The organism is Mycobacterium sp., assembly GCF_965229265.1.
Classification (GTDB): Bacteria; Actinomycetota; Actinomycetes; order Mycobacteriales; family Mycobacteriaceae; genus Mycobacterium.
This window is the reverse complement of record NZ_CBDDIY010000013.1, coordinates 1-111,767: the sequence shown is the minus strand read 5'-3', so window position 1 is coordinate 111,767 and position 111,767 is coordinate 1. Positions and strand designations below refer to the sequence as shown.

Sequence of the window (111,767 nt, the reverse complement as noted above, 5' to 3'; positions counted from 1 at the left end):
GCCCCCAATCCTTGTAGAAGATGTCGGTGCCGTCGGAGGTGGTGATGAATGCCATGGCAGTGCCTTTCGGTTGGCGATCAGTCGACAGGGTTGGAGCGGGTGACGATGAGCGGGTCGGCGGGGGTGAACGGGAAGGTGGGCAGATCGTCGATGTGGGTATTGAACGTCGCCGCAAGGACCTCGCGGGAGTACGCGCTCGCCGAGGCTCGGTAGCCGATGTCGGCGGGGAAGGGCTGGTCGAAGAAGATCAGGAAGTGCCACTCGTCGGTGCCGGTGTTCTCGATGTGATGGGGGTAAGCGCGTGGGATGAAGTACATGTCGCCGCGGTTGAGCTGCCAAGTATCGAGGCTGCCATCGGGATTCATGATCGTCATGCGCGCGTCACCGTGCTGGACGTAGCCCATCTCTGCGGTGGCCGGGTGCCAATGCGGTTCTCGCATACCGTCCTCGGTGACGCGCAGTGAGTACATCGAGATGTCTTTGAGGATGGGCCAGAACTGATCCCGCGCGAACCGCGCGTTCCCACTGACGTAGTTGAGTCCGGGAGCCTGGGCCTCGATGTCGAACTTGTGCGGGTCCTTGAAGTGAGCGGCGGCGGGGATGTCCGGACCACCGATCCGGGCGGCCAGTTTGTGATCGGTCGTGCTGCGGCGGATCGTGGCGAAGTCGGAGGCGGGCAGGTCGTAGGTGTTACCCAGCACGGCGTCACTGAACGCCCCCAGGGTGGCGCCGAACCCGAAGTCCTCCGGCCGTTCGCTGCGGAAGGCGATGATGAACTCGGCGACGTCGTCACCGATGTTCTCGATGTGGTGCAGTGAACCGGAGTTGGCGTGGAACATCTGGCCGGCGGTCACGATGAAGGTGGAGAACGCGCTGCCGTCATCGAGGATCGAGACCAGCGCGGTGCCGGACACGCAGTAGGTGAGCTCGTTGCAGTTGGCGTGCCAGTGCGGGGTCCGCATGGCACCGGGATTGAGCAGCACCCGCTTGATCGACAACCCGTTGAGGATCGGCAGGTTGTCAGCAGTGACGCGTCGCATTGAACCAAGCTCGGACTCCTCGACGATCTCGCCGTCCAGAAGCGAGATCGTATGGATGCTGCGGGCGGGGGGCGTCGGCACGAGATCCTCCTGGTGGTCGGTAGGCGGCGGGGGAGCTGTCCCTGACTCTGGTCCATTCACCGGCGGTTGTCATGGACGGTGGCCGCCAGGGGCAGTGCGGAATGGCGGAGTCCGTACTACCTGCTAGCCGGAATCGGCCAATCCGCCGGAGCAACCCTCGATAGGCCGGGCGATCACCTGAGCAGGGCCGCACGAGCTCCTCGGCTGACCTGGGTCAGGGCCCGCCGGGTATGTCATTGCCCGGCAATCCAATCGGCGAACCGGGTGTCGGCGATGACCGCGCCGTGGCCGGTGACCAGGCTGTCCTGGCCGACCGGTATACCGAAGTAGGTGGCGGCGGGATCGACGACGACCGGTGTTGCCTGTCCCCGGGCCTCGGTCAGGGTGCGGGCCAGCTGCGCGAAGCTCATCTTCTCGGGTCCGCCGATGTCGATCACGCCATTGGTGGGGGCCGCCTGCGCGGCATCGGCGACCTCGGCGGCGACCTCCGCGGCGGCGATCGGCTGGATCCGGGCATCGGGCGCGTGGATGGTCCCGTCGGCCAGCAGCGAGCCCACGATCATGTCGGCGAACTCGTGGAACTGCGTCGCCCGCACGATGGTGTAGGGCAGCCCGGATTCCCGGATCGTCGCCTCCTGCGCGACCTTGGCGCGCATGTAGCCGCTCTCGAGCAACCCGTCGACGCCGACGATCGACAGGGCGACATAGTGCCGCACCCCGGCGGCCTTGGCCGCGCCGACCAGGTTCGTCGAGGATGTGCTGAAGAATGCCAGTACCGGTTCGTCCTCCAACGACGGCGAGTTCGTGACGTCGACCAGCACCTCGGCGCCGGCCAGCGCGTCGGACAGGCCCGCCCCGGTCAGAACATCGACTCCGGTGCTCCTGGCGGCGGACACGACGTCGTGACCAGCGGCGGTGAGAAGCCCCACCACCTGGGATCCGATGAGGCCGGTTGCGCCGATCACGGTGATCTTCATGGTGCGAATCCCTTTCCAAGCGTGAGCTTCCGGCGCCATCGCGGGCCGGGGTGACTGAGTTCCAGCGTTGCACCACTGCCGCTGTATGCGAACCCTGGAAAGTCCGTAGTCCGCCGATCCCGGGTGTGAGCGACGTCGGTGAGACGATTCCGGTCAGGTTTGGCGACCGGCCGTGGACCCTACTGGGATGAGGGAGCCGCCGTTGGATAGTCCGGCAGGCGAAGACCGTCGGCGGCGACGTTGACAAGTCTCTTGCCGAACGCCCTCGCGGCGGCCTGACCGACCGGGCTGGCGACCAGCCGCGCGCCTGCCCGCAGCGTGCGAACTCCGCTGCGGTGCGGGGATTGGCGCGCCTGAGCACGCTGCGCCGAATCATCGGGGTGGCATCGACGATGTGGGTGCGCATGAACTGTTCGTAGGCCGCAAGTGCGGCGCGGTGATCCTCGGTGCGCGAAAGCTCACCGGCCAGGACGTAGGCGCCGATCATGGCGAGGCTGGTGCCGCCGCCGCCGAAGGTCCCCGGACAGAATGCGGCGTCACCGATCAGAACGACGCGCCCCGTGCTCCAGGTCGGCGCCAGCACCGTGCCGACAGCCGAGAAGTACAACGGCCCACCCCGGTCCAGGTCGGCAAGGATACGCGGGGCCAACCCACCGACATCGTCGAATGTCCTTCGCAGGATGGCGATTTGATCGTCTTGGCGCAGGTCCTCGAGCCCGCGGACATCGGACATGAAGGTCAAGATGGCGCGGGTCGTGCCCAGATTGTCCGGACGCAGGTGAACGGAGCGCGACCCGGCGACGTGCTGCCAGCGCCACCACGAGTCGTCGGAGTCTCGACGGGGAAGTGTGGCGTAGGCGAGGTACATGCCGAGGTCTTCGGCGTCGACCGGCGTTACGTATCGCCGGGAACGCGAATGCAGTCCCTCGGCGATGACGACGAGGTCGGCATTGATGGCCGCGCCGTCGCGCAGCTCGACGGTGACCTGATCGCCATGGTCGGTGAGATCGGCGATCTGGGAGTCGAATCGATAGTCGGTACGCTCGGCGGTGCGCTCAATCAAGATGCGCGATAGCTCCCCGCGCAGGATCTCGAATTCGGCTGTCGGACCGTCGATTTCTCCGGCGGCACTCATCGGGAACGAGGCGACCGGGGCTGCGTCGTCGTCTAGGAGGCGCATTCCGATTTCGCCGGTGTTGGCCGCTCGGATCGCCTCTTCGATGCCCATACGGCGCGCGATCTCACGCGCTGCGCCTCGGACGTCGATGTTCTGCCCCTCGTCGCGGCGCTGGGGGAAGCGCTCCAGGACGGTGGTGCGCCAACCGCGCTCGGCCAGGTGGTGGGCCAGGGTCGGTCCGGCGATCCCGGCTCCGGAGATGACAGCGTGGCGGCTCATGTGTGCCCAACCTACCATCGGCGCAGACGGCTCCCTCAGGTAGACGAGTGTGCTTGTGCTACAAGGGATATGACCGGTGTAGGTGACCGCGCGGCGGCTTCTGCTGCAGATCGCCGCGAGATTGGGGATCATGCAGCTATGACATTCGCCAGCGACGCCGTCCGCCCCCCGGATCTTGACATCGACGCCGTCCGGGTGTGCTTTCCGGCCTTGCGGTCGGGTACGGCGTTCTTCGACGGGCCCGGCGGGTCGCAGACCCCCGACGTCGTCGCCGACGCCATGCGCGACGCGATGCTCAGCCCGCTGTCGAACCGGGGCACCACCACCGCCTCGGAACGTAACGCGGAAGCGATCGTGCACACATTCCGGCAGTCGATGGGCCAGTTACTCAATGCCGACCCGCGCGGGGTGATCTTCGGGCGAAGCATGACCGCCTTGACGTTCGACCTGGCCCGGGCGATCTCGGCGACCTGGCAACCCGGTGACGAGATCGTGGTGTCGCGGCTGGACCATGACGCCAACATCCGGCCCTGGGTGATCGCCGCCGGGCGAGCGGGAGTGACGGTGCGGTGGGCCGACTTCGATGCCGACACGGCGGAACTGCCGGTCGAGAACGTCGCGGCGCAGCTCAGCGACCGCACCCGGCTGGTCGCGGTGACGGCAGCGTCCAATCTCGTCGGCACGATGCCCGACGTGCGCACTATCGCCGCCGACGCGCACGCGGCGGGGGCGCTGGTCTACGTCGACGGCGTGCACTACACCGCGCACAGCGTCGTCGACGTCGCCGATCTTGGTGCCGACTTCTTCGCCTGCTCGCCGTACAAATTCCTGGGGCCGCACTGCGGGGTGCTCGCCGCGCGACCCGATCTGCTGGAGGGTCTGCACCCGGACAAGCTCAAGCCGTCCACCGACCAGATTCCGGAACGCTTCGAGCTGGGCACCTTGCCGTACGAGATCATGGCCGGGGTCAGCGCCGCCGTCGGCTTTCTGGCCGGGCTCACCGGCTTCGAGGGTGACCGGCGTGCCCGCCTGGTGTCGAGTATGACCGCCCTCGCGCGCCACGAAGACCAGCTGCGCGTCATCATCGAGCAGGGCCTGCGCCAACTTCCGGGGGTCACCGTGCACTCGCGGGCCGCGCGCCGGACCCCGACGTTGCTGGTCACCTTCGCCGGACACCGGTCCGCCGACATCAGCGCCAGCCTGGCCGATGAGCGCATCAACGCGCCGGCGGGTTCCTTCTATGCCTATGAGGCGGCGCGCCACCTCGGCCTCCCCGACGGGGGACTGCGGATCGGTCTGAGCCCCTACACCAACATCGAGGACGTGGATCGGCTGCTGGCGGCGTTGGCCGCCTGCCTCGACGCGTAGCCGGCGGGCTCAGTTGTCGCCGGCGGCCACCAGCGAACGCAACACCACGCTCGGGTTGTCCTGCTGGAAGCCCTGCAGCCGCCATCGGGTGGTGAACAGCGCGAGCATGACGCCGTCGGAGCGGGTCAGTACCTCCGCCGACACCTGCTTGCCAACGAATTCCGCGTCGTCGGGGTCGACAGCGCGGGCCACCGTGTAGGGCAGCGGTTCCAGGGCGATCGGCGCGTTGAGCTCGGTCGCCATCCGGTGGCTGGCGACCTCGAACTGCATCGGGCCGACGGCGGCGAGCACGGGCGCCTGATCGCCGCGTCGGTCCGAGCGTAGAACCTGCACCACGCCTTCCTGCTCCAGCTGCTCGATGCCTTTGCGGAACTGTTTGTGCTTGCTCGGGTCGGTGCCGCGGGCGACGGAGAAGTACTCGGGGGAGAAGCTGGGTATCGGCGGGAACTGCACGGGCACGTCGCGGAACAGGGTGTCGCCGGGACGCAGCGCCGCCGCGTTGGCCAGCCCGATCACGTCGCCCGGCCACGCGTTGTCCAGCGTCGAGCGTTGTTGCCCGAACACCGACTGGGCGTACTTGGTGACGAACGGCTTGCCCGTGGCGGCGTGGGTGAGGACGTCCCCGCGTTCGAAGGTGCCTGAGCAGACCCGCGCGTAGGCGATGCGATCACGGTGGGCCGAGTCCATGCCGGCCTGGACCTTGAACACGAACGCACTGAACGCCGAGTCGACCGGCCGCAGATTGCCGTCGACGTCGAGCTGCCCGCTGGGCGCGGGCGCCAGCCGCACCAGGTTGTCCAGCAGCTGATTCACCCCGAAGTTCAGCGCCGCTGAGGTGAACAACACCGGCGTCGTCTCACCGTTGAGGAACGCCTCCTGGTCGTGGTCGCCGCCGTCGGCGGTGAGCAGTTCGCACTCTTCGACCGCGTTGTCCCAGTCGATACCGGCGGCATCGTGGGCCCGTTCAGGCGTGATGTGTTCCTCGGGTGCCGCCGTGGCACCGCCGGCGGTGCGGGTGAACCGAATGAAATTGCCGGTCCGGCGGTCCAGGACGCCCTTGAAGTCACCGGCGATTCCGACCGGCCAGGTCAGCGGCGTGGGTTTGAGCCCGATGCGCTCCTGGATCTCGTCGAGCAGCTCCAAGGCGTGGCGGCCGGGGCGGTCCCACTTGTTGATCACGGTGAGGATCGGCAGGCCGCGATGCTTGCAGACCTGGAACAGCTTGAGAGTCTGCGGCTCCAGGCCCTTGGCCGCGTCGATCAGCATCACCGCGCAGTCGACAGCGGAGAGCACCCGGTAGGTGTCCTCGGAGAAGTCGGCGTGCCCGGGGGTGTCGAGCAGGTTGATGACGCAGTCCTGCCCGTCGGGTGCGCGGTAGGGGAACTGCAGCGCCGTCGAGGTAATGGAGATGCCTCGGGCCTGCTCCATTTCCATCCAGTCCGACACCGTGGCGCGCCGGCCGGCCTTGCCGTGGATGGCACCCGCCTCGGTGATCACCCGGGCATGCAGCACCAGGGCCTCGGTCAGCGTCGACTTTCCCGCGTCCGGGTGGCTGATGACGGCGAAGGTGCGCCGGCGGCCGGCTTCAGTGGTCAGACGGGTTGCGGCTGCCCCGGAGGGCGGACGTAGTTGCAGGTCGTGATCTGTCATTGCGCTGTCGATGGTATTTGCCGACGGCGCAAAACCTCTAATCGTGCAGGCGGCCGATCAGGTGGGGTCGCAGCCGTGCTGACGGCTCTGGAACGACGGGTGCCTGCGCATGGCCGCGCTCACCTCTTGGGAGTAGCGCTGGGCGGACTGCCATACCGGGTGTGTTTCAAGATTGATGACGATCGCGTCGGCGGTCTTAGGTCCCATTACCAGCGGCCTTTCACAGAGCTTCACGGTCTTTCCGTTAGCACCAAGCTTCCTCCTCAAAGCTGAGCGAGACAGTCGGCTTGGCCATGAATCTGCTAAGGAACTTCTGTGGCGGGTTCGCCGGCTAATCGAGGCGGCCGGCGTCGGTCACCCGCAGCACGGCGGCCCCGGCATCGTCGGAGGCTTCCAGGTCCACTTCCACGTCGATACCCCAGTCGTGGTCGCCGGCCGGGTCGTCGAGGATCTGGCGCACCCGCCACGCGCCGGGCTGGCGGTCGATGATCAGCAGCGCGGGGCCGCGGGCGTCCGCGCCGGTGCCGAGGTCGTCGTGCTCGGCGAAGTACCCCAGCCCGACCTCCGCCCAGCGCTCGGCGGTCCACCCGGCGCCGCCGTCGAGTTCGCCCAGGTCATGCCAGCGGCGCCGGGCGAACAGCTGCACGCGCCGGAACAGCGCATTGCGGACCATGGCGGTGAAGGCGCGTTCGTTTCCGGTGAGCGGGCGCGGGCGAGCCGGCACCGCCACCGGGGCATCGTGCGGCTGGTCGGGACTGGTGAGCTGCTCCCACTCGTCGAGCAGGCTGGAATCGACCTGGCGCACCAGTTCGCCGAGCCATTCGACGATGTCGGTGAACTCTTCGGTCCGGGCGGCGGCGGGCACCGAGGACCGCAGCGCTTTGAAGGCGTCGGACAGGTAGCGCAGCACCGCTCCCTCCGAGCGCGTCAAGCCGTACACGCTGACGAACTCCCGGAACGTGAAGGCCCGCTCCCACATTTCGCGGACAACGGATTTCGGGGACAGCCGGGCGTCGGCTGCCCACGGGTTGCTGTGCAGGTAGACCTCGAAGGTGTGTGTCAGGAGCTCGTCGAGCGGCTTGGGGTAGGTGACGTCGTCGAGCAGTTCGATCCGCTCGTCGTACTCGATACCCTCGGCCTTCATCGCGGCCACAGCTTCGCCCCGAGCCTTGTTCAGCTGTGCCGCCAGTATCTGGCGGGGATCCTCGAGAGTCGCCTCGATTACCGAAACAACGTCGAGCGCAAAGGTTTCCGAAGCCGGATCGAGAACCCCGACCGCGGCGAGCGCGAACGTCGACAGTGGCTGGTTGAGGGCGAAGTCCGGCGGCAGGTCCACGGTCAACCGGTAACGGCGCCCGTCGGCCTGCGGTTCGTCGAGCCGCTCGAGCACCCCCGCCTGCAGCAGCGAGCGGGCGATGCCGACGGCCTCTCGGATGTGCTGCAGCTGGCGCTTTCGCGGCTCGTGGTTCTCGGTGAGCAGCCGGCGCATTGCGATGAACGGGTCACCGGGGCGGTCGACGACGTCGAGGATCATCGCCGTGGACACCCGCATGTTGCTCGTCAGCGGTTCTGGAGTGGCTTCGACCAGTCGGGTCATGGTCGACTCGCTCCACGGCACCATGCCCTCGGGAACCTTGCGGCGCACCAGCTTTCGTCGCTTCTTCGGATCATCAGCGACCTTGGCGAACTGCTTGAGGTTCTCCACCTCGTGGTCGGGGGCCTGCACCACGACGGTGCCGGCGGTGTCGTAGCCGGCTCGCCCGGCTCGCCCGGCGATCTGGTGGAACTCGCGGGCATTGAGCAGCCGGGTCCGCGTTCCGTCGTACTTCGACAACGCGGAGAACACGACCGTCCGGATCGGCACGTTGATGCCGACACCCAAGGTGTCGGTGCCGCAGATGACCTTCAACAGGCCGGCCTGGGCGAGTTGTTCGGTCAGCCGCCGATATTTCGGCAACATCCCGGCGTGGTGGACTCCGATGCCGTGCCGCACCAGTCGCGACAACGTGGAGCCAAATGCCGTCGAAAACCGAAACGCGCCAATCAGTTCGGCGATCGCGGCTTTCTCCTCCTTGGTGCTCACGTTGACGCTCATCAGCGCCTGCGCCCGCTCCAGTGCCGAGGCCTGGGTGAAGTGGACGACGTAGATCGGCGCCCGCTTGGTCTCCAGCAGGTCGGCGATCGTCTCGTGCATGGGCGTGGTCGCATAGGAGTAGAACAACGGGACGGGTCGCTCGGCGCCCGCGACCAGAGCCGTCGGGCGGCCGGTGCGCCGGGTGAGGTCCTCGCGGAGGAACGTGACATCGCCGAGCGTGGCCGACATCAATAGGAATTGGGCGTGGGGCAACTCCAGCAACGGCACCTGCCACGCCCAGCCGCGGTCGGGGTCGCCGTAGAAGTGGAACTCGTCCATGACCACCAGGCCGATGTCGGCTTCGGCCCCCTCCCGCAACGCGACGTTGGCCAGGATCTCCGCGGTGCAGGCGATGATCGGCGCGTCCGCGTTGACCGCGGCGTCACCGGTGAGCATGCCGACATTGACCGCCCCGAATATCTCGCACAGTGCGAAGAACTTCTCGCTCACCAGCGCTTTGATCGGGGCCGTGTAGTAGCTGCGCCGGTCCGCGGCCAGGGCCGCATACAGCGCGCCGGTGGCCACCAGCGACTTTCCCGATCCGGTCGGAGTCGCGAGGACGACGTTCGCGCCGCTGACCAACTCGATCAGCGCTTCCTCTTGCGCCGGATACAGCGGGGTATCGGCGGCCTCGGCCCAACCTGCGAAGGCGGCGAACAGCCGATCGGGGTCGGAGCCCATGGCCCGCATGGTGGAGAGGTCGCCCGGATCGTCGAGTAAGGGGGCGGCGGCAGTCATGTGGATACCGGTACAGCGTATTCCACTTCAGGCGAGCCGACCGCACCCGGACTGCGGCGTCGCTGCGCGTTCGGACCAGTTTGTGACGAGCGGCACCGCGTCTCGACAGGCCGGTCCGTGGGCCGTCCAATGTAGGGAGCAGTTCTGAGGAAGGTCGAACAGTGGCGGACGAGCAGAAGACCGTGGGCCAGGCGGCCGCGGCCGGCGATGGCCGCCTGCTGGTACCCGGCCGGACCTGCTGGCAGACCGCGGTCGCCGATCAGTTCGCACCCGTCGTCGACGGCGCCGACTACCTCGCACACGTGAAAGCCGCGATGCTGCGGGCCCAGCACCGGATCATAATCATCGGCTGGGACCTCGACTCGAGGATGACGTTCGAGGCCGGCACACCCGCCCTGGACGGCCCCAACTCGCTGGGTTGGTTCCTGCACTGGCTGCTGTGGCGTCGCCCCGAGTTACGGGTGCACTTGCTGAAGTCCAACCTGCGCCTGTTACCGGCGTTCGACGGCTTCTGGTTCGGGGTCACCCCCGTCGAACTGCTCAACCAGATCACTTCGCGGCGAATGCATTTAGCGGTCGACGGCGCGCATCCGACGGGCGCGGTGCATCACCAGAAGATCGTGGTGATCGACGATGCGGTCGCCTTCTGCGGTGGTATCGATCTCACGTTGGGACGATGGGACACCCGAGCACACCTTCCCGACGACCCGGGCCGGCGGTCTCCCGGAGAGCCGTACGGTCCGCGCCACGAGGTGGCCGCGGTGGTCGACGGTGCCGCGGCGAGGGTCCTGGGTGAGCAGGCACGTGCCCGGTGGGAGGGCGCGACCGGTGAGGCGTTGCCCGCGGTCGAACCTGGGGAGTCGGCGTGGCCGGATCCCCTGCAGCCGGCGCTGCGCGAAGTGGAGGTGGGTGTTGCCCGCACCATGCCGTCGTTGCCGAACCACCCCGAGGCGCGTGAGGTCGAGGCGCTGAACTTGGCGGCGATCGCGGCGGCGCGCGACGTCATCTATCTGGAGAACCAGTACCTGGCCGCGCGCAGCCTGGCGGAGGCGCTCGCGGCGCGGCTGCGGGAACCCGACGGGCCGGAGGTGGTGATCGTGCTGCCCCGCAGGTCCGAGAGCCGGCTCGAGCGGCAGTCGATGGACAGCGCACGCGAACGGTTGGTGCATCTGCTCTGGGAGGCCGATCAGCATGGCCGACTCGGTATCTACTGGCCGGCAGTCAAGGGCGGGATATCGGTCTACGTGCATTCGAAGGTCATGGCGGTTGACGACCGCTTGCTGCGCATTGGCTCGTCGAACCTCAACAACCGGTCGTTGGGCTTCGACAGTGAGTGTGACCTGGTGCTGGAGGCGCCCGCGCGGGGCGGTCAGGACGTGCGCCGCCAGATCGCGCTCATCCGCGACGGGCTGGCGGCCGAACACCTGGGTGTACCGGTCGAGACCTTTCAACGGGAAGTGGTGCAGCACAACTCATTTCTGCAGGCAATCAATTCGCTGCGAGGGACCGGCCGGTCCCTGCGAAAGTTCACCGAGTTCATGGTGTCCGCCGATGCGGGCCCGCTGGCCGAGAACGATCTGATGGACCCCGACCAGGTGCCGCCGTCGATCGGTGAGAGCGTGTGGAGTCTGGTCTCCGGGGTGTTGACGTGGCCGTTGGCTCGGGCCTCCCCGCTGTGGGGATTCCTGCGGCCGGGGCAGCCCCCGCCGACGCTGGTCTCGGCCGATCCGCCTGGTGGAGCCATTGCGGGCGGGTCCGTCGTGCCTACCGGCACCCGGCTGCGGCCAGATCCGCCTCGGCCACAACGTCGTCGGAGCGCTCGGGGACGATGAGGAGCGCGGTATCGGTATGTGCGACGACGGCGGCGGCGACGCTGCCGAACGAATGGCCCAGCAGGCCGCTGCGTCGGTGCGGGCCGAGCACGACCAGGCTGGCGTTGTGGTCATGGGCGGCGGCGACAATACCTTTCCAGGTGGGCGCGGCCTCCACCGCGATGGCGTGGGCCGTGAATCCGGCCTCGGCCGCCAATGCCGCCCCGTGTGCCGCAGTCCGTTCGGCGGCGCGCCTGACTTCGGTGGCCTTGTCCGGGTCGAAGGGTTGGCCGTCGACCGGGGTGAAGCCGACGTCGACCGGTCGCCATACGCATACCACCAGCGCGTCCTTGGCCGCCCCCAGTTGTTCGGCGGCCCGGCGAATGGCCCGCTGGGCCAGCGCCGAACCGTCGTAGGCGAACAGCACCGGGCCGGTGTCGCCGGCGACGGGGCGCGCCGGTGCGGGAGCCGGCCCGGCGTCGCCGATCTCCAGGGCAGGTTCTGACCTGCCGGAGCGGAGCTTTGCCAGCAGCGGTGGGGAATACCAGGCGGGAAAGTCCCCGTCGAGGAACCGGTCCAGGTCAGGGGTCTGGGGTCGGGCTCCGCTGAGCAGGTAGACGAGCACGCCGAAGACGGCGCCGCCGACTGCCAGCCCGAAGCCGATCCAGAGCGCTATCCCGGTGCCGGTGACGGTGTCGCCGCCGGCCGCGGTCGCGGCGAATCGGGCGAGGATCGGGGCGACCATGAACGCGGCCACCGCGCGCATCAACTCGATGATCGCGAAGACCCGCTGCAGGCTGTTCGACTGCAGCGAGAAACCGGCCACGAACAGCGCAGGCGCGACCGCGGCGCCGAGCGCTAGCCCGGTTAGTGCTGCGCCAACCATCGCCAGGGGCTGGCTGGCGGGCAGACCGATCCGGAAGACGAGGATTCCCAGCGCCAGCAGCGCCATCCCGACCAGCGGCAGAAAGTGCATCGCGCGGCGGCTGATCACCCGGCCGAATACGAACGCCATCACGATGGCCCCACCGAGTTCGGGCAGGTACAGCAGGCCGACGTGCACCGGGCTGTAGGTCTGCAACAGCACGTTGGCCGTCAGGACGGTGGCCGCCACCGATGCGGCGGCTGCGAACAGCGCGACACCGACTCCGGCGACGGGGATCGCGCTTGTCAGCATGGGGCGAACCGTCAGCAGCGGACGACGGGCCCGGAACTGGTAGACGATGAGCACCACGATCAACGCCAGCCCCCCGAACATGGGCAGGGTCACAGCCCGGTCGCTGAATCCGTGGCTGGTCAGCTGTGCTGCACCGACGAAGGCGGCGGTGCAGCCGACCGCTGCCAGCGCGATGGCGGGCAGGTCAAGCGGTGCGTCGCGGTCGGCAGGTGGGGCGTCTTCGAAGGTCAGCGCGGCCATCACCAAGGCCAGCAGGGCGATGCCGGCGATGATCCAGAACAGCGGGCGCCAGGCGTGCGCCTCGGCCTGTGCGCCTCCGATGAACGGCCCCAGGGCGACCGCTCCGAACACGCACATGTTCATGATCACCGCGGTGTGCCGCAATTTGTCCCGCGGAAAGCCGATGGTCAGCGGCGGCGCGGCGGCGATCAGCAGCATGCTGGTGGCCAGCCCCTGCAGTACGTGTCCGGCGATGTACATGCCGGCATCCTGTGCTGCCGCGGCGAGCACCGAGCCGACGACTAACACCACCGCATAGACCAGCAGCATGCGGCGCTGCGGTAAGTGCTGGGCGAACTGAACCGCCAAGACGGTGCCCACCGCGTAGGCGGCGTTTCCCAGGCCGGATGCCAGCGTCATGGTCTGGGTGGTGATGTGAAGCTCATCGGCGATGATCGGGATCAGCGGATCGATCGCCGCAGACAGCGCGAGGTAGGGAATCAGCGCGAGGGTAACCATGGCGGCCACGGCTGGGTACCGTCCGGCGAGCGGGCCCTGGCGCATCACCGGGTCATCATCTTCAGGCCGGACACATGAGCCTCCAACTTGGTCGGCACCGGTTCTGTTCCCGGGGCTCGTCGGCGGTGCGCTAGCAGCGGTGCCCGCCGGGCGCTGCGGGTAACCATAACCTTAGTTTCTCTATGCAATTGTGTCGCGTCGGGCAGCGCAGGTGTTGCGAGCGCCACAACCGGTCGTGTGCCGCCCACACGTCACGTGTCGCCGAGACCGCGGACCACCCAAGCGAGATGCTGTACCCGGCGTTGGACGCCAAGAGAAAGCACATCATCAACTACAGCAATAACTTTGACGATTTCGTAGACCATCCCGGCGACATCGGCGGCTCGAGGTAACCCGGTGCTTCGTTCTGGTCACGATGTGGACTTGACCGACATTCGGGGAATAGCGTTGTGCGGACTGGCGTCGCCAGCCTTCACCCGACGGCACAGGAGGGCGCGCCCATGAAATTCGGCATCTCCACATTCGTTAACGACGACACCATCGACACCGTCTCGTTGGCGCGGGCGATCGAGGAGCGCGGATTCGACTCGCTGAGTATCGCCGAGCACACGCACATCCCGGCCAGCCGGGAGTCGCCTTACCCGGCGGGCGGCGACCTGCCGTCGATCTACTACCGCACCCTGGACCCATTCGTCACCTTGGCGGCGGCAGCCGCAGTGACCTCGCGCATCGAATTGGTCACCGGGATCGCCTTGCTGATTCAGCGCGACCCGATCATCACCGCCAAAGAGGCCGCCAGCATCGACTTGATCTCCGGCGGTCGCTTCGTATTCGGCGTCGGAGCGGGATGGAATATCGAAGAACTGCGCGATCACGGCACCGACCCCAAGACGCGCGGCGCCCTCCTCGACGAGCGCATCGAGGCCATCAAAGCCCTGTGGACCGAGGAACCTGCGGAGTACCACGGCACCTACGTCGACTTCGGCGCCTCGTTCTGCCGCCCGAAGCCGGTTCGAAAGCCGCACCCGCCCATCCTGATCGGCGGCGACTCTGACGCCACCGTCAAGCGGGTGATCCGCCACGACGCCGGCTGGATCTCCAACCCGCTGCCCGTCGAGCGGCTGTCGCACCGAATCGAGCAACTCCGCGACGGCGCCGGCCATGCGGTGCCGCTGGTCATGTTCGGCACGCCGGTGGACCCCGACTATTGGCATGCCGCCGACGACCTGGGATTCGGCCAGCTTGGTCTGCTCTTGCCGACGCGACCGCTCGACGAATCACTGCGCCTGCTGGACGGCTACGCGGAAAAGGTCGCGCAGTACCGGGGATAGCCGTGCAGCACGTGGTTTCAGTGCGAAACCGGCGTGCGTGGTGTGGCGCTGCGCGGAGCGACGCTGGCGGGCGGTGCCTGGCGGGCTCGGCGACGGTCATGGCGCTCCGCCCGGCGCTGGAGGACCCGCAACTCGCGGTTGGTGAGCGCGCGGTTGCGGCGGATCAGGAGGTCGAGCTGTTGCCAGCTCAGTCCGTCGAGTTCGCCACCTTCGTCATGGGTGGCGACGACCACACCGCCGGGCAACAAGGGAACGGTCTTCGCGCTGAATTTAGTTGTCGCTAAGAGCAATTCGGTAGCGCGGCGGTTGGTGGTCGCCTGGCAACCGCGTGCCGACGGGCTGAACCAGAAGTCGAACTGCCGGTCGGTGCTGGTCAGGCACTGCAGGTGGTTGTCGTGGATGAGTCGGTCGATGTCGGCCTGAGTGTAGGCGCGGGTTTCATAGACGGGGCCGTGGGTGCTGAAGTAAAGGACGGTGTTCATAGCGATATCCCATTCGACTCTTTCTTCGTGGTGAGGAAGGCGCCGACGAGTCGGCGCTGTGACTGAAGTTACCCACGTTGCAAATGGGACAAACCTGCATATCGAAATGACAACGGACGCAATCCGTGTGGTAGGAGTTCGGGGTGAACTGGCAGCTCATTCAGCCGTTCCTGGTGGCACTGGCCATCGGACTGCTGCTCGGTTTCGAGCGGGAACGCAGTCACGCGCGCAAAATCCCGGCCGGTTCCCGTTCATTCGCGCTGCTGTCGCTGGCCGGTGCCATCGCCGCAAGCTTCAGTCAGTGGGCGGTGGTCGCCGGGCTGCTCGGTATCGGGGCGCTGCTGGCACTGGCCTACTTCCGCACCAGCGCCGACGACCCGGGCACCACCACCGAGATCGCCGCCGTCGTCACCTACCTCCTCGGAGCGCTGGCCTACACCCGACCGGCCCTCGCTGTGGCCCTCGCCGTGGTCGTCGTCGTCTTACTGGTCTCGAAAACTCGCATCCACCGCTTCGCCCGCGACATCGTCAGTGAGGTCGAACTCGAAGACGCCATCAAGTTCTTCGTGGTCGCGTTCGTAATCCTGCCGTTGTTACCCGACCAGCAGATCGGGCCCTACGGGGTGCTCAATCCCGCCAAGGTCTGGCTTCTTGTCGTCCTACTCACCGGCATCGGCTGGCTGGGTTACATCGGCGTTCGCGCGCTGGGTCCCCAACGCGGCCTGCTGGTCACCGGCCTGGCCGGCGGCTTCGTCTCCGCAAGCGCGACGACCGCCTCGATGGGCCGGGCCAGCCGGACCGCCGCCGGCGTCCGCGCACCGCTGGCCAGCGCCCTGCTGGCCAGCCTCGCCACATTCGTGCAGCTGCTCGTTGTGATCGGCCTGGTCGACGTCGAGGTACTGCGGCGGCTCTGGCTGCCCGTGGCCGCGGCAACGCTCGTGCTGGTGGGGATCGCCGCGTTCGTCTACCGGGGCGCCGTCAAGACCGATCCGGATCGTCCCACCGAGGGCGACGGTGGCCAACCACCGAAGGCCGACCGCCCGTTCGCGCTGCGGCCCGCACTGATCTTGGCCGCGGTGCTGACCCTCGCGCTGCTGGTGGGGCGGTGGGGAGCGGACGTGCTGGGCCCCCAGGGGGCGGTACTGGCGGCGTTCGCGGCCGGCCTTGCCGATGCGCACGCCGGATCGGTAGCCGCCGCCACCCTGGCAGCCAAGGGGGACATCAGCGTCGGCACCGCGCTGGTCGCCGTCGCGGCGGCACTCGGCTCGAACCTGCTGGTCAAAATCGTGCTGGCGTTCACCGCAGGCGGGCGTCGCTTCGGTCTCGGGTTCACCGCTGGCATGGCCGCACCCGCCGTCGTGTTCGGTGTCGCCCTGACCCTGGCAATCACCACGGCGTGACCCGCCGCGTTCTTGAGCAAATCTTCATACAAAGACCATCAAATCCCCTGCCGGCGCGGCCCACGATCGCTGTGATGAACCGGCCACACCGCACCACCCGTCCCCTGACGCGCCGCACCTTCCTGGCGGCCGGCGTCCTCGGTGGCGCCGCCCTGGTCGCCTGTAGCAAGCCCGCCGCGCCGAGCGCAGCGGGCCCGCCCCGTCGGGACGTGATCGCCGCGACCGAGGCTGCCCGCCCGCATACCGGCCGGACCGTGACCAGGACTCTGACACCGGGGCCGGCTGACATCGATCTGGGCGGCCCGGTGGCCCGAACCCTGGCCTACGACAACCAGATTCCCGCACCGCTGCTGCGTGCCAACGTCGGTGATGAGCTCGCCGTTAGCGTCACCAACGCCCTCGATCACCCAACCTCGGTACATTGGCACGGCATCGCGCTGCGCAACGACATGGACGGCGCCGCACCGGCAACACCGAACATCGCCTCGGGCGCAACCTTCACCTACCGATTCAGCGCTCCCCATGCCGGCACCTACTGGGCCCACCCGCACACGGGCCTGGACACCGACTTCGGCCTGTACCTTCCGGTGATCATCGACGACCCGGCTGAGCCGGGACGCTACGACGCCGAGTGGATCGTCACGCTCGACGACTGGACGTCGGGAGTGGGCAGCAGCCCCGCGCAGATTTTCGACGGCCTGCGGTCCCAGGGTATGGGCGGGATGGGCCACATGGGCGCCATGAGCGGGACCCCCGGCTCAAGTCCCCTGCTCGGCGGTGACGGTGGCGACGTCAGCTACCCCTACTACCTGATCAACGGCAGGATCCCAGTCGCACCAACCACTTTCGTGGCCAAGCCCGGTCAACGCATCCGCATCCGCATCATCAACGCCGGAGCCGACACGGCGTTCCGGGTCGCGCTCGGCGGGCACCGCATGACGGTGACCCACACCGACGGATTCCCCGTCGCGCCGACCGATGTCGACGGTCTGCTGCTCGGGATGGGGGAGCGCTACGACGTGATCGTCACCGCAGGGGACGGAGTCTTCCCGTTGGTGGCGCTGGCCGAGGGCAAGAACGGGACGGCCAGGGCACTGCTGTCGACCGCGGCCGGAGCCGCCCCGGATGCCGGGTTCCGGCCGCCAGAGCTCAACGGCCGCATCGGGACCGTCGACATGTTCACTGCGGCGCCGCAGGCGGTGCTGGCACCCGGCGGTGGCGATGTGGCGCTCGAGGCGCGGTTGACGGGGTCGATGATGGGATACGACTGGACTATCAACGGTCGCGCCTTCGACCAGACGGTTCCGCTGACCATCCGCCACGGCGAGCATGCCACGTTGACATTGCGCAACCAAACGATGATGTGGCACCCGATGCATCTGCACGGCCACACCTTCCAGGTCGTCACACCCGACGGGAAACCGGGGCCGCGCAAGGACACCGTCATCGTCACACCGATGCAGACCGTCGCGGTCAGGCTGGTCGCCGACAATCCCGGAACATGGATGTTGCACTGCCACAACGGATATCACATGGAGGCCGGAATGATGACCATGCTCGACTACGTGAACTGACGCTCGAGGTGACGCGATGATGTTCTGGTACGGAAACGGTCTGGGGTGGTGGGGCTACGCCGGTATGGGAATTGGCATGCTGTTGTTCTCGACGCTTGTCATCGTCGGGATCGTGGTGTTGATTCGGTCCACCTCCGGTGCCGCGCCCTACCGACGCCGTCCTGTGCCGCCGACGTACGCCGAGTCGCCCGAGCAGATCCTGGCCGCCCGGTTCGCCCGCGGTGAGATCGACCAGACCGAGTACCGCCAGCGTCTGGGTGTGCTGACCAACCCGGATCACCTCCCACCCCTATCGTGACGCGGTAGGACGCGAGGCGGCGCTTCGGCGTTTTGGCTGGGGCCGGCGGCTACCATGAACGCGCCGTCGTCAGTACATCCCCGGAGCGCCCGTGACACTAGCCAGGACATTTGCGAGCGTTGCGGCGCTGGTCATATTGAGTCTGCCGCTTGCCGCGCCCGCCGGTGCTGACCCCGCGGCCGGTCAGTCCACCCAGTGGATCGTCGTCGGGGTTCCCGCCGCCAGTGCGACCACCGGAAGCCTGACCGCGTTCCAGCGGGTCGGCCAGGAGTGGAAAGTCGTTCTGGGGCCAACACCGGCCAAGGTGGGGGAGTTGGGTGTTGGTGCGCCCGCCGATGGCGTCTATCGCACCCCCGTGGGAACCTTCACGTTCGACCAGGCGTTCGGCCGCCAGCCCGATCCCGGCACTAAAATGCCGTATTTCCAAGCCACCAATCAGGATTGGTGGGACGAGGACGCCAAGTCGCCGACCTACAACACCCATGTGCACGGGCCGAACAAGCCGTCAGCCATCGCGGAGAACCTGTATGACTCCGGCCCGGTCTACGACTACGCCGTCAACATCACGGTCAACCCGCAGCGGATTCCGGGGCGGGTCGCCGGGATCTTTCTCCACGTGACCGACGGCAATCCCACCTGGGGATGCGTGGCCATCGGCCGCGACGAGATGCGGTCGGTGCTCAACTGGCTCGATCCCGCGGCCAACCCGCAGATCACCATCGGGGTCGGCGACCCGTCGCTGATCCCGTCCGCGGGATGACCGCGCGGCGCGGTGGCCGTCCCTGGTGCGGCCGCCGCACCGGGTGTGCCGTCGGCATCGGCAGCCGGGTTGCAACTGGTCGGCTCAGCTGTTCCGGAAGACGACGTTATGGTCGAGCGGGTTGCGCGGCACGGTGATCCTGTTGGCTGCGAACTCGGGATCGGGGTAGCCGATAGCGACGCCGCAGAGGATGCGCATGTCCTCGCCGATGCTGAGGTGGTGGCGTAAGACCTCGGGGTATCCGGCCACTGACACCTGGACGCAGCTGCCGAGTCCGCGGGCGGTCAGCGCGAGCAGGAAGGTCTGCAGGAACATCCCCACCCCGACGGCATCGACGTAGCCCAGATCGCGATGCATGCAGACCACGCCGGCCAGCGGCGCGCGGAAGAACTCCCAATTGCGCAGCACGGCAATGCGTCTGGCCTCGGCGTCGTGACGGGAGATCCCCATCGAGCCGTAGACCAGCGCGCCCAGGTCGCTGCGCAGGTGGGCAAAGCGATCCGGGAGTGCCGGGACGCTCGGGGCGGCGACATCGGCCTGTCCAAGCAGCGCCTCGGCCAACCGGTCACGGGCCGGGCCGGATGCAAAGACGACCTGCCATGGCTGGATGTTGGAGTTCGACGGTGCCCGGATCGCCAGCTCCAGTGACTCCAGCACCAACTCCTCCGGTACCGGCTTGTCGCGCAGGAACAGCCGGGTCGACCGGCGTTCGGTGATGGCCTGCTCGAGGTCGTGCATCGCTTCCCGCCTTCGTCAGTCGCGGACGGTGACCTATCCGTCGCATGGGGAAAGTGTCGCCGATGGCGATTCGCATCCCGAACCGCCGGCCGGAGACTGGGCGACCGGTTACACGGTCTCCTGGTGCGCCGCCGCGGCCGGTGCGCCCGCGAGCGCGTTGACGACGAAAGCGGCGGCCTGATCGGCCATCCCGTTGTCCTTGTAGGCGCTGTGGGCGGCGCGGTCGAGACCGCCGGGGGCGCACACCGGATCACCGGCAGCGCACAACTCGAGTGTCTTGGGCGCATAGAGCCCACCGACGTCGATCGGCGGTGCGCTGTGGTCGACCAGGTTGACGAACCACGTCGACGGCGTACCGAACAACACCACCGCCGCGACATGGGGCGCGATCGCCGGGGGCATCGGTCCGTTGATACCGCTGGGCAAGACGAAGCCGGCCGGCACGGTCTCGGTGGTGGTGTATCCGGCCACCGCGGCGCCCTGCGAGTAGCCGCCGAGCACGATCTTGGTGCTCGGGCAGCTCGCCGAGATCGACTCGATCTTGGTGCTGGCGTCGGCGACGCCGTCGGCTGCCTGCTGGAAGTCCAGCGAGGCCGGATAGTTCACCGGGTACACGCCGACGGTGTCCTTGCCATTGAGCCGAGCGGTGAGCGCGTCGATGAAGGCCTGGCCGGTGGCGCCCACGCCCGGCGCCTCGAAGGTGCCGCGGGCGAAGACGACCTCGACGTCCGGGCAATCATCGGCGGCGGCCACCGGCGTCGCCTGCGGGGCCATCAGCGCCGCGGCGGACACGCCGGCCGCGGCGAGCCCGCGGAACACGCGAGATTGTGGAGTGACCTTCGATCCGGTGCTGCGGTTCATGATGAGCCCTTCGCCGAGACGTCGTTGTGGTGTCCCAACGGTCCCTCAGCCGCTATCGCGGCACATCGACGCTGGCACCCAGCCACGGCGACCGCTACCGGTCAGATGCTCTACCGGCTAGCAGGAAGGCGTTCGTGTTCAGATGGCGGCGGCGCTCATCGAGAGAGTAACCGGCACGGTAGCTACAGGCTCGCGGGATCGCGCATCACCCGCGCGGCGTTGACGTCGTCCGACGTCCTATTTCCGCGGCAGGCCAAGAATCATCGAGGCGATGATCGTCAGCTGAATCTCGGCCGTACCGCCACCGATGAGCTCGGAGGGCATATCAAAGTACGGCTTGATCACGGCGGGATCTGAATCTTCCAGCATCCCAAGGCGTCCGGTGAGGCCGAGGGTGGCCGTCGAGGCACGCCGCAGCAGCATGACCATCGCGTACTTGGCGATACTCGAGGTGGGCCCGGGGCCCTGGCCCTGGACCAGCCGCAGGGTTTCGCGCAGCACCATGGCCTTGATGGCGGTGGTGTGGGCTTCGATCCCGCCCAGGGCCTGCAGCACGGCGTCGTGATCGGGACTCTCGGTATCGGCCACCCGGCGAAGCGCTTGCGAGCGATCGATATTGACGTAGTTGCCGATCGCGGTGCGCTCGACGGCCATCGTGGCCACCGCTAGATCCCACCCGTCGCCGGGGTTGCCGACCAGCATGTCGTCGGGGACGAAGACGTCGGTGAAGAACACCTCGTTGAAGTGGAAGCGCCCGCTGGCCTGCTTGATCGGGCTGACGTCGATACCCGGCGACGCCATGTCGATCAGGAAGTAGCTGATGCCGCGGTGTTTGGAGGCATCAGGATCGGTGCGCGCCAGCAGCGCCCCGAACTGTGCGACGTGGGCCGACGACGTCCAGATCTTGTGCCCGTTGATCAGCCACCCGCCGTCCACCTTGTTGGCGCGGGTACTCAACGCGGCCAGATCCGAACCGGCCCCCGGCTCGCTGAACAACTGGCACCAGCGCTGAGTGCCCCGCAGGATCGGCTCGGTGAACCGCTCGCGCTGGCCGTCGGTGCCGCTGTCGAGGATCGCGGGCAGGATCCACTCGGCGATGTTGAGCGAGGGCCGCACCAACTCGGGCCGCCTGTCGAATTCCTCGGCGATGACCACCTGCTGTACCGGTGATGCGCCGAGACCCCAGGGCGGTGCCAGGTGTGGGGCAACCAGACCCTCCTCGGTCAGGAGGTCACGCTGAGACCCATAGGCCAGACCGGGTGCTCGAGGGTCGTCGCTCGGATTCTCGTTCTCCAATTTCACTGCGCGATCCAGGACCTCGGCGACCCCCGCCCGAAAGTCCGCCTCGACGTCGCCGAGATTGACTGTGGTGGAGCGGTTCAGGGTCCGGGCGAGTTCACCGGCTTCGCGGCCCCACCGGGTGACGGGCCCCAGGGACGCCGAAAGGCTGGTGGCGCGGCGCCAGTACAGATGGATATCGTGCTCCCAGGTGTAGCCGATGGCGCCGAACATCAGCAGGGCATCGAGCATCAGATCGGGTCCGGCGCAGACCGCCATCAGTGCGGCCGACGCGGCGGCCAGTCGGTGTTGCTCGATGCTCTCGTCGACGGCGCGCACCGAATCCCAGGCGGCTGCCGCGGCCATCTCGGCGTTCACCAGCAGGATCGCAGCCTTGTGCTGTAGCGCCTGAAAGGAGCCGACCGGCTTGCCGAACTGCTCACGGATGCGGATGTAGTCCACGGCCGTCTCGACGCCTTTGCGTACCGTGCCCGCCGACGCGCAGGCCGCCAGGGCCGCCACGACGCACCGGGCCCGTTCGGCGGGAATACCGGACAGCACGGCCTCGGCGGCGACGGCGTGGTCATTGAGCGTGAGAACACCGACATCGGTACTCAGGTCGGTGCCGCGCTGCTGCTGCACAGACAGGCCCGGGCCGGGCGACCGGGTATCGAGTGCGAACCATGCCGTCGCATCGTCCTCAGTGTGCGCGGCAACCAGAATATGTTGTGCTGCACACAGTCCCAGAGTCGTGCTGGTCGAGCCCCGCAATCGCCATCCGGCACCGTCGGCGATGGCGCGCACGCCGGAATCCTCCGGCAATACGACGACGGCCGTCGCCCCGGCAGCCAGATCGGCCAGCAGCCCCGTCGCCGAGGTATCGGCCAGCGTGGCCACGGCACTGGCCGTCGCGGTACTCAGCAACGGGCCCGGCAGCAGTGCTGCCGCGGCCGCTTCGATGACACAGGCCATGTCGTTGAGCGTGCCGCCCTGACCGCCGGCCTCCTCGGGAATGTGCACCGCGTGGAAACCGTGGGCGGTGAACTCCTCCCACCAGGTAGGCAACTCGCCGGCCGCGATCGAGTCGAAGGCAGCCCGGGTCTTGTCCAGCGGTGCATGCCGGGCCGCGAACTGCGTCACCGCCGCGGCCAGTTGCTCCTGCTCAGTCGTGATTGCCAAAGCCATGGGGTGTCAGTTCTCCAGACCTAGAATTCGAGCGGCGTTGCCGTAGAGGAACTTCGGCCACACCTCGTCGGTGAAGGGCACGTTGGGAAGGTCGCTGAAGATGCGCTCCAGGGACAGGCCCATCGGGAAGTAGCCGGCATAGATCACCTTGTCCGCGCCACGGGAGTTGGCGTAGTCGAGGATGGCCTTGGGGTAGTACTTGGGCGCGAAGGCCGACGTCGAGTAGTAGAGGTTGGGCCACTTCAGCATCAGCTTGACCGCGAGGTCCTCCCACGGTTCGCAGCCGTGGCGGGTGACGAACACCAAATCGGGGAAGTCGAACATCACGATATCGATGCGCGAAACTTCCTGCGGTGCAAACGGAACCCGCGGTCCCGGTATCCCGGCGCAGACGAAGATCGGGATGCCGATTTCGACGCAGGCGGCATAGATCGGGTACATCTTCGGATCGTCGATGGGCACCTGCGGGAAGGCGCCGGCGGGGAAGACCGTCGTCGCCCGTATGCCGTACTGCTCGTAGTCGCGGCGGATCGCGGTCACCGACCCCATGACGTCGTTGGGGTCCGAGACCGAGCCGGACGGGATGAACCGGTCCGGGAACATCCTCAACGCCAGCTGGGCGGACTCGTCGCTGACGCTGACCATGGCCTTCTCGATACCGAACCGATCCATCTGCTGCAGCAGCAGGGACACCGGATCGTCGGTCGGCAGCCCCTTGGGCACGTCGGTGAACATGTACTCGACGGGGAACTCGAAGCCTTCCTTGGACTCGCGGTCCTTGGTCTGCTTGCGGATGAAGTCGTACTGGGCGAACCCCTCACGGGGGAATCCGATCATCGTGTCGATGACCGGCAGGCCGACCGGTCCGGCCATCGCGTCCTCCCGTCACAAGCGCGCGACGGTACCGCCGCTGCCGCACATCGTGAAACACGGTTCTACCGAGTGTCAAGCCGCTAGCTGGGACAAGTGTGTGACGACGGCGCAGATTCACGTAACATCACAGAAGGGCGTTCTTGCGTCCGTCCTGCGTCGGATCCGAAGCGGAGGTCGCACCGTCAACACCCCAGCCGCCGATCTGGTGCCGCACGCCGGACGCGTCATCCCGCTGTCGGATATGAGCAGCGGTCAGCTGGCGCGGCGGGCCAGGATCATCGAAGAAGTGGTCGGCCTGATCGGCGAGGTCGGCGCCGACGCGGTGCAGATGCGCGATGTGGCCCACCGTTCGGAAGTCGCACTGGCCACCCTCTACCGCTACTTCAGTTCGAAGGAGAACCTGCTCGCCGCCGCCCTCGAGGACTGGCAGAAGCGGCTGACCAGGCGGGTCCTGTCCGGTGGCCCGAGCGGCAGCGATCCGCTACCGGGGGTCCTGGACTATTTGCGCCGTGCCCAGCGCGCGTTCAATCGCAACCCCGAGATGACGGCGTTGATGCTGCAGATGATGACCTCGACCGACCCCGAGGTGAAGTCGACCATCGACCAGATGCAACGCACCAACGTCGAACTGCTCGACCGCCTGCTGGCTGGCGTCGCTCCAGCGGTGATTCCCAATGTCAGCTTCGGACTCAATGCCGCGCTGAGCGCCGCGCTGGCGGGGTTGCTCGCCGGCCGGCTCACGCTGGAGGAGTCGCTGAGCCACGTCGAGTGGGTCGCGCGGGTTCTGCTCGCGGCGGCACAGCCCGGCTAGGCTCGGCGGGCATGTCCCTGTCTGCTCAGTTGTGGTCCGAGAATGCCGATCTGGCCGCCGAGGTGCTGGCGCATCCCTTCGTACGCGGACTCGCCGACGGCAGCTTGCCCAAGGCATGCTTCGCCGGATACGTGGCACAGGACGCCTTCTTCCTGCAGGCCTTCGCGCGCGCCTACGCCGTGGCCCTGGCACGCAGCCCCGACACCCCGACCCTGCTCGCGCTGGCCGATCTGATCGCCGGGGTTCGGGAGGAGCTGGGACTGCACGCGTCCTACGCCGAGTCGTGGGGTATCGACATGGCAGTAGTGGAGCCGCTCGGGGCGACGTCGGCGTACACCGAATTCCTTCTTGCGACCGCGGCTACGCAGGAGCTCGGTGTCATTTTCGCGGCGATGATGCCCTGTATGCGGTCGTATGCGTGGCTCGGTCAGTCGCTCGACGCCGAAGCCGCGGGGCCGTACCGCCCGTGGGTGCAGACCTACGCCGCGCCGGAGTTCGAGGCTGTCGCACGGCTATTGGAGGGGCTGCTCGACAAACAGGCGGACTCCACCGAGGCGGTACGCACTGCCTATCGCCGAGCCATGGGGCTGGAATTGGCGTTCTTCGAATCAGCGTGGCACGCCCAGCATTGACCGGCGCTCTAGAAGTCGGCCGGGTCCGGCCGGATGATCGAGCGGGGGGCCAGGTCCAGACCGCGCACGTGCGTGGCGATCTCGCGCAACGGTGCCACCCAGACATCCGGGCAGGACACTACGTGTTCGACAAGTTCCTCGAGCGCGGCGGCACGAGAGGGCCGGCCAGACAGGAACGGGTGGTTCGTCAGGACGAAGCAACCACCGACCGCGCGTAAACCCTCGAACTCGAGCCGCCAGATCTCGGCGGCTTTGCGGGGGCTCTCGATCAGCCCGGTGCCCGACACCTCGGGGATGAAGCAGTACTGCTCCCAGTCGTCGAGGGCCCACTGCACCGGGATCTCGACCAGCCGGCCCCGGTCACCGGCGCGCAGCTCGTAGGGGTGGTCGGCGTCCATCAGGCTGGTGTCGTAGAGAAACCCGCGCTCGGCCAGCAGCGCCGGGGACTGCCAGTTGAGCTCCCACATCGGCGCCCGGAAGCCCACCGGTGCTTCGCCAGTGAGCGCAGCCAACGCCGCACTGCCCCGGTCCAGGATGGCAGCCTCCTGCTCGGGGGTCTTGCCGGTGAGCACCTCGTGCAGATAGCCGTGGTGGGCGACTTCGTGTCCGCCATCCACGATCGCGCGCACCACGTCGGGATAGCGGACCGCGGTGTAGCCGGGGACGAAGAACGTCGACCGAACGTCGTGGCGGGCCAGCATCGCCAGCAGTCGCGGTACCCCGACCAGCGGGCCGTAGGCCTGATGGGACATCACCGACATCCGGTCGGCGTGTGCCGCGTCGATGTTCAATATCGCAGATTCGGCGTCAACGTCGAAGGTGAAGCAGGCGGCGGCACGTTTGCCATCCGGCCAGGCCACCGGTGCGGCTGGTGTCACGGTCATGCCTTCCTCGCCAGCAGCGAAACGAGTTCATAGGCCAGGTTGGCCGCCGCGATCCCGGTGATCTCGGCATGGTCGTAGGCCGGTGACACTTCGACGATATCGGCACCGATGAGGGCGAGCCCGTCGAATCCCCTGACGATCTCCAACAATTCGCGACTCGTCATGCCGCCGGCTTCGGGCGTTCCGGTGCCGGGTGCATGCGCCGGATCCAGGACGTCGATGTCGATCGACACGTAGAGCGGACGGTCGCCGATGGTCTGGCGCAGCCCGTCGATGACGTCGTCGATGGAACGGCGCAGAAAGTCCCGGCAGTGCACAACATGAAAGCCCATGCCGGCGTCCTCGCTGAGATCATTCGGTGAGTACAGCGAGCCACGGATCCCGACGTGGGCGCTGTGCCCGGATACGAACAAGCCTTCTTCGGCCGCCCGGCGGAACGGCGTCCCGTGGGTGAGCGGTGCGTTGAAGTAGGTGTCCCAGGTGTCGAGGTGGGCGTCGAAGTGCACGAGAGCGACCGGACCGTGAATCCTGTTGACGGCCCGCAGGAGTGGGTAGGCGATGGTGTGATCACCGCCCAGGGTGACCAGCCGGGCGCCGTCGCGGATCAGTTCGTAGGCGCCCTGTTCGATCTGCTGCATCGCGGTGCTGATCTCGAACGGGTTGAACATCAGGTCGCCGGCGTCGACAACCTGCTGGTGGGCGAACGGCTCGACGTCCAGTGCCGGGTTGTAGGGCTTGAGCAGCCGGGATGACTGTCGGATGTGGCTGGGGCCGAATCGGGCACCCGGTCGGTAGGTCACCCCGGTGTCGAACGGTGCGCCGACGACGGCCACGTCATAGCGGGAGACATCCTCGATGCGCGGCAGGCGGGCGAACGTCGAATGGCCGGCGTAACGCGGTACCTGCAGGCCGTCGACGGGCCCGACCGGGACCTGGGGGTGGCTCATACTCGGCATCGGGTGGATCCTCCGTTGATCTGGATGGTTTGCCCGACAAAGGCGCCGGCCTGGGGCGAGGTCAAAAGTGCCACTGTGTCGGCGATTTCGCCGGGCCGGCCGATGCGGCCGACGGGGATGTCCTGGGCGTACCGCCGGTGCATCTCGGCGAGGCCGACACCGGCGTCGGCGGCATCCACCTCCAGTTGGGGTGTATCGATGACGCCCGGGGCCACCGCATTGACCACGATATTCTCGCGCGCCAGCTCACGTCCCAGGGACTTGGTCAAAGCGATCAGACCCGCCTTCGACGCTGCGTAGGCCGTCGCGCGCGGCCAGCCGGTGACGCCCCATTCCGAGGTGACGATGACGATACGGCCGCCGCCCAGGCGCCGCATCCCGGGCAGGACCGCCTGGATGGTGTGGAAGGTGCCACTGAGGTTGGTGTCGACCACCTTCCACCAGTCGGCCTCGTCGTGGTCGGTGAAGGCAGCCATCGACATGTACGCGGCGTTGCACACCAGGACCGCGATCGGTCCGTAGCGTTCCTCGACGGCGGTCACGGCCATCGACACCGCCGCGGGATCAGACATGTCGGCGGGCACCGCGAATCCGCCAACCGCGGCGACGACGTCGGTCATCTGCGGGCTCTCGCTGCGGCCGTTGACGCCCACGAGGTGGCCATCGGCGGCCAGCCGTTCGGCGACGGCACGGCCGATTCCCTGGGTGGCGCCGGTGACGAGGGCTACCCGACGTGCGCCCATCAGATCACCGCTCCGCAGTTGGGGGACAACACTTCTCCCACGCAGAAGCCAGGGCCGTCGAGCAGGAAATGAACCGCGTGGGCGACTTCCCCGGGTGTGCCCAACCGGCCGGCCGGAAGGGTGGCCAGGTAGGCGGGCTCGCGCCAGGGTGAATCGGGTGCCAGCATCGGCGTGTCGGTGGGGCCTGGCGCCACCGAGTTGACGCGTATGTCGTAGGGGGCGACCTCGGCGGCCAGGCTGCGCACGAAGCCGACGACGCAGCCCTTGGCGGCCGCATAGTGTGCGTCGCCGTCGCCACCGCCGATCGCCAGCTCCGAGGAGATCGCGACGATGGCTCCGCGGCGGCGCTCGATCATCTCCGGCAGCACCGCATGAACCGCGTTGCGCAACCCGCCCAGATGGACGCGCAGCATCGTCGTCCACGCCGCGGGGCTGATGTCCGCCACCGGGGTCATCTCGTAGAGTCCGGCCGCGTTGACCAAGGCCTCGATCGGACCGAGCTGCTCGCGGATGGCGCCGACCGCCCGGTGAACCTGCCCGGAATCGGACACGTCGACCGCGACGGCGGCAGCCAGATCCTGGGCGGGTTTGAGGTCTAGGCCCGCGACGATCCACCCGCGCTCGGCCAGCAGCGCGGCGACGGCGGCACCGATGCCCGATGCCGCCCCCGTCACCAACGCGACCCGTGTCATCAGAGCCCCGGCCCCGACTGGTACTGCAACCGGTCGGCCAGCGGTTCGGAGATCGTGCGGCGCAGGCTCAGATAGATTGCCCCACCGATGATCCCGAGTACGACGGTGGTGATCACCATGCTCCAGTTGATGTACCAGGGCTGACCCGGCTGCACGCGCGGCCAGGCGACGTTGACCGTCTCTGCCACGATCCAGACGGCGGCGAAATAGGTGACGGGCGCACCCCAGCGGCCCAGCGAGAACTCGCCTGGCGTCCACCGTCCGGTGATCCGCGACCAGGCGGCGCCCAGCACCGGAATGCCGAACGCGATGTAGAAGCCGATGACGGTGAAGTTGATCAGGATGTTGTAGAGGTCGGATCCGGCCAGCAACACCAGCAGGGCGGCCACCACCGCGGTCAGTCCGATCGCGTTGATCGGCATACGTTCTGGTCCGGCGAGCTTGCTGAACAGGCCTGAGGCCGGCAGCCCGTGGTCACGCGCGGTGCCCCAGATGCACCGCGACACCGCGGCCTGGACAGCCAGGAAGCTGGAGATGAAGCCGATAACGAACATGATCAGCAGCGGTTTGGCGATGCCGGCGCCCAGGTGCGTGGTCAACGTGTCGGACACCGGGTCCCCGGATTGGCCGGCCAGTACCTCGTCGAGGTTGGGGATCGCCAGAATCAGTGCGGCACTGGAGAACATCACGATCAACGCGACGCCAACCAGGCTACCGATGATGGCCTTGGGAACATTGCGGGCGGGGTTCTCGACCTCCTCGGCGATCGAGCCGGCCGCCTCGAATCCGACGAAGGCCCAGCCGGTGTAGGCCACGGCCAGCAGCATCGGGCCGGCGGCCCACCCGCTGGTGCCGGGCAGTCCGTCCAGCAGGGTGGAGAACGGGTTCTCCCGGTAGAACAGCAGCAGGACGGCACCCAGGCCCACCGAGCCGACGATCTCGCAGGTGATGCTGGCGATCACCATGACCTTGAGGATCTGGCGTCCGATCATGTTGGTGGCGGTGCCGATCACGATGATCGCGATGGCGAGCAGAGCCGTCGTCCACCGGCCCGCTTCGGCGACCCCGAACACCTCGAGCAGGAATCCGGCCGCGGCGTAGGCCAGCGTGGCCAGCGCGATGGTCAACCCCCACATGTAGGCCCAGGCCGCGGCCCACCCGGAGGTGGTCCCGCGCACGTGTCGCGCCCACTGGTAGACGCTGCCGGCGAAGGGCCATCGCGAGGACAGTTCGCCGAACACCGCCGCCACGGCCAGCTGGCCCACGAGCACGATGGGGAAGGCCCAGAAGAACTGCGGTCCGGCGGTGAACAGTCCCAGGGCGAAGATGGCGTACATCGCGACGATCGGGGAGACGTCGGCGAAGGCCAGGGAGAACGCCGAGCGCAGGCTGAAGCCGCGGTGCAGCCGTTGGACCTCGTCCTGCAGATGGTCGAGTCGGGGGTCGTCACCACCAGGCGATGGCAGAACTGGCTGCATGCGGACTCCTCAGCTTGTCGTTGAGGGATGACTATCCTGCGGTACCCCCGGCCCGTGAATACTCATCTAGTATGAAATCTGATCGGCTTACTAGCCTGTAGTACATCTCGGAGCGTCGCCTGTGGGCCCCACCGTTTTGGATCTCGTCGAGATGCCGCACCTGCGGCTGAAGCTCCGTGCCGGCGGCAAGGGGGTGGACCGGCAGGTCACCTGGGCGCAGGCCTCCGATCTGGACACCCCGTGGGAGTGGATGACCGGCGGCGAGTTGCTGATGAAGAACGGCCGCACCCTGCCGCCGGACGCCGACGGACAACTCGCGTTATTGCGTGGACTGGCCGAGCATGGCACCGCGGGACTGATCCTGGGGATGGACCCCGACACCCCGGAGTTGCTTGCGGTGGCCACCGACGCTGCCGACGAGCTGGGCTTGCCGATCGTGATCGCCCCGTTCTCGGTGGGCTTCGCCGCGATCGGACGCGCGGTCGCCGAAGCCAACCTCTCCGACGAAGGTCGCCGCCTGGCGATGACCGAGCGGGTCTACACGCTGATCCAGCGGTCGGTGCTGCGGTCCGGGCGAGGCGGGATCCTGGACCAGTTGTCCCGGGAATTGCGCTGCCGGCTGGTTCTTCTCGATGCCGATACCGGGCTGCCGGTGCTCGATGGGAGCGGCGCACCACCGGAAGGCCTGCGGCGCGCGGTCGTGGGCCTGATTGCCGAACGTGGTGGGGTGCTGCCGGGTGTGCTTCATCTGGATGCCGAAGGTATGCGGGCGCAGATCGTGGAAGTTCCCGACGAGGATCCCACCGTGTTGGTGACCTATGATTTCCGCGCTGCTCCACCGGATCTGGTCCTGCTCCAGCATGTCGCCACTGCCGCCGCAGTGTTGTTGGTACAGCAGGACATCCGTCGTGAGCATCGCCGCCGACTCGGTGCCGAGACACTGGCCAACCTGCTCGATCTGCGGCTCGGTGAGCATGAGCTGTCCCGGCAGCTCCACGAGGCGGGCCTGCCGCCGGAGCGGGCGGTGCTGGTCGCCGTGCACGGCGGAAGTTCGACCGGTGAACGGCATCTGCACCTGAGCCTGGACCGCCACCGCATCCCGAACCTGCTGCTGCGCCGCGCCGGTCTGCTGTATGCGCTGGTGCCGTCTGCTCCACCGTCGATCGCTGTTCTGCAGCGCCGGCTGGGTCCGGAGGCGTTGATCGGGATCAGCGATCCACTGGTGTCGGCGAGCCGGGCACCAGCCGCGGTACGTGAGGCGAATTGGGCTGTGCGAGATGCCCAGAACGCCGCCGATCATGTCAGCCGCTACGCCGACGCGACGTTGCTGTCGGTGCTGCGCGATGCCGACGAAGCCCAGCTGGTGGTGGATCGCGTGCTCGGTGAGTTGCTTGCCTACGATGCGGCGCACGGCACCGATCTGACCGACACGCTGGATACGTTTCTGCGCCTGGACAAGTCGTGGAAGTCGACCGCCGACGCGGTCGGTGTCCATCGCCAGACGGTCGCCTACCGGTTGCGCCGGATCGAGGAGATCACCGGCCGCAACCTGGCGACCACCGCGCACACCGCCGAACTGTGGCTGGCGCTGCGCGCGCGCGATCTGGTGACGGCGCCGCGCGGGTAGCCCCCGTGTCAGCGGTCTGCGGTGATGAGACGTCCGCGTGAGACCAGAGACCCAGCCTGTTTGAGCCGGGTGGTCCGGACCCTGACGTCGTAACTCTCGATGTGATCGACGGCGCCCAGCCGTTCGGTGACGTAGCGGTAGAGCTGATCGACGTCAGGAACGATCACGACGGCCATGAGATTGTTGCGCCCGCTGACGGCCACCACCGACGCGATTTCGGCGTGGCCGACCAGCTGTTGGCCGACTCGCTGGACATGGCGCGGCGCCGTCGTGAGCAACACCACGGCGTGGACGGGAAAGCCGAGCTTCTCCGGCAGCACGTCGACGTCGTAGGTCAAGGTGGCCGACGATTCCAATGTCGTGATGCGCCGCGTCACCCGAGCCGGGGACCACCCGGTGAGCTTGGCCAGTTGTGCGTGGGCAACACGGCCGTCTTCGGCGAGGGCGTCCAAGAGCAGCCGGTCATCGTCGCGAGGAGGGACGGGGTCACCCACTGCCGCGGGCGTCGCGGCCTGCAGCGCGGCCACCTGGTGGGCGTCGAGCGCATGGCCGTAACCCGTCCACACCGTGTCGGCGGGATCACCGAAGACGTGCAGGACCAGTTCGACGTCCACTGCCAGAACCGAGGACGTCCGTGGCAGGCGGTGCAGAAGTCCGTCGCCGCTGGCGTTGAGCGGGGCTCGCGCGACGCACATCAGCTCCGTCCACCCCGACAGCACGTTCGCATGTGTGACCTCAGGCCGGCGAGCCAAGGCGTCGGCCACCCGCGGCAGGTCGTCGGGTTTGGTGTGAACGCGCAGGATCCATTGGCTTTCGCCGTACACCCGCGGATTGACCAACCCCACCACGCGCAGCGCGCCGTCACGGCGCATCTTGCGGTACCGGCGGGCGACAGTCTGCTCGGGCACGCCGATGACCTCGCCGACCCGGCGAAACGGCACCCGCGGGGACAGCTGGAGCGCGTGCAAAATCTGGCCGTCTAGCGGCGACATCATGATGAAAACAGTACGTGCAGGCGCACATATATGCCTGGTTATGCACATCTGCCGGGAGAGAGTGGGCATTTCGGTATGCCTGGGTCGACGCTGGAGTCGGGACCACGGAGGAGGAACGTCAATGTTGCTGTCGGGTAATACCGTTCTGGTGACCGGCGGAGGCAGCGGAATCGGCCGGGGCTTGGCCGTGGCGCTGCACGGCGCCGGTAACCGGGTGATCGTCGCGGGACGGCGACCGGCGCCGTTACGCGCGGTCGCCGATTCCCACCCTGGGATCGAGTGCCTACTACTCGATGTCTGCGACCCGGCCTCTATGCGCCACCTCGTCGACCGTGTCGACCACGACTTCCCGGATCTCAACATTGTGATCAACAACGCCGCAGCCATGGCGATAGAAGACGCGATGACACCCGACCCGGTGACAGCCGCCACGATCGTTTCGACCAACCTTCTGGGCCCGATCACACTGACATCGCTACTGATGCCAAGGCTGTTGGGTCGGCAACGTGGTGCGATCATCAATGTCACCTCTGCGCTGGCCTTCGTGCCGCTGGCCGCCGCCCCGACCTACTGTGCGACCAAGGCCGGTTTGCACTCCTACACCGAGTCTCTGCGACACCAGTTGCGGAAGAGCCAGATTCAGGTGATCGAGATCGCTCCACCACGGGTGCGGACGGACATGACGGGCCCTGCCGACGAAAGGGCCATCGACGTCGACGAGTTCGTCGAGCAGGTGATGTCGGCACTCAGGTCCCGACCAGAGGACACCGAAATCATCGTGGATGCCTCCCGCAAGCTGCGCTACGCCGAGCGCATTGGGACGTACGCCGAGCAGTTCGCAGTGATCAATCAACGCTATGAGACAACGGAACTGGAGGAATTGTCATGAAGATCGGCATCGGTTTGCCCAACCACATCGCGGGAGTGCCTGGAGCCGTGATCGCGCCATGGGCGCGGCGCGCCGAGGAACGGGGATTCGATTCCGTCACCACGATCGATAGGGCGATCTATCCGAGCCTGGACTCCATCGTCGCTCTGACGGTGGCCGCGGGCGCCACCAGCGACTTGGGCCTGGTTACCAATGTGCTTCTGGCACCGCTATATCCGGCTGTCTTGCTGGCCAAGCAGCTGAGCGGGCTGGCGGCCTGCGCGGGCGACCGGATCACCATCGGCATCGGAGTAGGGTCACGCCCCGACGACTACGCGGCAGTCGGGCTGGACTTCGGCAAGCGTGGCCGTGTCCTCGACGAACAACTCACCGTCATGCGCCGCGCCTGGAGCGGCGATCCGATGCTGTGCCCGGCGCCCGTGCAGATTCCACTTCTCTTCGGCGGGCGCTCACAAGCCACGATTCGGCGCGCGACCACCATCGGCGACGGGTGGGTGGCCGGCGCGCTGCGAGACTTCCCGACACAGTCGGTATTCGCCGACCGCGTTCGGGCAGGTTGGCAGGCAGCCGGGCGATCCGGAAGTCCCCAGATTCATGCGTCGGTCAACTTCGCGCTCGGCTCTGATGCCGTCGTGCAATCCGGTCGCGACCACCTCGCCCGCTATTACGGATTCAAACCGGACTACGCGAAACTCAACGTTGACGACATGGTGTGCTTCGCCGAGGATGCCCGCGCCGCGGTCCGGGCCTATCGTGATCTCGGCTTTGACCGACTGCTCTTCCACCCCGCTGTCTTCTCGATCGACCAGGTCGACCTACTGGCCGATGCTGTTCTGTAAACCGTGCCCGCAGTTCGGGAGAGTCGTGGCGGCCTGAGCGCAATTCATCACCGCGCGCCGTCACGCGAGTCGATTGTGCTGCTGTCGGCGGAAGGAAACTGTTCCTCGCCTCTTTCAACGTATAGCGCACTGGGGGGCTTGCGGCAAGACCCCCGTCGTATCGCAAAATCGCTGGCCGAGGCGGAAACTCGCCAAACCTGGGGGTATGCGGATGCGTCAATTACACGACACGGGCGACCATGCGGTGCTGATCGCGGGGGGAGGGCCGACGGGACTGATGCTCGCCGGTGAGCTGGCGCTGGCCGGGGTCGACGCCGCCATCGTCGAGCGCCGGGCCAGTCAGGACGTGCTCGGCCAACGGGCCGGTGGTCTGCATTCCCGGACCATCGAGGTACTCGATCAGCGCGGGATTGCTGACCGCTTCCTGGCCGCCGGGCAGGCGATGCAAGTCGCCGGCTTTGCCCAGATCCGGCTAGACATCAGCGATTTCCCCACCCCGCATCCCTACGGTTTGGCGCTGTGGCAGAACGAGATCGAACGCATCCTGGCCGAATGGGTCACCGAGTTGGCGGTGCCGATCCATCGCGGGACGGAGGTCACCGGCTTCGTCCAGGACCACGCGGGCGTCGACGTCGAACTAGCCGGCCGCCGGTCGATACGCGCGCAATACCTCGTCGGATGCGACGGTGGACGCAGCCGGGTCCGCAAGACGGCGGGCATCGACTTCCCCGGATGGGACCCGACAACGAGCTACCTGCTCGCTCAGGTCGAGGTCGACGACGAGCCGCAGTGGGGCATTCGGCGCGACGCTATCGGCATCCACGGCTTCAGTCGGGATAGGGACGACGAGCCGGTGCGGGTCATGGTGACCGAGCGGCGGCTCACCGCCGGAGCCGGCGAACCGCAGTTGCGGGACCTGAGCGAGGCGCTGCGCGTGGTGTACGGCACCGACTTCGGAATCCACAGTCCCAGGTCGATCGCCCGATTCACCGACGTGGCCCGGCAGGCGCGGAGCTATCGCAATGGGCGCGTCCTGCTGGCCGGCGACGCCGCGCACATCCACCACCCGGCAGGCGGGCAGGGACTCAACACCGGCGTGCAGGACGCGGTGAACCTGGGCTGGAAGCTGGCCCAGGTGATCGAGGGGGTATCGCCCGACAGCCTGCTGGACACCTACCACGACGAACGCCACCCGGTCGCTGCGCGCGTCCTGCGGACCACGATGGCGCAGGTCGCACTGCTGCGCACCGACGACCGGACGACGGAGCTGCACGGCGTCGTAGCAGAGCTGCTCGGCATGGACGAGCCACGTAAACGATTGGCGGCCAGAATGTCCGGCCTCGACATCCGCTACGACCTGGGTGACGGGCACCCCCTGCTGGGCCGGCGCATCCCCGATCTCGTCCTGGACACCACCGACGGTCCGATCCGCGTCTTCGACCTGCTGCACCAGGCCCGACCGGTGCTCCTCACCCTCGGCGAGCCGGGTGACCTCGACATCGCCGGTTGGGATGGTCGAATTCGCCTGGTACAAGCGGGCTTTGACGGAAGTTGGGAATTGCCCGTGCTCGGGACTGTGGACGCCCCGAGTGCAGTGCTGATCCGGCCGGACGGCCACGTCGCCTGGGTGGGCGTCGACGGATCCGACCTGGGGCTCGGCGACGCGCTCACCACCTGGTTCGGGTCGCCTGCCGGGCCGGCGTAACAGCCGGCGGCGGTCGAAACGATCTACCTGGTGACAACCTGGGAGGAACGCCATCGTGATTCACCGTGTGGGAACGGCCGTGCTCGCCGCAGGTATCGGCTTGGCCGGGCTGGCCACCGGGACTGCCGCCGCCGAAGCCGGGTGCGCAGACTTCCACTGGATCGGCGCGGCCGGATCCGGCCAGCGTGACGGCGCGGGCCTGACCGCCGACGGCGGCATGGGGTCGGTGGTCTACCAGTCCTACCAGCAGTTGAAGGCCCAACTCAGCGCCGACGGTAAGACCGTGGACGCCGAGGCCGTGCAATATCCCGCGGCACCGGTGCCCTTGGAGGGCGGGCTGGGCGGCTGGCTGGACTTCCTCGGCAGCGTCGGTGACGGCACCGATGCGACCGCCGAGCAGTACACGGCGTTCACCCAGCGCTGCCCCGACAGCAAGGTGATCCTGGCCGGCTACTCCCAAGGTGCGATGGTGGTCCATCGCAACCTGTACACCCTCGCCGACGATCCCCACCTGGCCGCCGCGCTGCTGATCGCCGACGGCGACCGGCTGCCCGTGGACACCACGATCAAGCTGGGATCGACCGCGGTCCGGCAGGGCCTCGGCGAAGGCGTCGCCCAGGAGCATTCCTTCCTGGCCTCGACCAACACCTCGCCGCTGCCACCGGAGGTCGGGGCGCGCACGATCAGTGTCTGCGATGTGGGTGATCCGGTCTGTGACTACGACCCCGACACCGGCAAGATCTCGGCGGCGTCCATTGCCATCCACACCGCCTATGCACCCGCCTCGGCCGGCCTGCACGGCTGGGGCGCGCCGCTGTACAACCTGGTGACGAGCGCCAGTCCGGCACCGTCGGTCGAACTGGCGGCGCCCGGCACCGCCTGACTCGCGCCGGGGCCGCACGGCACGGGATGAGTCTGCGCCGCTCCATCCGTTCTCGCCGTCAGGGAGCTGTTCAGCACCTGAGAGCCGTGAGAGCAAGGAGACTCGTCATGAAGATCGTCGTCATCGGTGGCACCGGCCTGGTGGGGTCGAAACTGGTACACGCCCTGCGCACGCGCGGCCATGAAGCCGTCGCCGCCGCACCCTCGACCGGGGTGAACACCATTACCGGCGAGGGCCTGCCGGAGGTCCTCGCCGGTGCCTCGGCCGTCGTCGACGTCTCGAACTCGCCGGCGCTGGACGACACGGCGATGGATTTCTTCCGCACGGCGACGACCAACCTGCTGAGCGCCGAGAAGGACGCCGGCGTCGGCCACCACATCGCACTGTCGGTGGTCGGCACCGATCGGCTGGCACCGCAGAGCGGATACTTCCAGGCCAAGCTGGTGCAGGAGACGATGATCAGCGAAGGCCCGATCCCATTCTCGATCGTGCACGCGACCCAGTTCTTCGAATTCCTCGCCACCCTGGCTGACTCCGCAACCGTCGGCGACACGGTGGTGCTGCCGCCGGCGCACTTCCAGCCGATGGCGGCCGCCGACGTCGCCGAAGGTGTCGCCATCGCCGCGCTGGCGGACCCGGTGAATGGGATCGCCGAAATCGGCGGGCCCGAGATGGTTGCCCTGCCGAGCCTGATCAGGACCGCGCTGACCGCCCGGGGGGACCGCCGCGCGGTCGTCGCAGATCCCACCGCCCAGTACTGGGGCATCGACATCGATGACCGGACCCTAGTACCCGGGCCCGGCGCAACCCTGTTCGACACCCGCTTCGAGGACTGGGTGCTCGAAGCGGCCGCGACCTCGTAGAGACCCGACCGGGGAGGTCTCCGACGCCCGGCGTCCTGATCGCCCTGCTGGGCCGGGCACTCGCTACGATCGACACGGAAAACCGATGAAGTCCGCTGGGGGCAGACACGGTGGTGCCGATTCCGAGCGAGCGCTGGGGTGTGCAGTTGCGTGGCCGTGCAACGGAACGCCGGGCGTTCGACGAGCTGATCGCCACCGTTCGATCGGGTGGCTCCCAGGTGTTGGTGGTGCGCGGTGAGGCCGGGGTCGGCAAGACCGCACTGCTGGGCCAGCTGGTCAAGCAGGCGTCCGGCTTCCGCACTCTGCATGTGGCCGGAGTGCAATCGGACATGGAGCTTGCCTTCGCCGGATTGCAGCAGCTGTGTGCCCCGCTCATGGACCACCTCGACGACCTGCCCGAACCGCAGCGCGACGCGCTCACGGTCGCCTTCGGCCGGGGCACGGGCGACGTGCCGGATCGGTTCCTGGTCGGATTGGCCGTCCTGAGCGTGATGGCCGCCGCCGCGCAGCGTGACCCGCTGCTGTGCATCGTCGACGACGCCCAATGGCTCGATCAGGTCTCGGTGCAGACCCTCGGCTTCGTAGGTCGCCGGTTGCTCGCAGAACCGATTGGGCTGGTGTTCGCCGTCCGCGACGCCGGTACCGAGGTGCTGGCCGGGTTGCCCGAACTCGTGATCGGCGGACTGTCCGACACCGACGCGCGCGAGCTGCTCGAGTCGGTGCTGCCCGGCGGTATCGACCCACCGGTGCGCGACCGTATCGTGGCCGAGACGCGCGGCAATCCCCTTGCGCTGCTGGAAGTTCCGCGCAACGTCTCGGCGACCGAACTGGCCGGCGGGTTCTGGCTGTCGGGCGCGTCGTCCGCACCCGGCGAGATCGAGCAGAGCTATGTGCGGCGCATCCAATCGCTTCCCGAACCGACCCGGCGACTGCTGCTGGTCGCGGCCGCGGAGCCGGTCGGCGACGCGGCGCTGTTCCTGCGCGCCGCCGCACAGCTGGGCATCCCGGTCGATGCCCTGGCGCCGGCCGAAGCTGCCGGAGTGATCGAGTTCGGGCCGCGGATGCGCTTTCGGCATCCGCTGCTGCGGTCGGCGGCCTACCGTGCCGCCGATCTCTCCGACCGGCGAATGATCCACCGCGCGTTGGCTGATGCCACCGATCCGCAGGCCGACCCCGACCGGCGGGCCTGGCACGCCGCCAACGCCGCCGCCGGGCCGGACGACGCGGTAGCCGCCGAACTGGCGGGCTCGGCTGCCCGCGCCCAGCGCCGCGGCGGTGTGGCGGCGGCGGCGGTGTTCCTGGAGCGCGCCACCGCACTGACCGCCGACCCCGAGCTCCGTGGCGCCAGGGCGGTGGCGGCCGCGCAGGCCAAACGGGACGCGGCCGCCCCTGCTGCGGCGCGGGAGTTGTTGGCGCTGGCCGAACTCGGACCGCTCTCCGAACTGCAGCAGGCACACGTGGCACGGCTGCGGGCCCAGATGGACTTCGTCCGCAGCCGCGCCGGTGACACCGGGGCGCCTCCGGTGCGCGACACGGCGCAATCGCTGCTCGACGCCGCCAGGCGGCTGGAGGGCCTGGACGACGACGCGGCGCGGGAGAGCTACCTCGAGGCGCTGGCGGCGCTGATGTATGCCGGGCGACTGGGCGAACCGGAAGCGTTCACCCGGACGGCCCAGGCGGCCCTGTCGGCTCTCGGCGGGCCGGCCGACCTGACCCGCTCGGTCGACTTCCTGCTCAAGGGCATTGCCGAGCGGATCACCCACGGCGTCAGCGCCGGCTCGGGCGCGCTGAGGACCGGGCTGGACCACATGTGTCGCCAAGCCGTCGGTGACGACCGGCAGGTGCTGCGCTGGATGGTGCCGGCCTTCCCGATCCTGCAGGAATCAGCCGCCCACGAGCTGTGGGACGAGCAGGTGGTGGGCCAGCTCGCCAGCGCTGCGGTCCAACAGGCCCGGGCGGCCGGTGCGCTGGCCAGCCTTCCGCGGGCCCTGGTCTACCAGGCCGGCGTTCGTCTGTTGGAGGGCGAATTCCGCACCGCCGCAACACTTATCGAGGAAGCAGAATCGATCACAGCGGCGACCACCTACCACGGGGCCGTTAAGTACCATGCGCTGATGCTGACGGCATGGCGGGGCGACGAGGCGGCGGCCCTGCCGATGATCCAGGCTGCCGCCAACGACGGAACAGCCAGGGGTGAAGGTCGGCTTCTTGGGCTGACGGGCTATGCCACCGCGGTGCTCTATAACGGGCTGGGCCGTTACGGCGAGGCGCTGGTGGCGGCCGAGTCCGTCTGTGAATACGAGGATTTCGGATTCCACGGCTGGTCGCTCTACGAACTGGTCGAGGCCGCGGCCCGTAGCGGCAAGCAGGACCGGGCGAGCGGGGCCCTGCAGCGACTGGCCGAACGTGCCGGAGCCAGCGGAACGGACTGGGGGCTGGGGGCGCTGGCCAGTGCCCAGGCCCTGCTGGCCGATGACGCGGCCGCCGACGCGCAGTTCACCGAAGCCATCGAACGGCTTGCGCGCACCACCGTCGTCGTGCACCGCGCCCGCGCCCATCTGGTCTACGGTGAGTGGCTGCGACGGGTCCTGCGGCGTCTCGACGCCCGCAAGCACCTGGCCGAGGCACACGCGATGTTCACCAGGATGGGGGCCCAGGCGTTCGCCGAGCGCGCCCGCCGCGAGCTGGTGGCCAACGGCGAGAAAGTGCTGGTCCAGCGGTCGAATTCGGGTGTCGAGCTGACGGCCCAGGAGGCCCAGATCGCGCGGTTCGCCGGGGAAGGCTTGACGAATCAGGAGATTGGGGCCCAGCTGTTCATCAGCTCGCACACCGTCGAATGGCATCTGCGCAAGGTGTTCGCCAAGCTCGGTATCACCTCGCGCAGGCAGTTGCGGTCGATGTCCTGGGACGGTTAGGTGCCGGGCGCGGCGGTGCGGAATCTGTCCCGATAGGCCCGCGGCGACAGCCCGAGGTGGCTGACGAAGACCCGTCGCAACGTCTCCGGGCTGCCGAATCCCGCCAGTCGGGCGCTTTCGGCGATGCTGTGCCCGACTTCGAGTGCCGCCCGCGCTACATCGACGCGCACCATCTCGACGTAGCGCGCCGGCGTGGTGCCCAACTCCGACTGGAACAGCCGAGTGAGCTGGCGGGTGCTCAAGGAGGCTTGGGCGGCAAGGTGTTTCACACTGTGATTCGCGGCCGGGTCAGCGGCGATCGCGTCGGTGACCGGGCGCAGCGCGGATGTCGGCGGTGGGTCGGCCTCGACCAGCACCGAGAACTGGGACTGCCCACCGGACCGCTTCAGGTAGACCACCAAGGACCGCGCGACGTCACGGACCAGCGCACCGCCGTAGTCCATTTCGACAAGGGCCAGGGCCAGGTCGATGCCCGATGACACTCCCGCCGAGGTGAACACGTTGCCGTCACGGACGAAGATCGCGTCGGGCTCGACGCGCACGTCGGGGAAGGCGCGGGCCAGCAGTCGGCCGTGGCGCCAGTGGGTGGTGGCCCGGCGTCCCTCGAGCAGGCCGGCCTGGGCGAGGATGAACGATCCGGTGCAGACCGAGGCCAGCCGGCGGGTCCGGTCTGGCACCGATTTCAGCGCCTCTACGAGGGCGGGGTCGATCGGGCGGCCCACCAGCACGTCGCCGCCGGCCACCACGACGGTGTCAGCGGCATCGATAGCCGAAATGGTTTGGGTGACGGCGAATCGGGTGCCGATCGTGGTGATCACGTCGCGTCCGTCCACCGAGGCGATCTCCAGCCGGTAGTCGGCCCCGAACCGGTTCGCCTCGGCGAACACCTCGGCCGGGCCCACCGCGTCCAGCAGCTTGACCCCGTCGAAGACGACGATCACCACCAGCCGGGGACTGCCACTGTCCGCCATGTACCCATTGTGTCGCTTTCTGTGGGAAAGGTGGCGCACCGGCCAGCTGCCCGCCGCAGCTCGACGGCGCAGGGTGGCACTAGCAGTCACCAACCCGAGGAGCCGACATGACCACCAAGCTGGGCGAAGCCATCGCCGGGATCGAGATCCCCGACACCCCACTGACCCGCGACGTCACCGCGTTCATCCGCGACGCCGAGGACGACCTGCTCTTCCACCACTCCCGTCGGGTGTTCCTGTTCGGGGCGCTGCAAGGCCGGCGTCTCGGGCTTCGGCCCGATCTGGAATTGCTCTACGTGGGCGCCATGTTCCACGACCTCGGGCTCACCGAGGCCTACCGGAATTCTTCGGCGCTGCGCTTCGAAGTCGACGGGGCGAACGCGGCGCGCGACTTCCTGGTGCAGCGCGGCGTCGATGCGGCTGCCGCGCGCAAGGTGTGGCTCGGTATCGCCCTGCACACCACCCCCGGCGTGCCCGAGTTCCTCGACCCCGAAACCGCGCTGGTGACCGCCGGCGTGGAGACCGACGTGCTGGGCATCGGCCGCGACGACCTCGATTCCGACGCGATTGCGGCGGTCGTTGCGGCCCATCCGCGTCCCGATTTCAAGAACCGGATCCTGCACGCGTTCGTCGAGGGCGTCAGGGGCCGGCCGGCCACCACCCAGGGCACCATGAACGCCGACCTGCTCGACCATTTTGACAGCAGCTTTGTCCGTGCGGATTTCGTCGAGTGCATCCTGGGTAACAGCTGGTCGGAATAGCCGGCCCGGGGCCACGGACCCCGGACTACGGGTTCTCAAGGGTTCGCTTCACCTCGGCGGTCGTCAGGCTGATGTCGACAGCCAGGCACCGCCCAGAGGAGATCCGACCATGACCGTCACGCCCGCAACCCGCGTATCCGGTGAGGATGCCGCCACGCGGTTCGCCCGAGACGCCGAACCCCTGCTCGATGCCCTGTTGCGCCGGGCCCGTGGGCTCACCCGGACCTCCGCCGACGCCGAAGACCTGCTGCAGGACACCCTGTTGCACGCGTTCATCGGCTTCCACACCTTCCAGGACGGCACCGACTTTCGGGCCTGGCTGCACCGGATCCTGCACAACCGGTGGGTGAGCACCTATCGGTCCAAGCAGCGCAGGCCCGTCGAGGTACTCGTCGACGACGCGACCGGGGGTGACCTGGCCGGCGGAGTGGCCCGGACCTCCGGCGCAGCTCGCTCGGCCGAGGCCGAGGCGCTCAACGGTTGGCCCGATCACGACATCAGGTCGGCCATGGCGACTCTCCCGGAAGGGTTCCGGACCGCCCTGTTCTACACCGAGGTGCAGGGCCATACCTTCACCGAAGCCGCCGCGATCCTGAACGTTCCCCGTGGAACCGTGATGTCGCGGGTGTCGCGGGGCCGGCAGCGGCTGCGCGCCGCACTTGCCGACACCGTGCACGCGCCGATCGCCCAGATCGCATGAGCGGCGTGGACGCCATGGAACTGGCCGGCCGCAGCGCACTCGTCACCGGCGGTACCGCCGGCATCGGCCTGGCGTGCGCCCGGCTGCTCGCCGGGGCCGGCGCATCGGTGATCGTCACCGGACGGGATCGGCACCGAGGCGAGCGGGCCCTCGAGCGGATCGGTGGTGGCGCGCGGTTCATCCGGGCGGACCTGTCCGACGCGGATTCGGTGAGATTGCTCGTGGACCAGGCCGGCGACGTGGACATCCTGGTCAACAACGCCGCCAGCTTCCCCGGAGCGCTGACCGTCGAGCAGGATCTGCCGGGTTTCGAGAAGACCTTCGACACCAACGTCCGCGGCACCTACTTCCTGACCGCGGGCCTGGTCCGCGGAATGCTGGATCGTGGGCGCGGGAGCATCGTCAACATCACCTCGATGGTCGCCGTCAAGGGCGTCGCCGGTGCGTCCACCTACGGTGCGTCCAAGGCCGCGGTCGAATCGCTCACCCGCGCATGGGCTGCCGAGTTCGGATCTCGCGGAGTGCGGGTCAACAGCGTGGCCCCCGGGCCCACCAGAACCGAAGGCGTCCAGGCGGAATGGGGGCGCCACCAACGACGAACTCGGGCGCGCGCTGCCGCTCGGGCGCACCGCCGAACCCGAGGAGATCGCCGAAGCGGTGCTCTTCCTGGCCTCACCGCGATCGAGTTTCATCACCGGCTCGACACTGCACGCCGACGGCGGCGGCAGTGCCGTCTGACAGGAGAGGATCATGACGAAAACCTATGACGCCCAATGGGAGAACGCACTGACCGTTGTCCAGGAAGTGCACCCGCCGTTCATCCCCGACGGGGCTGAGGTGATGACGGTCGTCATCGAGTACCCGCCCGGCAGCGCCGGGGCCCCGCCGCATCGCCATCCGAGCGGTCCTGCTTTCGGCTACATGCTGGACGGGGAGATGCTGTTCGAGCTGGAAGGCGAGCCGCCCCGCGTCATCCGCGCGGGCGAGGCCTTCTGGGAGCCCGGCGGTGACGTCATCCACTACTCAGACGCCAACAACCGCGACGACATCCCCAGCCGGTTCGTCGTCACCATGGTCTGTGTCCCCGACCGGCCGATGCTCGAACTCGTCGACGACGACGAACTGGCCGCCCGCGCTCACCGGCGCGTGCCGGCCGACCCCACTCCCGGAAGGAACTGAACTGGCGATGTCACGAATACTGCTTCAGACCACCATCCCCGCCCACCCCGACGACTGGGACATCACCCGGTTCCGTCTGGTGGCCGCCGAACTACGCGCCGCAGGCCACGACGTCGTCGCCCGTAATCGCACCGCACGCGGCCAGGACGACCCAGTCCTGCGCCACCTCGACGAGCTGCCTTTCGACCAAATGTGGTTGATGGCCGTCGACACCGGAGACGGCCTGACCGAGGCCGAGGCCGACGCGATCCTGCGGTTCCGCCGCCGCGGCGGCGGTGTGCTCACCGCCCGCGATCACCAGGATCTCGGGTGCTGCCTGGCCCGGCTCGGATCGCTGGGCGTGGTCAACGTCTTCCAGGACACCAGCGTCGACCAGAGCCACCTGTGCGACGACCGGGACACCCCGACGATCGCGTGGCCGAACTACCATTCCGGCGCCAACGGCGATTATCAGCCGGTACTCGTCGACGCGCCCGGACACGAACTGCTGCGCACCGCGACGACGGCCAGCGGGCGCATCGAGTGGTTCCCGGCCCACCCGCACGAAGGAGCGGTCTCGGCGAGCATCGCCTGCGCCACCGTGCTGGCGAAAGGACGCAGCACGGCCACCGGCCGGCGCTTCAACCTCGCCGTGGTGCTCGACGGCGAACGCGACGCCGACGGCGCCCCGATGGGCCGGGCACTGGCCGAGTCGACGTTCCATCATTTCGCCGACTACAACTGGGATTTGGATTGCGGAGCCCCGTCATTCGTCAGCGAGCAGCCGGGCACCCAGATCAAAGCCGACCCGGCTCGGCTAGCGGCCTTCAAGGACTACGTCCGCAACATCGCGCAGTGGTTGGATCCGGGCGCCCGCACCGCCCACGACGAGGCCGGCAGCGGGAGGCCCGCCGTGCTGGCCTAATCTGGAGGCGCTTCAAACACAGGAGGCACAGTGAGCGAGCACGAAGTCAAGATGATCATCCTGTCGACGGACGACCTGGATGAATCGATCCGGTTCTACAGCGACACGCTGGGCATGGCGGTGAAGTTCCGCGACGGCACCCATTTCGCGGCCCTCGATGGGGGTGCGGTCACGCTGGCGTTGGCCACTGAGATCGACCATCCCATTCCCGGCCAGGTCGTCGTCGGTATCAAGACCGCCGATGTGGACGCCGCGGCGAAGGCCGTCGAGGCCAGTGGCGGCGGCATCGTCAAGGGCCCCTACGACGACGCCCACGAGCGCCGCGCCGTGGTCTACGACAACAAGGGCAACGGCCTGGTCTTCTACAGCCCGCTGGCGCGCAAGTAGCCACCGCAGTTCGGGCCGCGCTGCTCCGATGCACTGACATACTGGGCGAGGATGTGCAGGGCAGTGCGTATCGTCACCCGAACGGAGTTTTCGCATGGGCGAATACCAAGACCGCCAGGACATCTCGGATCTGCTGGTGCGCTACGCCACCGGCATCGACCGGCGCGACTGGGACCTCTTTCGCAGCGTGTTCACCCCCGACTGCCGCCTCGACTACGGCGAGATCGGAGTGTGGGAAGGGGTGGAAGCGGTCACCGAATTCATGGACGCTGCGCATGCGGGGGCCGGTCACACCCTGCACCGCATCACCAACCAGGCGATCGATGTGGATGGGGATCGGGCAGCGGCTCGCAGCTACGTTGATGTCTGGATCATGGCGGCCGACAACGCTTCCGGGATCAATGCGACCGGGTTCTACGACGACGAGATGGTGCGCGCGGCCGACGGGTGGCGGATCGCGCGCCGGACGTTCACGACCGTGCGGGTGGTGACGGGCTAGCCGTGGATGATGGCCAGCCGGTGACGATCAGTTATGACCAAGGGTTGCGCGAGCGGATCCGGGGACACCTGGCTGGTCACCAGCGCCGCACCGTGACCGACCCGACCAAGCGGCACGCCGCCGTAGCGGTGGTGGTCGTCGACTCGGAGGCCGGCGAGGACCGGGTCGATCCCGCCCCCGTTGACGATTGGATCGCGGGCCGCCCGATGGAGCCCGGCTTGGACGGGCGGATGACCGACGTGTCCGGAGGTGCGGCATTCCTGTTGTGCCGCAGGGCCTCTCGGCTGAGCTCGCATGCCGCTCAGTGGGCGCTGCCCGGGGGGCGGCTCGACCCGGGGGAGAGCGTGGTCGACGCCGCGCTGCGCGAGCTCGACGAGGAGGTTGGTGTCGCATTGCCCGACTCGTCGGTGCTGGGCCTGCTCGACGACTACCCCACCCGCTCGGGTTACGTGATCACCCCGGTGGTGATCTGGGGCGGGGGGCGGCTCGATCCGCGACCCGCGCCCGACGAGGTGGTGGCGGTCTACCGGGTGGGTTTGCATCACCTGCAGCGCCCGGACTCGCCGCGGTTCATCACCATTGCCGAAAGCCCGCGTCCGGTCGTGCAGATCCCGCTGGGCAATGACTTGATCCACGCGCCGACGGGCGCGGTCCTGCTGCAGCTGCGCTGGCTGGGCCTGGAGGGCCGCCACGACCCGGTCGACGAACTGGAGCAACCGCTGTTCGCCTGGAAGTGACTCCCGAAACGCAAGTACCGCGCGGCCGGACCGGCCGCGCGGCACTAGAAGTGGACGGGGTCAGGCAGGCGGGTAGACGCCCATGCCCTTGGCCTTCTCGGTCTGCCAGAAGATGTCGGAGATCTTGTCGATGGTCTCCAGCAGCTTCTCGGCCACCGCGGCGTCGGTGGACTTCTTCACGTCACCGGCTCCGTGCACGCCGTCCCAGAACAGCTGATGCAGGTTCGGGAACTGCTCGAAGTGCTCCTTGGTGAAGAAGTCGGCCCACAGCACCATCAGGTGATGCTTGACCTCTTCGGCGCGCTGCTCCTTGATGATGATGGCGCGCGTGCGGAAGTGCTCGTCGTCGGAATCGTTGTACTTCTGGATCGTCTTGAGGCAGGACAGCGCCTCGATCTTGGCCTGCGCGGGGTCATAGACACCGCAGTACAGATCGCAGTGGGCATGGGCGGGGGTGGCGTTGGCGAAAAGTCGATGCAGCATGGGCTTAACTTACCCTTTCAAGGTGGGTGACAACCATGGGCTCCGGCACTGGCCGCTGCGCCGATTCCTGGTGGTCGAGGACTCGATGCGTCCGACGTTGCGCCCGGGTGACGGGCTGTTGTCGTTGCGGGGCGGTGTCGTGCGGCGCGGGCAGCTGCGGGTGTTCCCCGATCCGACGCTGCCGTCGCGCTGGCTGGTCAAGCGCGTCGGCGAGGTGCGCGGGCGCGGGCCGGACGCGACGTTCGAAGCCCGCTCCGACAATCCCCAAGCCCCCGGCGTCGTCGACTCGCGCCAGTTCGGCTGGATTCCGGCGGCCGGCACCTACCGGGTGCTCTGGACCGTGCGCGGGCGCTGAGGTTTCGCCGCGGCCGTCCCGAGGCACCCGGGGTCGGACCACAGCCAACGGCACGTCAAGGGAAAAGGGGCTCGTCATGGGCATCTCCGACAAGATCAGCAACAAGGTCGAGGACATCACCGGCAAGGCCAAGGAAGGCGCAGGCCGCGCCACGGGTGACAAGAGCACCGAGAACGAAGGCAAGGTCGACCAGGTCAAGGCGAACCTGAAGGACGCCGGCGAGAAGGTCAAGGACGCCTTCAAGAGCTGACTGCCGGACCGGACGGTATGACGCAGGGCAACGAGTCGCCGGTTACGCCGGCGGATGCCACCGAGACCACCGAGGACCAGCGCCTCGAGCAGTATCAGCTCGAACACCAGAATGACGACCCGGCGGCGCCGGCTCGACATCAGGACAGGCACCAGGTCGCCGACGAGACCTGACCGCCGGGCCCGCGGGTTATTGCCGGTGGGTGGCCAGGTACTCGCCGACCGGCACGGGGGCGTCCGCGGCGTAGCCGATGGGCAGCAGGACGTCACCGTCGACGGTGGTGCAATAGACCTCCCACCGGTAGTAACCCGTGAACGCTGCCGGATCGGCGGCCAGTATCGCCGCGTACTGCTTGACCGCGGCCACGTACTGGTCGGCATGGTTGTAGCGGTAGATGGCGTGATCGGGGTCGGCACTGAATCCGTTGGCGGCCAGATAGCGGCCCGCGGCCAGGATGCTGTCGCGCGGCGCTCGGATATCGCCGCCATCGCCGTAAGCGGCGAACGTCGACGGCAGGAACTGCATGGGGCCGTCGGCGCCGGCGGTGCTGACCCCGACGATGCTGCCCAGTCTCGTCTCGATGAGGTTGATGGCGGCCAGGTAATTCCATCCAACGCCGGTGGCTGCTTCGGCCTCCCGGTAGTAGTCGAGCAGTTCCGCGGCAGGAGCCGGCGGCTCGATGTGCCAGGCCGGCAGCGTATCCCGGACATGGGCCATGGCGGCCAGCTGCCGACGGGCATCGACGTTGCGGTCGTAGACCTCGGCCAACGTGTCCGGGATCCGCGGCCGAATGATGGCGTCCCACTCCGGGTGGCGTCCGATGCTGCGGTAGGCGGCCTGCTGGCGGCGGGCGGCCTCCACCAGACCCGCCTCGGGTGTCGCCGGGTCGCGCAGGGCTAGCTCGTCGGCCACCAGGTCATCACCGAGTTGCACAGGGTCGGCGGCCAGCCGCGGCTGTGCACCGGGTGGGTCGGCGGCGTCGGCGGCCACCGCCGTCGTCGAGGCGAGCGCGGCGGCAGGCACCGAGGACCCGGGCGGCCCGGAAAGGCCGGTCGCCGCGGGCGGGCCGGCCGGTGTGGAGCACCCGACCGTAAGCAGAGCCGCGGCGGCGGCCAGAGTCCACGCGTGAATACGCACCGCCCGAGTCTGGCGCATCGACGGCGACGGGCACACCCGATTGCCACCAGAACAGCCCCTTCAGCGATGATGAGGCAGTCATGCGGATGAATGTCAGGATCGCCGCGGCCAGGTTGGCCGGTGCCGTCACGACCGCGGCGGTGGCACTGAGCGCCGCCGGAACGGCGCAGCTATTGCCGCCAATTGCGTTGGCCGACAACACCGTCAGCGTCGAGCCGCCGACGACAGCGCCCGGTGACGGTTCGCTGGCCGACGGTCAGATCCTCACCCCGTTCGACGTGGCGAATCCGGCGGTCGGGCGCCTGGATCCGCACCTGCTCGACGCGGTCCAGCAGGCCGCGACGGCGGCCGCGGCCGACGGCATCACCCTGACGATCACCTCCGGGTGGCGCTCGCCGGAATTCCAGCAGCGTCTCCTCGACGACGCCGTGGCGACCTACGGCAGCTTCGCGGCCGCGCGCCAGTACGTGCAGACGCCCGAGGCCTCCAAGCACGTCATCGGCGAGGCCGTCGACGTCGGCGGCCTCGGCGCCGACCAATGGCTGATCGCCAACGGCGCGCGATTCGGGCTGTGTCAGATCTATGCCAACGAACTGTGGCATTTCGAGCTGGCCACCGACCCGGGCGGCGCCTGCCCGCCGCTGCTCCCCAACGCTGCCGGCTGACCGGCGGCGTCGGGACCTGGATTGAGTCCCGATCGGACCCGCAACGGGCTGCGGCGTAGTTTGATCGGCATTATGAGGAGTCTGGACGAGATCCGCGCCGCGCTCGAGGCCTGTTACACGTCGATCGAAGGCCTGTGCGCCGACCTGAGCGACGCCGACTGGAAAGCGCAGTCACTGTGCCCGGACTGGGACGTTCGCAGCGTTGTCCAGCACGTCACCAGCATCGAGGCCGTCATGGTCGGCTGGTTGCCGCACGACACCACCACCCCGCCGCCGCTGGAGCAGGCGGCGGACTTCCTGGCCGGGACCGACGATCCCGCCGTCCTGGTCGAGAAAGTCCGGGCCGTCTTCGCCGCCAGGCGCAAGGACCTGGCCGCACTGACCGCGGACGACCTGGAGCGCCCGTCGTGGATGCCGGTCGGCCCCGGCACCTACGGGCGCTTCCTGCAGATCCGGGTCTTCGACTTCTGGGTGCATGTCCGCGACATCACGATTCCGCTGCGCCGCGCCACCGACGACGCCGGGGTGGCCGCCGAGATCGCGCTGGGTGAGGTCGAGAGTTCGATCGGCTACATCGCCGGCAAGAAGGTGGGTGTCCCCGATGGGGGCAGCATCGCCTTCCGGCTGACCGGGCCGGTCGAGCGCGAAATCGCCGTCGCCGTCGACGGTCGTGCCAAACAGGTTGCCCACCTTGATAATCCGGGCGCCACACTGACGACCGACTCGACGACATTCATCATGCTTGCATGCGGTCGGATCGATCCGCAGGCTCAGATCGACGCCGGCGTCGTCAGCTGGGCCGGGGACGCCGACCTCGGCGAACGGGCCGCCCGCAACCTGAGGTTCACGATGTGACCGGCCGGCCGGAGTCCGTCGACTTCCACTTCGACGTGATGTGCCCGTACGCCTACCAGACGTCGCGGTGGATCCGTGAGGTCCGCGACCGGACGGACCTGGTGGTGAACTGGCGCTTCTTCAGCCTCGAAGAGATCAACCGCCAGGACGGCAAGAAGCACCCGTGGGAGCGCGACTGGTCCTATGGGTGGTCGATGATGCGCATCGGGGCGCTGCTGCGCCGCCGGTCGATGGCCGATCTGGAGGCCTGGTACCAACGCGCCGGTCAGGCCCTGCACGTGGACGGGCACAAGCCCCACGACCCGGCGGTGGCGCGGCATCTGCTCGAGGAGCTGGGTTTCGATCCGGCCCTGGTCGACCAAGCCATCGCCGATCCGACGACCAACGACGACGTGCTGGCCGACCACCGCCGGGTGGTGGCGGCCGACGGGTACGGGGTGCCGACCCTGTTCTTCCCCGACGGGCAATGCCTATTCGGGCCGGTGCTGATCGACCCGCCGACCGGCGCGGCGGCCGTGCGGCTGTGGGACGCGGTGGTGGCCTGGACGGAGTTCCCGCACCTCTACGAGCTGCAACGGCCCAAGACGCCGGCCGACGAGCAGTTGATCGCCGAGACGTTCCGCCCGTACCTCGAGGCCCGCGACTGGGTGTCGATCAATCGCGGAGAGGTCATCACCTTCGGCGACTAGCTACTTGTCCTTGTTCTGTTTGTGCCTGGACGGGTCCGACAGGGACAAAGCGAAGATCAGCGACATCAAGCCGAAGATGATCGCCGCCGAGATGATGTCGAACCACTGGAATGGAAAGAACGCCCCGTCGATCGAGAGCACCAGGACGGTCTCGACCACCCCGAACAGGGCCAGGAACACGCCAATGCGCAACCGGGACAGTCCCCGATGCCGTTGCGTCCGGCGCAGTTCCACCGCCAGCGTGAGCAACAGCAGGGGAAGTACCTGGGCGAGGGTGGCCGCGGTCTGGCTGTCCACCAGCACGATTCGTTGCGCCACCTGCGTAGTGTGCCATCACCGCGGGTCACGCCGCTCGCGCGCGTACCCCCAGCACCGGCTGCCGGCTTTCGCGATCGCAGAAATCGCCGGCCCAGGGCCACCGACCGCGCCCGTCGGCCCAGACCAGCTGCTGGGCGCGCACCTCGGCGCCGTACAGGGCGATCGCCATGCCCATGTGTGCGTCGGGGTGCTCGACCTCGACCACCTCCAACAGCGGCCCGCCGCAGAGGGTGAACTGCTGGCCCGGGGTCAGTTCCGCGCCGCGCAGGATGTGCTCGGCCGATCCGTTCAAGACCCGCGCTGCCCGTTGCGGTGACACATTGGTCATCAGCAGCTCGGGCACGTCGTAGTCGCTCAGGCCGACGGTGTACGCGTAGGGCATCTGCGGGTCTTCGACGTACTGCACCGCCCACCCCCGCCGCAGGATCTTGGCCCGCACCTCATCGAGGTAGTCGGTCACGGTGCTGCCCGGGTGGTCGCACATCCAGCACATTGCGGTGCCCCTTTCGTCGGCTGGCTCACCCACACCATGCACCGGGGGTACGACAAGAAATCGAACATACATTCGCGACGGATCGGTGCGGGTGTCCCGAGGGCCGCTAGCCGGTGGGGGTGGTGCCCAGGACCCGCTGTAAGTCGCCCTTCATCGCCTGCAGCTGCGAACCCCAGTAACCCCAGCTGTGGGTACCGCTCGGCGGAAAGTTGAATACCGCGTTGCGGCCGCCGGCGGCCAGGTAGTTGCGCTGGAACTCCTTGTTGGTGTTCAAGGTGATGTTCTCCAGGTAGCCGGCCGTGAAAAGCCCGCCGAAGCTGGGGTCGTCACTGTTGTCGAGTTCGGAGGGCGCGCCGGTGCCGCAATAGATCCAGACGGCGGTGCCATTGGCCACCAGCCGCGGGATGTTGACCATTGGATCGTTGCGCTGCCACGCCGGATCGCCGGACGGGCCCCACATGTCGCGGGCCCGATAGCCGCCGCCGTCCTTCATAGCAAAGCTGATCAGCGTGGGCCACAGGCCCAGCGACGGGTTGAGGAACCCGGAAAGTGAACTGGCGAAGATGAATTGGGTGGGATGCCAGATCGCCAGCGTCAGGGCGGCACTTCCCGACATCGACAAGCCGACGACTGCGTTCCCCGTCGGTGCGATACCCCGGTTGGCGGCGAGCCAGGCGGGCAGTTCCTGGGTCAGGAAGGTCTCCCACTTGTAGGTGAGGGTCCCGTTCGTCCCGGCCGCGGGTTGATACCAGTCGCTGTAGAAGCTGGACTGGCCGCCGACCGGCAACACCAGCGACAGGCCGGACTGGAAGTACCACTCGAACGCGGCGGTGTTGATGTCCCAGCCGTTGGCGTCGTCGCGGGCACGCAAGCCGTCCAGCAGGTAGACCGCGTGCGGGCCGCCGCCCTGGAACTGCACGCCGATGGTGCGACCCATCGCCGGTGAGGGAACATCGAGCTGCTCGACCGGCAGGCCCTCGCGGGAGTAGGCGGCCGCGGTGCCCGGCTGGCCGACGGCCATCAGGGCCAGGCCCACCACGGTCACGACAGTGACGACAGCCCACCGGGCCAACAGATCCTTGGCAGATGTCGACACCACGGCAAGTTAGCAGCGCCAGCCGTTTTCGCCCCGTCTGCCATGCGGGCCGTAATGCCTTTGTTATCAAGGCATTAGGACAACAGGGCCGATCAGGCCGTCCAGGCACCGGCGCACAGCACGCCGGTCACCGCCAAGCCGGCGTCGAGCGCCACCAGATCGGCGGGACCGCCGGCGGTCAGCACCGGTGAGCCCAACCCCAGCGCGCGGGCGGGATTGACCGAGGACTGCCGGACCGCCAGCAGCAGCGCTTCGTCGCGGGGCAGGTCGCTGTGGGTCACCGCGAACCGGAAGACCCGGTCCATCGTCGTGGTGCTTCCGGCGATGGTCGTCGTTCCGGCCAGCCGGGCCACCCCGTCCGCGACCTCGACGGCCATCGGCCCGATCTCGTAGCGCCCGTCGGCCACCCCGGCGGCGGCCATGGCATCGGTGACCAGCGAGAGCCGGTCCGGCCCGACCGCCCGCGTCACGTGCCGATACAGGGCGGGGTCGACATGCACACCGTCGGCGATCAGTTCCACCGTCACCCGGGGGTCTTCCAGCAGCGCGATCACCGGGCCGGGCTCGCGGTGGTGGATCGGGCGCATCGCGTTGAACAGATGCGTCCCCACCGTCGCCCCGGCGGCGATCGCCGCGCGGGTCTGCTCATACGTCGCATCGGTGTGGCCCACCGCCGCCACCACGCCGGCAGCCACGACCCGTTCGATGGCCGCCAGCGCACCGGTCCGCTCCGGCGCCAGCGTGACCATCCGGATGGTGCCGGCGCCCACCTCGAGCACCCGGTCGAGTTCGGCGGCGTCCGGATCACGCAGCAACACCGGATCGTGGGCACCGCAGCGCGCCGCTGCCAGCCACGGACCCTCCAGGTGGATACCGGCGATCAGCCCGTCGCGAACCTGGCCGGCCAGCGTTTCGACCTGGCGCGGCAGGTCGGCCCGCCCGGCCGAGACCAGCGACGCCACCAGCGTGGTGGTTCCGTGCCGGCGATGCAGCTGCACCGCTGCCTCGGTGGCGGCCCGCGTCGCCGCCGAAAAGTCCGCCCGGCCGCCGCCGTGCACGTGGGTGTCGACAAAACCCGGCACCACCGTCTCCAGCTCGCGGTCGGCCGGACCGGGCGCAGCGCCCGAGCCCACCCGGCGCACCGTCGCACCGGAGACCTCGATCCAGCCCGGACGCAACAGTTCCCGGCCGGTGAGAAGGGTCCGCGCGGTCAGCAGCACTCAGATGCCCTGCCACGCGGGTTTGGACCGGTAGGTCTCCCGGTAGTAGTCGGCCAGCCGCAGGCGCCGGGCCGCGGCGTCGTCGAGCAGCACCGTGACATGGCGGTGGTGCTGCAGGATGGTGGCCGGCCACATGGCGCTCACCGGTCCCTCGACGAGCTGGTGCACCGCTTCGGCCTTGTTGCGCCCGGTAGCCACCAGGATGACGTGCCGGGCGTCCATGATCGTCCCCAAGCCCTGGGTCAGGCAGTGGGTGGGTACCCGGTCGACGTCGTCGTCGAAGAAGCGGGCATTGTCCGTGCGGGTCTGGCGGGTCAGGGTTTTGATCCGGGTTCGGGACGCCAGCGAGGACCCCGGCTCGTTGAAGCCGATGTGGCCGTCGGTGCCGATGCCCAGGATCTGCAGGTCGACGCCGCCCGCCGCCCGGATCGCCTCCTCGTAGCCCGTGCAGGATGCGGGAATGTCGGCGGCCAGGCCGTCGGGGCCGGCGACCGCACCGGGTGCGAAGTCCACCCGCGAGACGAACACCGTGTCGATGACGTTGCGGTAGCGCTCGGGGTGATCGGCGGGCAGTCCCACGTACTCGTCGAGGGTGAACCCACGGGCCTGGCGAAACGAGATTCGCCCGGCTGCGCAGCGCGCGATGAGTTCGTCGTAGATCGCCAGCGGTGACGATCCGGTGGCCAGCCCGAGCACCGCGGTGGGAGTGCGGGTCAGCAGCGCCTCGATGGCATCGGCGGCGATACCGCCGATCTGCTGGGCGTCCTCGAGGATGACGACTTCCATGACCTACCTGTTCGCGGTGAAAAGCGCTGAGCCGGAGGCTATTCCGGAGCCGGTAGCGACTGCATCGGCTACCGCGACATTTCCGGGCTCACGCTCGTCCATGACGACGACCGGGACGATCGGATTCAAGCCGGCGGCCACCACCGAGGGTACGTCGTAGGTGATGACTGCCTGGCCGGCGCTGACGCTGTCGCCCTCGGTGACCAGGGCGGTGAACCCCGCACCCTGCAGCGTGACCGTGTCCAGGCCCAGATGAACCAGGATCCCGACATTGTCGGCGGTCATGATGATGTAGGCATGCGGCATCAACTTGAGCACGCGGCCGCTGACCGGTGCGACCGCGTCGATCACCTCATGCGGCGGATCGACGGCAGCGCCGTACCCCACCATGCCCTGGGAGAAAACAGGATCGGGCACCTCACCGAGGGTGACGGCGCGTCCACCGACCGGTGCGACGACGGGCGTACGGCTCACATCGACTCCTTCTGCTGGTGGTCACGAGGATAGAGAGTCGGCCCGTCCGACCGTGGCGGAAACAAGGACTGGCGTGCGAAGGTTTGTCTAAGCTTTCGCTTGGCTGCAACAAAGGGAGGACCGCCGGTCATGAGCGAATCCACCAAAGAATCTGGGGCGCAACGAAAATCGGGCCTACGCATTCCGGGCTTCGCTCAATTGCAGCGGCTAGGCAAGAGCCTGATGCTGCCGATCGCGGTACTGCCCGCGGCGGGCATCCTGCTGCGGCTGGGGCAGGACGACCTGCTGGGCCGGATCAAGGCGCCGGTCATCGGACCGTTCTTCCAGGCAATGAGTGCTGCCGGCGGCGCGCTGTTCACCAACCTGCCGTTGCTGTTCGCCGTCGGCGTCGCGATCGGATTCGCGCGCAAGGCCGACGGGTCGACCGCGCTGTCGGCGGTCGTGGGGTATCTGGTCATGCAGGCGGTGTTCAAGACCATGTCCCCGGTCGTGCTCGCCGGCGAGCTCGACAAGGCCGGTGATCAAGCGCAGATCAACTACAGCGTGTTCGGCGGCATCATTGTCGGTCTGATCACCGCGGCGCTGTTCGACCGGTATCACACCATCGCGCTGCCGCCCTATCTCGGCTTTTTCGGGGGTCGCCGGTTCGTCCCGATCATCGTGTCCCTGGTGGTCCTGGTGGTTGCCTTCGCGATGAGCTACTTCTATCCGATCTTCGACGCCGGGTTGACCGGGCTCGGGAAATTCATCGGTGGCGCAGGGGCGTTGGGCGCATTCGTCTACGGTTTCGCCAACCGGATGCTGATTCCGCTCGGGCTGCACCACATCCTGAATTCCTACGTCTGGTTCATCTACGGCAGCTACCCGACCTCCGATGGCCACGTCGTCACCGGTGAACTCAGCCGGTTCGCCGCGGGCGACCCGAGCGCGGGCCTGCTCACCTCGGGCTTCTATCCGATCCTGATGTTCGGCCTGCCGGCGGCGGCGCTGGCGATGATCCACGTGGCGAACATCAAGCAGCGCAAGGTGGCGTTCGGCATCCTGTCGGCGGCCGCGCTGACGGCGTTCCTCACCGGGGTGACCGAGCCGCTGGAGTTCGCGTTCATGTTCGTGGCGTTCCCGCTCTACATCGTGCACGCGGTGCTGACTGGGCTGTCGTTGGCGATCGCCTACCTGCTCGACATCCATCTGGGCTTCTCGTTCTCGGCCGGGCTGATCGACTTGCTGCTCTACGGCACCGCGCCGGCGGCCAAGAACATCCCCCTGCTGATCGTGATGGGGCTGGTCTTCTTCGCGGTGTACTACCTGCTGTTCCGGTTCGCCATCACGAAATGGAACATGCGCACACCCGGGCGTGAACCGGAAAGCGAGTTCGAGGCCGAGGAACGGGCCAATCTCAGCGAGGGCGGCGAGTCAGCCACGGCGGTGGACGTCGGCAGCTCCGGGGGCGCGACGACCACCGCGCCGGTGGCCGTCGACAGCAAGGCTGAGCAGCTCATCGCTGCCTTCGGCGGCCGGGAGAACCTGCGCACCGTCGACGCCTGCATCACTCGCCTGCGGATGGACGTCGTGGATACCGCCAAGGTGGATCGGGATCGGCTGCGCAGCCTTGGGGCGGCCGGTGTGATCGAGGTTGGCAACAGCGTGCAGGCGGTGTTCGGCACCCAGGCCGAGGTGCTCAAGAACGAGATCAACGACGCGCTGTAAGCCTCACCATCGGCGAACGAGCTAGGCCGTCGACGTCGTCAGGCTGGTCTCGGTGGCCTTGATCGAACCTTTCCGGTTGGTGTCGGGGTAGTTGAAGGTCACGTCGGGCAGATAGACGTCGGTGTTTCCGATCGTCATGTGGAACGTGCCGGTCACGGATTGGATCGGCGGGGCGTACTGAAAATTCACCTGGGTCATGGAGGGCACCTTGACCGTGTAGGACAGCGTCTCGGTATACGTACTGGTCCACGTCTGCGATGTCTCGCTGGACACAGAGGCTTCCACCGTAGCCAGCACCTTCGTGCTGACCTTCGTGCTCAGCGTGAGTTTGTCGGTCACGGTGTAGGTGTTGGTGACCGTTCCGGTGGCGGTGTAGCTCTGTTCGACGCTGGTGCTGTTCTGGTAGGGGGAGAACACGTCTTTGTACGGACCGTAGTAATCAGCCGCGCTGTAGTAGGACGTCGGCGTGAAGTCGTATGTGCCGCCGGTGGTATCCGTATCGCACAACGTGTCGATCGCGTTCACCAGTTGTTCGTCGGTCAAGTCGGTCAGGGTGAGGGTGGTGCCCACGGCGTCGGTCAGGTGGATTGTGCAATTTGTGTTGGTGCAATCCGATGAGCAGCTTCCGCTGGTGCAACTGGCGACTGAGCTGTCGTCGTCGGAGTCCACGATGAACGTGCTGTGCATCTTGAGGACCCACTGGTCCTCGGAGTCGGCTTTGCTCTGGAAATACGCTCGTACGTCAAAGTTGTAGAAAACGTATTTGGTCGCTTCGAAGATGGCGGTATCGCCCACCCCCAGCACCGCGCCCGTCGCCGGCCCAGCCCAGTCCTCCTCATAACCGTCTTCGGCCGTGACCCCGGTAAGTTCCATTTCCTGCGGGGTGTAGTTCGTGACGTAGTACTTGTGCGTAAAGCCGCTCAGCTGAGATGTTCCCGGTAACGAGATTGTCGACGCGGCGGGCAATGCCGTCGCGGCGGCCGGTGACCAGCTGTTGAGCAACTCCAGGTGGGCCCGGTCGATGACGGTGACGGTGACCTGCTTCGGGCCCGCGAACGGGTTGAAGATGTTGAACCCGCCGTCGTCGACTCTCACGGTGAAGGCGTCGGCGCCGTTGAAGCCGTCGCCGGGGGTGTACTTCCAGCTGCCGTCGGCGTCGACCTGCACAGTTCCGTATGCGGGGTCGCTGACCAGTGCGTAGGTGAGTGTGGCGCCTTCGGGGTCGGCGGCGCCGAGCGTTCCCTCCAGTCGGCCGTTGGCCCGGATGATGCTTTCGAACGGGGCGGCGGTCGGCGCCTGGTTGAACAGTCCGCGACGCAGCAGGAGAAACGCGCCCTGGAGGAATTCCGCCGCGGGGTTGGTGCCCAACCTGTTGAGCAGCGAACTCACCGATCCCAACCAGCCGTCGATCGCAGCGTCTATCCCGGTGTTGAGCGCGGCAATGGGGTTCACCGCCGCGACTGACGGCGAGCCCGGCGCGGGATGGCCAAGTGCACCATCGGCGGCATTCGACGCGGTGACGGGCGTCGCTTCCGTTGCGGCCGAGGGTGATTGCGCGGAGCGGGCTGCGGCTGTCGAGGTCGCCGCGCCGGCCCGGCCGGTGTCTGTCGGTGTGGAGTCCGGTTCGGTCAATCGAGTATGTCGGCGCGCTGGATCGTGAGGCGCGGCCGAGCGCGCAGACTGAGCCGTCCCGATCCGGCCCGCGCGGTTGGCTACCCCTACCCGTGCCGGGCCCGTCGAGCCCCGGGTGATCGCGGCATGGGCAGTACCGCCGCGGTCAGGTCCCGCGGTCTCCGGGGAGGATGACCCAGTGCCCCCGTCGTCGGCCGTGGCGACACCGACGGCTTGCGGCAACGCCAGTCCGATCCCCAGCGCACACACAGCCGCACCGAGACGCGCACCAAAAATTGCTGAATACACGACCCGCCCGCCCCTCGACGTAGGTGTCGACAACACAGAAGGCGCTAAGCCCACGCACAGGTTAGGCACTGAAACCGCCGGTATCGCGGGCATTGATGGCAAGTTCAATCAACCAACTCACGGTCGACACCCTCGGTCAAGATCCCGCCCACCAAGCGTTCACAAATTTGCGGTCAGAGGCCACTCGGTGGCCGTGCCAAGCGCAGTGTCGCCGGGGCCGGGAATTCTCGCACCGGCGCCGCACAGAGCGCGCAGAGGAAACGCATAGGGTTCCAACCTTTACCGGTCTGTGTTCTTACCGTGACTCAAGTGCACCACTGTTACCGAAGTGACATTTGTGGCTCGTGCTTCTGGGCCAAACCGGCGGGGTAGGAAACCACATGACCGTTCGCACATGCAGCGCACCCACTAACTCGGGCCACCCGGTCAGGACGGGGGCGGGCGCCGGGGCGTCGTTGGCTCTGCGGTCGGTTGCCGTCACCGCCGGGGTGTTCATCGCCGCCACTGCGTGGCCGGCCTCGGCGCACGCGGATCCGACCGACACGACGTTCACCAATGTTCTGAGCACCGTGGGCATCGGAAACGGTGGTCCGATCACCCAGCTGATCGAGCAGATCGGACAACAGATCTGCCCGTTGATCGTGCAGCCGGGCGGCAGCCTGGTGTCCAACGCCACGGAAGCGGGCGGCTACGGTGGGCTCGCGTCCCAGGTCACGGGGTTCGTGGCCGAGCAGGCCATCAAGTCCCAATGTCCGGCGGTCATGACCGAGCTCGCCAATGGCAACTTCGCGCCGCTCATGCAGCTGCTGAGCACTGCGAATCAAGCCTCGGGCGCGGTGTCCACGCTGGGCGGCGCGGGCCTGCCGTCGGTTACGGTGCCACAGACCGGAGTTCTCAGCCCCTGAGCAGGTCATCGTCGCTAACGCGGGTAGTCGCGCCGCCGATAACGTGGTTAGGTTGTGGGCGGGGCTGTATGTGTGCCCCTTAAGGCGGAATCAGGTGACTGTGAAACGACGGATCTATGCCGGGGCATTTGCGATGGCGATCGCCCTGAGTCCAGTGGTGTTCGCAGCACCGGCGGCCGCCGACGGCTGCCCTAGCGGGACGGTGCCGACCCGGTTCCCCGGAGTGTGCGTGGCGGGCCAGTCCGGTGGACAGGTACCCCAAGCCGTCGGCCCCTCGGACGTGTCGACGAACTTCCAGCCGAATCAGATCCCCACGATGAACGGCGTGCCCTGCAACTGGAACCACTGGGGCACCTGCTGGGGAATGGCCCAGAACGGCGGGTAGTCCTCGGTCGTCCGGCCCGCGAATGCGGGAGCGCAGCGCCCGGGTGGATCACCGCAGTGCGGCGATGCCCTCGTCGAGGGCGGCTTCCAGGTAGGACAGATCCCCGGTGGCGAGCATAATGCCGACACCGCCCTGGATTCCGGCCAGTAGCGACGCTGCCGCCCGGTCGGCACTGACCGAGCCGGCAACCTTCGACTGTGCTTGCATCGACTCGATGCCGGTGGCGATCGCCCGGTGCCAGCTGGTCATCAGCTCGGCGGTGACCGCCCGGGCGCCGGGAGTGGTTCGGCCGATCTCTGACATCAACACCGCGATCGGGCAATTCGGGCCTTGGCGCCGGTAACGGTCGACCACGGCGTCGCGCCAGCGCCGCCAAGCCGCCCAGGACGTCAACGCGTCCAGGTGCGGCTGTTGATCGTCGAGCACCCTCTGCGATTCGAGTGCGGCGACCGCCAGCAGCAACTCGTCCTTACCGCCGGGAAAATAATGGAATACCTGGCTTTTCGACGTCCTGGTGCGGGCCATCACGTCCTCCAGCGTGGTGAGGGCGACGCCGTGGTCCCGGATCTCGGCAGCAGCCCCCTCGATGATGCGCTGGCGCGTGGCCCGGCCCTTCGCTGTCAGTTTCTGGACTTGAAGGTCCATTTTTTCCGGCGAAGCATGGGGACTCATGAACCCAGAAGATACCCGGTTGTCCGGGCGCAGAGCACTTGTCACCGGCTCCACGGCTGGCCTCGGAGCCGCTATCGCCAGGGCGCTGGCGGCCAGCGGGGCGTTCGTCGTGGTCAACGGGCGCGACACCGCACGGGGTGAGGCCGTCGTCGCTGACATACGCCACCGCGGTGGCGACGCCGCATTCGTCGCCGCGGACCTGGCAGCAGGCGCGGCGGAAGTGAGACGGGCTGCGGCCGCGGCAGTCGAGAGCGCGCATGGCGGCCTGGACATCCTGGTGAACAACGCCGCCACCCTGCTGATGCCGGCCCCGACCGCCGACGTCAGCGCACAAGAGCTTCGGGAGGCGTTCGCGGTCAACGTCTTTGCACCTTTTGAGTTGACCGGTGTGCTGGCTTCGCAGCTGGCCCGCGACGGAAGCGGCGCGATTGTCAACATCGGCTCGATCACCGGCCTGCGGGGATCCAGCGGATCCGCCGTCTACAGCGCCACGAAGGCTGCGATCCATTCGCTCACCAAGTCCTGGGCCGACGAATACGGACCCGCCGGTGTACGGGTCAACGCCGTTGCACCCGGGCCGATCGCCACCGAACGACAGGGCGAGTTCGCCGATCACCTCGCCCCCGTCCTCGGCAGGTTGCCCTCTCGCCGAATGAGCACTCCGCAGGAAGTGGCTGCGGCGGTGGTATTCCTGGCCGGCGACGACGCCGCCAACATCCACGGCGCCGTCCTCAGTGTGGACGGGGGCTGGGCGGCGACCTGATCTGGATCAGGGGGCCGGAACCAGTCCGGCGGCCTCCTCCAGCGCGGCGAGGGCGGGCTCGAGCGCATCGGTGAAATCGTCGATGTCCGGGGCGATTTCGGGCGTCGTCGACACCCCGAAATCCAATGAGCCGCGGTAGCTGAGGCAGGTCACATTCAGTCCGACGTCGAGCATGAGCGGACCGATCGGCACCAGGGTGTCGACCGGCGCACCCGCCAGATATAGCGGGAAGTCCGGTCCCGGCACATTGGAGATCACCAGGTTGATCGGCACTACGCGGTCACCGAGGTGGGCAGCCGAATACGCCCGCACCGCCAACCCGAGCAGGCCCGGCGGCGTCGTCTCGGTCAGACCGACGATCTGGTGATCGGACAGCGTCCGGGCCATCTCCTTGGCGCCCTGGGAGTTTTCGTAGATGGCGCTGAGTCGCTCGACCGCGTCATCGACGTCTGTGGCCAGGCTGATCGTGGTCGACACCATCTGGTTGCCGCCGGTCGACGCCTCAGTGTGCGTCGACACCGGGATCTGCGCCACCAGTGACCGGTCGGGGAGTTCGCCGCGGGCCTGCAGATAGTCCCGCAGCGCACCCGAAATAACCGCCAGAACAACATCATTGAGCTTTACGTCGTAGGCCCGCTTGACGGCCTTGACCCGGTCGAGGGACAGGCTGGCGCAGGTGACCCGGCGCTGCGGGGTGAGCTGGGTGTTGAACCGGGTAGCCGGCGCATCGAAAAAATTCGGCGGTTTGTTGGACACCGTCCGAGCGGCGAGCTGCTGGGTGACCGTCTGCTGCACCACCCGCAGCACCCGGTAGGGGGTCATGACGGCGATGTTGAACAAGGCACCCAGCGCACGACGCTCGATGCCGGGCAGTCGCGCGCCGGTGTCGGGCACGTCCGTGGCCGGCTCTCGGGGCTGTGGGGTGACGTCGAGCAGGATCTCGCTCAGACCCGCACCGGAAACGCCGTCGATGATCGCGTGATGCATCTTGGTCAGGTAAGCGACGCGGTCGCCCTCCAGACCCTCGATGAACCATAGCTCCCACAACGGTCGATCCCGGTCCAGTGGGTAGGACATCAGCCGCCCGACGAGTTCCTCGAGTTCGGAGCGCCCGCCCGGGGCGGGCAGTGCGACACGCCGAATGTGGTAGTCGATATCGAGTGCGGTGTCCTCCACGAGCCACGGCCGGTCCAGACCGTGGCGTGCCCCGGCGATTCGGTGGCGCAGGATCGGCAGCTCGGGCAGCCGGTTGGCGATGAGGTCCCGCACGGTGTCGAAGCTGAAGTCGGCCACCGCGCTGGGATCGCAGATGCCCAGCGCGCCGATATGCATCGGGCAGGTGTGCGTGTCGGCCCACCAGAACGCCGCGTCGAGGCCGGAGAGGCGCTGCATGGCGCCAGCGTAGAGCCCGCCGAGTGTAACCACCATCACAGTCGGGCAAACCGAACACGAACGGGCGCTTTCAGCAGGCGCACAGCATGACGAACCCCGGCTGACGGCGGTCGCGCTGATAGGCTGCCTGGGTCGCCGCTGAGGAATCGCGGTGGCGCGGGGTCCGGCCCGTGGGGACGATGTGGCGTCGAAAAGCAAGCAAGAGTCGGAAATGAGTGTCGTGCGAACCGGAGAGATCAAAGCGCTGACCGGTCTTCGCATCGTCGCCGCCATGTGGGTGGTGCTCTTCCATTTCCGCCCGCTCATCTGGGAAGCCTCGCCTCGCCTCGAGGACGACCTGGCGCCGCTGTTCAACGCCGGAGCCCAAGGCGTCGACCTGTTCTTCATCCTCAGTGGATTCGTACTGACCTGGAATTATCTCGACCGGATGGGGCCACACTGGTCCGGCCGGGCGACCCTGCATTTCCTGTGGCTGCGGTTGTCGCGGGTGTGGCCGGTGTACCTGGTCACGATGCACATCGCGGCCGCGTGGATCATCTTCACCCTGCACGTCGGAACCGTGCCGTCCCCGGACGTCGAGAAGCTCACCGCCATCAGCTACGCGCGCCAGCTTTTCATGGTGCAGCTGTGGTACGAGCCGTTCTTCGACGGGACCAGTTGGGACGGGCCGGCCTGGTCGATCAGCGCGGAATGGTTGGCCTATCTACTGTTTGGCCTGGCGGTTCTGGTGATCTTCCGGATGGCCCGGGTGACCCGGGCGCGCGCCCTGTTCTTGCTGGCCTTCGCCGTCGCGCTGCCGCCGACGGTCCTGCTGCTGGCCAGCGGCCACCTCTACACACCGTGGAGTTGGCTACCGCGCATCGTGGCCCAGTTCCTGGCCGGCGCGCTGGCCTGTGCGGCGGTGCGGCGGCTGCAGCTCGGCCAGGGCGCACAACGCGGCGCGGGCGTGGCCGCGATCGTGCTGACCGCCGCGATCGTCGGCATCCTCTACTGGTACGACGCCAACCCCGTCGCCGGCATGGTCGACCCCGGTGGGGTGGTTGCCCTGTTGTTCATGCCGTTGGTGGTCACGCTGTCGATCGGTGTGGGCAGCCTGCCAGCCTTGTTGTCCACCCGGCTGCTGGTCTACGGCGGCAAGATCTCGTTCAGCCTCTACATGGTCCACGAGTTGGTACACACGGCGTGGAACTGGGCGGTGCAGCAGTACCACCTCGACTTGTCCAAGCCGGTGCAGAAGGTCGTGGTCGTCGGTCTGATCGCGGCAGCGGTGGCCGGATCGATGCTGCTGTTCCACTTCGTCGAGGAGCCGGCTCGCCGCTGGATGCGCAGGATGGTCGACTTCCGCGACGTCAAGGGCGGGCAGGGCGGCGCCGCCCAGCCTCCCGGCAGTCGGCTGGCCTCCATTGATCAGGCCCGCGACGGCCGGCCGGCCTCGGCGTCGATGCGCGCCGGCTGAGTCGGCTTTGTGCTCAGCCCTGGTGTGCGGCAACGTCTTCCGTATGCGGTGACGGCGCGTTGACAGGCGGCCGATGGCCGGGGGCAGTAAGCTGCCAGCGTCGGGCGCGAATCAGTGAGGTGCCATTTTGACCCGCAGGGAAGGGCTTATCCGCGTCATCACCACTGGCCTGTGGGGCCTCGTGGTGCTCGCCGCGGTCATCGGCTACTCGCGGCCGCCGGGCGGCTACGAACTCGCCAACCGCGGGTCGGTACTGACCCGCATCGCGGTGATCGGCGACTCGTATACGACCGGCACCGACGAGGGGGGTCAGGGGCCCCGGTCCTGGACCACGCAAGCCTGGCAGCTGCTGGGCGGCCAAGGTGTGAAGATCGACGCCGACGTGGCCGCCGAGGGCGGGGCGGGGTACGGGATCCGGGGCAACCGCGGCAATGTGTTCGAAGACCTCACCGTCAGGGCCGTCAACCGCGACGACGTCCTGGTGGTGTTCTTCGGTTCCCGCAACGACCAACCCGTCGATCTGCAGAAGTACCCGATCATGGTCAACGAGACGTTCCAGATCGCGCGCCGGGTGGCACCCGGGGCCAAGTTCCTCGTGATCGGGCCACCGTGGCCGACGGCTGACCCGCCGCTCGAGGTGCTGGCCCTGCGCGACAATCTGCGCGCCCAGGCTGCTCGGGCCAATGCGGTGTTCATCGACCCGATCGCCGAGGGCTGGTTCGTGGGGCGGCCCGACCTGATCGGTCCGGATGGTGTCCATCCGACCGACGAGGGCCACCGCTACATGGCCGAAAAGATTGCGCCGCTGATCCGCAGTCAGCTGACCATCCCGCTGTGAGCGCGCGCGGTCACGGCCCGATCCACGGCTGATTGTTGCCGAGGTTGTTCGTATCGACCTGGTAGCACTGCGGCGGGGTGCTGAACCCGAACGCGCCGCCGGTGTCGCAGCGCTGGAAGAAGCCGCTGGGATCGATCGGCCCGTCACAGCGCTGGCCACCACCCCACGGGGTCCACAGTCCCTGGCATCCTGCGTTGGCCGCCGGCGCCGCAACCAGCCCGATACCGATGGCGGTGATCGCGCAGACCAGCACGGAACTGAATTTATTCATCGCCGATCTCCTTGACGTCGAACCTCAAGTGAGGTTTGGATACCCGGTTCATCGCGGTGGCATTCGCCGTCGTTATCGGCCCGATGCCGGCTGCGGCGCGATTTGCCGGCGATGGGAAGCGCTCAGCGCGGCCGTCCGGCGCCGCGACGGGTGATGACCGCGGATAACGGTTGGGAATCGACCGGCCCGTAGCGATCGAGACCGTCGACTTGTCCTGGTAGACCGATTAGCTGATGCTGAGTGGCATGTGGGTGCGGCGGCCGGGGGCGTTTCGATGGATGCCGGTGCTGGCGATACTCACCGTGGCCATGACGGTGTTCGCGGCCGACCGTGCGACGCCGCCGCTGCCCTTCAACGTCATCGCCGGACCATTCGCCCGACTGCTCGCGCAGGCCGTTGACCTCGGACCGGCCCGCATCGACCGCGTGCAGGTGACCGCCGAGCTGCGCGCCCCCGACGAGCCGGTGGCATTGAGCGCCTGGGCCCGCAGTCGGGGCCTTTCGGTCCGGTGGCGGGACGGCGACCCCTGGGCGATCGTGGAAGGCGCTCCGCGGGCACTGGCTCGTGCCCTGGACGTGGCGGTCCACGATTACCGCCGCCGGGGCGGGGACGAGGTGTTCTATGCCTCGCCGCAGCAACCCCTGGTCCCGCAGCAGCTCGCCGACGAGGTCACCGGGCTGGGCCGCATCCTGGGGTACACGCCCTGGCACGAAGGCACACCGCCGAGCCTGCCGCTCGACGTCCCCGACGGGGGGCTCATGCCGACCCAGCTGCTCACCGCCTACAACGTGAACTCCTTGACGTCGGCGGGATACACCGGCAAGGGGCAGACGGTGGCCGTCTTCGCCTTCGACGGGGTGGATCAGCGTGACCTGGACCGGTTCTCCGAATGGTTCACCCTGCCCAAGGTGAATCTGGAGGTGATGGGCGAGATGCCGCCGGAACGGCGCGGTGAGGCGTCGATGGACGTCCAGTTCATCCACGCGATCGCGCCGTCGGCCAGGATCGTGCTGGTGAATGCCCGGGTCACCGCCGAGGGTGACGCGGCCTACGAGAAACTCGGCAAGCTGATGGAGGCGGTGGATCGCCGCTACCCCGGCGCGGTGTGGAGCTTCTCGATCGGCTGGGGCTGTGACCGCCTGCTGAACCGGGCCGACCTGGCGCCGGTCCGTTCGGCGCTGGCCCGCGCGCATCGCAACGGCACGACAGCCTTCGACGCCAGCGGAGACCTGGCCGGCCTGGAATGTAAAGGCGGGCACGACTGGTCCGACCCGCCCAGCCCCGACGATGTCGGCGTCGACGCCGTCGCGTCGCTTCCGGAGATGACCAGCGTCGGCGGGACGACGTTGTCGACCGACTCCGAAGGGCAGTGGCTGGCCGAGCAGGGATGGTACGACGTCCCGCTGACGCAGGGCAGCGGCGGCGGCGCGTCCACGTTGTTCGCTCGTCCTTCCTGGCAAGCCGGCCATGAACACTCCGGCCCGCACGACAAACGACTGGTGCCCGATATCGCCGCGGTGGCCGACCCGTTCACCGGCGTCAAGTTCGTCTTCAATGGGCAGATACTGGTTGGGGGCGGTACTTCGCAGTCCGCGCCGGTGTGGGCCGGGCTGGCGGCGGTGATGAACCAGTTCCTCACTGCGCGCGGGTTGTCCCAGCTGGGGGATCTCAATCCGCTCATCTACGAGATCGCCAACAGCTCGACGATCCCGGCGTTCCGCGACATCAACCTCGGCGCCAACGCCGTCACCCCCGTCGTGCCCGGCTACGACATGATCACCGGACTGGGCACCCCCAACATCGAGAACCTCGTCAAGGCCCTGCTGGTGCTGAAGTCGGTGAACCGGTGACCGAGGTGGCGGGCGCCCGCGAGGACGCCGACTCCTTCACGGGTTACGCGGTGCCCGGCCGACGGTACCGGGCCCGCAAACAACGCGGCCCCGGCTACTTCGTCACCCTGGGCATCTGGGTGGTCGTGCTGGTGGTGGCGATGATGGCGTTGAGTGTGGTGGCGACCCGGCTCGTGGAGTCGCCGGTGAAGTACCAATGCCCACCGGACTGCGGCCGGCCGCCGACCGGGTTGCCGGTGGCGACCAACCCGCGGTTCTTCGCCCCGGACGGGTCGTTCTCGGTGTCCTACCCGGCGCCGGGCGCCGCCTACGACGTCAAGACCGACGACACTGGTGTGACGGCCGAGCTGAACGTCGGGGATGGCGGGACGCTGCGGCTGTTCAGCCAGCCGGCCCTTGGCCGCGACGCGGCGACGGTGGCCGCAGATGTGTTGGGGGAGTTGTATCCCGACGCGGAGCGGTCCTACGAGCTGCCCAACGCGATCCTGGGTTACGAACCCGGCTACGGCGAGGTCGCCGACGACTGGCCCAAGGGGACCGCCACCGACGACGACCACCTCCGGATCCTGATCATCGTCGCGGTGAAGAACGACCTGGCGCTCATTGCCGGCGCGGTCGGCCCGTTCCACCAGTTCGGCCCGGACGACGGGCCGGGTCCGCCGTCACCGGCGAACCTGTTCATCGCCAAGGACATGGGCAAGTACGTCAACAGCTTCATGTGGCGCGGCGACCCGCCGCGCTGACCGGGGCCGGCCCGATCAGTCCTGCACCGCCTTGGCCACCGCGATGCAGGTGGTCAGCCAATCCTTGTCGGCCGGTGGTCCGTCGGCCAGCGCCCACATCGCGTTGATGACCATCCGGACGATCACCCACGCCCGCGCCCTGTCCTCATCGAAGCCCGCCGCGTCGACCAGGGTGTAGAACCGCCGGCGCACCCCCTCGCGGACGTCGCCGGCCAGCTCGTCGAACCGGTTCCACAGCATGGGCGCGAGCTCGTAGTGCGGGTCGCCGTTGACCGGTTTGGGGTCGATGACCAGCCAGGGCTCGCGATGACCGGCCAGCACATTGCCGTAGTGCAGGTCGCCGTGGATGACGGCGACCTGGGCTCGGTCCGTCGTCAGGTCCGCGGCGGCGGTGATCGCCTGTTCCACCAGCCGGTGCGGGATCGGGGCACTGCGCGGTAGCGCGGCCAGTTGGCCGGCCCAGCGCTCGACGTAGGACACCAGGGTCCGTAGCTGGGGCATGGCGGGCAGGTGGATGCGCCGGTAGAGGCCGGCGACCACGATGCACGCCTCGACATCGGTGAGCGCGGTCAGGTCGTCGGGTCGCAGCCGCTCCAGCAGCAGGGCCCGGCGGTGCGGGTCGGCACTGAGCAGCCGGACGGCGCCGTCCCCGGCCCAGCGCCGCAGCGCCAGGTGCTCGTGTTCGGACTCGTCGTCGGGGAAGCCGATCTTGAGGACCGCCGCCGTGCCGGTGGGTGTGCGTACCGGCATCACCAGGGAGCAGTATCCGTGGCCGGCGGGGCCGTCGGGTGTCAGCTGCCACTGCGCCAGCACCGCACGGGTTGACGACGGGAGCGAGGCGACCCAGTTCGCCCAGTCGGGTCCGCGCGCAGCCATCGCCCGCACTCCGGTGGGCAGGTCGGTCACGTGTCGGGATCGTCCGGGTGCTCGGTCGGTGGCGGCGGCTTGTTCAGCCAGTCCCTGAGCCGGAAGAGCTGGCTGGCCACGATCCCGAGGCCCACCACGAGCAGGCCGACGACGATGGCAATGGTCACCAGCGGGGTCATCGCCTTCCGAGCCTACGGCCTATCCTGGCGCGAGTGTCCGAAGTGTCTGTCGACCGGGTTCGCGAGGTGCGTCAGCTACGCGCCCGCCTCGACGGGCTGACGATCCGCGACGCCGCCCGGCTGGGCCGACGGCTGAAGTCCTTGCGCGGTGAGGTCGCACCGGACACGCTGCGCCAGATCGCCGATCAGGTCGCCGCGGCCGAGGCGTTGATCGCCACCCGCATCGCCGCGGTTCCGACCATCACCTACCCCGACCTGCCGGTCAGCGAGCACCGCGGCGAGCTGGCCACGGCCATCACCGAGAACCAGGTGGTCGTGGTCGCCGGCGAGACCGGATCGGGCAAGACCACGCAGCTGCCCAAGATCTGCCTCGAACTCGGCCGCGGGATCCGCGGCACCATCGGTCACACCCAGCCGCGGCGACTGGCCGCTCGAACCGTCGCGCAGCGGATCGCCGACGAATTGGGTTCCCCACTGGGTGAGGAGCGGCGGGCAGGAGCGGAGCGACCGGGGATCGAACCCGTCGGGTACACCGTGCGGTTCACCGACCAGGCCAGTGACCGCACCCTGATCAAGCTGATGACCGACGGCATCCTGCTCGCCGAGATCCAGCGCGACCGGCGCCTGTTGCGCTATGACACCCTGATCCTCGACGAGGCGCACGAACGCAGCCTCAACATCGACTTCCTGCTCGGCTACCTTCGGGAGCTTCTGCCGCGCCGGCCCGATCTGAAAGTGATCGTCACCTCCGCCACCATCGAGCCTGCGCGCTTTGCCGCCCACTTCAACGGTGCGCCGATCGTCGAGGTTTCCGGGCGCACCTACCCGGTGGAGATTCGCTATCGGCCGCTGGAAGTACCTGTGGCAAAAGATGATTCGGATGATCCCGACGATCCTGATCATGAGATCGTGCGCACCGAGATCCGCGACCAGACCGAGGCCATCGTCGACGCCGTCGGTGAGTTGGCTGCTGAGCCGCCGGGTGATGTGCTGGTGTTCCTGTCCGGTGAACGCGAGATCCGCGATACCGCAGAGGCCCTGCGGGATCTGCCGAACACCGAGGTGCTGCCGCTGTACGCCCGGCTGCCGACCGCCGAGCAGCAGAAGGTGTTCGCGCCGTCCCGGGCCAGTCGGCGGATCGTGCTGGCCACCAACGTTGCCGAGACCTCACTGACCGTGCCGGGTATCCGCTACGTCGTCGACCCTGGCAGCGCCCGCATTTCGCGTTACAGCCGGCGCACCAAGGTGCAGCGACTGCCGATCGAACCCATCTCGCAGGCCTCGGCCGCGCAGCGGGCCGGCCGGTCCGGGCGCACCGCACCGGGCGTGTGCATCCGGCTGTACTCCGAGGAGGACTTCGCCGCGCGGCCCCGCTTCACCGACCCCGAGATTCAGCGGACCAACCTGGCCGCGGTGATGCTGCAGATGGCGGCGCTGCAACTCGGTGACATCGAGAGTTTTCCCTTCCTCGACCCGCCGGATAGCCGCAGTGTCCGCGACGGTGTGCAGCTGCTGCAGGAACTGGGGGCCTTCGACTCCGGTGGCGCCATCACCGATCTGGGCCGTCGACTCGCGCAGCTGCCGGTCGACCCCCGGCTGGGGCGGATGATCCTGCAGGCCGACACCGAGGGCTGCGTGCGCGAGGTGCTGGTGCTCGCCGCGGCGCTGTCGATCCCCGACCCCCGGGAGCGGCCCACCGACCGGGAAGAGGCGGCCCGGCAGAAGCATTCCCGGTTCGCCGACGAGCACTCCGACTTCGAGTCCTACCTGAACCTGTGGCGCTATCTTGGTGAGCGGCGAAAGGCTCTGTCCGGCAGTGCGTTCCGGCGGATGTGCCGCGAGGAGTTCCTCCACTATCTGCGGATCCGGGAGTGGCAGGACCTGGCCGGTCAGCTGCGTAGCATTGCCCGCGACATCGGCATCCGGGAGTCCGGCGACTCCGAACCGGCCGATCCGGCGCGGGTGCACGCGGCCCTGGTCGCTGGCCTGCTGTCACATGTCGGTCTGCGCGAAGGGGATTCGCGGGAGTACACCGGCGCGCGGAACACCCGGTTCGTACTGGCGCCGGGGTCGGTGCTGACCAAGCGGCCACCGCGCTGGATCGTGGTCGCCGACCTGGTCGAGACCAGCCGGCTGTACGGGCGCGTCGCGGCCCGGATCGAACCGGAGGTGGTCGAGCGGGTCGCCGCAGATTTGGTGCAGCGCACCTACAGCGAACCGCATTGGGATGCCAAGCGCGGCGCGGTGATGGCCTTCGAGCGGGTGACTCTGTACGGGCTGCCGTTGGTCCCGCGGCGCCGGGTGGGATACGCCAACATCGACCCCGTGGTGTCGCGGGAACTGTTCATCCAGCACGCTTTGGTGCAGGGCGAGTGGCAGACCCGCCACCACTTCTTCGGCGACAACGCCCGGCTGCGCGCGGAGCTGGCTGAACTCGAGGAGCGGGCCCGCCGCCGTGACCTGTTGGTCGGCGACGACGAGATTTATGCGTTCTACGACAGCAGGATTCCGCCCGAGGTGGTCTCCGCCCGGCACTTCGACGGGTGGTGGAAGAAACAACGCCACCGCACCCCGGACTTGCTGACCTTCACCCGTGACGACCTGCTGCGGGCCGACGAAGACACCGCCGAGCGCCCGGACAACTGGCGCTCCGATGATCTCTCCCTGCCGCTGACCTACCGTTTCGAGCCGGGCGCTGCCGATGACGGGGTGACGGTGCATGTCCCGGTGGAAGTGCTCGCCCGGCTTGGCGGTGACGAGTTCGGTTGGCAGGTACCAGCACTGCGCGAAGAACTGGTGACAGCGTTGATCCGCTCGTTACCGAAAGATCTGCGGCGCAACTTCGTTCCCGCGCCGGATACCGCGCGGGTGGTACTGGCGGCCATCGATCCGGGGCGCGAGCCGGTGCTCGAAGCGCTGCAGCGTGAGCTGCACCGGCGCACCGGTGTCTTGGTTCCGGTCAGCGCCTTCGACCTGGACAAGCTGCCCGCACACCTGCGGGTGACATTCGCCGTCGAAGCGGCCGACGGGACCGAGGTGGCCCGCGGCAAGGATCTCGAGGTGCTGCAGCGGCAGCTGGCCGGTTCGGCCCGTCGGGCGGTGGCCGAGGCCGTCGCCAGCGACCTGGAACGCTCGGGGCTGAAGTCCTGGCCCGAGGACCTCGAGCGGTTGCCGCGGACCGTCGAACGCACCGTCGGCGGGCACGTCGTGCGCGGGTACCCGGCACTGGCCGACACCGGGGCAGGGGTGGATATCCGGGTGTTCGCCACCGCGGCCGAACAGGAGCCCGCGATGGCGGCGGGCACCCGGCGCCTGCTGCGCCTGACGCTGGCCTCCCCGGTGAAATCGCTGGAGAAGGCTCTGGATCCGCGCACCCGCCTGGTGCTGGGGTCCAACCCGGACGGATCGCTGGCCGCGCTGCTCGACGACTGCGCCGACGCGGCGGTCGACGTGCTGGCGCCGGCGCCGGCATGGAGCAGAGACGACTTCACCGCCTTGCGGGAGCGGGTGGCTGCGGCTCTGCCGTCGACCACCCGAGACATTCTGGGTCGGGTGCAGAAAGTGCTTACCGCCCTGCAGCAGGTGCAACTGGCCCTGCCGGACCGGCCGACGGCGGCCCAGACCGACGCCGTCGCCGACATCAGGGCACAGCTCGCTCGCCTGATCCCGAAGCGTTTTGTCACCGCCACCGGTGCCGCCCATCTGAGCGATCTGGCCCGGTACCTGACCGCGATCAGCCGTCGGCTCGACCGGCTGCCGCAGGCGCCGCAGGCCGACCGTGACCGCATGCACCGCGTGCGGGCCGTCCAGGATGCCTACGACGAACTGCTGCGGGCGCTGTCGCCGGCGCGTGCCGCCGCGGTCGATGTTCGCGACATCGCCGCGATGATCGAGGAGCTGCGAGTCAGCCTGTGGGCCCAACAGCTCGGTACCGCGAGGCCGGTCAGCGAGCAGCGTATTTACCGCGCCATCGACGCTGTCTTGGGCTGACCCCGTCAACGCAAGAGGGGCACCCGGTTCGGGTGCCCCTCGCGCGGAAAACGTTGCTGATCAACGGCTCCCGTGTACGGTCGTATCAACGTGCGGCACGGTGGCCGTCGGAGCGATGTTGTTCACCCAGTCGTTGTGACCGAGGTCGGCCTGCGCGGGCGCGGCAAGGCCCAGAACCGCTGCGGTCAACGCGCCGGCGATAGCGGTGGTGATGGTGATCTTCGTCATGATGTCTTTTCCCTCTTCCTCAACGGCCGGAGTGGATTTCCGTGCCGCTGACTGACCTAACGTCGGGAGGTCGACAATTTAGTTCCGGTGGCAGCCGATGATCGTCGGTTGGCAGCAATTGAATGCCTAATCCCGATTACGCGGTACGACAGTGTGTTCCGGACCACAACGGGATCGGATGGTTCGACAACGGATGCTCGATGGCCACCGGGGCGGGATGGGTGAGTCGAAATGTGAGCCGATTACTGAGCAGCGGAACGGGCAACGGCCCGCCCGGAAGGCTTCGCTGCCGTCGCTCCCGTCGCACTCTGGGCGGCCGCGCCAGCACTCCGGGTGAGTCGGGCCTTCGTTCTCCCGGTGCCGTCGGGGCTATGGGTCGGCCGGACCGCGTTCGGCGATGACTCGTCGCTGTCGTCGCGCGACGTGTCGGCCGACTGCGCACCGGACCGGGCAGCGTCACTGCCGTTGCCGCTGGCCTCAGCCGTGTTGTTCGCTGCCGTTGTGGCTACGCTCGGCTGCTCGACCGCAGCGGTCGTCGTCGAGGTCGTCGAGCTCGCCGAGGCGGTGGCTTGCACGGGTGCTGCAACCGGTGTCGGTTGCCATGGCGTCGGAATGAACGAGTCGATGGCTTTCGAGACCTCGAATGGGGGATTGTCTGGCACTGGCACGTCGGTGGCCAGGGCGTCTGTGATCGCGTCCCTCAGCTCGATCAGGTCTTGCCGGAGACTCGGCACCGTGGTGTATGGGCCGGGCTGGTAGCTCGTGAAATACAGTCGGCCACCTTCGCCGATCGTCTGGTTGATCAGCGCGTCGGGGATCGTCGGGTGGCTGGGGTCGCTGGATGTGCCCAGCAGTCCCACGACAAGGGCATTCCAGATTCTCTCCGGGCTGAGTGTCTGAATGCCGTAGGCGACATTTTCGACGACGTGTTCCGTCGCGTCGAGGGCGATGGTAGCGCTGTCGGCGATGTGGCGGATTGTCGTGGGGAGCTGTTCGGCGATGGCGGTGATCACGGCCGCGCTGCGGTCGCCTACACCGCCGAGGACGTACAGCCCGGCGTTCAGCGTTTGGTACAGCGCCGCCTGGACGGGATTGATGACCGCGAAATTAAACGTTTGCAGTGCTCCGACGAGGTTTCCGGCGAACACCTGCTGCGCTGCGTAGACGATGTTCTTGGGCAGCGCATCGAGCGCCCACACCAAGAGACGTAACGCACCGGGGTACGCGTAGGTGGGATAGTCGGCGTAGTCGCGGATCAGGTACTGGATGGTCTTGTTGACGTAGTCAGAGGCGTTGAGGAAGTACTGGCTGAGGATGGGCGCGCCGGCGGCGAGGAAGTCCGGAATGATGCCGGCTCGGTCGAATGTCGTGACGGGCGGTTCGGCGATGGAGAACAGGTAGAGGTTCGCCTTGTCCAGGGTGTCGAAGAGTTCGAGAACCGGATTGGCCAGCGCCGCCAGTTCGACTGTCGCCATGGTCGGCACGCGGAGCGACGGGTGATCCAGGTCGGGGACTGTCACTGCGCTCGTGGCGATGGCGCTCACGCTGACCACAGCGGCGGCACCGGCGATTAGCTGGGAGCGCACCGCCCGGCCGCTGAACCGTCCGACTTGACTCGCCATGATGACTCCTCCCCGAGAGGTCGTTAGGCGACCTCAAGCTGCGCGATGCTGTGCAAACACGGCGAAGCTAGCACAGTAAACGCGACTGGTCCAACCAGTTGACAACAGGCAATCCCGGCCACGGCCACCCAAGGCCAGGTGCGGCAGCGGGCGGAACACCCGGCCGCTTCGACAACCGATCAGTGGCCCGCCCTGCGCGGTCGTTGTCCCCCGATCGGGGGACAACGGATTCATCCGCGGTCGGGGCCGGTCAGCGGACAGACACCGGCGCCGTGGTGAGAGATCGTTTACTCACCGCCGGCAAACCGGCGAAAGCACGAAGAGAACGAGCACGACTTATGACCATCACGACCACCACCACGACATCAATCTGGTTCAAGCGCATCGCCGCAGGCGCCCTGCTGGCCGCTGGCCCCGCGCTGGTCGCCCTGGGCGGCGCGGCCGACAGCTACGCCGACGCCGCCTCGACGAACGTCGGGCCCAGCGGGATCAGCGCCGGACCCAACATGAGCCACCCCACCCCACACCCGACCTTCCCGGGGCAGAACAACCAGCCCCAGCCGGGTACCTCGATCCATCATCACCACCAGTGGAATCGCGGCTGACGAGCCGGGCGAACCACGGAAACCGTTCGGGCGCGAGAAGTTCTCAGCACTTCTCGCGCCCGAACGCTGTTGTCAACCCGACTCAGGCCGGCAACCCGTCGGCCACCCCGGCGCCACCGTCGGCCGCGGCGGTGTCGAGCACGAAATCGGCCACCCGGGAGCGGTGCTGCTCGGCGGTGCCCAGCAGTGCGGCGTCGGTGGCGGCGCGTTTGAAGTACAAGTGCGCCTGGTGTTCCCAGGTGAAGCCGATCCCGCCGAGCACCTGGATGGTGTCGGCGGCAATGCGGCTGAACGCGGCCGAGGCCGTCGCCTGCGCAATGCTGGCCGCCAGCGCCGGTTCGTCGGAGCCGTCGGTCAGCGCCCAGACCGCGTGATAGGCGGCCGAGCGGGCGTGCTCAAGATCGACGAGCATGTCGGCCAGTTTGTGCTTGATCGCCTGGAACGAGCCGATCTGGCGGCCGAACTGCAGCCGGGACTTGGCGTAGTCGACGGCCAGGTCCAGCAGATGCTGCGCGGCACCGACCTGCTCGACGGCAAGTAGCGCCGAACCGACCTGCAGCGCATGGGTGATCACCCGCTCGGCCTCCTCGGGCCCGGCCAGCAGGCGGGCCGGGGCACCGGCCAGGGTGATCGTGGCCTGTGGACGGGTCAGGTCCAGGGTGGTCAGCGGGGTGCGCTGCACCGCGGTTGCATCCACCGCGTACAGGCCGATGCCCGCGGAACTGCTTGCCGCGAGCAGGATTTCGTCGGCGGCGGCACCGTCGATCACCCGCGCGACGGTGCCGGTCAGCGTGTCGCCCTCGGCGGTCACCGTCACCGCGGCCGGGTCGAACGCCCCGGCCACATCGGCGACGGCGAACGCCGCCGTGCGGGTGCCCTCCACCAACTCGGTGAGCAGCGCGTCCCGCGCGGGGGAGGCCGGGCAGGCCACCAGCGCCGGGATGGCCAGATACACCGTGCCGAACAGCGGACCGCAGCCGAGCGTGGCGCCGATCTCCTCCACCGCGACGGCCTGGTCGACCAGCGATCCGCCGGCACCGCCGTCGTCCTCGGGGACCGAGAGGCCGAGCACGCCGAGCTCGGATCCCAGCCGGCTCCACACCGCGGCGTCGAAGGGCACCTCCGACTCCATCAACCGGCGCACGGTCTGCTCGTCGAAGTTCTCGGCGCAGAACTTGCGCACGGCGGCGCGCAACTGCTGCTGCTCCTCGGTGAACGTGAACTCAGCACTAGCCACGGGGGATCTCCTTCCACGGCATGCCGGCATCGGCACGCAGGTCACCGGGCAGGCCCAGCACCCGCTCGCCGAGGATGTTGCGCATCACCTCGGAGGTACCGCCTTCGATGGTGTTGGCACGGCTGCGCAGGAACCGCTGCTGGATCGGGCCGCGCCAGTCGCCGCTGTCCGCGGCCTCATCGCGGCGCCCGTAGCCGTTGTACAGAATCCCCTCCGGCCCAAGCAGATCCATGCACCACTGATAGATGTGCTGATTCAGCTCGGCGCCGACCAGCTTGCCAATCGAGGCTTCCGGGCCGGGACCGCCTGCGGTCGCCGAGGCTCGCGAGCGCTCGGCGGTCAGGCGCTGGGCTTCCGAACGTAACCACAGCTGCGACAACCGGTCCCGCAGCACCGGGGTGTGCAGGTCCGGGCGTGATGCCCACAGCGCCACGGCGTCTTTGATGGTTCCGCCGCCACGCCGGCTGCCGCTGGCGCCCAGCGCGCTGCGCTCGTTCATCAGGGTGGTCATGGCCACCCCCCAGCCGTTTCCGACCGCGCCCAGGCGGTGGCTGTCCGGAATGCGGGCATCGGTGATGTAGACCTCGTTGAACTCGGCCTGCCCGGTCATCTGCCGCAGGGGGCGGGTTTCCACGCCGGGTGCGTGCATGTCGAGGACGAAGTAGGTCAGCCCCTTGTGCTTGGGCACATCGGGGTTGGTGCGGGCCAGCAGCAGGCCCCACCGCGCCCGATGAGCCAGGCTGGTCCACACCTTCTGGCCGTTGATCACCCACTCGCCACCATCGGGCACCGCCGACGTCGCCAGCCCGGCCAGGTCGGATCCGGCTCCGGGCTCGGAGAACAGCTGGCACCAGATGTGCTCGGTGGTGGCCAGCGGCCGCAGCAGTTCTTTCTTGAGGTCGTCGCTCTGGGCGTGCTCGCGCACCGTCGGCGCGGCCATGCCGTAGCCCATCGGGTTCAGGCCGAGCGGGACGGGCCCGCCGGCACCCTGCAGAATCCGGTCGGCCACCGCCTGCAGGCCGCGGGACAAGCCGAGCCCACCCAGGCCCTCGGGGAAATGCACCCAGGACAGGCCGGCGTCGTAACAGGCGCCGAGGTACTCCGGGATCGGGACGGTCTTCGGGTCGTGGTCGGCGACGACCCGCCGGGCCAGGTCCGCGACCCGGTCGGCATCAGCAACGGTGCTCATTCCGCCACGATAGGGAACGCGGTTTCCGGCCTAGTTGGCAGGTGTCAAGTCTTGCGGATCGTGGGCGACGCGCGTGCGTGCCGACAGTGACCTGATGGCGGAAAATTGGGCCTCGGATCGCCGTGAGGTTACTGTCGGCGGACCTCGCTGTCGGGCCTCGACCGGAAAATTAGAACGTGTTACAGTTCGGCCGCGGTCGAACGCGCGCGCGTCACCTGCGCCACGTTGATCTAGGAGGCTGCGGCATGGTCAACCGGAGCAAGACTCATTCGTTGTCGCTCGTCGTCGTGGCCTATCTGGTTGCGGTAGGGGCCGGCGCTGCCTGGCTGCTCTGGGGGCCTTCGGCTACCGGCCGGCTGTGGCTGGACGCCCTCACCGCCGATGTGTTGGCCACCCTGGTGGTGTTCATCTTCAGCCGCGCCTATCGCAACTCCAGTTTCTACGACGCCTACTGGAGCGTGATCCCGCCGCTGCTGCTGGTGTATTGGTGGGCCGCGGGCCCGCTGGGCCTGGATTCGTTGCGCTGCTGGCTGCTGACCGTCGTCGTCATGTACTGGGCGATCCGGTTGACGGGCAACTGGGCCTACGGATTTCCCGGCCTGCATCACGAGGACTGGCGCTATCCGCTGTTGCGTGAGGGTGCCGGCCGGTGGGAGTTCTTCGCGGACCTGTTCGGCATCCACCTCGTTCCCACCCTCCAGGTGTTCCTGGGGATGCTGCCGGTGTACGTCGCGGTGACCGCGCCCGGCGTGGGCCTGGTGTGGTTGAGCTGGGTCGCCTTCGCCGTCGGTGTCGCGGCGGTGACGCTGGAACTGGTCGCCGATATCCAGATGCACCGGTTCGTCGCGGCCAAAGAGCCCGGCGCGGTGATGGACCGTGGCCTATGGGCGTGGTCGCGGCACCCGAATTACTTGGGGGAGATCGGGTTCTGGCTATCGCTGGCCCTGTTCGGGGTGGCTGCTTCGCCGGGTGACTGGTGGTGGCTGTTCGTCGGGGTAGCGGCGATGATCGCGATGTTCCTGGGTGCCAGCATCCCGTTGATGGAAAAGCGCAGCCTGCAACGGCGTCCGCAGTACCAGGACGTCATCGACCGGGTGCCGATGCTGTTTCCCCGCCCGCCACGAGAGGTCACCACATGAGCGACGCTGACGCTGGCGGAGCGAATCAACAGCGCATGAGCCGGCCCCGGGTCGTCATCGCAGGCTTGGGCGATAGCGGGGTGCTCACCGCGATCCGGCTGGCCCCGCACGCCGACATCGTCGGCATCTCGGTCAAGCCGGCCCTGGTCAGCGGTCAGGAACTCGGCGTCCGGCTGGCCCGGCCGAAAGACTGGGCGCGCGACAACTGGATCCCGTTCGAGAAGTTCCGTGCGCTCGACTCGGTGCGGACCGTGCAGGCCACCCTGACCGGCGTCGACCTCGAACACCACACCGTCTCCGCCACCGCCACCGACGGGTCACCGGTCGCCGAACCGTATGACGTGCTGGTCATCTCCACCGGCGTGAGCAACGGTTTCTGGCGCCGGCCGACCGTGCAGACCCCCGAGGAGATCGCCGCGGACCTGACCGCCGCCCACCGGCAGCTGGCCGCAGCGGGTTCGGTGATCGTCGTCGGTGGTGGGGCGGCCGCGGTCAGTGCTGCCGCCAACATCGCGACGGCCTGGCCGCGCACCCGGGTGGACCTGTACTTCCCGCACGACCGCGCGCTGGTCGAGCATCACCCGCGGACGTGGGAACGGGTGCAGCGCAAGCTGATCGGGCTCGGTGTCGGATTGCATCCCGGGTATCGCGCGGTGATTCCCGACGGGTTCGCCGGGGATGCGATCACCGACGAGCCGGTGGCGTGGAGCACTGGGCAGCCGCCGGCGTCGGCCGACGCGGTGCTCTGGGCGATCGGCCGGGTGCGGCCTAACACCGGGTGGCTGCCGCCCGAACTGCTCGACGACGACGGCTTCGTGAAGGTCACCCCGCAGCTGCGGCTGCCCGGCCATCACCGGATCTTCGCGATCGGCGACGTCGCGGCCACCGACCCGCTTCGGGCGTCGGCCCGGGCCAGGGCCGACGGCCTGCTGGCCCACAACATCCGTGCCGCGTTGGCCGACCGCCCGCTCAAGACCTACCGGCCACCCCGGCGGCGCTGGGGCTCGGTCCTGGGCATCCAGCCCGACGGCCTGGAAGTGTTCGCGCCCAACGGCAGTGCCTACACGTTCCCGGCCTGGTCGATCGACCGGGTGCTGCTGCCGTGGATCGTGCGCCGCGGCATCTACAAAGGGGTGCGGGAGAACCAGCCGCTGGCGTAGCCGTGGCGGTATGCCCGACCCGACGAGCAAGTATTTGCCCAGGATTCGTGCGCGGGGCCGGGACTACTGGCGCGATCAGCCGATGAACTGCGTAACCTGCATGATGCAGGTAGCTTTTTCCACCGAAGAGAACGGAGCCAACGTGAAGAAGTTTGCGACAACGCTGCTCGCCGTGGCGGCACTGTCGATGGGTTCACTCGTCACGGCCTCAGCGGCGCAGGCTGACTGCCGCGGGGTCTGCGGCCCTGGCGGTCCCGGCGGACCTGTTGTTGGCCCCGCGGGCCCGGTGGGTGTCGGCGGTGTCGTCGGCCCGGTCGGGGTGAACCCGATCGTGTACGCGATTCCGCCGGAGTACCCGCTGGCGCCCGCCTACATCGGTGAGCCACCTTGCTACACCCCAGACGGTCAGCCCTACTACACCCCGGTTGGCGAGCCGTGCCTGTGCTTCGCTCCCTCCGGCGCAGCGGTGCCCTGCTAGCTGCGGACTGACCCGCCGCCCTGCACCATCGCAACGGCCCGCTCCCCAGTGGGGGGCGGGCCGTTGTCGTGTCGACCGGCATCGAATGACCAAGGGCCGCAGCCTCATCGAGGCGAACGGGTGCGCCGAGCGCCGGCGCTGTCACACCGCACGGCGGTCCGCGGCCGAGAGGCGTGATCGGCCGGGAGGCCGCTGGTCCCGGCGGCGTTGTCGGCCGAACTGACAGCCCGGCGATCGACGGTAGGCTTTCGCCGTGGCGGTCTTCGGTCGGAACACGGCGCGCCGGCGCCTGAAGAGGGCGACGCAGCAAGCCCTCTCGGTGCCGACTTTCGACGCGCCCGCCGACTGCACACCGTGGGTCATCGGCGGACTGTGGCCCGCCGAGCTGGAGACCGTGACTCCGGCAACGGCGACGGTCGCCGAGTACCTGAAAAACGACCTGCAGCGCATCGCTGACTCCGCCAACGAACGACTGCGCGCCTTGCGCCGGGCCGGCATGTCCGAGGCCGCCCGCCGAGCCGAGGAAGCGCGGATCATCAATGTCGGGCGGGCATTTGCCGTGTTGCGGGTGGAATCAACGGTTCGGCACCTGCGTAGCGGAGGGCTGGGTTTCGGCACCGAGTCGCCGAGCCTGACCGCCGCACCGGTGCGCCGCCCCACCCTCGCAGACACCCAGGTGATCGACACGGTCGTCGAGGTCGAGGACGCCGTCCGGGAGGTCGGGGACAACGAGCGCACCGGGCCGCAGTCGGTCCAGGCCCCGGAACCGGCCGCGATCCGGCCCGCTGCACCTCCCGTCGTGCCCAGCGAACCCGAACCCGATGACCTGGGGCGCCCGCTGGCGTTCGTGGCGCGCCAGGAGCCCGGGTTGCGCTGGGCGATTGGTGAGCGCGCCGACGGGACGACCGTGCTAGTGACCGACCTTGCGTACGGCTGGATCCCGCCCGGCGTCGACCTGCCCGCCGGGGTCGGGCTGCTGCCCCCGGCCAGGCGGGTCGGCCGGGTGGCCGAACTGCTGGGTGACGTGGTTCGCTCGGCGGTGTATCACCCCGGTGACCCGTTCGGTGGCGTCCGGCACGAGCCGATGGCGGCCTCCCCAGACGGCCGCCAGCTGCCCTTGGTCGACGACCTCGGCTGGAAACTGGCCGAGGCTACCCATTGGCGGGATGGTTTGCCACGGATGGTGCACACGCTGGCCAAGGCGGGTGCGGCCCGCACCGGGGTGGTCGAGGCCGAGGTCGACGTCCTGCGGGTGCACAGCGACACCGCCCGCTACCAGCTGATGGCGCAGTATCCCGACATCGATCCGGCCACGCTGAGCAACTGTCTGCTGCTGGCCGCGACCGAGGCGATCGCCGTCGGCGACCTGCTCTCAGCCAACTACCACTTCGCTTGGTTTGAAGCGCTCGACGCCCCGCCGAGCAGCCAATGGGGCGCCGCGACGTGACTGGTGGGACGCACTGAGGTTGCTGGGGCGATCTGCGCTGCCATCGGTGCTGGGCAGTTTAAAGGTGAATTGACGCAGGTAGTGACGCTCGACATACTGGCAATGTGGCGGGGTCCGGCGGTGATCGCGAGCTTAGCGACAAGGATCTCGTCGACGCGGTCTTGCGGGAACTGAGCGAGGCGGCCGAGCGGTGGGAGGCGCTCGTAGCCCAAGCCGAGACCATCACCTACAGCGTCGACCTGGGGGACATTCACGCGGTGGCGAACTCCGACGGCAGGCTCATCGAACTCACGCTGCATCCCGCGGTCGTCACCGACTACAGCCATGGCGAGCTGACCGACCGGCTGAACTTGGCGTTCGAAGCGCTCCGCGAGGAGGCCGAAACCGACAACCAGGAGCGCTACGGAAGCGGGCTGCGGTGAACCCCGCCGCGGCCGTCGCCGAGTTGCTGGCGGGAGGACACCACCCGTGCCGCTGAACCTGTCGAATCGGGATCAGAACTCCGGACACCTGTTCTACAACCGCCGGTTGCGGGCCGCGATCACCCGGTTCTCGGTGCGGATGAAGCACGAATTCCTCACAGTGAACCCGGGTTTGGCCGGCCGGTTCAACCGCAAGCTGCGTTTCGAGTCCTACAGCCCCGATGAACTCGTCGAGATCGCTGTGCGGTATGGCGACCCACGGGCCACCGTGATCGAGCCGGCCGCGCGTGACGCGCTGAGCGCGGCGTGCCGCAAGTTGCGTGCCTACCTGGCGCCTGACGGGACCCACGGCATCGACCTGATGCAGAACGGCCGGTTTGCCCGCAACGTGGTCGAGCGAGCCGAACGCCTGCGGGATTCACGGGTGGCCGCCCAGAACCGGACGAATCGTGGGTCAGTGACCGTCGAGGACCTCGAGACGCTGCGGACCCAGGATGTGGTGGCGGCGGTCATGCATGCGTGCACCGAAAAGCATGTGCCGATAGAACTGTGAGTACCGCCGAGGGTAACGCGACGGCGGCTTAGCTGCGATTCGGCCGCCTTGGCGTTACTTTCGCGGTGACAACGCGGCCGCGGCCGCGCGGGCCAGATCCCCGGCGCTCTGGTAACGCTCAGGCGGATCCTTGGCCATCGCGGTGGCGACCACCTCGTCCATCGCCGGCGGCAGCCACGGCGCCCACTCGGTGGCCCGGGGGGCTGGGCGGTGCAGGTGGGCGCGCACCACCTCATCCTTGGATCCGGCGTTGAAGAACGGTGGCTTGCCGGTCAACAGCCGAAACAGCGAGCAGCCCAACGAGTACACATCCGCACGTCCGTCGACTTCCCTGCCGCGCAACATCTCCGGTGCCGCGTACGCCGCCGAGGTCAGTACCAGACCATCGTTGGCGAATGGCGGTACGCCGAAATCGGCGAGCAGAACACGCTCCGCCAGAAGGAAATTGGACGGCTTGACATCGCCATGGACCACGCCGTGCGCGTGCGCGTAGTCCAGGGCCTCGGCGATATCGGCGACGATCTGTACCGCACGCTCCGGCGGCATCCGCCCGGCCCGCAGCTCGGCGTCGGCGTCTCCGCCGGGCGCGTACCGCATGGCGAGCCAGCCCTGTCCCTCCGGCGTCTGCCCATGCCCATACACCGCAACGATATTCGGATGGTGAAGGGCCGGCGGTGTGGGGCATCCAGAGTTGAACACCTTCAGCGCGACCAGGCGGGCCGAGTCATGCGCCAGGTAAACGGTGCTCATACCACCGGTGCCGAGCACCGATCGGATCGCGTAGCCGGCGACGCTAGCGGGTGCCGGGTCCACGGTGGGGCATCGTGGCGAAGAAATGCGAGAGCACCGCCGCCACTTCGACGAAGGCGGCGCGGGTGGCTGCCGACATCTCGCTGGTGTTGTTGATGACCCCGCCGGGGCGCAGGCCCGGATCGAAGGGCACCTCCACCACCGCCTGCCGGCGTGACCGGAACTGGTCGGCGAGCACCCCGCGGGTGCGTTTGTCGGAGTGGCCGTCGGAATCGTTTAGCACGATCACCGAGCGTTGCATCAGGCCGGTCTTGCCGTGCGCGGCAAGCCATTCCATCGTCTGCGCGGCTGCAGAGGCACCGTCTGGCCACGGTGAGGACACCACGATCAGGGCGTCCATATCCCGCATCGCCTCCTGGGTGACCGGGGCGTCCATCGTCGAACCGCAGTCGACGATGGAAATGGTGAAGTGCCGGTCCAGGCGCATGGTGGCCTCGCGGTAGATCGCCGGATCCAGGATTCCGCGGCGGCTGCCGTTCTCGCCGGCCAGCACGAACAGGCCCGAGGAGTTGCTGCCCATTCGGGTGAGCACCTCGGCGAAGGATTGCAGGTTCTTGTTCTTGGCCAGCTCCCAGTAGGAGCCGTCCGCTCGCGGGTCGATCCGGCTGCCGAGGCGCCCGAACGCGGTGTCGGCGTCGACGGCGACCACCCGGTCACCGCGGCGCAGTTCGGCCAGCACGCAGCCGACGCTGGCGGCCACGGTCGTCTTGCCGACCCCGCCCTTGCCCAGCACACCGATCTTGTAGTGACCCCGCAACGGCGCGGCCACCATCGCCTCCATCGCTGCCACCCGCCGCTGCTGACGCGACGGGCCGGGATTGACCAGCCCGAACGTCGCCGCGTGGACGCCGCGGCGCCAGCCGTGGGTGGGCTTGGGTTTCACCGGCCGCGGAGGCGTCGGGACCGGTAGCGGGGGATACGGCATCGCAGCCGGGGGCGGCGGCGACGGGGGCACCACGACGCGGGGAATGCGCTCCGTCGGCGGCCCGGCGGGATACCCCGGGCCCTGGCGGTAGCGCTCGCGCAGGTGGTCGTCGCGGTCGGTCATCGTGTCCAGTATCGCTTCTCGCTCGAGATCGACGTTTTGGCGTGATCTACTCGCACTTTCTCACCCAACTGTTGGTTTGGGCGAGAAGGAGGGGGCCGGGACCCGGTCGTCTCTAAGAATCCGACGAGAGTTTTTCCACCCCCGCTCCCCGTGACCGGGGCTTCTGCCTGCCCAGGTTCGACGATGCCGAGCAAAGGCTGTGAAGCCGCCGGGCGGGGCACCTCGTCAGACCTACCGCGCCATGACCGTCGATCCCGTCGCGACACCGGCGCGGCAACAACGGATTCCGCAACTGCCCGGCCGGTAGGCCATCCCTTCCCGCACTGCGGCTGGGCAACCAAGTAAGCCTAGACTAAGTTGGCATGTCAGGCCCGGTTTGGCATATCGTTTTACGACTTGTTGACACCAGAGTGGGACCCCGTCCAGCGACGCACGGAGGAATCCCCTGACGGGGCGCGGCGAGGTCGATCGACCGCCGCGCGAAAAAGCTTGTGAAGGGTCAGGTGCGAATGCCCAGGAGTGTCGGGCTGTACAACCCCGCATATGAGCACGATTCGTGCGGCGTCGCCATGGTGGTCGACATCCAGGGACGGCGCAGCCGCGACATCGTCGACAAGGCGATCACCGCCCTGCTCAACCTCGAACACCGCGGCGCCGCGGGCGCCGAGCCCAACAGTGGTGACGGTGCGGGCATCCTGCTTCAGGTTCCCGATGCGTTCCTGCGCGCCGTGGTCGACTTCGACCTGCCCGCCGAGGGCTCCTACGCCACCGGCATCGCCTTCCTGCCGCAGTCGTCCCGCGACGCGGCCAGCGCCTGCGAGGCCGTCGAGAAGATCGTCGAGGCCGAGGGCCTGGCGGTCATCGGCTGGCGCGACGTCCCCACCGACGACTCCTCCCTGGGGGCGCTCGCCCGCGACGCCATGCCCACCTTCCGGCAGGTGTTCATCGGCGGTGCCTCGGGCATGGACCTGGAGCGCAAGGCCTACGTGATCCGCAAGCGCGCCGAACACGAGCTGGGCTCCAAGGGCCCCGGCCAGGACGGCCCCGGGCGCGAAACCGTCTACTTCCCAAGCCTTTCCGGCCAAACGTTCGTCTACAAGGGCATGCTGACCACCCCGCAGCTCAAGGCCTTCTACCTCGACCTGCAGGACGAGCGGCTCGAAAGTGCGCTGGGAATCGTGCATTCCCGGTTCTCCACCAACACCTTCCCGTCGTGGCCGCTGGCCCACCCGTTCCGCCGGGTCGCCCACAACGGCGAGATCAACACCGTCACCGGCAACGAGAACTGGATGCGCGCCCGCGAGGCGCTGATCAAGACCGACGCCTTCGGGACCGACGTCGACAAGATCTTCCCGGTCTGTACCCCGGGCGCCTCCGACACCGCCCGGTTCGACGAGGTGCTCGAACTGCTGCACCTGGGTGGGCGCAGCCTGGCCCACGCCGTGCTGATGATGATTCCGGAGGCCTGGGAGCGCCAGGAGTCGATGGATCCGGCGCGTCGGGCGTTCTACGAGTACCACTCCTCGCTGATGGAGCCGTGGGACGGTCCGGCGTCGGTGTGCTTCTCCGACGGCACCGTCGTGGGTGCGGTACTCGACCGCAACGGCCTTCGCCCGTCCCGGATCTGGGTGACCGACGACGGCCTGGTGGTGATGGCTTCCGAGGCCGGCGTCCTGGACCTGGATCCCGCCAAGGTGGTCAAACGGATGCGCCTGCAGCCGGGCCGGATGTTCCTGGTCGACACCGCCCAGGGCCGTATCGTCTCCGACGAGGAGATCAAGGCCGAGCTGGCCGCCGAGGAGCCCTACCAGGAGTGGCTCGACGCGGGCCTGTTCCGCCTCGAGGATCTGCCGCAAGGCCCCTACATCCGGATGCCGCACCACCGGGTGGTGCTGCGCCAGCAGGCCTTCGGTTACACCTACGAAGAGCTCAACCTGCTGGTGGCGCCGATGGCGCGCACCGGCGCCGAGCCGATCGGCTCGATGGGCACCGACACCCCGATCGCGGTGCTGTCGGCCCGGCCGCGGATGTTGTTCGACTACTTCCAGCAGCTCTTCGCCCAGGTGACCAATCCGCCGCTGGACGCCATCCGCGAAGAGGTCGTCACCAGCCTGAAGGGCACCGTTGGTCCGGAGGGCGACCTGCTCAACCCGACCCCGGAGTCGTGTCACCAGGTCGTGCTCCCGCAACCGATCCTGCGTAACCACGAGCTGGCCAAGCTGATCAACCTCAACCCCGACGACGAGATCCACGGTCGCAAGCACGGCATGCGCTCGGCCGTCATCCGCTGCCTGTATCCGGTCGCCAAGGGCGGCGAGGGATTGCGCCGGGCGTTGGACGACATCCGCGACGCGGCGTCGAAGGCCATCGCCGGCGGCGCGCAGCTGCTGGTCATCTCCGACCGGGAATCGAACGAGAGCCTGGCGCCGATCCCGTCGCTGCTGGCGGTCTCGGCCATCCACCACCATCTTGTCCGCACCCGAACCCGCACCCAGGTGGGTCTGGTCGTGGAGGCTGGTGACGCCCGCGAGGTGCACCATATGGCGGCGCTGGTGAGCTTCGGTGCCGCGGCCATCAACCCCTACATGGCGTTCGAGTCGATCAGCGACATGATCGATCGCGGCGTTCTTGGCGGCTCCGCCGCCGGGGGCGTAATCGAGGGCATCGACCGCGAGAAGGCACTGCAGAACTACATCAAGGCCGCCGGCAAGGGCGTGCTGAAGGTGATGTCCAAGATGGGCATCTCCACCCTGGCCTCCTATACCGGTGCCCAGCTGTTCCAGGCCATCGGCATCTCTCAGCGGGTGCTCGACGAGTACTTCACCGGCCTGAACTGTCCGGTGGGCGGCATCGACCTCGACGACATCGCCGCCGACGTCGCCACCCGCCACCAGCTGGCCTACCTGGACCGCCCCGACGAGCGCGCGCACCGTGAGCTGGAGGTCGGCGGCGAGTACCAGTGGCGCCGTGAGGGCGAGTACCACCTGTTCAATCCGGACACGGTGTTCAAGCTGCAGCACTCAACTCGTACCGGGCAGTACTCGATCTTCAAGGAGTACACCAAGCTGGTCGACGACCAGAGCGAGCGGATGGCGTCGCTGCGCGGCCTGCTGAAGTTCAAGGACCCCAAAGAGGGCGGACGCCAGGCTATTTCCATCGACGAGGTGGAACCGGTCAGCGAGATCGTCAAGCGGTTCTCCACCGGCGCGATGAGCTACGGGTCGATCTCGGCCGAGGCGCACGAGACGCTGGCCATCGCGATGAACCGCCTTGGCGCACGGTCGAACTCGGGTGAGGGTGGCGAGGCCACCAGTCGCTTCGAGCATGATCCCAACGGCGACTGGCGGCGCAGCGCGATCAAGCAGGTCGCCTCCGGCCGGTTCGGTGTCACGTCGCACTACCTGACCAACTGTACCGACATCCAGATCAAGATGGCCCAGGGCGCCAAACCCGGTGAGGGCGGGCAGCTTCCGGGTCACAAGGTCTACCCGTGGGTGGCCGAGGTTCGGCATTCCACCCCCGGTGTCGGCTTGATCTCGCCGCCGCCGCACCACGACATCTACTCGATCGAGGATCTGGCGCAGCTGATCCACGACCTGAAGAACGCCAACCCGCAGGCCCGAGTGCACGTCAAGCTGGTCTCCGAAAATGGCGTGGGAACGGTGGCCGCCGGCGTTTCCAAAGCCCACGCCGACGTCGTCCTGATCTCCGGGCACGACGGCGGCACCGGCGCCACCCCCCTGACGTCGATGAAGCACGCCGGCGCGCCGTGGGAGCTGGGGCTGGCCGAAACGCAGCAGACGCTGCTGCTCAACGGGCTTCGGGACCGGATCGTGGTTCAGGTCGACGGGCAGCTCAAGACCGGCCGCGACGTCGTCGTCGCCGCGCTGCTGGGCGCCGAGGAGTTCGGCTTCGCCACCGCGCCGCTGGTGGTGTCGGGCTGCATCATGATGCGGGTCTGCCACCTCGACACCTGCCCGGTGGGCGTGGCCACCCAGAACCCGCTGCTGCGGGAGCGCTTCACCGGCAAGCCGGAGTTCGTGGAGAACTTCTTCACGTTCATTGCCGAAGAGGTGCGCGAGCTGATGGCCCAGCTGGGCTTCCGCACCGTCAACGAGATGGTCGGTCAGGTCAGCGCGTTGGACACCGCGCAGGCCGCCGAGCACTGGAAGGCTCACAAGCTGGATCTGACTCCGGTTCTGCACGAGCCGGATTCGGCGTTCATGAACCAGGACCTGTACTGCAGCTCACGCCAAGACCACGGCCTGGACAAGGCGCTGGACCAGCAGCTGATCGTGATGAGCCGCGAGGCGCTGGACTCCGGCACGCCGGTGCGCTTCGCCACCACGATCGCCAACACCAACCGCACCGTCGGCACCATGTTGGGCCACGAGTTGACCAAAGCCTATGGCGCCAACGGTCTTCCGGACGGAACCATCGACATCACCTTCGATGGTTCGGCGGGCAACAGCTTCGGTGCATTCGTGCCCAAGGGCGTCACCTTGCGGGTTTACGGCGATGCCAACGACTATGTCGGCAAGGGGCTTTCAGGCGGGCGGATCGTGCTGCGGCCCTCGGACAACGCCCCGGCCAGCTATGTGGCCGAGGACAACATCATCGGCGGCAACGTCATCCTGTTCGGCGCCACCAGTGGCAGCGCCTTCATCCGCGGCACGGTCGGTGAGCGCTTCGCGGTGCGGAACTCCGGCGCCCACGCGGTGGTCGAGGGCGTCGGCGACCACGGCTGTGAGTACATGACGGGCGGCCGGGTGGTCATCCTCGGCGAGACCGGGCGCAACTTCGCCGCGGGTATGTCGGGGGGCATCGCCTACGTCTATGACCCCGACGGAAAGCTGCCGTCGAACCTCAACACGGAAATGGTGGACATCGACGAGTTCGACGACGCCGACACCGAATGGCTGCGCGACATCATCGGGGCGCATGTAGATGCCACCGATTCGGTTGTGGGCCAGCGGATCTTGGCTGACTGGCCGGAACAGGTAGGGAACTTCGTGAAAGTGATGCCACGCGACTACAAGTCGGTGCTGCGGGCGATCGCCGATGCCGAAGCGGCCGGCGAGGACGTCGGCAAGGCGATCATGGCGGCCGCTCATGGCTGACCCGACCGGCTTCCTGAAGTACACCCACCGTGAGACGCCGGTGCGCCGGCCGGTGGAACTGCGCCTGCGGGACTGGAAAGAGGTCTACGAAGACTTCTCTCAGGTCACCCTGGAGCACCAGGCCGCACGCTGTATGGACTGCGGAATCCCGTTCTGCCACAACGGTTGCCCGCTGGGCAATTTGATCCCGGAGTGGAATGACCTGGTGTACCGGGATCGGTGGCGCGACGCCATCGAGCGGCTGCACGCCACCAACAATTTCCCGGAGTTCACCGGCCGGTTGTGCCCGGCGCCGTGTGAAGCCTCCTGTGTGCTCGGCATCAACCAGGATCCGGTGACCATCAAGCAGGTCGAGGTCGAGATCATCGACAACGCCTTCGACGAAGGCTGGGTCGTCCCGATGCCGCCGCACGTCATCACCGGCAAGAAGGTGGCCGTCGTCGGCTCCGGACCCGCCGGCCTAGCGGCCGCCCAGCAGCTGACCCGCGCCGGCCACGAGGTGACCGTGTTCGAGCGGGCTGACCGCATCGGCGGTCTGCTGCGCTACGGCATCCCCGAGTTCAAGATGGAGAAGCGCCACATCGACCGGCGGCTGACCCAGATGGAGGCCGAGGGAACCAAGTTCCGTGCCGGCGTCAATGTGGGTGTGGACCTCACCGCCGATCAGTTGCGCGCCGACTACGACGCGGTAGTGCTGGCCGGCGGTGCTACCGCCGCGCGTGACCTGCCGATCCCCGGCCGTCAGTTCGAGGGCGTCTACCAGGCCATGGAATATCTGCCGTGGGCCAACAAGGTGCAGCAGGGCGACCTGGTGGTCGACGAGAACGGTCAGCCGCCGATCACCGCCAAGGGCAAGAAGGTGATCATCATCGGTGGTGGTGACACCGGTGCCGACTGCCTGGGCACCGCGCACCGCCAGGGGGCGGTCAGTGTTCACCAGTTCGAGATCATGCCGCGCCCGCCAGAGACCCGGGCCGACTCCACCCCGTGGCCGACCTACCCGCTGATGTTCCGGGTGTCCTCGGCGCACGAAGAGGGCGGCGAACGCGTCTTCTCGGTGAATACCGAGAAGTTCCTCGGCCATGAGGGCAAGGTCACCGGGCTGCGGGCCCACGAGGTGGCGATGAAGGACGGCAAGTTCGAGAAGGTGGACGGCACCGACTTCGAACTCGAGGCCGACCTGGTGTTGCTGGCGATGGGCTTCGTCGGGCCCGAACGACCGGGTCTGCTCACCGATCTGGGCGTGGAGCTCAACGAGCGCGGTAACGTCTCTCGCGGCAAGGACTTCGACACCTCGGTGCCGGGGGTCTTCGTCGCCGGTGACATGGGCCGTGGCCAGTCGCTGATCGTCTGGGCGATCGCCGAGGGCCGGGCCGCCGCCGCGGGTGTCGACCGCTACCTGATGGGCCATTCGGCGCTGCCGGCGCCGATCAAGCCGACCGCGGCGCCCCAACGCTGAACCTGGAGCGCCACCCCACGCGCCACTTTGGTCACACCAGAATCATCGGACCATTTCGCGGCGCGCCTGTTGTCGTTTGAGGTGTGATCTGTGTCTAATTGCTGGAGCGGGTGCTGCGGTAACGTGGCCCTCCGGTTAGACCGAGACCGACCACAGGAGTGATCCTTGTGTACCTCAACCCGATATCTCGTTCGCGGGTCGGGCGTATAGCCTGGTTGTTCATCCGCCGTCCGCTCAAGAGTCGAGACTTCCCGGCAAAGCACGAGCGGCTGATCACCCCCGCCGAACTCCTGCACTACGGTTTCTAGCAACGCTTTCCGATAGCAGTTGACGCAGGCGTTATTTTGCCGGGTGCGCCGTTGCCGGCATGTGGCCTCAATCGGCCGGGCGCCACAGCCCGGAATCACGGATCGCCTCGGCCAGGGGTTCGAGCACCGCGGGGTCGTGCGGGGTCGGCAGATACACGATCGCGAGGTCCAGACCTTCGGCGCCCAGCGCGATGGAATCCTCGATCACGCCGCGGTAGCCGCGGTCCGGTTCGAGACGCACATGCGCCGACAACATAATTTCCTTCGGGTCCCGGCCGACGTCGGCGCAGTGCGCCTTGAGCACGTCGCGCTTACGGGCGAATTCCTCGGGTGTACCGCCGACGAAGTTCCAGTGGTCGGCGTACTTGGCGGTGATCCGTAGGGTCCGCTTCTCACCGCTGCCGCCGATGCAGATCGGGGGGTGTGGTCGTTGCGGGCCCTTGGGCTCGTTGCGCGCGGCCTTCAGCTGGTAGTACTGGCCGTCGAAGTCGGTGGTGTCCTGGCTGAGCAGGCCGATGATGACCTGACAGGCCTCCTCGAAACGGTCGAAGCGCTCGGTGATGCTGCCCAGCTCGATGCCATAGGCCCCGGATTCCTCTTCGTTCCAGCCGGCGCCGATGCCGAGCTCGAGGCGCCCGCCGGAGATGATGTCGAGCGCGGCCGCCATGTTGGCCAGCACCGCGGGGTGCCGATAGTGGATGCCCGTCACCAGGGTGCCCAGCCGCAGCCGGTTCGTCGCCTGGGCCAGTGCCGTCAGTGTGGTCCAGCCCTCCAGACAGGGGCCGCTGGGATCGGAGAAGATCGGATAGAAATGGTCGAATGTCCAACCGGAGTGGTAGACGTCGATGTCGTCAGCAGCCCGCCAGACGGCAAGCATGTCGGCCCAGGTGGTGTTCTGCGGGGAGGTCTTGAAAGCGAATCGCACTAGGCCGATCGTAGTCCGATCGAGGCGGCAGCGAGCGGTCGCAGATCACGCTCACCGGCGGGGGCAGGATGGCGCCGCAGTGCGGTGGCCAGCACGTGGACGAGCAGCCCTTGCAGGAGGCCGAGAACCAACATCGGCCACACCGCGCCAGCCAGTAGTGCCGGGCCGATCGCGAAGTCGGGCGTCGACCGCTGGCTTACGCGTGACCGGGCGGCGAATGCCACGGCCCCGCCGGTGACCAGCGCCGCGACGCAGAGGTAGAGGATCACCCACTGGAGAGTCGACATGCTGGGTTGATACCCGCCTCGGCTAAGGATTAACCGCCGGGTTCACGTGGGTGCGGGCGTGGGCGATCGCCTCGTCCAGGGAGTCCATCAGATGGTTCTCGTGACGCAGCGCTTCGACGATGCCCATGTTGGCGAGCAGGCTCATGTGCTCGGGCTGAACGCCTTTGATGATGACGGTGATGCCGCGGGATTCGAGGTCCTCGGCGAGCTCGGCCAGCGTGTGTGCGCCGGTGGCGTCGAGCATGCCGAGCTGTGACATCCGGATGATCACCACCGACACGTCCGGGTGGGTGGTGATCGCATTCGAAATGCGTTCGGAGGCACCGAAGAACATGGCACCGTCCAGGCGCACCAAAGCGATCCGCTCGTCGCCGGGCTGGTGTGGGCCGGGCAGGTCCTCCCGCACCGCGCTGCTGCGCCGCGCGACCGTCCGCAGGGCGAAGAACGCCGCGAACAGGATGCCGATCTCTACCGCCTCGATCAGGTCGAAACACACGGTGACGACGGCGGTCAGCACGAACGTGAGTGCATCAGAGCGTGTCGAGTGCATGATCTTGCGAACGGTGCCGACCGAGATCATCCGGAACGAGGTCACCATCAGCACACCGGCCAAGGCGGACAACGGAATTGCCGAAACCGGGCCCGTCGCCAGGTAGACCACGGCGAGCAGCAGCAGCGAGTGCACAATCGCCGCGACCCGGGTGCGTGCCCCGGAGCGGACGTTGACCGCGGTGCGGGCGATCGCACCGGTGGCCGGCATGCCGCCGAAGAGTCCGGAGGCCACCGAGGCCAGGCCCTGGCCGACCAGTTCGCGGTCGGGGTCATACGGCCCGGTCGGTGACATGGTGGCGGCCACCCGCGCCGAGAGCAGGGATTCGATGGCGGCCAGCGCGGCGATGGCCAGCGCGGCCCCGATCAACGTACGCAACGCGCCGAGGTCGGCATGCGGCAACAGCGGCGCCGGCAGGTGCGACGGCAGGGTTCCGATGCTCGCCACCGGGATGTGCAGGCCCACCACGATCAGCGTTGCGGTGACCACGGCGGTCAGCGATTCGGGGATGCCGCGGTGCAGCCGCGGCAGCCCCAGCATGAGCACGGCGATGAAGCCGACGATGAACAGGGTGCGCCACGCCGAGGACCAGTCGGCGTGGGTGACGACGGTCCACGCCGCCGGCATGGTGCGCTGACCGGGCGGGGCGGTGACGCCGAATGCGGCGGGAACCTGCTGGAGGAAGATGATGGCGGCGATGCCGAGGGTGAATCCCTCGATCACCGGCCACGGGATGAAGGTCACCGCGCGCCCCAGACCGGTGACGCCCGCTGCCACCACGATCACCCCGGCCACCACGGTGACGACCGCGATGCTGCCGATGCCGTGCTGGGCCACGATCGGGGCCAGCACCACCGCCATGGCGCCCGTGGGGCCGGACACCTGGACATGGGAACCGCCGAACACCGCCGCAACCAGGCCCGCGACCACGGCCGTGATCAGCCCGGCTGCGGCACCGACGCCGGAACTGATGCCGAACGCCAGCGCCAGCGGCAATGCCACCACGCCCACGGTGACGCCGGCGAGGATGTCGCGCCGCCAGGATCGCGGCAGCTCGGCGTAGTCGCGGCGGTTCGGCAACAGCCGGGAGATCTGGCCGGCCGCCCTGGCGATCACCGTGGATCCCCGACCGGCGGCAGCGCGTCGAACGCCGCGAGCCGGTGCTGCTGGGCCTTGAGGGTGTCGGCCAGGAAGCTGCGCGCAATGACCAGCAGGTCCCGGATCGAGGGGTGGGCCAGCTCGTAGTAGACCGCGTTGCCGATCCGCTCGGCCTGGACCACCTGGTGGCGCTTGAGCACCGCGAGATGCTGGGAGAGCAGGGTCGGCTCGATGTCGGTGGCGGCGAGGATCTCACTGACTGGGGTGGGCTGGGCGCTGGTCGACAAGATCTCCAGCACGCGGATCCGGGCCGGATGGGCGAGCGCCTTGAACAGGTTCGCCTTGATCTCGTAGAGCGGCCGCTCGCTGCCGCTGGGCACGTTGGTGGGCACCACGGTCCTCGAATTGAGTAATTGATGGATTGAACGAATTCGCAATCAGGGTATCGGAGATCGGGTGACGTCGACAAATCCCGAGGACCGGCCCGCGGGCACACTGGAGTCATGGACCCGGTAGCCGCGCTGCGTGAGATCGCGTACTTCAAGGACCGCGCGCGCGAGGATTCCCGCCGCGTGATGGCCTACCGCAAGGCCGCCGACATCGTCGAGGCGCTCGACGAAGCGACCCGCGATCGCCACGGCCGCGCCAACAGCTGGCAGTCACTGCCCGGCATCGGCCCCAAGACCGCCACCGTCATCGCCCAGGCCTGGGCCGGCCGCGATCCCGACGTGCTGATCGAATTACGCAGCACTGCAGAAGATCTCGGCGGCGGCGAGGTTCGTGCTGCATTGCGCGGGGATCTGCACCTGCACTCCAACTGGTCCGACGGCTCCGCCCCGATCCGCGAGATGCTGGCCACCGCGGCCGCGCTGGGCCACGAGTACTGCGCCTTGACCGACCACTCGCCGCGGCTGAGGATTGCCAACGGCCTGTCCGCCGACCGGCTGCGCCGCCAGCTCGACGTCATCGACGAACTGCGCGAGGACCTGGCGCCGTTTCGGATCCTCACCGGCATCGAGGTCGACATCCTCGACGACGGCACCCTGGACCAGGACCCCGACCTGCTCGGGAGGCTCGACATCGTGGTCGCCAGCGTGCACTCGAAGCTGTCGATGGACTCGGCGTCGATGACGCGACGGATGGTCCGCGCGGTCAGCAACGCGCGGGTCAACGTGCTGGGCCACTGCACCGGCCGGCTGGTGACCGGCAGCCGCGGGATCCGCCCGGAATCCGCGTTCGACGCCGAGCAGGTGTTCACCGCCTGCCGGGACAACAACACCGCCGTCGAGATCAACTCGCGTCCCGAACGCCGGGATCCGCCCACCCGGCTGCTCGACCTGGCGATGCAGATCGGTTGCGTCTTCTCCATCGACACCGACGCGCACGCGCCCGGGCAGCTCGACTTCCTCGGCTACGGCGCCCAGCGTGCGCTCGACGGCGGTATCCCCGTCGAGCGGGTCGTCAACACCTGGCCGGCCGAGGATCTGGTGGGCTGGGCCGCCGGCTAGTCAGGAGCCGGGCGTCAGTCCGGCAGGTGCGGCATCTCCAGGCCGGGATCCCGGCCGACCAGCACGCCACGGGTCAACGCGGCGGTGCCGTAGCGGCGGCGCACATGGTCGACCGCCGCGTCCAGGTTGACCGCGTCGGCCCGGCCGCCGTCGAGGGGTAGTTCCAGTTGCTGGGCCCCGTCCCGGTCGATGTTGGTGACGGCGAACCCGACCAGCGTGATGCCTCGCTCGGCGATCAGCGGTGCAGCAGCAGCGACCAAGTCACGCGCGGCGGCAAGGATCGGGGCGGTGGACCCGGTGGCCCTGGCCATGGTGTGCGAGCGTGTGACGCGGGTGAAGTCCTCGAACCGCAAGCGCAGCACCACTGTTCGGCCGGTGCGCTGGGCCGAGCGCATCCGGCGGGTGATGCGGTCGACGAGTCCGATGACGACGGCGTCGAGTTCGGCGGGGCTGGGCCGCTGACGCCCCAACGCGCGCTGTGCGCCCACCGAGCGACGGCGCTGCCCGGTCTGCACCCGGCGCCGGTCGATATTGCGCGACAGGCAGTACAGCTGGCGGCCCATCGCCCCGCCGACCAATGCGGCCAGCATCGATTCGCTCAGCTCGGCGACCTCGGCGACGGTCTCGATGCCGTGCGAGTGCAACTTCTCGGCGGTCTTGGCGCCGACGCCCCACAGCCGGCGCACCGGCAACGGATGCAGGAATTCCAGCTCCCGCTCGGGCGGTACCAGCAATAGACCGTCGGGTTTGGCTTCCTGGCTGGCCACCTTGGCCAGGAACTTGGTGCGCGCGATGCCGACAGTGATCGGGAGTCCGACCCGGTCTCGCACCTGCTCACGAAGCCGGGCTGCGATCGCGACCGGCGTCCCCGATATCCGGTGCAGGCCCGCGACGTCGAGGAAGGCCTCGTCCACCGAGAGCGGTTCGACCAGCGGGGTGGTGTCCCGGAATACCTCGAATACGTCGTCGCTGGCCCGGCTGTAGGCCGACATCCGCGGCGGGACGACCACCGCGGCTGGGCAGAGCTGGCGCGCCTGCCGCCCGCCCATGGCGGTGCGCACGCCGTAGGCCTTGGCCTCGTAGCTGGCGGCCAGCACGACGCCGCCGCCGACGATGACCGGGCGCCCGCGCAGCGTCGGGTCATCGCGCTGCTCGACCGAGGCGTAGAACGAGTCGAGGTCAGCGTGCAGGATGGTCGCCCCGTCGGACACGAACGCATGTTCGCACGCCGGTCCGACAACCTACGGTGGCGCAGGCGCCTCCGGCGGCGGTGCCGGCGCGGGTGGGGGAGGTTCTGCGGCCGGCGGCGGGGGTTCCGGCGCTGGCGGGGGAGGAGGCGCCGGCGGCGGCCACATCGGCAGGGTGATCGGCGGCAGCCCGGGGATCTGGATGACGTTGACATCCGGCGGCGGCGCGTCCGGCGGCGGGGCCTCGGGGGGCGGCGGCGGCGCCTCCGGCGGCGGCGCGGGTGCAATGCCGTTGCTGGTGTTGACCGTGATGATCGAGCCCGGGATGGTCTTGCCCTTGGGGGTGGTGCCGACGACCGAGCCCCGCGAGGCGTAACTGTTGATCGGGGTGGGCAGGTCGGCGACCTGGAATCCGGCGTCCCGCAGGCGTTTGCGCGCGGCATCGAAGCTCAGGCCGGTGACACTGGGCACCTCACTGCCGGGTCCGCCGTCGACGTAGCGGGGGTCGGTGGGCGGCAGGGCGATCGGGCCGAAGTCTCCTGCGACCGGTTTCATCGCCAGAAACCAGGTTCGCGCCGGCTCGTTGCCGCCGTAGAGGTTGCCGTAGCCGCATTTGCGCAGCGGCCAGGAGCACAGCCCGCCCGGATTGGGGGAGTCGTCGAAGATGTAGTTCGCCGCGGCGTACTGGTTGGTGAAGCCGAGGAACCCCGATGACCGATGCGATTCGGTGGTGCCGGTCTTCCCCGACATCGGCAGGCTCCAGCCCACCGAACCGGCAGAGCTCGCCGCGGTGCCGCCGGTGGTGTCCTTGGCCAGCCCGTTGGCCAGCGTGTTGGCCAGCCCTTCGGGAACCACCTGCTCGCACGCCTGGGTCTCGACCGCGACTTCCCGGCCGGAGCGGTCGAAGATCTTGTCCACCGGACTTGGTGGGCACCACATGCCACCGGAGGCCAATGTGGCTGCCACATTGGACAATTCGAGTGCGTTCAGCTCGAACGGGCCCAGGGTGAACGAGCCGAGGTTCTGCCGCTTGACGAACTCGGCCAGGCTCTCGTTGTTATTCGGGTCGTAGGCACGCGCGGTGCCCGGCTCGGCATAGGACCGCAACCCCAGCCGCACCGCCATGTCCACCGCACGCGGCACGCCGACCTGTTGGATCAGCCGGGCGAACGCGGTATTGGGCGACTGGGCCAGCGCGTCGGTGACGCTCATCGGGCTGCGGTAGTTGCCGGCGTTCTTCACACACCAGGTCTCCTTGGGGCAACCCGGGCTGTTACTGCTGCCCAGGCCCTTGCCCTGAAACTGGGCCGGAACCTCGAGCGCAGCGTTGATGCCCATGCCCATTTCGAGGGCGGCGGCGGTGGTGAAGATCTTGAAAATCGAACCGGCTCCGTCGCCGGCCAGCGAGAACGGTTGCGGCTGAACGGTCTGGCCGGCGTCGAGCCGCAGTCCGTATCCGCGGTTGTCGCCCATCGCGATCACCTTGTGGGCGGTCTTGCCGGGCCGAATGACGGTCATGACGCTGGCGACGCCGCTCAGGGTCGGGCTGGCCACGGTGTCGATGGCCTTCTTGACGCTGTTCTGCACCTTGGGATCCAAGGTGGTGCGGATCAGGTAGCCGTTGCGTGCGACGTCGTCCTTGGACAACCCGGCGCGGGCCAGGTACTGCAGCACGTAGTCGCAGAAGAACCCGCGATCGCCGGCCGCGATGCAGCCCTGGGGCAGCGTACTGGGCTGGGGCAGGACGCCCAGCGGTTGCTCGCGGGCGGCCCGCAGCTCGTCGGCCTTGTCCGGCAGATTCTCGATCATCGTGTCCAGCACGACGTTGCGGCGCTCCAGCGCGGCCTCGGGGTTGGTATAGGGATTCAGCGCGCTGGTGGACTGCACCATCCCGGCCAGCAACGCCGCCTGCTGCCAGTTGAGGTCGGCGGCGTTGATACCGAAGTACGTCTTGGCCGCGTCCTGGACGCCATAGGCGCCGTTGCCGAACGACACCAGGTTCAGGTAGCGGGTGAGGATCTCCGGCTTGGACAGCACCTTGTCCAGTGCCAGCGCCATCCGGATCTCACGCAGCTTGCGGGCGGGGGTGGTCTCCACCGCCGCCCGTCGTTCGGCGTCGGTCTGGGCGTTGACCAACAGGTTGTAGTTCTTGACGTACTGCTGTTCGATCGTCGACCCCCCGCGGGTGTCGAGGTCACCCTTGAGGTAGCCGAGCAGGCCGGTCAGGGTGCCCTGGACGTCGACGCCGTTGTGGTCGGCGAAGCGTTTGTCCTCGATGGAGACGATCGCCAATTTCATGGTGTCGGCGATCCGGTCGCTGGTCACCGGCCACCGGCGTTGGGTGTAGATCCAGGCGATCGGATTGCCGGCCGCGTCCACCATGGTCGAGACGGTGGGCACCTGGCCCTCCATCAACTGCGCCGAGTCCTGCGTCGCCACGTCGGAGGCGTGGTTGACCACGATGCCGGCGCCACCGGCGAGCGGAAACAACATGGCAGCCACCAGAACACCAGCCAGCACGCAGTACAACGCGAGCTTGGCAACCGTGGCACCGCTCGCCCGGTGACGCTCCGACATGCCGCCAGACTAGGGCCACGCGATGAGCATTCCGTCCGATATGCGCAGCCGGTATGAAACTGACGACCTACGTTGTCGAAACAGGGACCAAGGTCGTCGCGGCGCCCGGCGGCCCACCGGTCCCGTAGATGCTGGCGGTCCAGATATGGGCGAGTGCCCCCAGCGCGGCCCCTTCGGGCAGCGTTGGCTCCTGGGTGCCCTGCGAGGCGATGACGACGCGCTCGTTCATCAGGTTGAGCGCGGCGGCGAGATCGCGCGCCGGGATGGTGTCGGGTGCGACCCCCCGATCGCGTTCCTTGGTGATCAGGGCCGCGGTGTAGTCGATCCAGCCCGCCATGAACGTCGCCCACAGCCGACGAAGCTCGCCGTTGGTGGCGGCCGCGGCCAGCCCGGCGAGCACGACCGCGCGGTGCGGGCGCAGCGCGTCGAAGAAGGCGTAGATGCCGTCGTGCCAGGCACTGGCCGGGTTCTCGGCCAGTGCGTGCGTGTGCTGGTGCAGGCCGGGGTCGGCGGCTCGGATCGCCCGCTCGAACAGCCGCACCAGCACGGCGTCCTTCGACGCGAAATAGAAGTAGAAGGTAGGACGGGACAGGCCGGCGCCCTTGGCGAGATCGTCCACCGAGATCTCGGCGAACGGCCGCTGGGCGAGCATCTCTTCCAGTGTGGTCAGGATGGCCGCTTCCCGGTCGTCTCCGGAGGGACGGGTGGCGCGGCGCCCTCGGGTCCGGGGCGAGCTGACGGCTGACACGCAGGGAACTTTACACGGTGTCGAATTTATCAACACGGTGTTGACCTATTCGACACGGCGTTGATAACGTGGCCGCCATGACCGAACACGTCGATGTTGTGATCGTGGGCGCCGGCATCTCCGGCATCAGCGCCGCCTGGCACCTGCAGGATCGCTGCCCGTCCAAGAGTTTCGTGGTGCTCGAGCGGCGCGCCAACCTCGGCGGAACATGGGACCTGTTCCAGTACCCCGGCATCCGATCGGATTCGGACATGTTCACCCTCGGTTTCCGGTTCAAGCCCTGGACCTCGCAGAAGTCCATCGCCGACGGCCCGTCGATCATGAACTACCTCAACGACACGGTGCGCGAATCCGGCATCGACAAGCACATCCGGTACGGCCAGCGGGTGGTCAGCGCCGAGTGGTCCACCGCCGCCAACCAGTGGACGGTCCGGGTCGAATCCGGCGGCGAACACAAGGACATCACCTGCTCGTTCCTGTTCGCCTGCAGTGGCTACTACAACTACGACGAGGGCTACTCACCGGAATTCCCCGGTGCCGACGACTTCGGCGGCACGATCGTGCATCCCCAGCACTGGCCGCAAGACCTCGACTACACCGGCAAGCGTGTGGTGGTCATCGGCAGTGGCGCCACCGCGGTGACACTCATTCCCGCGCTGGCCAATTCCGGTGCCGGGCACGTCACTATGCTGCAGCGGTCGCCGACCTATATCGGCGCGCTGCCCGACGTCGATCGCTTCGCCGTGCGAATGAACAAGCTGCTTCCGGCCAAACCCGCCTACGTCATCAACCGCTGGAAGAGCATTCTGTTCCAGTCCGTCCAATACCGTCTGGCGCGCCGGTTCCCGAACTTCATGCGCAAGCAACTGCTGACGATGGCCCAGCGCCGACTACCCGAAGGCTATGACGTCGGAAAGCATTTCGGCCCGCACTACCGGGTGTGGGACGAGCGCCTGTGCCTGGCGCCGAACGGGGACCTGTTCCGCACGATCCGCAAGGGTCAAGCCGAGGTGGTCACCGACACCATCGACCATTTCACCGAGACCGGCATCATGCTCAGCTCGGGCCGCGAACTCGACGCTGACATCATCGTCACCGCAACGGGTTTGAACCTGCAGCTGTTCGGCGGCGCGGAGATTCGCCAGGACGGTGAACCGCTGGACCTGACAACCACGATGGCGTACAAGGGCATGATGCTGTCCGGCGTGCCCAACATGGCGTTCACCATCGGCTACACCAACGCGTCCTGGACCCTGAAGGCCGACCTGGTTTCCGAATTCGTCTGCCGCGTAATGAACTACATGGATGCCCACGGATACGACCGGGTCGAACCCGCCCAGCCGGATCCTGACGTCGAGCCCCGTCAACTGCTGGACTTCACACCCGGCTACGTCCTGCGTGCACTGGACCGGCTGCCCAAGGCCGGCTCGCGGGCGCCGTGGCGGCTCAAGCAGAACTACCTGCTGGACCTGCGGCTGATTCGGCACGGCAAGGTCGACGACGACGCGTTGATCTTCGCCAAGAGCCGTGCACCGGTTGGGGTTTAGCCAGCGGAGGTGACGACGATCCCGTCGTCGTCGCTGTAGACCAGCTCACCGGGAACGAAGCTGACACCGCCGAAGCTGACCACCACGTCCGCCTCACCGGCGCCGGTCTTGGTGCTCTTGCGGGGGTTGGTGCCCAACGCCTTGATGCCGATGTCGAGGGTGCGCAGCGTCGCGGCATCGCGGACCGCACCGTGCACGACGAGCCCCGCCCACCCGTTGGACCGGGCGAGTTCGGCGATGACGTCACCCACCAGGGCGCTGTGCAGCGAGGCGTCCCCGTCGATGACCAATACCCTGCCGTCACCGGGCTCGGACAGCACCGACTTCAGCAGCGCGTTGTCCTGAAAACAGCGAACCGTGCTGATCGGTCCGGCGAACTCGGTGCGGGCGCCGAACTGGCGGAACTGGACGTCACAACTGCGGACCTCGGGCCCGATGTCGTCGACCAGGTCGGCGGTCGCGCGGAACGGCACGGTCATGCGTCGTCGTGCCGATGCCGCAGCCGGCGCACCAGCAGCGCGATGAACACCGTCACCGCGAAGGCGACCGCGAACTGCAGGGGTGAGCGCCCGGATTGCTCGGCTGGACCGACCGGTCCGGACACCGGGTTGGCGGCCTGCTCGACCGAGGACTTGGCGTTGGCCGCCGCCTCGCGGGCGCCTTCGGCGACCGGGGAGCCGTTGCCGGCGACCAGCGCGGCGTGCGGGGCGGGCGGTTCCAGGGCCGGCGGAGCCACGGGCGGTTCCAGGGCCGGGGGAGTCACGGGCGGTTCCAGAGCCGGTGGCGGCGCCTTGCGCGGTGCCGCCTTCTTCGCCGGTGCCTTCTTGGCGGCCTCGGCAGATTTGACGGGGGCCCTCTTGACGGGGGCCTTCTTGGCCGGCGTCTTCTTGGCCGGCTGCTTCTTTGCAGCGGCCTTCTCCGGTGGCGGCCCGGGCGGAGTGGCGGCCTGGCCCTCGTCGGGCCGGTCCTGCGCTTCTGCCATCTGGCTGCTCCTTTGCAGTGTCTCGTCGCGAAAGCCGGCGGTCGATCCCATCATGCCAGGCCAGGATGGGCGGCCCACGCTGCGCTAACCGGCAAGGGACAGCGCCGCCGCCAGCGTCAATGCGATCACCATCACGACCAGCTCGCGCCGGGCGTAGCCCACCGCCCGCTCGGCGCTGATCCGGTGGGCTCGGGCCGCGGGTAGCCACCGGGTGCGGTTGAGCCATCCCAGCGCGACGAGCCCGGCGGCCACCACCACCTTGGCCAGCAGCACCCGCCCGTAGCCCGTGGTCAGCAACTGCGCCGGGCCCGGCACCGTCACCAATGCCCCTGCCGTCCCCGCGACCAGCAGTGTCACCGCACATCCCAGCGCCAGCTGGGAGAACCGAGGCAGGATCCGGGCCCACTGGGCGCGGTGATCCACGGTGACGGTGATGGCCGACAGCACACCGCACCACAGCGCGGCCGCAAGAATGTGGACCACAATGGCGACGGCTCCGATCGCGCTGGCACCGACATGGCCCGAGACCGCGCGGGCACTCAGACCGACGGCCACCGCCCCGGTCACCGCGATGCGGCCCGCCCTTCCCGGCCGGAACACCGCTATCGCACCGGCCAGCACCGCGGCCAGCAGGCTCAACAGCGTGGCGCGACCCCCGGCGGTCCCGACGAACTCCACCACGGTGTGCAGTCGCAGCCGGGTCAGACCGACGTCTGCCGACTGAGCGGCCGACACACTCAACCGCATCGTCTCGGCGATCAGCCACACCACCGCCGCGACGCCGAGCGGCCCGCTGGCGGACCGGATCAGCCCGCCGCGGGCGCTGCCCGCCCGCCGGCCAACGCCCACGCCAATGCCCAGGCCAGCGTGCCGGCCAGCAGGACAACCGCGAGCAGTCGGCGGCGGGCCAGGGTCACGTCCGGCGTCGCAGCGCCCAGGCCGCCCCGATCGCGATCACCACGGCGGCGGCGACCACGAACGGCCAGACCGGCAGACCGCTGTCGGGCGTCCGGGCCGATGCGGACGGGCCCGGAGTGCCGGTTCCCGCCGTGGTGAGGGTGAACGCCCAGGAGCCGGACACGACGTGCCCGTCGGCCGAGGTCACCCGGTAATTCACCGTGTAGGTGCCGGCCGGGCCCAGCGGGCGCAGCGCGACACTGACCACGGCGCCTTGGACCCGCGGGTCGCCCTGCGACCACAGGTTACCGTCGGGGCCGACGACGGTCATCGCCGCGAAGCTGGACTGCAACTGTTCATTGAAGGTGGCGCTGACCTGGTCCGGCCCGGTCGTCAGCGACGTGTCCGGCGCCGGATCGGCGGCCACCCGCACGGCATGGGCCCAGGCCACCGCCGTGCCGCCGATCGCCATGGCGACGATCAGCAGCGCGGTGGCCAGGGCACGCCGCAGCGTCGTCATGTCCGGCGCCGGGCCAGCGCAACTCCGACACCGATCGCGGCCACCAACAGTGCCCCGCCGGCCAGCGCCCGCGCGGTGTTGTCCGGGTTGGACTTCGCCTCGGCCGGAGCGGTGACTTCTGGTGCTGCGCTCACCGAGGGAGCCGCGGGAGCCGCGGGGGCCGGGCTGGCCGGGGCCGGGGCGTGCGCATGCTCTTCGGGCCTGTGCGGCTCAGACGCCACCGCCAGCGGCAGTACCGGCGCAGGGAACTCGGGTTCGTCGCCGTTGGGCAGCGGCGGCTGGTCCCAGTTCACCGTGGTGCCGTCGGCGTAGGTCTGAACGACAGGGAACGTCACCGACGCGGCGTCGGGCAACTGGATCGAGATGGGGAACAACTCGAACTGGGCCGCGCCGATGCCGGCATTGGGCGCCGCGGTGAAGGTGACGGACCGGTAGGCGCCGCTGGACCCGTCGCGGTCCAAGGTGGCCGTCCACCCCGGCATCACATCGGTGCTCGCTGAGGCGACGTTCGGCAGGGTGATCGTGACTTTCGTTGTGGGAGAGCCCTTCTCGGATTCGTTCGGAACCTGGAAGGTCACCAGGGCGTCGTCGCCGCGGACCGGGTGATCGGCGTCGACGTGGATGTGTGCGCTTGCCGTGGCCGCGCATATCCACGATCCGAGGGCGAGGGTGGCGGTGAGCGCGGCCGTTCGCGATGCACGCGTCACCCACCGATGGTTGGTCATCATTCGAATGTGCTTTCTGGGGTCGAAGTGTCGAGGGGTTCGGGGTCAGCGCAGGCCCGCCGGTGGTCCCCGGTGCGATATCGACACTGCGATCAGAAGTCTGGACTGCAGGGGGTGATCGGCGCGCGCGGGGGCCAGCGACACCGCGGCGACGGGGCCCGCACTCGGCTGCCCGGCGCAGACCTGTAACACCGTGCACAGTGCCCGGCACAGCCGTTCGGCGCCGACGATAAGGAGTCCACCTGCGACCACGGCCAGTAGATGGGCGCTCAGCATCACCACGCCGGGCGAGCCGGTGTGACACGGCTCGGCCAGCGCCAGGGTCAGGTGGCCGATCAGCTGGCCCGCCGCGAGCAGACCGACCAACACCGGCAGCCCGGCGACCCGCTCGGTGCTGCCCGCCAGGATGCCGAGTCCGGCCGAAAACACCACCAGCAGCGCGGCGGCCCCGGCGGTGACCGGACCGTCGGCGCAGGCATGGGCTGCCAGCGTCAGGGCGGCGGTGAGCGCTCCGGTCGCCAGCCCGCGCAGCACGGCGGGGTCGGACGGCCGGCGGGTCATCGCTGGGTCAGATCACACCGAGGCGGGCCATCAAGTCGGCGTCGATGCCGTCGAGCTGCTCGGTGATTGCGGCGTGCGCATCGCGGCGCCGCGGGCCGGGCATGTTCTCCGCGGCGGTGACGGCTGCCGACAGGGCGCCGAGGCGCTCGGTGATCGCGGCGACGAACTGCTTGGTCTCGGCGTCCTTGGGCTTCTTCTCGGCCACCAGCCGCAACGAACTCTCCGCCCCGGCGATCCGGGCCGAGAGCTGGCCGCCGTGGCCGGAGAACTGGCCGAGCTGGCTCAGCGGCACGCCGAGGCGATCGGCGCGGCGCTCGTCGATGACGCCCCTGGCGGCGATCGCCGCGCGGTAGGCGACCGGCACCACGATCGGGGCCAGCAGCCGCGACACGGTCAGCACACGCCGCACCCTGGTGGGGGAGAGGAGTTTGCCCTCCCGGGCCGCCTTCAGTTGCGCCTCGGCGACTTTCACCGCGGCCCGATCGGCGTCACGGGCGGCCTTCAGCGAAGCGTTGATCGCCTTGTTCTCGGCGCGCTCGACGGCCTTGATACGGCGGGCTTCGTTCCTGGCCGCGAGCCTGGCCTCGAGCTTGGCGCGGGCCTTGATCGCGCGGGCCTCCGCGCGACGTGTCGCACGGCTTTTACGCTTGGTGAACAGGCCCATTCCTGATGCCTCCCGGGTAGGTCGTCGACGATCGGCGAGGCGCACTCGCGACCGGGTCTGCTAACCCTATCGCCCGGCTCAACCAGGGCGATCACGACCTGCGGATATGCCACAATGATGCGACATCGTCCGACCCGGCACCAGCGTGCGCCGCCAACCCGAGGAACGTCGTGAACCGTTCGCCGATGAGGGCCGCAGCGATTAGCTGGGTGATCGCGTGCGGTTTGCTCTGCGGCGGGACGGGGGTGCTCGGCACGGCGCCGGCCGGCGCTGACCCCGCGACGGTGGGCAGCAGTCCCGGCGGCGCCGGGTCCGATCACCACGACACCTCTGGCGCGGGTCGGCCCGGCGCCGCCACCGCCCCGGGCGTCGGGCGGCCGCAGATTCGCTCGTCGACCAGCCCGCGCCGGCCGGGTACGGCCGCGATGACCCCGTCCGCCGCCGCCGACGCCGTCGATAACCCCGGTGAGGTGGGGCTGCCCAATTGGCCGTGGCCGCCCTGGCCCTGGCCGCCCTGCCAGCAGCCGCCCGGAAACGGTGGCCCGCAGGACGGCGTCGGCTTGCCGCGCGCCCCGGATCTGGCGATTGTCGCGCCCCCGAAGTCGGCCGGCGGCGGGAGCAGCGGCGGGGGCATCGGCATTCTCCCGCGGACGATCCCGCCGCCGGGCGAGCCCGGCGAGCCGGATGAGCCGGGTGTCGTCAGCGCCGACCGCGGCACGGTCGACCCTTCAGGTATGGAGCCTGCCCCGATCACCATGCCGCCGTTGATCGAGCTGCCGCCGCTACGTCCGGCCCCCACTGCCGGCGGTTCGGGTCCGGCAGCAGAGCCGGGGCCACGCGGGGGCCCGGCCCGCGAGCCGTCCGCGACCCGCGAACGTCCGCCGGCGACCTCGTCGGGAGCCGGTACAGAAGCCCCCGCGTCGTCTAGGGTGGGCTATCCGAAGTACCTCAGGGAAGCCAAGATCGGTGAGGTCGCGGCCCTGGCCCTGCCGGGTTTTGCCGGCCTCCTCGCCCTCACGGCGCTCGGAGGCTTCTTCGGGTATCGCCAAGCGAAGGCCGGCCACGTCGTGCGGACCATGGGGACCACTCGGTTCCTGCAGTGACACCGAGGGCGCGGCGCCCAGTAGCTGACCGGGAAGGGGAAGAGATGTCGGCCAGTCGCCGGGTCACCAAAGCGGTGAACGACGTCCTGGACCTGGCACCCCGGCACGGCGAAGTCTCCCTCACCCGGCTGGTCACCGCTGTCAGTGAAGACCGGTCCCGGCCCATCGAGATCACCATGGCCGACCTGCCGGCCGGGGTGTGCGGTCAGTGGCGGCAGTACGAGGACCACGACGTCTTTCTCATCCAGCACGGCCTGCCCACCTGGGACCGCACGCTCGCTCATGAGCTGGGACACCTGGTTCTCGGTCACTTCGGCATACCGGTGACCGAGGCCGCCCGCGACGTCGCGGAGCTGGCCAGCGACGACCTCATCGGCTACATGCTCAACCAGCGCACCGGATGCATGGGGCCCAGCGGCGAGGATGCCGAGCAGGAGGCCGAGGACTTCGCGGCGCTACTGCTCTATCGGCTCGGCCGGTCGCCGTCCGACCGGTCATCGATCGTGCAGGTCCGCCTCGGAGAGGCATTTGGTTGATCGTCTGGGTGATCGCCGGACTGCTGGGGATGGCCACCGGCCTGCGTATCGGGTGGGCGTTGGTGAACAAGCAGTCGGTGGTCAGCTCGGCGATGATCGTCGCACTCGGCAGCCTGGCCGTGGTTGCTGCGTTGAATTGGCCGCCACTGACTCTGCTGCTGGACACGTCGGTGGGCTGGTCCAACATCTCGATCGGGCTGAGCCAGGTGGCGCTGATCGGCTGCGCCGCGGGCAGTTGCGTGATGATCACCAGCGTGGCCTCGAGCCGCAGTCCCGCCGCAGTCCACCGGATCGCGGCCGCGCAGTACGCCGTGGCCACGGTGATCGCCGTGATCACGTTGGTGTTGTTCTTCTCGGCTGGTCAGCAGCCGGAGATGTCGCCCGAGGAGTACCTGAAGCGCAACCTCGAGTCCGGCAACACCTCGCTGCCCTGGCTGCTGCCGCTGCTCTACCTGCTGCTCGCGTTCACCCTGGTGCTGTGGGCCGGAATGCGGCACTCCAACCGGACCCGCCGGGGCCGGGCGCTGTTCGTCTTCACCCTCGGCATCGCGCTGATCGTGGCGGCCAGCGCCTTCTTCCTGATCCGGGCCGTCGGTACATCGCGGCTGGTCGGCGTCGGTACGGCGGCGACACTGCTGGGCGCGGCGATGGCGATCGTGGCGGCCGGTTCGCTGTTGCCCGCGATCGAGGACTGGTTCGGCGGGCGGCGCGAGTTGCGGTTGATCGATCCGCTGCTGACCGAGCTGGAACGCCGTCAGCCGGATGTCGGTATCGGCGAGCGTCCGCGCGGGCCCCTGGTGTTCCGCGTCGCCGAGCGGCTGTCGTTGATCTCTGACGCCCTGTATCTGGAAGCCACCGTCGCCCAGCAGCGACAGCAGCGAGCGGGGACGGCCGACGGCGCGGCAATCGAGGTACTGACCGATGTCGAGCGCGCGACGATCAGCCCCGTCGAACAGGCGACCGCGATTGCCAAGTGGATCTACGCCGGCCGGCGAACCCCGCGGGTTGCGGGGCCGGCCGGGCAGGGGCAGTTCCCGGGAATGGACTGGCTCAGGCAGCCCGAAAACTGCTCCGACCGGGAATGGATCCTCGAGATAGCACGCCAGTACCGGGGCGCTCGAGCAGGTGAAACCCACTACCGCGGCCCGCTGAAACGAACCCGACGTTGCCGAAGCTGCCGCTACAGCAGCGACAGGCTAATCGTCGAGGTGTTCCTGGCGGCGGAGCTCATCGACCTTGGACACGATGTCCTGCTGAGCCTCCGGGGACAGCCCTACCGTGCGCGCGGCAATGCGTCGTACGCCCTCGTCGCGCATATTGGCCAACCAGGTGAGTTCCTTGTCGAGCTTCTCGTAGTACTCATCGTCGGTGAAGTACGCCGGTTTGATCCGGAAGAAGTTGGCAAGCGCCGTCATGGTGGTCGCCGACGGATTCGTCCGGTTGCCTGAGCGCAGCTGCGACAGGTACGGAGCCGACATCGTGACCCCCTCAGCCTTGAGGGCGGCAATCACTTCGGCGGAGGTATGCGGGCCGCGGCCGGGTGGATACACCGTGTCGAACAGGCGATTCAGTCGCGCCGAGAACGTCGTGCTCATCTTTTTGACCTCCACATGCGAGAAGAGCTGTCGTTTCCGTTGGCTTATTTGCTGATCATCGTAGCGACACAAGCGCCGACAACCAAGTGCAAACTACCCAATAATTGACGCGCGCGGACATTTTTGGCAACTGGCAAACTTCTGGGTCCACCATTCGTGATGTCCGCGCGATACCAACAGCATACGGTGAGGCAAAGAAATGCAAGGTGCCGGGCACCCGGGCGCAGCATCTGGGCCAGGATGGGCCGCCCGCAACCCGGCGGATCGGCCGGGCAACCGCGCAGCCTCACAGCTATCCCACAAATTCACTTTGCTGTAAGCGTCGTCACCGTGGACTCTCGCCGCAATCGGCCGGCAGTCGGACGCTCCCGATCTGGCCGGGCACCACCCGGAGAACGGTGCTACGAGCCGGAGTTCGAATCTCCCGGGTGACGATGACTGCCGTCGGTGCCAGCGGCCACAGCCGAAGCCGACTCAGGGGATGCCGCGCAATGCTGTTGGCTCCCGGTCCCCGGTCGTGCGCTCTCGCCGCGAAGCGCGGTGGGACGCAGTCGCGGTGGCAGGGTCCACAGCGCCGCGCCGAAAGCAACGACGACGGCGACCGCGATGGCGCCCACAGCTAAGCCGGGCAGGGTCGGGAAGGACCCCTCGACCAGCATCGACACCCCCGAAAATCAGAAACAGCGCGGCGGCACCCAACTGGATCATCCGCTCCGGCAGGTGCTTGCCGGCGACCGCTCCGACCAGGATGGCCAGCGCGTCGGCGAGGACCATGCCGATGGTGGACCCTATCCACACCCCGACCCAATCGTTGTCGGCGGCGAGGGTGATCGTGGCGAGCATCGTCTTGTCACCCAGCTCGGCCAGCAGGAACGCCGACGTCACCGCAAAGAACGCCGGTGCGCTCGTGCGCTGCGCCCGGGTCGCCTCGTCGTCGGAGAGTCGGTCGCCGCGCAAGGTCCACAGGCCGAACCCGACGAAGGCCACGCCGGCCAGAATGCCGAGCAGATGGGTGGGCAGCGCAGCGCCCAGATAGTGGCCGACGGCCACCGAGATGAGATGGACCGCTGTGGTCGCGACGGTGATCCCGCCGAGCACCACCCACCAGCGGTAACGAAGGGCGAACGTCATCGCCATCAACTGCGACTTGTCGCCCAACTCGGCGACGAAAATAACGGCGAAACTGAGGAACAACGCTGCCAGCACCCAAGACTCCTCGGTCGGGTGGCTGCC

The 111,767-nt window shown here is 68.3% G+C and carries 104 protein-coding genes and 6 pseudogenes (1 of these 110 running past the window's edge); 54 read left to right on the top strand and 56 right to left on the bottom strand.

All coding sequences use genetic code 11. The features are described from left to right. The 4 genes and pseudogenes from ADBZ9K_RS22630 to ADBZ9K_RS22615 all read right to left on the bottom strand — a co-directional run. On the bottom strand, window positions 1-55 hold the 5' end (the start) of the coding sequence (locus ADBZ9K_RS22630; RefSeq protein ID WP_526624498.1) for an alpha/beta fold hydrolase. Its footprint begins 770 nt before the window's first position; 55 of the gene's 825 nt are visible here — the first part of the coding sequence; its start codon is at window positions 53-55; its stop codon lies beyond the left edge, outside the window. A gap of 22 nt (window positions 56-77) precedes the next feature. Continuing rightward, window positions 78-1,121 carry a cupin domain-containing protein gene (locus ADBZ9K_RS22625; protein ID WP_526624496.1) on the bottom strand — a complete coding sequence of 348 codons (1,044 nt, stop codon included), beginning with the start codon at window positions 1,119-1,121 and terminating at the stop codon, window positions 78-80. A gap of 233 nt (window positions 1,122-1,354) precedes the next feature. Then, window positions 1,355-2,098: an SDR family oxidoreductase gene (locus tag ADBZ9K_RS22620; RefSeq protein WP_526624494.1), complete on the bottom strand. Its 744-nt coding sequence runs from the start codon at window positions 2,096-2,098 to the stop codon at window positions 1,355-1,357. Window positions 2,099-2,570: 472 nt separating this feature from the next. Continuing rightward, window positions 2,571-3,494: pseudogene (locus ADBZ9K_RS22615) on the bottom strand (FAD-dependent oxidoreductase); the annotation flags it as partial. Window positions 3,495-3,632: 138 nt separating this feature from the next. On the opposite strand from ADBZ9K_RS22615, the gene ADBZ9K_RS22610 reads away from it, so the two are divergent. Next, window positions 3,633-4,862 carry a cysteine desulfurase-like protein gene (locus ADBZ9K_RS22610; protein ID WP_526624492.1) on the top strand — a complete coding sequence of 410 codons (1,230 nt, stop codon included), beginning with the start codon at window positions 3,633-3,635 and terminating at the stop codon, window positions 4,860-4,862. Between the two features lie 9 nt (window positions 4,863-4,871). On the opposite strand, the gene ADBZ9K_RS22605 is transcribed toward ADBZ9K_RS22610, so the two are convergent. The 3 genes from ADBZ9K_RS22605 to ADBZ9K_RS22595 form a co-directional block, all read right to left on the bottom strand. After that, the gene (locus tag ADBZ9K_RS22605; RefSeq protein WP_526624491.1) at window positions 4,872-6,512 is read right to left on the bottom strand and encodes a peptide chain release factor 3; all 1,641 of its coding nucleotides are present in this window, start codon (window positions 6,510-6,512) and stop codon (window positions 4,872-4,874) included. 57 nt (window positions 6,513-6,569) lie between these two features. Next, window positions 6,570-6,719, bottom strand: coding sequence for a hypothetical protein (locus tag ADBZ9K_RS22600; RefSeq protein ID WP_526624489.1), 150 nt, complete (start codon window positions 6,717-6,719; stop codon window positions 6,570-6,572). Between the two features lie 124 nt (window positions 6,720-6,843). Further along, a complete protein-coding gene (locus ADBZ9K_RS22595) occupies window positions 6,844-9,384 on the bottom strand; it encodes a DEAD/DEAH box helicase (RefSeq protein ID WP_526624488.1) in 2,541 nt (846 codons plus the stop codon). Window positions 9,385-9,545: 161 nt separating this feature from the next. On the opposite strand from ADBZ9K_RS22595, the gene ADBZ9K_RS22590 reads away from it, so the two are divergent. Continuing rightward, a complete protein-coding gene (locus tag ADBZ9K_RS22590) occupies window positions 9,546-11,216 on the top strand; it encodes a phospholipase D-like domain-containing protein (RefSeq protein ID WP_526624486.1) in 1,671 nt (556 codons plus the stop codon). Here the strand turns inward: ADBZ9K_RS22590 and ADBZ9K_RS22585 are convergent. After that, entirely contained in the window at window positions 11,149-13,155 is a 2,007-nt protein-coding gene (locus tag ADBZ9K_RS22585) for an MFS transporter (protein WP_526625587.1), read from the bottom strand. The genes ADBZ9K_RS22590 and ADBZ9K_RS22585 overlap by 68 nt on opposite strands. 455 nt (window positions 13,156-13,610) lie before the next feature. On the opposite strand from ADBZ9K_RS22585, the gene ADBZ9K_RS22580 reads away from it, so the two are divergent. Further along, window positions 13,611-14,441, top strand: coding sequence for an LLM class F420-dependent oxidoreductase (locus tag ADBZ9K_RS22580; protein WP_526624485.1), 831 nt, complete (start codon window positions 13,611-13,613; stop codon window positions 14,439-14,441). A gap of 17 nt (window positions 14,442-14,458) precedes the next feature. On the opposite strand, the gene ADBZ9K_RS22575 is transcribed toward ADBZ9K_RS22580, so the two are convergent. Then, a complete protein-coding gene (locus ADBZ9K_RS22575) occupies window positions 14,459-14,923 on the bottom strand; it encodes a hypothetical protein (protein ID WP_526624483.1) in 465 nt (154 codons plus the stop codon). A 143-nt stretch (window positions 14,924-15,066) separates the two neighbouring features. Between ADBZ9K_RS22575 and ADBZ9K_RS22570 the strand changes: the two genes are divergently transcribed. The 4 genes from ADBZ9K_RS22570 (at window position 15,067) to ADBZ9K_RS22555 (ending at window position 18,955) form a co-directional block, all read left to right on the top strand. Further along, entirely contained in the window at window positions 15,067-16,323 is a 1,257-nt protein-coding gene (locus ADBZ9K_RS22570) for an MgtC/SapB family protein (protein WP_526624481.1), read from the top strand. Between the two features lie 74 nt (window positions 16,324-16,397). Beyond that, window positions 16,398-17,897, top strand: coding sequence for a multicopper oxidase family protein (locus ADBZ9K_RS22565; protein WP_526624479.1), 1,500 nt, complete (start codon window positions 16,398-16,400; stop codon window positions 17,895-17,897). Between the two features lie 16 nt (window positions 17,898-17,913). Further along, on the top strand, window positions 17,914-18,195 hold the full coding sequence (locus ADBZ9K_RS22560) for an SHOCT domain-containing protein (RefSeq protein WP_526624477.1): 282 nt from the start codon (window positions 17,914-17,916) through the stop codon (window positions 18,193-18,195). 91 nt (window positions 18,196-18,286) lie between these two features. Beyond that, window positions 18,287-18,955: a L,D-transpeptidase family protein gene (locus ADBZ9K_RS22555; RefSeq protein WP_526624476.1), complete on the top strand. Its 669-nt coding sequence runs from the start codon at window positions 18,287-18,289 to the stop codon at window positions 18,953-18,955. Window positions 18,956-19,039: 84 nt separating this feature from the next. Here the strand turns inward: ADBZ9K_RS22555 and ADBZ9K_RS22550 are convergent, their stop codons facing one another. The 4 genes from ADBZ9K_RS22550 to ADBZ9K_RS22535 form a co-directional block, all read right to left on the bottom strand. Then, on the bottom strand, window positions 19,040-19,693 hold the full coding sequence (locus ADBZ9K_RS22550) for a nitroreductase (protein ID WP_526624474.1): 654 nt from the start codon (window positions 19,691-19,693) through the stop codon (window positions 19,040-19,042). A 108-nt stretch (window positions 19,694-19,801) separates the two neighbouring features. Beyond that, window positions 19,802-20,554 (bottom strand): cutinase family protein, encoded by a 753-nt coding sequence (locus ADBZ9K_RS22545; RefSeq protein WP_526624472.1) that lies wholly within the window; start codon window positions 20,552-20,554, stop codon window positions 19,802-19,804. 237 nt (window positions 20,555-20,791) lie between these two features. Beyond that, window positions 20,792-23,017: an acyl-CoA dehydrogenase family protein gene (locus ADBZ9K_RS22540; protein WP_526624470.1), complete on the bottom strand. Its 2,226-nt coding sequence runs from the start codon at window positions 23,015-23,017 to the stop codon at window positions 20,792-20,794. Between the two features lie 6 nt (window positions 23,018-23,023). Next, window positions 23,024-23,890, bottom strand: coding sequence for an amidohydrolase family protein (locus ADBZ9K_RS22535; protein ID WP_526624468.1), 867 nt, complete (start codon window positions 23,888-23,890; stop codon window positions 23,024-23,026). A gap of 241 nt (window positions 23,891-24,131) precedes the next feature. Between ADBZ9K_RS22535 and ADBZ9K_RS22530 the strand changes: the two genes are divergently transcribed. Both ADBZ9K_RS22530 and ADBZ9K_RS22525 read left to right on the top strand, forming a co-directional pair. Next, on the top strand, window positions 24,132-24,701 hold the full coding sequence (locus ADBZ9K_RS22530) for a TetR family transcriptional regulator (RefSeq protein WP_526624466.1): 570 nt from the start codon (window positions 24,132-24,134) through the stop codon (window positions 24,699-24,701). Between the two features lie 11 nt (window positions 24,702-24,712). Continuing rightward, a complete protein-coding gene (locus ADBZ9K_RS22525; protein WP_526624464.1) occupies window positions 24,713-25,333 on the top strand; it encodes a TenA family protein in 621 nt (206 codons plus the stop codon). Window positions 25,334-25,341: 8 nt separating this feature from the next. On the opposite strand, the gene ADBZ9K_RS22520 is transcribed toward ADBZ9K_RS22525, so the two are convergent. The 5 genes from ADBZ9K_RS22520 to ADBZ9K_RS22500 are packed head-to-tail and all read right to left on the bottom strand — an operon-like array spanning window position 25,342 to window position 30,086. Continuing rightward, window positions 25,342-26,217, bottom strand: coding sequence for a polysaccharide deacetylase family protein (locus tag ADBZ9K_RS22520; protein WP_526624462.1), 876 nt, complete (start codon window positions 26,215-26,217; stop codon window positions 25,342-25,344). Next, window positions 26,214-27,173 carry an agmatinase gene (gene speB / locus ADBZ9K_RS22515; protein WP_526624460.1) on the bottom strand — a complete coding sequence of 320 codons (960 nt, stop codon included), beginning with the start codon at window positions 27,171-27,173 and terminating at the stop codon, window positions 26,214-26,216. Before speB ends, ADBZ9K_RS22520 begins: the two co-directional genes overlap by 4 nt. After that, complete coding sequence (locus ADBZ9K_RS22510) at window positions 27,161-27,916, bottom strand: SDR family NAD(P)-dependent oxidoreductase (protein WP_526624458.1); 756 nt, start codon at window positions 27,914-27,916, stop codon at window positions 27,161-27,163. The genes speB and ADBZ9K_RS22510 overlap by 13 nt, the downstream gene beginning before the upstream one ends. Then, entirely contained in the window at window positions 27,916-28,608 is a 693-nt protein-coding gene (locus ADBZ9K_RS22505) for an SDR family NAD(P)-dependent oxidoreductase (RefSeq protein ID WP_526624456.1), read from the bottom strand. Before ADBZ9K_RS22505 ends, ADBZ9K_RS22510 begins: the two co-directional genes overlap by 1 nt. Continuing rightward, on the bottom strand, window positions 28,608-30,086 hold the full coding sequence (locus ADBZ9K_RS22500) for an amino acid permease (protein ID WP_526624454.1): 1,479 nt from the start codon (window positions 30,084-30,086) through the stop codon (window positions 28,608-28,610). Before ADBZ9K_RS22500 ends, ADBZ9K_RS22505 begins: the two co-directional genes overlap by 1 nt. 121 nt (window positions 30,087-30,207) lie before the next feature. Here ADBZ9K_RS22500 and ADBZ9K_RS22495 point away from each other — a divergent pair, with 121 nt between their 5' ends. Then, window positions 30,208-31,713: a PucR family transcriptional regulator gene (locus tag ADBZ9K_RS22495; protein ID WP_526624452.1), complete on the top strand. Its 1,506-nt coding sequence runs from the start codon at window positions 30,208-30,210 to the stop codon at window positions 31,711-31,713. Window positions 31,714-31,721: 8 nt separating this feature from the next. On the opposite strand, the gene ADBZ9K_RS22490 is transcribed toward ADBZ9K_RS22495, so the two are convergent. Beyond that, window positions 31,722-32,708 carry an Lrp/AsnC family transcriptional regulator gene (locus ADBZ9K_RS22490; RefSeq protein WP_526624450.1) on the bottom strand — a complete coding sequence of 329 codons (987 nt, stop codon included), beginning with the start codon at window positions 32,706-32,708 and terminating at the stop codon, window positions 31,722-31,724. Between the two features lie 121 nt (window positions 32,709-32,829). Here ADBZ9K_RS22490 and ADBZ9K_RS22485 point away from each other — a divergent pair, with 121 nt between their 5' ends. The 6 genes from ADBZ9K_RS22485 (at window position 32,830) to ADBZ9K_RS22460 (ending at window position 40,802) form a co-directional block, all read left to right on the top strand. Next, window positions 32,830-33,597: an SDR family oxidoreductase gene (locus ADBZ9K_RS22485; protein ID WP_526624448.1), complete on the top strand. Its 768-nt coding sequence runs from the start codon at window positions 32,830-32,832 to the stop codon at window positions 33,595-33,597. Then, window positions 33,594-34,436 (top strand): LLM class flavin-dependent oxidoreductase, encoded by an 843-nt coding sequence (locus ADBZ9K_RS22480; RefSeq protein ID WP_526624447.1) that lies wholly within the window; start codon window positions 33,594-33,596, stop codon window positions 34,434-34,436. Before ADBZ9K_RS22485 ends, ADBZ9K_RS22480 begins: the two co-directional genes overlap by 4 nt. A gap of 211 nt (window positions 34,437-34,647) precedes the next feature. Continuing rightward, window positions 34,648-36,141 (top strand): FAD-dependent oxidoreductase, encoded by a 1,494-nt coding sequence (locus ADBZ9K_RS22475; RefSeq protein ID WP_526624445.1) that lies wholly within the window; start codon window positions 34,648-34,650, stop codon window positions 36,139-36,141. A gap of 55 nt (window positions 36,142-36,196) precedes the next feature. Next, complete coding sequence (locus ADBZ9K_RS22470) at window positions 36,197-37,024, top strand: cutinase family protein (protein ID WP_526624443.1); 828 nt, start codon at window positions 36,197-36,199, stop codon at window positions 37,022-37,024. 107 nt (window positions 37,025-37,131) lie between these two features. Continuing rightward, window positions 37,132-37,887, top strand: coding sequence for an SDR family oxidoreductase (locus ADBZ9K_RS22465; protein ID WP_526624441.1), 756 nt, complete (start codon window positions 37,132-37,134; stop codon window positions 37,885-37,887). A gap of 119 nt (window positions 37,888-38,006) precedes the next feature. Continuing rightward, on the top strand, window positions 38,007-40,802 hold the full coding sequence (locus tag ADBZ9K_RS22460) for a helix-turn-helix transcriptional regulator (protein ID WP_526625586.1): 2,796 nt from the start codon (window positions 38,007-38,009) through the stop codon (window positions 40,800-40,802). Here ADBZ9K_RS22460 and ADBZ9K_RS22455 read toward each other — a convergent pair. Further along, on the bottom strand, window positions 40,799-41,773 hold the full coding sequence (locus ADBZ9K_RS22455) for a GlxA family transcriptional regulator (RefSeq protein ID WP_526624440.1): 975 nt from the start codon (window positions 41,771-41,773) through the stop codon (window positions 40,799-40,801). The genes ADBZ9K_RS22460 and ADBZ9K_RS22455 overlap by 4 nt on opposite strands. Before the next feature lie 107 nt (window positions 41,774-41,880). On the opposite strand from ADBZ9K_RS22455, the gene ADBZ9K_RS22450 reads away from it, so the two are divergent. The 8 genes and pseudogenes from ADBZ9K_RS22450 to ADBZ9K_RS22415 all read left to right on the top strand — a co-directional run bounded on the left by ADBZ9K_RS22450 (window position 41,881) and on the right by ADBZ9K_RS22415 (window position 46,940). Continuing rightward, on the top strand, window positions 41,881-42,534 hold the full coding sequence (locus tag ADBZ9K_RS22450; protein WP_526624438.1) for an HD domain-containing protein: 654 nt from the start codon (window positions 41,881-41,883) through the stop codon (window positions 42,532-42,534). 109 nt (window positions 42,535-42,643) lie between these two features. Beyond that, window positions 42,644-43,234 (top strand): RNA polymerase sigma factor, encoded by a 591-nt coding sequence (locus ADBZ9K_RS22445; RefSeq protein WP_526624436.1) that lies wholly within the window; start codon window positions 42,644-42,646, stop codon window positions 43,232-43,234. A 14-nt stretch (window positions 43,235-43,248) separates the two neighbouring features. Next, window positions 43,249-43,972 (top strand): annotated as a pseudogene (locus ADBZ9K_RS22440) (SDR family NAD(P)-dependent oxidoreductase). A 12-nt stretch (window positions 43,973-43,984) separates the two neighbouring features. Beyond that, window positions 43,985-44,413: a cupin domain-containing protein gene (locus ADBZ9K_RS22435; RefSeq protein WP_526624434.1), complete on the top strand. Its 429-nt coding sequence runs from the start codon at window positions 43,985-43,987 to the stop codon at window positions 44,411-44,413. 7 nt (window positions 44,414-44,420) lie between these two features. Beyond that, window positions 44,421-45,317 carry a hypothetical protein gene (locus ADBZ9K_RS22430; protein WP_526624433.1) on the top strand — a complete coding sequence of 299 codons (897 nt, stop codon included), beginning with the start codon at window positions 44,421-44,423 and terminating at the stop codon, window positions 45,315-45,317. 30 nt (window positions 45,318-45,347) lie between these two features. Beyond that, window positions 45,348-45,704, top strand: coding sequence for a VOC family protein (locus ADBZ9K_RS22425; protein ID WP_135427592.1), 357 nt, complete (start codon window positions 45,348-45,350; stop codon window positions 45,702-45,704). A 94-nt stretch (window positions 45,705-45,798) separates the two neighbouring features. After that, window positions 45,799-46,203 carry a nuclear transport factor 2 family protein gene (locus tag ADBZ9K_RS22420; RefSeq protein ID WP_526624431.1) on the top strand — a complete coding sequence of 135 codons (405 nt, stop codon included), beginning with the start codon at window positions 45,799-45,801 and terminating at the stop codon, window positions 46,201-46,203. A 20-nt stretch (window positions 46,204-46,223) separates the two neighbouring features. Beyond that, the gene (locus ADBZ9K_RS22415) at window positions 46,224-46,940 is read left to right on the top strand and encodes an NUDIX hydrolase (protein ID WP_526625585.1); all 717 of its coding nucleotides are present in this window, start codon (window positions 46,224-46,226) and stop codon (window positions 46,938-46,940) included. Between the two features lie 60 nt (window positions 46,941-47,000). On the opposite strand, the gene sodN is transcribed toward ADBZ9K_RS22415, so the two are convergent. Continuing rightward, window positions 47,001-47,423 carry a superoxide dismutase, Ni gene (gene sodN / locus ADBZ9K_RS22410; RefSeq protein ID WP_135427588.1) on the bottom strand — a complete coding sequence of 141 codons (423 nt, stop codon included), beginning with the start codon at window positions 47,421-47,423 and terminating at the stop codon, window positions 47,001-47,003. A gap of 85 nt (window positions 47,424-47,508) precedes the next feature. Here sodN and ADBZ9K_RS22405 point away from each other — a divergent pair, with 85 nt between their 5' ends. From ADBZ9K_RS22405 to ADBZ9K_RS22395, 3 genes are all read left to right on the top strand, one after another. Then, window positions 47,509-47,778 (top strand): S24/S26 family peptidase, encoded by a 270-nt coding sequence (locus tag ADBZ9K_RS22405; RefSeq protein ID WP_526625584.1) that lies wholly within the window; start codon window positions 47,509-47,511, stop codon window positions 47,776-47,778. Between the two features lie 76 nt (window positions 47,779-47,854). Next, window positions 47,855-48,028 carry a CsbD family protein gene (locus ADBZ9K_RS22400; RefSeq protein ID WP_526624429.1) on the top strand — a complete coding sequence of 58 codons (174 nt, stop codon included), beginning with the start codon at window positions 47,855-47,857 and terminating at the stop codon, window positions 48,026-48,028. Between the two features lie 17 nt (window positions 48,029-48,045). Next, window positions 48,046-48,201, top strand: coding sequence for a hypothetical protein (locus ADBZ9K_RS22395; protein WP_526624427.1), 156 nt, complete (start codon window positions 48,046-48,048; stop codon window positions 48,199-48,201). 16 nt (window positions 48,202-48,217) lie between these two features. On the opposite strand, the gene ADBZ9K_RS22390 is transcribed toward ADBZ9K_RS22395, so the two are convergent. Next, entirely contained in the window at window positions 48,218-49,183 is a 966-nt protein-coding gene (locus tag ADBZ9K_RS22390) for a lytic transglycosylase domain-containing protein (protein ID WP_526624425.1), read from the bottom strand. A gap of 68 nt (window positions 49,184-49,251) precedes the next feature. Between ADBZ9K_RS22390 and ADBZ9K_RS22385 the strand changes: the two genes are divergently transcribed. The 3 genes from ADBZ9K_RS22385 (at window position 49,252) to ADBZ9K_RS22375 (ending at window position 51,374) form a co-directional block, all read left to right on the top strand. Continuing rightward, window positions 49,252-49,830 (top strand): M15 family metallopeptidase, encoded by a 579-nt coding sequence (locus ADBZ9K_RS22385; RefSeq protein WP_526625582.1) that lies wholly within the window; start codon window positions 49,252-49,254, stop codon window positions 49,828-49,830. Window positions 49,831-49,902: 72 nt separating this feature from the next. Beyond that, a complete protein-coding gene (locus ADBZ9K_RS22380; protein WP_526624423.1) occupies window positions 49,903-50,685 on the top strand; it encodes a maleylpyruvate isomerase family mycothiol-dependent enzyme in 783 nt (260 codons plus the stop codon). Beyond that, on the top strand, window positions 50,682-51,374 hold the full coding sequence (locus ADBZ9K_RS22375; protein WP_526624422.1) for a mycothiol-dependent nitroreductase Rv2466c family protein: 693 nt from the start codon (window positions 50,682-50,684) through the stop codon (window positions 51,372-51,374). Before ADBZ9K_RS22380 ends, ADBZ9K_RS22375 begins: the two co-directional genes overlap by 4 nt. On the opposite strand, the gene ADBZ9K_RS22370 is transcribed toward ADBZ9K_RS22375, so the two are convergent. The 6 genes from ADBZ9K_RS22370 to ADBZ9K_RS22345 form a co-directional block, all read right to left on the bottom strand. Then, a complete protein-coding gene (locus tag ADBZ9K_RS22370) occupies window positions 51,375-51,692 on the bottom strand; it encodes a hypothetical protein (RefSeq protein ID WP_526624421.1) in 318 nt (105 codons plus the stop codon). Window positions 51,693-51,717: 25 nt separating this feature from the next. Further along, window positions 51,718-52,176 carry a DUF4262 domain-containing protein gene (locus tag ADBZ9K_RS22365; protein WP_526624419.1) on the bottom strand — a complete coding sequence of 153 codons (459 nt, stop codon included), beginning with the start codon at window positions 52,174-52,176 and terminating at the stop codon, window positions 51,718-51,720. Window positions 52,177-52,291: 115 nt separating this feature from the next. Next, window positions 52,292-53,206: an alpha/beta hydrolase gene (locus ADBZ9K_RS22360; RefSeq protein ID WP_526625581.1), complete on the bottom strand. Its 915-nt coding sequence runs from the start codon at window positions 53,204-53,206 to the stop codon at window positions 52,292-52,294. Window positions 53,207-53,373: 167 nt separating this feature from the next. Beyond that, window positions 53,374-54,501, bottom strand: a complete 1,128-nt coding sequence (nagA, locus tag ADBZ9K_RS22355) for an N-acetylglucosamine-6-phosphate deacetylase (RefSeq protein ID WP_526624417.1) — start codon at window positions 54,499-54,501, stop codon at window positions 53,374-53,376. Continuing rightward, the gene (gene nagB, locus ADBZ9K_RS22350) at window positions 54,502-55,287 is read right to left on the bottom strand and encodes a glucosamine-6-phosphate deaminase (protein ID WP_526624416.1); all 786 of its coding nucleotides are present in this window, start codon (window positions 55,285-55,287) and stop codon (window positions 54,502-54,504) included. 3 nt (window positions 55,288-55,290) lie between these two features. Further along, the gene (locus ADBZ9K_RS22345; protein ID WP_526624414.1) at window positions 55,291-55,761 is read right to left on the bottom strand and encodes a PTS sugar transporter subunit IIA; all 471 of its coding nucleotides are present in this window, start codon (window positions 55,759-55,761) and stop codon (window positions 55,291-55,293) included. A gap of 129 nt (window positions 55,762-55,890) precedes the next feature. Here ADBZ9K_RS22345 and ADBZ9K_RS22340 point away from each other — a divergent pair, with 129 nt between their 5' ends. Next, on the top strand, window positions 55,891-57,468 hold the full coding sequence (locus ADBZ9K_RS22340) for a PTS transporter subunit EIIC (RefSeq protein WP_526624412.1): 1,578 nt from the start codon (window positions 55,891-55,893) through the stop codon (window positions 57,466-57,468). Between the two features lie 21 nt (window positions 57,469-57,489). On the opposite strand, the gene ADBZ9K_RS22335 is transcribed toward ADBZ9K_RS22340, so the two are convergent. After that, a complete protein-coding gene (locus ADBZ9K_RS22335; protein ID WP_526624410.1) occupies window positions 57,490-59,100 on the bottom strand; it encodes an Ig-like domain-containing protein in 1,611 nt (536 codons plus the stop codon). A 668-nt stretch (window positions 59,101-59,768) separates the two neighbouring features. Here ADBZ9K_RS22335 and ADBZ9K_RS22330 point away from each other — a divergent pair. Beyond that, window positions 59,769-60,293, top strand: coding sequence for a hypothetical protein (locus tag ADBZ9K_RS22330; RefSeq protein ID WP_526624408.1), 525 nt, complete (start codon window positions 59,769-59,771; stop codon window positions 60,291-60,293). Between the two features lie 94 nt (window positions 60,294-60,387). After that, the gene (locus ADBZ9K_RS22325; RefSeq protein ID WP_526624406.1) at window positions 60,388-60,678 is read left to right on the top strand and encodes a hypothetical protein; all 291 of its coding nucleotides are present in this window, start codon (window positions 60,388-60,390) and stop codon (window positions 60,676-60,678) included. A 48-nt stretch (window positions 60,679-60,726) separates the two neighbouring features. On the opposite strand, the gene ADBZ9K_RS22320 is transcribed toward ADBZ9K_RS22325, so the two are convergent. Further along, complete coding sequence (locus ADBZ9K_RS22320; protein ID WP_526625580.1) at window positions 60,727-61,323, bottom strand: TetR/AcrR family transcriptional regulator; 597 nt, start codon at window positions 61,321-61,323, stop codon at window positions 60,727-60,729. A 25-nt stretch (window positions 61,324-61,348) separates the two neighbouring features. Here ADBZ9K_RS22320 and ADBZ9K_RS22315 point away from each other — a divergent pair, with 25 nt between their 5' ends. After that, window positions 61,349-62,113: an SDR family NAD(P)-dependent oxidoreductase gene (locus ADBZ9K_RS22315; protein ID WP_526624404.1), complete on the top strand. Its 765-nt coding sequence runs from the start codon at window positions 61,349-61,351 to the stop codon at window positions 62,111-62,113. A 6-nt stretch (window positions 62,114-62,119) separates the two neighbouring features. Here the strand turns inward: ADBZ9K_RS22315 and ADBZ9K_RS22310 are convergent, their stop codons facing one another. Continuing rightward, window positions 62,120-63,505: a WS/DGAT/MGAT family O-acyltransferase gene (locus ADBZ9K_RS22310; RefSeq protein WP_526624402.1), complete on the bottom strand. Its 1,386-nt coding sequence runs from the start codon at window positions 63,503-63,505 to the stop codon at window positions 62,120-62,122. A 211-nt stretch (window positions 63,506-63,716) separates the two neighbouring features. Here ADBZ9K_RS22310 and ADBZ9K_RS22305 point away from each other — a divergent pair, with 211 nt between their 5' ends. Both ADBZ9K_RS22305 and ADBZ9K_RS22300 read left to right on the top strand, forming a co-directional pair. Beyond that, the gene (locus tag ADBZ9K_RS22305; RefSeq protein ID WP_526624400.1) at window positions 63,717-64,961 is read left to right on the top strand and encodes an acyltransferase family protein; all 1,245 of its coding nucleotides are present in this window, start codon (window positions 63,717-63,719) and stop codon (window positions 64,959-64,961) included. 127 nt (window positions 64,962-65,088) lie between these two features. Continuing rightward, on the top strand, window positions 65,089-65,799 hold the full coding sequence (locus tag ADBZ9K_RS22300; RefSeq protein ID WP_526624399.1) for an Rv0518 family GDSL lipase: 711 nt from the start codon (window positions 65,089-65,091) through the stop codon (window positions 65,797-65,799). 10 nt (window positions 65,800-65,809) lie between these two features. Here ADBZ9K_RS22300 and ADBZ9K_RS22295 read toward each other — a convergent pair whose 3' ends face one another. After that, complete coding sequence (locus tag ADBZ9K_RS22295; protein WP_526624397.1) at window positions 65,810-66,070, bottom strand: CDGP domain-containing protein; 261 nt, start codon at window positions 66,068-66,070, stop codon at window positions 65,810-65,812. Window positions 66,071-66,303: 233 nt separating this feature from the next. Here ADBZ9K_RS22295 and ADBZ9K_RS22290 point away from each other — a divergent pair, with 233 nt between their 5' ends. Both ADBZ9K_RS22290 and ADBZ9K_RS22285 read left to right on the top strand, forming a co-directional pair. Continuing rightward, the gene (locus ADBZ9K_RS22290; protein WP_526624395.1) at window positions 66,304-67,920 is read left to right on the top strand and encodes a S53 family peptidase; all 1,617 of its coding nucleotides are present in this window, start codon (window positions 66,304-66,306) and stop codon (window positions 67,918-67,920) included. Continuing rightward, the gene (locus ADBZ9K_RS22285) at window positions 67,917-68,663 is read left to right on the top strand and encodes a hypothetical protein (RefSeq protein ID WP_526624393.1); all 747 of its coding nucleotides are present in this window, start codon (window positions 67,917-67,919) and stop codon (window positions 68,661-68,663) included. Before ADBZ9K_RS22290 ends, ADBZ9K_RS22285 begins: the two co-directional genes overlap by 4 nt. Window positions 68,664-68,678: 15 nt before the next feature. On the opposite strand, the gene ADBZ9K_RS22280 is transcribed toward ADBZ9K_RS22285, so the two are convergent. Beyond that, the gene (locus ADBZ9K_RS22280; RefSeq protein ID WP_526624392.1) at window positions 68,679-69,569 is read right to left on the bottom strand and encodes an aminoglycoside phosphotransferase family protein; all 891 of its coding nucleotides are present in this window, start codon (window positions 69,567-69,569) and stop codon (window positions 68,679-68,681) included. Further along, window positions 69,566-69,709, bottom strand: coding sequence for a hypothetical protein (locus ADBZ9K_RS22275; protein WP_526625673.1), 144 nt, complete (start codon window positions 69,707-69,709; stop codon window positions 69,566-69,568). Before ADBZ9K_RS22275 ends, ADBZ9K_RS22280 begins: the two co-directional genes overlap by 4 nt. A gap of 24 nt (window positions 69,710-69,733) precedes the next feature. Here ADBZ9K_RS22275 and hrpA point away from each other — a divergent pair, with 24 nt between their 5' ends. Further along, the gene (gene hrpA, locus ADBZ9K_RS22270; protein ID WP_526625578.1) at window positions 69,734-73,699 is read left to right on the top strand and encodes an ATP-dependent RNA helicase HrpA; all 3,966 of its coding nucleotides are present in this window, start codon (window positions 69,734-69,736) and stop codon (window positions 73,697-73,699) included. A gap of 60 nt (window positions 73,700-73,759) precedes the next feature. Here the strand turns inward: hrpA and ADBZ9K_RS22265 are convergent, their stop codons facing one another. After that, the gene (locus tag ADBZ9K_RS22265) at window positions 73,760-73,927 is read right to left on the bottom strand and encodes a hypothetical protein (protein ID WP_526624390.1); all 168 of its coding nucleotides are present in this window, start codon (window positions 73,925-73,927) and stop codon (window positions 73,760-73,762) included. A gap of 242 nt (window positions 73,928-74,169) precedes the next feature. Further along, window positions 74,170-75,549, bottom strand: a complete 1,380-nt coding sequence (locus tag ADBZ9K_RS22260; protein ID WP_526624388.1) for a hypothetical protein — start codon at window positions 75,547-75,549, stop codon at window positions 74,170-74,172. A 338-nt stretch (window positions 75,550-75,887) separates the two neighbouring features. Here ADBZ9K_RS22260 and ADBZ9K_RS22255 point away from each other — a divergent pair, with 338 nt between their 5' ends. Next, window positions 75,888-76,154 carry a hypothetical protein gene (locus ADBZ9K_RS22255; RefSeq protein WP_526624387.1) on the top strand — a complete coding sequence of 89 codons (267 nt, stop codon included), beginning with the start codon at window positions 75,888-75,890 and terminating at the stop codon, window positions 76,152-76,154. Window positions 76,155-76,236: 82 nt separating this feature from the next. Here ADBZ9K_RS22255 and ADBZ9K_RS22250 read toward each other — a convergent pair whose 3' ends face one another. Beyond that, the gene (locus ADBZ9K_RS22250; protein WP_526624385.1) at window positions 76,237-77,391 is read right to left on the bottom strand and encodes an acyl-CoA dehydrogenase family protein; all 1,155 of its coding nucleotides are present in this window, start codon (window positions 77,389-77,391) and stop codon (window positions 76,237-76,239) included. Next, entirely contained in the window at window positions 77,384-78,580 is a 1,197-nt protein-coding gene (locus ADBZ9K_RS22245; RefSeq protein WP_526624383.1) for an acyl-CoA dehydrogenase family protein, read from the bottom strand. The genes ADBZ9K_RS22250 and ADBZ9K_RS22245 overlap by 8 nt, the downstream gene beginning before the upstream one ends. 245 nt (window positions 78,581-78,825) lie before the next feature. Between ADBZ9K_RS22245 and ADBZ9K_RS22240 the strand changes: the two genes are divergently transcribed. The 7 genes and pseudogenes from ADBZ9K_RS22240 to ADBZ9K_RS22210 all read left to right on the top strand — a co-directional run. Beyond that, entirely contained in the window at window positions 78,826-79,719 is an 894-nt protein-coding gene (locus ADBZ9K_RS22240) for a DUF1295 domain-containing protein (protein WP_526624381.1), read from the top strand. A gap of 35 nt (window positions 79,720-79,754) precedes the next feature. Continuing rightward, window positions 79,755-80,879 carry an FAD-dependent oxidoreductase gene (locus ADBZ9K_RS22235; RefSeq protein WP_526625577.1) on the top strand — a complete coding sequence of 375 codons (1,125 nt, stop codon included), beginning with the start codon at window positions 79,755-79,757 and terminating at the stop codon, window positions 80,877-80,879. 142 nt (window positions 80,880-81,021) lie between these two features. Then, the gene (locus ADBZ9K_RS22230) at window positions 81,022-81,357 is read left to right on the top strand and encodes a hypothetical protein (RefSeq protein WP_526624379.1); all 336 of its coding nucleotides are present in this window, start codon (window positions 81,022-81,024) and stop codon (window positions 81,355-81,357) included. Window positions 81,358-81,610: 253 nt separating this feature from the next. Next, complete coding sequence (locus ADBZ9K_RS22225) at window positions 81,611-82,804, top strand: DUF5631 domain-containing protein (RefSeq protein WP_526624377.1); 1,194 nt, start codon at window positions 81,611-81,613, stop codon at window positions 82,802-82,804. Window positions 82,805-82,908: 104 nt separating this feature from the next. Continuing rightward, window positions 82,909-83,226 carry a DUF2710 family protein gene (locus ADBZ9K_RS22220; protein ID WP_526624376.1) on the top strand — a complete coding sequence of 106 codons (318 nt, stop codon included), beginning with the start codon at window positions 82,909-82,911 and terminating at the stop codon, window positions 83,224-83,226. Window positions 83,227-83,272: 46 nt separating this feature from the next. Beyond that, a pseudogene (locus ADBZ9K_RS22215) lies at window positions 83,273-83,377 on the top strand (hypothetical protein); the annotation flags it as partial. Then, window positions 83,375-83,779 (top strand): annotated as a pseudogene (locus ADBZ9K_RS22210) (P-loop NTPase family protein); the annotation flags it as partial. The pseudogenes ADBZ9K_RS22215 and ADBZ9K_RS22210, both read left to right, overlap by 3 nt. Window positions 83,780-83,833: 54 nt before the next feature. On the opposite strand, the gene ADBZ9K_RS22205 reads toward ADBZ9K_RS22210, so the two are convergent. Both ADBZ9K_RS22205 and ADBZ9K_RS22200 read right to left on the bottom strand, forming a co-directional pair. Next, window positions 83,834-84,592: a serine/threonine-protein kinase gene (locus tag ADBZ9K_RS22205; protein WP_526624374.1), complete on the bottom strand. Its 759-nt coding sequence runs from the start codon at window positions 84,590-84,592 to the stop codon at window positions 83,834-83,836. Next, on the bottom strand, window positions 84,573-85,637 hold the full coding sequence (locus ADBZ9K_RS22200) for a MinD/ParA family ATP-binding protein (protein ID WP_526624372.1): 1,065 nt from the start codon (window positions 85,635-85,637) through the stop codon (window positions 84,573-84,575). The genes ADBZ9K_RS22205 and ADBZ9K_RS22200 overlap by 20 nt, the downstream gene beginning before the upstream one ends. A gap of 509 nt (window positions 85,638-86,146) precedes the next feature. Between ADBZ9K_RS22200 and gltB the strand changes: the two genes are divergently transcribed. Both gltB and gltD read left to right on the top strand, forming a co-directional pair. Beyond that, window positions 86,147-90,757 (top strand): glutamate synthase large subunit, encoded by a 4,611-nt coding sequence (gene gltB, locus ADBZ9K_RS22195; RefSeq protein WP_526624370.1) that lies wholly within the window; start codon window positions 86,147-86,149, stop codon window positions 90,755-90,757. Continuing rightward, window positions 90,750-92,216 carry a glutamate synthase small subunit gene (gene gltD / locus ADBZ9K_RS22190; protein WP_526624368.1) on the top strand — a complete coding sequence of 489 codons (1,467 nt, stop codon included), beginning with the start codon at window positions 90,750-90,752 and terminating at the stop codon, window positions 92,214-92,216. Before gltB ends, gltD begins: the two co-directional genes overlap by 8 nt. A 375-nt stretch (window positions 92,217-92,591) precedes the next feature. Here gltD and ADBZ9K_RS22185 read toward each other — a convergent pair whose 3' ends face one another. The 4 genes from ADBZ9K_RS22185 to ADBZ9K_RS22170 are packed head-to-tail and all read right to left on the bottom strand — an operon-like array spanning window position 92,592 to window position 95,776. Beyond that, entirely contained in the window at window positions 92,592-93,449 is an 858-nt protein-coding gene (locus tag ADBZ9K_RS22185; protein WP_526624366.1) for an LLM class F420-dependent oxidoreductase, read from the bottom strand. Beyond that, the gene (locus tag ADBZ9K_RS22180; protein ID WP_526624365.1) at window positions 93,449-93,736 is read right to left on the bottom strand and encodes a hypothetical protein; all 288 of its coding nucleotides are present in this window, start codon (window positions 93,734-93,736) and stop codon (window positions 93,449-93,451) included. The genes ADBZ9K_RS22185 and ADBZ9K_RS22180 overlap by 1 nt, the downstream gene beginning before the upstream one ends. A 22-nt stretch (window positions 93,737-93,758) precedes the next feature. Next, window positions 93,759-95,402 carry a SulP family inorganic anion transporter gene (locus tag ADBZ9K_RS22175; RefSeq protein ID WP_526624363.1) on the bottom strand — a complete coding sequence of 548 codons (1,644 nt, stop codon included), beginning with the start codon at window positions 95,400-95,402 and terminating at the stop codon, window positions 93,759-93,761. Continuing rightward, a complete protein-coding gene (locus ADBZ9K_RS22170) occupies window positions 95,399-95,776 on the bottom strand; it encodes an ArsR/SmtB family transcription factor (protein WP_526624361.1) in 378 nt (125 codons plus the stop codon). The genes ADBZ9K_RS22175 and ADBZ9K_RS22170 overlap by 4 nt, the downstream gene beginning before the upstream one ends. Window positions 95,777-95,887: 111 nt before the next feature. On the opposite strand from ADBZ9K_RS22170, the gene ADBZ9K_RS22165 reads away from it, so the two are divergent. Continuing rightward, window positions 95,888-96,892 (top strand): PHP domain-containing protein, encoded by a 1,005-nt coding sequence (locus ADBZ9K_RS22165; RefSeq protein ID WP_526624359.1) that lies wholly within the window; start codon window positions 95,888-95,890, stop codon window positions 96,890-96,892. 14 nt (window positions 96,893-96,906) lie between these two features. Here ADBZ9K_RS22165 and dinB read toward each other — a convergent pair whose 3' ends face one another. From dinB to ADBZ9K_RS22150, 3 genes are all read right to left on the bottom strand, one after another. Further along, window positions 96,907-98,103: a DNA polymerase IV gene (gene dinB / locus ADBZ9K_RS22160; RefSeq protein ID WP_526624358.1), complete on the bottom strand. Its 1,197-nt coding sequence runs from the start codon at window positions 98,101-98,103 to the stop codon at window positions 96,907-96,909. A gap of 30 nt (window positions 98,104-98,133) precedes the next feature. Beyond that, entirely contained in the window at window positions 98,134-100,656 is a 2,523-nt protein-coding gene (gene ponA2 / locus ADBZ9K_RS22155; RefSeq protein ID WP_526624357.1) for a transglycosylase/D,D-transpeptidase PonA2, read from the bottom strand. A gap of 67 nt (window positions 100,657-100,723) precedes the next feature. Further along, entirely contained in the window at window positions 100,724-101,404 is a 681-nt protein-coding gene (locus ADBZ9K_RS22150; protein WP_526624355.1) for a TetR/AcrR family transcriptional regulator, read from the bottom strand. 77 nt (window positions 101,405-101,481) lie between these two features. Here ADBZ9K_RS22150 and ADBZ9K_RS22145 point away from each other — a divergent pair, with 77 nt between their 5' ends. Further along, window positions 101,482-102,951, top strand: coding sequence for a flavin-containing monooxygenase (locus ADBZ9K_RS22145; RefSeq protein WP_526624353.1), 1,470 nt, complete (start codon window positions 101,482-101,484; stop codon window positions 102,949-102,951). Here ADBZ9K_RS22145 and rraA read toward each other — a convergent pair. The 7 genes from rraA to ADBZ9K_RS22110 all read right to left on the bottom strand — a co-directional run bounded on the left by rraA (window position 102,948) and on the right by ADBZ9K_RS22110 (window position 107,300). Continuing rightward, window positions 102,948-103,430, bottom strand: a complete 483-nt coding sequence (gene rraA, locus ADBZ9K_RS22140; RefSeq protein WP_526624351.1) for a ribonuclease E activity regulator RraA — start codon at window positions 103,428-103,430, stop codon at window positions 102,948-102,950. The genes ADBZ9K_RS22145 and rraA overlap by 4 nt on opposite strands. Next, on the bottom strand, window positions 103,427-103,933 hold the full coding sequence (locus tag ADBZ9K_RS22135) for a hypothetical protein (protein WP_526624350.1): 507 nt from the start codon (window positions 103,931-103,933) through the stop codon (window positions 103,427-103,429). The genes rraA and ADBZ9K_RS22135 overlap by 4 nt, the downstream gene beginning before the upstream one ends. 84 nt (window positions 103,934-104,017) lie before the next feature. Further along, window positions 104,018-104,782: a CopD family protein gene (locus ADBZ9K_RS22130; protein WP_526624348.1), complete on the bottom strand. Its 765-nt coding sequence runs from the start codon at window positions 104,780-104,782 to the stop codon at window positions 104,018-104,020. 64 nt (window positions 104,783-104,846) lie between these two features. After that, on the bottom strand, window positions 104,847-105,350 hold the full coding sequence (locus ADBZ9K_RS22125; protein ID WP_526624346.1) for a copper resistance CopC family protein: 504 nt from the start codon (window positions 105,348-105,350) through the stop codon (window positions 104,847-104,849). Next, entirely contained in the window at window positions 105,347-106,078 is a 732-nt protein-coding gene (locus ADBZ9K_RS22120) for a YcnI family protein (RefSeq protein ID WP_526624344.1), read from the bottom strand. The genes ADBZ9K_RS22125 and ADBZ9K_RS22120 overlap by 4 nt, the downstream gene beginning before the upstream one ends. A gap of 42 nt (window positions 106,079-106,120) precedes the next feature. Continuing rightward, window positions 106,121-106,636 (bottom strand): hypothetical protein, encoded by a 516-nt coding sequence (locus ADBZ9K_RS22115; RefSeq protein WP_526624342.1) that lies wholly within the window; start codon window positions 106,634-106,636, stop codon window positions 106,121-106,123. A gap of 7 nt (window positions 106,637-106,643) precedes the next feature. Further along, complete coding sequence (locus ADBZ9K_RS22110; RefSeq protein WP_526624340.1) at window positions 106,644-107,300, bottom strand: DUF6474 family protein; 657 nt, start codon at window positions 107,298-107,300, stop codon at window positions 106,644-106,646. A gap of 185 nt (window positions 107,301-107,485) precedes the next feature. Between ADBZ9K_RS22110 and ADBZ9K_RS22105 the strand changes: the two genes are divergently transcribed. The 3 genes and pseudogenes from ADBZ9K_RS22105 to ADBZ9K_RS22095 all read left to right on the top strand — a co-directional run. Further along, window positions 107,486-108,403, top strand: a complete 918-nt coding sequence (locus tag ADBZ9K_RS22105; RefSeq protein ID WP_526624339.1) for a hypothetical protein — start codon at window positions 107,486-107,488, stop codon at window positions 108,401-108,403. 44 nt (window positions 108,404-108,447) lie between these two features. Next, a complete protein-coding gene (locus tag ADBZ9K_RS22100; RefSeq protein WP_526624337.1) occupies window positions 108,448-108,939 on the top strand; it encodes an ImmA/IrrE family metallo-endopeptidase in 492 nt (163 codons plus the stop codon). Continuing rightward, window positions 108,936-110,051 (top strand): annotated as a pseudogene (locus tag ADBZ9K_RS22095) (hypothetical protein); the annotation flags it as partial. The gene ADBZ9K_RS22100 and the pseudogene ADBZ9K_RS22095, both read left to right, overlap by 4 nt. Before the next feature lie 84 nt (window positions 110,052-110,135). Here the strand turns inward: ADBZ9K_RS22095 and ADBZ9K_RS22090 are convergent. Together ADBZ9K_RS22090 and ADBZ9K_RS22085 are read right to left on the bottom strand one after the other, a co-directional pair. Then, complete coding sequence (locus tag ADBZ9K_RS22090; protein ID WP_526624335.1) at window positions 110,136-110,534, bottom strand: transcriptional regulator; 399 nt, start codon at window positions 110,532-110,534, stop codon at window positions 110,136-110,138. A gap of 401 nt (window positions 110,535-110,935) precedes the next feature. After that, window positions 110,936-111,740, bottom strand: a pseudogene (locus tag ADBZ9K_RS22085) (TMEM165/GDT1 family protein). Between the last annotated feature and the right edge of the window lie 27 nt (window positions 111,741-111,767).

Excerpts from the sequence above, each read along its gene's own strand:
- ADBZ9K_RS22485 (WP_526624448.1), top strand. The coding sequence starts at position 32,830 with ATGTTGCTGTCGGGTAATACCGTTCTGGTGACCGGCGGAGGCAGCGGA.
- ADBZ9K_RS22105 (WP_526624339.1), top strand. The coding sequence starts at position 107,486 with ATGAGGGCCGCAGCGATTAGCTGGGTGATCGCGTGCGGTTTGCTCTGC.
- ADBZ9K_RS22475 (WP_526624445.1), top strand. The coding sequence starts at position 34,648 with ATGCGTCAATTACACGACACGGGCGACCATGCGGTGCTGATCGCGGGG.
- ADBZ9K_RS22500 (WP_526624454.1), bottom strand. The coding sequence starts at position 30,086 with ATGCAGCCAGTTCTGCCATCGCCTGGTGGTGACGACCCCCGACTCGAC.
- ADBZ9K_RS22530 (WP_526624466.1), top strand. The coding sequence starts at position 24,132 with ATGAGCAGCGGTCAGCTGGCGCGGCGGGCCAGGATCATCGAAGAAGTG.
- ADBZ9K_RS22260 (WP_526624388.1), bottom strand. The coding sequence starts at position 75,549 with ATGGCGAGTCAAGTCGGACGGTTCAGCGGCCGGGCGGTGCGCTCCCAG.
- ADBZ9K_RS22165 (WP_526624359.1), top strand. The coding sequence starts at position 95,888 with ATGGACCCGGTAGCCGCGCTGCGTGAGATCGCGTACTTCAAGGACCGC.
- ADBZ9K_RS22620 (WP_526624494.1), bottom strand. The coding sequence starts at position 2,098 with ATGAAGATCACCGTGATCGGCGCAACCGGCCTCATCGGATCCCAGGTG.
- ADBZ9K_RS22090 (WP_526624335.1), bottom strand. The coding sequence starts at position 110,534 with ATGAGCACGACGTTCTCGGCGCGACTGAATCGCCTGTTCGACACGGTG.
- ADBZ9K_RS22490 (WP_526624450.1), bottom strand. The coding sequence starts at position 32,708 with ATGATGTCGCCGCTAGACGGCCAGATTTTGCACGCGCTCCAGCTGTCC.
- ADBZ9K_RS22255 (WP_526624387.1), top strand. The coding sequence starts at position 75,888 with ATGACCATCACGACCACCACCACGACATCAATCTGGTTCAAGCGCATC.
- ADBZ9K_RS22505 (WP_526624456.1), bottom strand. The coding sequence starts at position 28,608 with ATGACACGGGTCGCGTTGGTGACGGGGGCGGCATCGGGCATCGGTGCC.
- ADBZ9K_RS22550 (WP_526624474.1), bottom strand. The coding sequence starts at position 19,693 with ATGCACGACCTCGAGCAGGCCATCACCGAACGCCGGTCGACCCGGCTG.
- ADBZ9K_RS22430 (WP_526624433.1), top strand. The coding sequence starts at position 44,421 with ATGTCACGAATACTGCTTCAGACCACCATCCCCGCCCACCCCGACGAC.
- ADBZ9K_RS22520 (WP_526624462.1), bottom strand. The coding sequence starts at position 26,217 with ATGACCGTGACACCAGCCGCACCGGTGGCCTGGCCGGATGGCAAACGT.
- ADBZ9K_RS22385 (WP_526625582.1), top strand. The coding sequence starts at position 49,252 with ATGAATGTCAGGATCGCCGCGGCCAGGTTGGCCGGTGCCGTCACGACC.
- ADBZ9K_RS22535 (WP_526624468.1), bottom strand. The coding sequence starts at position 23,890 with ATGGCCGGACCGGTCGGCCTGCCGGTCATCGACACGATGATCGGATTC.
- ADBZ9K_RS22610 (WP_526624492.1), top strand. The coding sequence starts at position 3,633 with ATGACATTCGCCAGCGACGCCGTCCGCCCCCCGGATCTTGACATCGAC.
- gltD (WP_526624368.1), top strand. The coding sequence starts at position 90,750 with ATGGCTGACCCGACCGGCTTCCTGAAGTACACCCACCGTGAGACGCCG.
- ADBZ9K_RS22390 (WP_526624425.1), bottom strand. The coding sequence starts at position 49,183 with ATGCGCCAGACTCGGGCGGTGCGTATTCACGCGTGGACTCTGGCCGCC.
- ADBZ9K_RS22525 (WP_526624464.1), top strand. The coding sequence starts at position 24,713 with ATGTCCCTGTCTGCTCAGTTGTGGTCCGAGAATGCCGATCTGGCCGCC.
- ADBZ9K_RS22305 (WP_526624400.1), top strand. The coding sequence starts at position 63,717 with ATGAGTGTCGTGCGAACCGGAGAGATCAAAGCGCTGACCGGTCTTCGC.
- ADBZ9K_RS22605 (WP_526624491.1), bottom strand. The coding sequence starts at position 6,512 with ATGACAGATCACGACCTGCAACTACGTCCGCCCTCCGGGGCAGCCGCA.
- ADBZ9K_RS22545 (WP_526624472.1), bottom strand. The coding sequence starts at position 20,554 with ATGAACCGCAGCACCGGATCGAAGGTCACTCCACAATCTCGCGTGTTC.
- ADBZ9K_RS22575 (WP_526624483.1), bottom strand. The coding sequence starts at position 14,923 with ATGAACACCGTCCTTTACTTCAGCACCCACGGCCCCGTCTATGAAACC.
- ADBZ9K_RS22110 (WP_526624340.1), bottom strand. The coding sequence starts at position 107,300 with ATGGGCCTGTTCACCAAGCGTAAAAGCCGTGCGACACGTCGCGCGGAG.
- ponA2 (WP_526624357.1), bottom strand. The coding sequence starts at position 100,656 with ATGTCGGAGCGTCACCGGGCGAGCGGTGCCACGGTTGCCAAGCTCGCG.
- ADBZ9K_RS22290 (WP_526624395.1), top strand. The coding sequence starts at position 66,304 with ATGCTGAGTGGCATGTGGGTGCGGCGGCCGGGGGCGTTTCGATGGATG.
- ADBZ9K_RS22115 (WP_526624342.1), bottom strand. The coding sequence starts at position 106,636 with ATGACCCGCCGGCCGTCCGACCCCGCCGTGCTGCGCGGGCTGGCGACC.
- ADBZ9K_RS22240 (WP_526624381.1), top strand. The coding sequence starts at position 78,826 with ATGGTCAACCGGAGCAAGACTCATTCGTTGTCGCTCGTCGTCGTGGCC.
- ADBZ9K_RS22450 (WP_526624438.1), top strand. The coding sequence starts at position 41,881 with ATGACCACCAAGCTGGGCGAAGCCATCGCCGGGATCGAGATCCCCGAC.
- ADBZ9K_RS22245 (WP_526624383.1), bottom strand. The coding sequence starts at position 78,580 with ATGAGCACCGTTGCTGATGCCGACCGGGTCGCGGACCTGGCCCGGCGG.
- ADBZ9K_RS22365 (WP_526624419.1), bottom strand. The coding sequence starts at position 52,176 with ATGTGCGACCACCCGGGCAGCACCGTGACCGACTACCTCGATGAGGTG.
- ADBZ9K_RS22445 (WP_526624436.1), top strand. The coding sequence starts at position 42,644 with ATGACCGTCACGCCCGCAACCCGCGTATCCGGTGAGGATGCCGCCACG.
- nagB (WP_526624416.1), bottom strand. The coding sequence starts at position 55,287 with ATGGAAGTCGTCATCCTCGAGGACGCCCAGCAGATCGGCGGTATCGCC.
- ADBZ9K_RS22380 (WP_526624423.1), top strand. The coding sequence starts at position 49,903 with ATGAGGAGTCTGGACGAGATCCGCGCCGCGCTCGAGGCCTGTTACACG.
- ADBZ9K_RS22340 (WP_526624412.1), top strand. The coding sequence starts at position 55,891 with ATGAGCGAATCCACCAAAGAATCTGGGGCGCAACGAAAATCGGGCCTA.
- ADBZ9K_RS22135 (WP_526624350.1), bottom strand. The coding sequence starts at position 103,933 with ATGGCAGAAGCGCAGGACCGGCCCGACGAGGGCCAGGCCGCCACTCCG.
- ADBZ9K_RS22315 (WP_526624404.1), top strand. The coding sequence starts at position 61,349 with ATGAACCCAGAAGATACCCGGTTGTCCGGGCGCAGAGCACTTGTCACC.
- ADBZ9K_RS22145 (WP_526624353.1), top strand. The coding sequence starts at position 101,482 with ATGACCGAACACGTCGATGTTGTGATCGTGGGCGCCGGCATCTCCGGC.
- speB (WP_526624460.1), bottom strand. The coding sequence starts at position 27,173 with ATGCCGAGTATGAGCCACCCCCAGGTCCCGGTCGGGCCCGTCGACGGC.
- ADBZ9K_RS22125 (WP_526624346.1), bottom strand. The coding sequence starts at position 105,350 with ATGACGACGCTGCGGCGTGCCCTGGCCACCGCGCTGCTGATCGTCGCC.
- ADBZ9K_RS22600 (WP_526624489.1), bottom strand. The coding sequence starts at position 6,719 with ATGGGACCTAAGACCGCCGACGCGATCGTCATCAATCTTGAAACACAC.
- ADBZ9K_RS22405 (WP_526625584.1), top strand. The coding sequence starts at position 47,509 with ATGCGTCCGACGTTGCGCCCGGGTGACGGGCTGTTGTCGTTGCGGGGC.
- ADBZ9K_RS22180 (WP_526624365.1), bottom strand. The coding sequence starts at position 93,736 with ATGTCGACTCTCCAGTGGGTGATCCTCTACCTCTGCGTCGCGGCGCTG.
- ADBZ9K_RS22565 (WP_526624479.1), top strand. The coding sequence starts at position 16,398 with ATGAACCGGCCACACCGCACCACCCGTCCCCTGACGCGCCGCACCTTC.
- ADBZ9K_RS22235 (WP_526625577.1), top strand. The coding sequence starts at position 79,755 with ATGAGCCGGCCCCGGGTCGTCATCGCAGGCTTGGGCGATAGCGGGGTG.
- ADBZ9K_RS22295 (WP_526624397.1), bottom strand. The coding sequence starts at position 66,070 with ATGAATAAATTCAGTTCCGTGCTGGTCTGCGCGATCACCGCCATCGGT.
- ADBZ9K_RS22465 (WP_526624441.1), top strand. The coding sequence starts at position 37,132 with ATGAAGATCGTCGTCATCGGTGGCACCGGCCTGGTGGGGTCGAAACTG.
- gltB (WP_526624370.1), top strand. The coding sequence starts at position 86,147 with ATGCCCAGGAGTGTCGGGCTGTACAACCCCGCATATGAGCACGATTCG.
- ADBZ9K_RS22310 (WP_526624402.1), bottom strand. The coding sequence starts at position 63,505 with ATGCAGCGCCTCTCCGGCCTCGACGCGGCGTTCTGGTGGGCCGACACG.
- ADBZ9K_RS22100 (WP_526624337.1), top strand. The coding sequence starts at position 108,448 with ATGTCGGCCAGTCGCCGGGTCACCAAAGCGGTGAACGACGTCCTGGAC.
- ADBZ9K_RS22360 (WP_526625581.1), bottom strand. The coding sequence starts at position 53,206 with ATGGCCGTCGGCCAGCCGGGCACCGCGGCCGCCTACTCCCGCGAGGGC.
- ADBZ9K_RS22540 (WP_526624470.1), bottom strand. The coding sequence starts at position 23,017 with ATGGCTTTGGCAATCACGACTGAGCAGGAGCAACTGGCCGCGGCGGTG.
- ADBZ9K_RS22395 (WP_526624427.1), top strand. The coding sequence starts at position 48,046 with ATGACGCAGGGCAACGAGTCGCCGGTTACGCCGGCGGATGCCACCGAG.
- ADBZ9K_RS22585 (WP_526625587.1), bottom strand. The coding sequence starts at position 13,155 with ATGCGCCAGGGCCCGCTCGCCGGACGGTACCCAGCCGTGGCCGCCATG.
- ADBZ9K_RS22510 (WP_526624458.1), bottom strand. The coding sequence starts at position 27,916 with ATGGGCGCACGTCGGGTAGCCCTCGTCACCGGCGCCACCCAGGGAATC.
- ADBZ9K_RS22275 (WP_526625673.1), bottom strand. The coding sequence starts at position 69,709 with ATGACCCCGCTGGTGACCATTGCCATCGTCGTCGGCCTGCTCGTGGTG.
- ADBZ9K_RS22200 (WP_526624372.1), bottom strand. The coding sequence starts at position 85,637 with ATGACCGACCGCGACGACCACCTGCGCGAGCGCTACCGCCAGGGCCCG.
- ADBZ9K_RS22455 (WP_526624440.1), bottom strand. The coding sequence starts at position 41,773 with ATGGCGGACAGTGGCAGTCCCCGGCTGGTGGTGATCGTCGTCTTCGAC.
- ADBZ9K_RS22320 (WP_526625580.1), bottom strand. The coding sequence starts at position 61,323 with ATGGACCTTCAAGTCCAGAAACTGACAGCGAAGGGCCGGGCCACGCGC.
- ADBZ9K_RS22400 (WP_526624429.1), top strand. The coding sequence starts at position 47,855 with ATGGGCATCTCCGACAAGATCAGCAACAAGGTCGAGGACATCACCGGC.
- ADBZ9K_RS22580 (WP_526624485.1), top strand. The coding sequence starts at position 13,611 with ATGAAATTCGGCATCTCCACATTCGTTAACGACGACACCATCGACACC.
- ADBZ9K_RS22560 (WP_526624477.1), top strand. The coding sequence starts at position 17,914 with ATGATGTTCTGGTACGGAAACGGTCTGGGGTGGTGGGGCTACGCCGGT.
- ADBZ9K_RS22265 (WP_526624390.1), bottom strand. The coding sequence starts at position 73,927 with ATGACGAAGATCACCATCACCACCGCTATCGCCGGCGCGTTGACCGCA.
- rraA (WP_526624351.1), bottom strand. The coding sequence starts at position 103,430 with ATGACCGTGCCGTTCCGCGCGACCGCCGACCTGGTCGACGACATCGGG.
- ADBZ9K_RS22435 (WP_526624434.1), top strand. The coding sequence starts at position 43,985 with ATGACGAAAACCTATGACGCCCAATGGGAGAACGCACTGACCGTTGTC.
- ADBZ9K_RS22595 (WP_526624488.1), bottom strand. The coding sequence starts at position 9,384 with ATGACTGCCGCCGCCCCCTTACTCGACGATCCGGGCGACCTCTCCACC.
- ADBZ9K_RS22420 (WP_526624431.1), top strand. The coding sequence starts at position 45,799 with ATGGGCGAATACCAAGACCGCCAGGACATCTCGGATCTGCTGGTGCGC.
- sodN (WP_135427588.1), bottom strand. The coding sequence starts at position 47,423 with ATGCTGCATCGACTTTTCGCCAACGCCACCCCCGCCCATGCCCACTGC.
- ADBZ9K_RS22120 (WP_526624344.1), bottom strand. The coding sequence starts at position 106,078 with ATGATGACCAACCATCGGTGGGTGACGCGTGCATCGCGAACGGCCGCG.
- ADBZ9K_RS22480 (WP_526624447.1), top strand. The coding sequence starts at position 33,594 with ATGAAGATCGGCATCGGTTTGCCCAACCACATCGCGGGAGTGCCTGGA.
- ADBZ9K_RS22330 (WP_526624408.1), top strand. The coding sequence starts at position 59,769 with ATGACCGTTCGCACATGCAGCGCACCCACTAACTCGGGCCACCCGGTC.